The sequence below is a fragment of the Salmonella sp. SJTUF14076 genome (assembly GCF_015534835.1).
Lineage (GTDB): Bacteria > Pseudomonadota > Gammaproteobacteria > Enterobacterales > Enterobacteriaceae > Salmonella > Salmonella enterica.
The window spans coordinates 4,029,056-4,144,398 of record NZ_CP064674.1; the positions used below are offsets into that span (position 1 = coordinate 4,029,056).

Here is a 115,343-nt window from a genome sequence, read left to right on the forward strand (position 1 = left end):
TCGCTTCGGCAATGGCCAGATGAAACTGCATATCGCCGCTTTCTGAGCCGCCCGGCGCGCTGGAGGCGAGCTCTCGCTCTTCCAGTTGTAACGCCTGGCGCATTTTAATGATGTCTTCGCGGGTGGCCTGCAGAGCGGCAAATTCAGCGATATTGCTTTCCAGCAACTGACGCGCCTGTAACAGTTCAAACGGCCCGGCGTCATTACAGTGATTGACGTCAGCGCCTTCCATCTCGTTATTATCCGCGCTGTCGAGCACGTAGATCCCGGCGCCGCGGCGGACTTCAACCAGACCTTTAATTTCCAGCATGATCAGCGCTTCACGCACGACGGTACGCGTCACATTGAGCCTCTCAGCGATCTCTCTTTCCGGCGGCAAGCGCTCCCCGGGGCGGTACGGCGTCTGAACAATCAGATCCCGTATCATTGCGCCCACTTCCTGGTAAGGTCTTTGCTGAGAGGAGTTTGATTTCATATTGGTCGTGCCCGTCCGATGCGATTTCCCGGTATCAGACTATAGCATTTGTAAAGGGGGATAGCACGCGTAGCACACCAAAAACGCGAAACTGGTCAACCAACAAAACAATAATGCGCCCCGTTTCGCTAGTGAAGCCAGATAAAAGGAAAGGCAGTAGACAATACACAACTGATGTTCCACCTTTAGCCCTGATGCCTGAATATGAACAGAATATTGGTTTACCAATATAAAATTTATCAACCAAAAATCAGACCATAAAATGTGTCTGTACATTGACAGGAACAATGCCTCTGACATAGCGTGATCGGCGAAAATCCAGCCGCTCTCTTTGTATCAAGAACGCGTTATGATAAAAGACACCGTGTTTTTCGCCCCAGGCGTATCCGGGGGAAGCAACGCCTCCAGTTTGTCGAGCCGCCATCGCCGGGCAGCGATTATTCTGCATGAAATTTATGGTATTAACGCTCATATCCAACGCGCAGGCCATGAATGGATGACGCGCGGATTCGACATCTATATTCCCGCGCTGTTTCCTCACCATACCCCCTTTCGCTATGAACAGCAGCAGGAGGCTTACCGTCACTTTTCAGCAAATGTCGGCTTTGATCCCGCCGTCGTTACCACATTACTCCACGAGCTCAGAACGCAGTACGAGACGCTAATCGTCGTAGGATATAGCGTCGGCGCAACGCTCGCATGGCTAAGTGCAGCCAGTGGGTTATGCGATGGCGTCATTTGCTATTACGGTTCCCGTATACGCCAGTACCTTCATCTTGCGCCTCTCTGTCCGGCACTGGTTATTATCGCGCGTTATGAGCCGGCGTTTGATCCCCTCGCCATGCGACAGGCACTGGAAAAGCGCCCCCGGGTGCAGTGTAAAATGTACGATGCGCGGCACGGGTTCTGTGATGCTGATAGCGCCACGTTCGATGCCGCCTTGTCGCATCAGGTAATGGACGATGTGAGCGCATTTATTCGCGACATCACCCGTGCAAACACATCGCCCGATTTTCAGCTTTAGTGGAGACTTTTTTCAACGAGCTGTTCCAGTTTTTTCAAAGCCTGTATATCTGCGGCATCAAGACCATAACGTTGCAGCGTTTCAGCGGGATGATAACTGACTAACGTTCGCCCATCGGCTTGCTGGCTAATGAGCACCCGAAACGGTAAATCCAGCGCCAGTTCGGGATGCGCCAGCATGAGAGGCGTTCCGCCTTTAGGATTGCCAAAGACCAGAACCGTTGTCGGCGGCATTTTCAGGTTAACATTCTGTGCCGCTCTGGCATGGTCAAATTCCCCAAATAACACCAGACCGTGATCGGCGACAGCGTGCATCAACCGCGCTCGGGTCTGCAAATAGTCATAAGCGCTGTAGGTTTTAACCATGGTTATCGCTCCATCCTCCGTTGCAAAGCCAGGCCTTATTAAGATTAACATCAGGGTTACCGCCAATAAAAAAGGCTTTAAAATAGCGCTCATTCTTCTCTCTCCCTGACCCAATACCCATGAGTAAATGCGACACAGATGATATGCAGTTTAAAAATCAGTCATCGTACTGTACCCCTTATTATTGCACTGAACAGCTCATCACTAAAAAAACAGACGGCAGAACAAAAAATTCCGACGTCTGAACAAATTTAAATAACGATGATCCAGTCTGACTGAGCGACAGCGCGATCATTATTATGATTATGGCGCGACACCATCCTCTTCAGCCCGCTGGGTAAGAAAAAATATACTCCGCTCAGTAAGATAATAGATACTACAGGCCAACTCTTCAGAGATACGGAGCATCATTGCGTGGTGATGATGCGATTTTTCTGGCGCCATCGGCAGAAATATTTCTGACTCCAGCACGTCACTTAAAAAATGAAATTTATGTACATATTCAGCAGATATAACGCCTCTCGCCATCAGATTAGCCATTAGTGTATTTAAACTATCTTGTTCATGATATACGATACCTTTTCTCTCATGAATTCTGAGAATAACGCTTCTGAAGGCTGCATGACATTCCTTTACGACACAGGCAAAATCATTAAGTATCAGGCGATTATACGCTTCCATAAGATCATATTCGACAAAGCCATACTCTCCAGGAGAGTACAAATAATAACATATGTTTTTAAGCCGTTTTATTCTGCGCAACCTTACAATTCTACCATTTTCATAGCGATATTTTAAACTATGCTCATGAAATATATTATTTAATTCATTAATCGCCTTATCCGGTTCTAACCCAAGCGTAACTTCATAGGTTCGAAGGTAGGTATCTATATAGTTAAAAGCAAGCTCAATGGTATCAATATGTTTTCTTTTATCATCTGTTTTTAATAACAGATTACTCATTTCATCCAGATATGACGTTGAATGCGCATATAAGGTGAATAAGCCATACTCTTTGCGCAACGTTTTACATATTCTTCGATAAACTTCGTCAGAATGACTATTATGATAGCAGTATAACGTCATATCATAAAAAGAGGAGCAATTCCCTAACGTATTAATAATCAATAAGATTATTTGCTCGCGTATTTCTAACGGAATATCTTCATATAACAGATCGCTATGCCTTAGTGAGTATGGTCTAAAGGTGTGCATTCCTCCCCCTGTAACCGCAGCAGAAAAAATTACGCTATGAATAGCGCCACATTACTCTAATTCAGTGGTTCAGGCATTAATATCAGCTCAACAGTGAGCCATTTTTTCTTATTTTTTAATTGTGTTGAGTGCATATTTATTTACTCTACAGATAATTGTAACCCATCGCCCTTTGTCATTCTGCTGATCGTCACTGGTGCGAAAATCTGGATTATCCGTGGCGATTCAGTCTTCACTGAATGCCACAGACAAGCGTTATTCAACTAAAGCTCACCTGTCCCTTAGTCCTTCTTTCATTCCGTTGCGTCGTTGCCATACCAGCACACTTAAACGTAAGGTGAGCTTATTGTTTTTATCGACGGGTCAGAACAATCCTTCGCCGGTCATACAGTGTTTCAACAGAGAGCTGCAAATCATATTTCGCATTCTTCAGTTTTCGCGATTTAAGCATTTTCACCGTGACGCCACTTATTTGCCCTGTTTCAATCCGTCTCTTGATTTCGGCTGCGCTTAGCAGGAGTTGCTTCTTCAAAATCGACAGCAGGCTGACCTGAAAAGAACGGGAAATCCTGACGCTAACACTGACCTGCTTGTGGGAGGCGATACTGACCAGCCACCGTTCCTGAATGTGAAAATCAGGCTGCCCCGATAATTCAGCATTGTTTCGCTTCAGGATCGCGTTGTCATAAGCAAAATATTGCACCGTGGCAGCATCATTCGCCATCAGCCGGCAATAAAGACCGCGGTTAATTTTGCTGACTGGCAGGCGCGAGAACAGGGAGATATTCCAGGTGTAATCGCAGTGTGTGCATTTATAGATACTCCAGACATCGAGTACCTTCTTTTGCGAATTAACCCGAAATGCCCCAGAAGGCGTGAAGTCCCGTTTTACGCTGCATGAAGGGCAACGTTTCGCTATGCGCTGATACCCCACAGGAGTGACAGTCCATATGACTTTCATAACGTACCTTTTTTTAACCCATACAAAACCGGATCCGAACTCAGCGGACCATAAATGTTTATGTATGAAAAATATTTAAGTGATATTTTTCAGTGGGTTAAAAAAAGATTTCCAACGCAACAACCCTGTCAATGGCTAAAAAGATACGCCGAGATTATCAAAGCGGCCATTATCGGGTATATGAGTTTAATCAATATTCATTATGGTAGCGGCGGGATCTATTCAACTGACTTACTAAACGCATGATCCTCCCTTTGAGATCACACTTTTCACTCCCGGTTATTCACTTACAGAAATCAGGTGTTATCATTCACGACGTAAATACCTTTCAACTCAACCCGAGGCTTTGATGCTGGAGAATGTCATCATCTGATAATCAGTTACCCGACCTTTTCAGGCCGGACTGATTATCAATGCGCCGAAATCGAATGCGGACACCGCAGTGTGTTTGCACGTTTTGCCTATGATGATTAAACAGGTTCTTCAGTATGAATTTATCCCGTCAGGAACAACGTACCTTACACGTTCTCGCCAAAGGCGGACGCATTACGCACATCCGCGATGCGTCAGGCCGCGTCACCGCCGTTGAGTGCTATAGCCGCGAAGGGCTGTTGCTCGCCGATTGCACGCTCGCTGTATTCAAAAAACTCAAAACCAAAAAGCTGATCAAATCCGTTAACGGTCAGCCCTACCGCATTAATACAACCGGGCTGAACAACGTTCGCGCCCAGCCTGACAATCGCTAAGGAGATGATGATGGATATCAGCGCCGTTATTTTTGCAACGCATCGCATTCGGCTATTACCCGATGAAGGCAAAATCCCCTGGGACGAGCCAGCCTTCAGCCAACGCATGCTGGAAAATCATCTGTCGCAGGACCACGACTGGGCCAGCCGCCGGCTAACCGTGATTGAGCAACAGGTAACATGGATTACCCGTCAGTTACCCGCAGGCGCCCGCATTCTGGATCTAGGCTGTGGCCCCGGTTTTTATACCCACCTGTTAGCAGAGCGGGGGTTTCACTGCACAGGCGTAGATTTCTCTCCGGCATCCATCACATGGGCTCGCCAGCAGGCGCAAGCCGCAAACCTGAATATTGACTACATTCAGCAGGATATTCGTACATACCACCCCACGGAACCTTTTGATTTCATTATGATGACGTTTGGGGAACTGAATGTCTTTAGCGCTGCGGATGCGCAAAGCCTCATCAGTCATTGCGCGCAGTGGTTGAAACCGGACGGCAAACTGCTTGTTGAAGTGCATACCTTCGATGAAGTTAAACGCCAGGGCATGGCGCAGCCAGGCTGGCAGCGTTGTCCGCACGGCCTGTTTCTTGCCGAGCCTCATCTGCTGTTAACGGAAAATGCCTGGGATGAAGAGGCCCAAACCAGCTCAACGCAGTTCTGGGCGATAGCGGAAAACGGCTGTACCACCCGTTTCGGCAGTCAAATGAAGGCCTGGCGCGATGATGAATATATCAGCCTGCTTGGTGATGCTGGCTTCACTGTGTTGCAGCGCCCGGACAGTCACACCTGGCCGGTCGGCGAGACTTTTGCAGGCAAGCTGTTTGCGCTGCTGGCTGAAAAAGCATCCACTTCTGAGGGTATTGCCCTCAGTAAAAGGAATAACCCAATGGATATCCCACGTATTTTTACCATTAGCGAAAGCGAACACCGTATCCATAATCCGTTTACAGCGGAAAAGTACGCCACGCTGGGCCATGCGTTACGCATGAAACCAGGCACGCGGATTCTCGATCTCGGTAGCGGTTCGGGTGAGATGCTCTGCACCTGGGCTCGCGATTACGGTGTTACAGGTACTGGCATTGATATAAGCCCGCTCTTCACCACACAGGCAAAACAACGTGCAGAAGAGCTCGGCGTCAGTGAATACGTACATTTTATTCATAACGACGCGGCCGGTTATATCGACGAGGAAAAATATGACGTGGCGGCCTGCGTAGGCGCTACCTGGATTGCGGGCGGTGTCGCGGGGACAATAGATCTGCTGGCCAAAAGCCTCAAACCTGGCGGGCTCATTCTCATCGGTGAACCGTACTGGCGTCAGATCCCCGCAACGGAAGAGATCGCCCACGCCTGTGGCGTCTCATCCGTCGCCGATTTTCGTCCCCTGCCCGAGTTGGTCGCCTTTTTCGACCAACTCGGCTATGACGTAGTGGAAATGGTGCTGGCGGACCCGCAAGGCTGGGACAGATATGAAGCCGCGAAGTGGATGACCATGCGCCGCTGGCTGGAGGAAAACCCTGACGATGAGTTTGCGCAAGAGGTTCGAACAGAACTGACGGCAGCCCCCAAACGTCACGTCACCTGGACGCGAGAATACTTTGGCTGGGGCGTATTTGCGTTAATCGCGCGATAACGTGAAGCAGGAGGTATAGCCTACAAGAGGTATACCTCCATTTAAAAGTGTGCAACAAATTAACACGGCTCAAGGCGGGAATATATCGTCTTAGAGACTATCCCACCAGGCGTTATTGGCGCAGCCAGTTTGGACACGGACAGCGCGCAAAAACCGGAGCGTACACGTAGTACGTGAGGATTTTGAGCACTGCCCAGGTCCAAAATGGCAAGTAAAATAGCCCTAATGGGATAGGCTCTTAATTTCGCCATTAAGTTTCTGCCACAATATGTCGCAAGACGTGCAAGCGTTCCACCTCACCTGATGAGCGAAGCCACCATCAATAAGACGTTATTGCTGCAATTCAATTATTAAAAATAAAAAAAGAACCAGAAGAAAATTAAAAAATGACTTACCCACCATATTAGCCATTGTTAAAGTCAAAGTAACCCCCCGTAAAAGCTGGATGTTTTTATTTCTCATAGACGAGAATTTATATATTATGATATAATGCGGCAGAAAAACATGCAGGTTATTAACCTGCCATTAATGTAAATAATTTTTTGAGGAGATGTTTCCAGTGGGACGTAAATGGGCAAATATTGTTGCTAAAAAAACGGCTAAAGACGGTGCAACGTCCAAAGTATATGCAAAATTTGGTGTAGAAATCTATGCTGCGGCTAAACAAGGTGAACCAGACCCGGAATCAAACTCAGCTTTAAAATTCGTTATTGAACGTGCGAAACAAGCACAGGTTCCAAAACATGTTATTGATAAAGCCATTGATAAAGCCAAAGGTGGCGGAGATGAAACGTTCGTGCAAGGGCGTTATGAAGGCTTTGGACCCAATGGTTCAATGGTTATCGCTGAAACGTTGACGTCTAATGTTAACCGTACGATTGCTAATATCCGCACAATTTTCAATAAAAAAGGCGGGAATATCGGAGCGGCAGGTGCTGTCAGCTATATGTTTGACAATACTGGAGTGATTGTATTTAAAGGAACAGACCCTGACCATATTTTTGAAATTTTGCTTGATGCTGAAGTTGATGTTCGTGATGTAACCGAAGAAGAAGGGAACATCGTTATTTATACTGAAGCTACAGACCTGCATAAAGGAATCGCAGCGCTAAAAGCAGCTGGAATTACTGAATTTTCAACAACAGAATTAGAAATGATTGCTCAATCAGAAGTTGAACTTTCACCAGAAGATTTAGAAATCTTTGAAGGACTTGTTGATGCCCTTGAAGATGATGATGATGTGCAAAAAGTATATCATAACGTTGCAAACCTCTAATTATAAATTAAACAAATCTGTCTCTATGGCAGATTTGTTTAATTTATAAAGCTGTTATAAAAAAGTCTATCTGGCCAGATATATAGATCTTTAAATTTATGTGTCTTATCACGACCTGATCTGACACATAGCCTTGAAAGGTTGAGAGTTACCGGTTTTGATATAGTGTCGAATCCTTATATAAAACATGAGGTAATTTTCATGTTTCATACGACGAATCCCGTCAGCAAGATAAGCAAAAGCCAGCAATATCGGGTTGCTTACAATCTCCCTGTGCTCTTTAAGGCACCGCCCTTATAAATTCCGCTTGCGCTCATGATGGCTCATCTGGCGCTCTACGCGTCGCTTGACTACAGGTGTGACTCCACCAGCGCGCTACAGACCATAGTGCGAGAACCGTGGCCGATTACTTTGATGCCTTTGATGTGGAGCTATTTTTAACAGATAACGTATACCACACTCAAAATACTCCCCCAGATCAATACCCTCCTCTGAACACCTCCCTCTTGTGCCATTCCACAAACCGTTCACCCGGATAATTTTCTTTAACCGGGGGCAACGCGATCTCTTTCCCCGCAAAATCCCAGAACAGCCGCTGTACCACTCCGCCACCATTCACCGCGTCGGAAACTATCACACGCATATTTTCATCCAGGCCAATCGAACCACGATCGAACGCTTTATGATGAATTGCGCACAACGCCAGGCCATTAGGCACTTCACAAGGACCATGATGCTGCTTCCATCTGATATGGGCTGCTTCAAGGGCTATAGGGGCGTTGTCGTGACGCATATTGAAGCCGCAGACCGCACATTGATAATTGTAAGCTCGTAGCACCGCCTGGCGAAACTTCGGATCGCGTTGACGGAGAGAGGTGCGAATATCAAAACCCATCTCGTCAGCGATGTCTTCCTGAATACTGGTCGGAAAATGCGCCTCAAGGATCTGCTGCGCCAGCGTGTCGATTAGATTACGTTTTTTTGTTACCAGCGCGAAATTGTCGACATCAAACCCACCAGCAACATTATATTCAATGAGTTCGCGCTTGGGCGGCTGGCGGCTACCGCTGGTTGAGCAGAATTCCGCGTTTTGCAATTCCCAGAAACCATCGCCCTTCAGACGCCAGAACGGCATATCCGGGCGCTGTTCACGGCGCTGTGGCCCATAGCGTTCCAGCAAATCCAGCAATTGCTCATGAATTTCAGAACCATAATCAAATAGACGATCGTGCCCCTGCCGATAGTGCGAGAGGACATATAACAGCAATAACGGCTTATGCGGCGCTCGCTGTTCGCCTTTGCGCCAAATAGTAATATTTGATATCGCTTGCTTTAGGGTTTTGTCAGAGGTCATTACGTTGAAGAATCCATGAGCACATAGTTGCGATGATGCTCGCAACTATATGTACATTCAAGACATTATTGCAGACATACTTTTTGTCTGTCGGCTCTGTACTGACAGTTAGCATTCTGATAACAACGGAAAAAACACAGCGCTCAACCGAGAAAGGTAGGTAACTTCTGGATTTTAGACATAAAAAAGATCTCAGTTGAGGTTCATTTATATGATCCTGGAGCGAAGTCCGGACTCGCCTTTTGGTTTAATTTGTTGAAAATAAATGAGTTGTGAGGTTTTACTTTGGGGATTTGCCCCCAGAATGGGACATAAAATTGAATACTGGGTGAAAGATCACAAAGTTGGATCTTTATTCTCAATAAATGGAGCCCATATGATTAGCAAATATATATCATCGGTCACGATAAATAATAAATCAGCAGTAAAGGTTACTCTCCGACAGGAGTGCCCACCTGTATTATAAGTAGGCTATCCCCTAAAAAACACATTAGGATTCGAACTATATGACTAAACCTAAAGAAGCCACGCCTTCTTGAGGTAGACGCTGATGGATCGCCAGAAGAGTCTTCATTTCTCGTAAAACAAACTGTGGCATCCAGCCACACTGTAATTCGAAATCAAACCGTTCGTTGTTGGCGTTCCCTTCTGCTGTCATCAGACTATTTGATATCAGTTCATTATAAAGCCATTCATCTAAATGCAAGCTGATACCGTAATCGTTAAGCAACTTACAATGCAACTGATGGGCGATTTTTAAGCCCGCAACATCCAGATCGCCAAAATAAAGTAGCTGTTCTACCTTTTCGACCTCAAGAAGTTGTGACACGCACTCCGCCTGGCCGGATACTTTGTTACCTGCGCCGTAAATGACCAGTGACCAGCGAGTCTGAACTCGATTAAGTTGGCATAGTCGATAATACACATCGGAGTTTTCAACAATGATAGCCGGAAGATCATGGCAATATGATGACTCATACGGTAAAGGCGGTGCACGTCGAAACGCGCCCATATCAGCCAAAGTCAGAATGACATGCTTCCAGCCATCAGGCGGCAAGGAGTCCAGCGCTTTTTCGTCACCAAATATAAGCAGAGACCGCTCACGATGCCCAAGCAAGCCTGGGAATAGTGACTTGTCGCCCTCGGTTTGGCGAAAAAGATATGTATTCAGCTGTTGTAAGCGTGCCTTGATTGGCTGGGTCAGTTGTCCTGTAATACGTTGCGCTAACCAGGGATGCCAGGCTACTTCTGATATTGTCTTCGTAGGAACGATGGCACCTTCGTAAACAAAAGTACTTGGCAGGCTCATACCCCGCCAATAGCGCTGCCAACTCACTTTGCGCTTAGGCTGAGCCCGCCAGTCCTTCAGAAGCAGTTGCGTAACAGCCTGACTGAGCAAATCAGGTGCATCCTGAGCCAAGGCCTCCTGGTTGTGGACGCGTATCACCTCATCCAGCACCACATTAGCTTTCACTGTACGGGCGGCCTTACCAGCGGCAAGACGATGTTTATTGGCTGTCGACTCCAGTCGGGATAGCCAGATCATTACGCTACTCATCTCATATCAACCTTAAATGACGGGAGCGAACTGTGGCTTAGCAGCCAGAGAAGCCGCCCACAGGGCATGGCGTTCTTTATCAACGGTTACCAAATCGCGCCGCCTCAGTTTTTGAAATTTATTCAGGAAGAGATGGTTATCAAACATTGATTGGGCGTTTTCATCCGAAATACCAGTCAGGTAGATGAGCTGGATTTTATAGGCTTTGGCCATTTGGGTTTGAATTCGCATTAGATCATCGGCATTCGATTTACCCAGCGGGTTATCGGCTAACAAGAATCCTGCACTTGAAATACCCGTATCGTACTCTCGTACTTTACCAACCGTCACAAACAGTAAAAAGGCAGATGTAAGGCGCTGTCCACCCGAACCTTCAAGTCGGGTGACAGGAGTCCATTGTGGACGGCTGGCATTCGTCTTCAGCAAACGCACCTCCAGCTCCCCTTCGCCAAATACCGACTGAACCAAATCAGCTGTCAAGGCGTCCCGATTGGGCGCTCGGGGTATCTGTCCCTTGGCTATCCACTGCTGCAGGCGGCTGCTGGCAAAACCCCTGAGATCAGCGGCAACATCATTCAGCCGATCGGTCATTTTGATAATGGGCCGACCAGGCAGTACGGGGCAATCCTCAGGAATTTTGACCGACATCGCGCGCTTGAGAAGTTTAATCGCCCCCTCCAGATGAGCAGTCAGATGGGTGACAGTCAGATCAATCGAACGCTGGAATTGTTCCAGGCTGTCCTGCACAGCTTCGAATACCTGCGTGATCCCTGTACCGACCCTGTCCAAATCGCCCAGCACTTCATGATAAGTTGCGATTGAGTCCAACTGCCGTAAGTATTCCTGACTGGCTCGGGCATCTGGATCCTTGGCCAACTCTTCTTCGATCCGTTTGCGGAATTTTCCCCAGACCGTAGAGACGCGTATATTTTGCTGTTTTAGCGTTTCATTTAGACCGGCATACTTTTGGCATTGTGTAACCAGATCGTCAGTATATTCAGTGATGCTCTGGATCCTGCCAGGTAGACCCGCCGCAGAGGTCGGCGTAATGGGCTGAATCATCGCTTGAGCTGTTTTGGCGTTCTGCAGCCGCTCTTTCACATTTTCCATCTTTTGCAACTGCAGCTTCTTTTGCTCCAGTTGAAGTTTTAGCTGGTATTCAATTTCATGGAGGCTGTTGACGATTTCAGCCAGAGACGTTTGGATTGTCTCTATCTCAATGGGCTTCTCTTCCCAGACAAAATCCTCGTCAATTGCTTTACTAGCCTCCTCACAGCTTTGGGAAAAATTTTGCAGAGTTACCTGAGAATTAATTAGATTTTGCGTGAATTGCTTCTGCTGTTTGTTGAGGCGTACGATGCGATTATTAATTACCGTTAGTTCATTGATGGCCGCCGCTTTTACCTCGTCCGGATATGTATTGTAGGTGGGTTGAGCGGTCAAACGCTCAGAGGCGTAACGTTGTGCCTGTTTAGCATCTTTCAGTTGTTGCTTGAGAGCGGTCACTTGATCACCGTTGGCTGCTTCGAGCAATTTTTTGTGCGCCTGAGCTGCCATCTCATGGGCATCTTCGGGGCTTCGTCCTTCCATACCTTCAGTCGCCATAATCTCTGAATAGAACGGCTCGTTACACAGATTACTCCAGTTGCCCATCTGGATATTTAAAAGGGTTTTCTCGGAGAGCTTGTTCTTCTCGATCTCGCTCAGTCGTTCCAGTTTCTCTCTCTGGGTGCAAAGAGTGCCCTTGCTTCGTTGAATCTGTGCAGCTAACTGCTCCAGTTTCATTATCGCCGTTTCACGCTTCGCCCATTCTGTTTCTACAAAAAGACTCAGTTTATCATGCGCTTTTTCTGCCTGAATTTTCTGCTGTCGGGCGTTGTTTAACCGCACCTGGACATCTCTCTTCTCGTCACGCAGTGTTTGCTCATCATGCTCAGCTTGCTTAAGTGCTGCATCAGCATTTTCCAGTATTAAGAGAGCCAGCTCCCGTTGGTCAAGCAGTCCCGCCCAATGCTTACCATACTGTTCGTAATGCAGACGCCAGTCATTCCTGAAAGATTTCAGTACATTAAGGGCGCTCTCCGCAGCCTTCACACTGACTTCCTGCAACGCTACGATATTCTCCAGGTCTTGCAGCCGGGCTTCGTAAGCGGCCTGACTATATCCGTGCTTATCGGGGTTTGAGAGGACGACCTGTACTAATTCAGACGTTTCTCGGCGGAGATCTTGTGCTTCATCCAGCAAGTAAATAGCAATAGGTGCCTTCTTCCAGGGCAGGATCTCACTAATTTTATGGACCTGTTCAAACGTTACATTGTCGAGTGCGACTAGGCTCAGGTAGCGGCCAGGGTTTTGATCGATCACCGCTGCAATCTTTTGTGCATCATCGTTGTAAACAGAGGCCAAATAATGTGGAAATATCCAGAGCTTATCCCGTGCAATGCCCGCCGCATAAAACGCTTCAAGTGCCTGATTGACCAGCTTAGCGACCAGTTCATGTCCCGTCATCCTTAACTCGTCCAGTTCGTGCCGGGCTTGCAGTAAACGCTCTTTCATTCCATTCAGCGTTTGAGCGTTCGCATTCAATACTTTGTCGAGCTGCAATCCACACAGCTCGCTGTGCCAACTCGTGTCTTCAATATCTAGATCATGTTGCGTTGACGTTGGCAGTTTTTGATAGGTTTTTGCTAAAAGTAAGGCACTATCCACAGCTGACTGGTGTTTTTGTTCAGCCAGAATGAGTTTTTGCTGGGCCTCACTTTTCTCAATTGATGCCTCCCGCACAACATTCAGCTGTGCTTCCAGCGCCTGCTCTTTCTGATGAAGAATTGTATTAGCCAATTCTTCACTCTGCTGTGCATCGCGTAAGGTTAATTCCAGTCGGTATTGGGCTGCTACCGGTGTTTCACCCTTTTGGATCAACCCTGCTTCACATAATTCATTCCGTTGCGATTCACCCTGCCGTTTGTCTCTTTTATACCTCTCACGATCCGCCTCCAGGCCACCCAACATCTTTTGTAGATCGTCGTATGATTGTTTAAGGGTATTGCTTTCCCTATCCATCTGCCCTAATTCTTTCTCAAGCGTAGCCTCCTGCTGTCGATGTCTGTCGATTGCCCACTCTAATGTGCCCAAGGCTTCGCCAGCAGTACGCTCGAAAATCACCTGTAGCGGCCTTTCCGTTTCACTTTGGAATACCTTCAGATCTTCATCTGCCTGGCGGTACTCATTCAGGGCCTTAGCATAGGCTTTGTAGTCTATAGCAGCGTGAGTAATCTCAATCTGGCGCTGATTGGTATCGGCTTCGTCTTGAAGCGCATCGACTATCGCTTTTTGTTTGTCGAACTGATGCTGCACGAGATCATATTCAAGCAGTGCTCTGCGCTTACCTAACTGCTCACGCAGAGACATCGCCTGGCCAATATGCGTTTGCAAACTATCCATGTTATCTTCAAGCTGCGTCTGTTCAACCTGAGCATCCCCGACAAAGGCTGCGAGATCGCGCATTGCTTCTCGGAAGCCATCATCCAGCAGTTGCTGCTGCGCCTGGATGCTTTCCAGCTGTTTAGCCGGATCAAGAAATGCCAGCCAGTTAGCCAGCACATCCTTCAGGAAGGACTCGTTACGACGGATCCCCTCTAACTCTCCCTGACGTTCAACTTCATGCGCTACCAGTTCCCGCAGCCGCTCAGCCGCATCTTTAGACATGGTGCAGGCGAAGAACGCGCCAAGGAAATCATGTTCAGTTTTGTATTCAATAAAACGGGTCAGGCCACCTTCTTCGGAGTTGAAGGTCACCATTGTTTTGATAAGATCAACGTTAATTTGTTGTTCCAGTAAAAATGCGCGCCACTCGTTCTGTCTGGTGGTTTTACGCCAATGCATACCGCCTTCACTACCGGCCTTGAGATTAAGCCAGCTATCAAAACTGCGCAGGCTATTGGCATAGGGGCGCAGCTCAGAATTGCGTTCCGCGCGGGAATAAGAAGGGACTTCATCAAACGGCGCGCCCATCAGGGAGTCGGGCGCATCACAAATAAACAGTGTGCGGTCAACATCATCTCCATTACGCTGATGAGCATGTCCCAGTAATAACGTTTGTCCTGATTCATTGACCATCTCAACCAAAACAACAGAGAGTTCTTTATAGAAGTAATTGCGGTAGTGGTATTCACTCTGGCGATGATTTGCCAGATATTGGGTGAAGTCACTAACGGACGGCTCAAAAATCGATAACAGCAGCGCGATGTAGGTTGACTTACCGCCCCCATTTACAAGCTGCTGATAAGTACTGGTCACCACCTTCGCATTTCTGACGGGCGAGCGCAGGCCTTCAACAACAGGGCTACCGACCGCTTGAGACAGGCCAATATAGTCCAGTGTGAGGTCCTTGTAGAAAGCTTCTTCATGGCCTGCGCCATCCATATAAACCCGTTTAATCAGCCACATGCTTAAATCTCCTTCAAGCGTTGCGTTTCTGTGGTTCCAGTTGTAACTGGACGTTCATTGAGCGAAGGAAACTCCAGGGTATCTGCTAATGCTGCAAGATCGCTTTCAGCTAAATCGGACGACCGTTCTTCTACGGCTGGACTGATGCTCATGACAAAGCGCACCGTCTCTTCGATGCCAGTATGGCGCAGATAATGTTTGAGTTTTTGGGTCGGATACCAGTCGGACTCTCCCGACAGACTGCTGTCTTCGGCCAGAAAGCCTTCCTCCTGCAGCAGTTGTATCCAGCGCGTTGCCATTTCTGTTTGCGAGCGAATACTCGAGACACGCCCTACCTTTTCGTCGTGAATACGGGGAATACGTTCTTCCTGCACAAACCTGGCCGCCATAAGTAGGCCATCTACGGTATCGTCACCCTCGGCCTTGCGCTGGGCAATCACCTGGTCGGCAACATTATTGAGCCTGGCTACCACCGAGGCGGCATTAATGGCGTTACTCTGACCGAATTCGACACGAACGGTGTCTGGAGTTGGAAACAAATCAGCCAGCAACGCAATCAGAGTTAAGCCTGCAAACAGGCGCTGTTCTTTCCGTTCCTTACCCTGTTGCTCAGCCATTGTTTCAGGTAGCAAGCGTTTGTTCAGCCAACCCAAAGATGGGGAAAATGGACCTCGGCCATCTGCAGCCAGTAATACCCCGTAGGTCTCATGAATCCCGAGATACCGCAATTTCATACCTGTCGCGACGCCACGGATAATCTCTGCGAACAGGGCATCACCTTGCAGATCAAGCGCACGTTGAATCAGCTCATCCCCCATTTTATATCCCAGTGAATTCATAATTGCCTGTGTGGCAATCTCGGCGTAGCGTTTCGCTTGTTGATGCGCGTTGTCGTACATAACTACTCCTCAAAGGGGTATAAGGGAGCGACCGTTAACAGTTTGACATTGTTAGCCCGCCAGAGCGTTGTTTCGATAGCGTCGTCTATCTCCACTTCTATTGCGGGATCGCTGTTAGCTGCCAGGCTGCCAATATGAAGTAAACAAATCTGTTGTTCTTGTTCGGATAATTCTTCGCACTCATAGGCGTCAAAAACATCTCTAAAGCTCACATGCCCCCAATTCTTCAATCGGTCACTAACCCAATCGCTGCATTTTTTAATGACAGATTCAGGAATACCTCGCAGGTTGGTTTCAATAGCTACAGGCTGATCAGTGGGGTCCTGTATCTCATGTGGAAGCGCCTGTTCAAATCTATCGAGATAAAGGTTCAGCAGCGCCTCAAGGTCAAACAGAATGTGCCGATCATCATCCTGTCTTCGGGGAGCCAACAGGCGTGCGGTGAGACCATCGATTTCCTTTTCGACAGTGTCGGGGGAATGAGACAGCAAGGGCTTGAGTGCACCTTTTTCCAGTGTTTCCCGGAAGAGGGTATTATCTCTGGGAATAATGAGTTTCAGACGAGCTCGCTCAAAATCTTTGTTAACATCAAGTAAGCAGTCTTGATAGCGCTGCGTAAAAGCGCAGACCTCAGCAAAAATCTCCTGTGCCCTACGTAGCTTATTTAATTTGTCGGGATTTAATTTCGAACTTCCTTCAACCAACATTTCGGTAATGGCCGACATTGAGTTCTGGATATGTTCCAAAACCTCTCGGGTTTTATCAAAGGAATCATTGAGTACGGGACGGATATCGTGTGCATAAGATGCACTCAAATCACCAGACTGGGCAGCACGCACTTTCATCCGCATCCCAATCAGATATTGCTCCAGTTGCCGCTGCGTTGATTGGATCTGGTGTACTGCCTTGTCGATCTCACCGCGACGGATGGTTTTAAGCGTGCGCCAGGCCAGAATCGCAGCGCGTTCTATCGGTGTTTCATCCAAACGGAGGGTATAGAACAGCATTCCTTCATCGGTCAGCGACCAGAGAATATCATCTGAGCCGGATAGCTGGTCATAGCGTACCAGACGGACTATCTGCTCTTCGGAATGCGTTCGTTGCGAGAAGTCGTAATAACTGAGACGGAAAGGGTCTTTGATCGCCGCAAAAATCTTGCTGGCAACTTGCGCGTAGTCGGACGCTTCTTGTCCCGGATAGGCTTCATTGAGGTGCCCAACCAGACATAGTTCCGCTTCTTTACGCGTCATACCTGGCTGGCGCTCGCGGTCAGCATAATAAAGCATGGCGTCAAAGAGATACATAATTGCCGCCAGTGCATCAAGCTCGAAGCCATCAAACGGATTGCGCTGTAGGGCGCTGTATATTGAATCCAGCGTCCGAACTACCAGCAACGCGTGAGATTGAATCGTCAGCTCGCGGCGTGCCATAGATTCATTACGAGCCTGCTCCAAAAACCCTAGTGACATAACATTCTCCCTCTGAGACGGAAGTCACTATAGTACTCCCCGCCCAATTAGGCAAAGAAACTTTGCTTAATTTTCTTTGATAACAATGTTATTTGTTTTGATGTCATTCGCCTTCTATACTTAGTTCGTATATCAAACCGCAATTGATTAACCTGCAAATAAGAATAAAACTGATATGTACTACTCAATGTTTCTTGAGAAACACAAATCCCCCCTCAGCCACGCACAATGGTTGCGCTTGCGCTATATTGAGCGCCAGCTACTGTGGGAACGAAAAGTCACTTCGCGCATGATTGCTGAAGAGTTTGGCGTCTCGGCGCAACAAGCTCGTACTGATGTAAGAACCTATATGGAGGTCGCTCCAGGCAATGCTATTGAGAAGGGGGCCGGCCGAAAAGGGTATTTCCCCAGTACGACGTTTTCGCCTGTTTTGCTGGGAGACAACGATCTGGTCTGGCGTGCGACGGTAGAATTTCAACCGCCGCAAGCGGCCCACGCGCAGGAAATCCCGCTCATCCATCGCGCAGTACATAGCCGCACGCTGTCAATTTTTTTGTCAGCAATCCAACAGGAGGGACAAGTACAAGTGACTTATGCGTCAATGGAAAACCCGGAAGGCACATCCCGTACACTAAGCCCTACGGTAATTATCACCGTTAACGGGCGCCAGCATGTACGAGCCTATGACTGGGGTAGTTCGACGTTTAAGGACTTTGTTTTGGCGCGATTTCTGGACTCGCCGGAACTGATTGTTCCTGCCCCCCCTCCTCCGCGCAAAGATACCGCGTGGGAGGTCGTGATCCCCGTACGTTTTATCGCCAATCCAACACTAAACAAAGCGCAACAAGAGGTAATTAAGCGGGACTACATACTTGAACCATCTGAATTCAGCATTCGTGCACCAATGATTTTTTATTTATGCCCTGAAAACAATCTGCCTAAAACAGATGATGAATATGCACAAGCTACTGACGCCAGCAGCCACGGCCCCTTTGTCTATCCTGTTCTAGCTGTGCACGCCCAAACAGGTGAGCCTATTCATAAGTACCGCCATGCAGGTGAGAGATAGACATTCTGTTTACTAATAATTTATAGCCATTTACTGTGACTGTTCCTGTATCAGAGATATGATGCAGGAATATAAAAAACCTGCCACCTATAAATTATGATTTTTAATTTCTGATTCAGTTGAATCCCCCATCCGCTCCATACGTGAAAATTATTTTTGATTTTCAAGCCCTAACCCCATTTCAGTATAGAGTTTTAAATTTACTGAAGTTCAATAAATAAGGTTACGTTTGAATTGCCCCACAGAACAGATAACTCATATACCACTTAAAACAACACCGCAAACTGATGAACCAAGATATTATTACTCACAGAGAAACGAAATAAGCCATAAGTATAAATTCATTTCTAATAGTGCATTACAGGGGCTATTAAAACCGCATTATCAAATCAAGCTAATAATTTTTTAATAAGGTAGAAAAAATGCTCATTAAGTTGCCCTGGAATACTTCCGCCAGAAATAAGCACCCTAGCTTCAATATTTTTTCCATAGCATACCCAGTAAGGTTTGCACTAGTGATAAAGCACTCCCGAGCAACAGCAACTTTTGCATGAACACATCTGCCATAATATTCATTATCTTTATTATTCTATATATAAAGTTTGGCTGAAGGAACCTGTATTCTCATCTTCTCAATGGTATCAAAATTTAAACCACCACATTTCTCTTGCGATAATTCAAGTAAAATTGAGATCATAACTCCGCGTTCATTTGCAGCATTTAATGCTTTCACTATCGTTGAAACATCATAAGCGACGAAGCTGGTTATAAACAGAGTGCGCTCAGCGGTACTAATAACTTGAAGCAAAGCCTGTTCAGTACAGTAAATAGACCCGTTTTAGTTCCATGCATTTTTTGAGATCCCGGCCAAATTTCTAAATTTCATTCTAGATTCCAATTTATAGCTATGCCCATGTTCATGGGTGGCTAACTCCCTGTTTATGTTCTCATAATGTTTGGCTAGAATGCGTAACGAAGCGAAACCGAGCTAAATATTAACAGTCCCGCTTGAACGATTTGTTATACTTATTTTTAATACACATAGTCGAAGTCAGGTTCAGTGAACAATTTGTCTTTTAATTCTGGCATCATTTGAAGTTGCTCACGCCAGTCATCCCAATTGAAAGTTTTATAAAACTTTGTGCCTTCCGACTGGGCGCTTACAGTTAGCTTCCTTCCAAAATTGTTGGCTGAGTAAAGTGCTGACTCTTTGATCTCTTTTAAGTAATTAAACTGACCATTTGAACCAATTGGGAACAATAGACTTTTAATGATTTCAAACTCACCGCCCGCTGTTTCATCGGAGCTGTTATCAACCACCAATTTCCTTGCTAAATCCAGGAGCATTCGCCCTTTAAGGGTTGGCAGCAAAATAACTGAGTTGTCTAGTCGTTTGACTAACCCCAATGCTGACAACATTGTCGTAACTTCTCTTATTGTACCTGTAGTTGAGTAACCTAGTCTTTCTTTAAATGTTGGGTTGTGGATTAATCCATTTTCTGTAATCTCATCAAGTACAGCGTATTTAAGACCAAATGGCCCTCCATGATTTGCAAAAACTCTAATATCAAAACTAGATAACCTCCCAAAGACAGTACCAAACAGCAAATCTTTGCATACTAGATGAGACATAAGATCTAACATTAACTTTTGTTCTGATAATTTGTCAGCGTCAAATTCACCAGGAAGGTAAATTATTCGTAACCCTTTTAACAGTGCACGGGTTTGTGAGTTTTTTTTATACTCTGAGATAACTTCATCGATTCGCATTCGGTGTTTGGTTGTATCTTTTGCAAAATAAACTTTCAGATACGATTCTTCTTCATGCAGCAAGGTCATCAGGTCTTTATGAATCCCCTCAGTATGCGACCATAAAACCTGTGACGATAAGACTCGATGAAAGTCTCTTTCTAACACACAGCTGTAGTCGAATTTCTTCCTTCCAGCTTCAAGAACTCCAAGCAACTTGGTACTTGCGTATCTTGATAAAACACTGTCCATTGCTTCTGCAATAAATTGATGCTCAGGTGATGCTGCCATGTTTCCTCAATATGTATAACGCCTCAATAACCGGCTCAGCTTTGATGCATCCGGTGCCGCAGGCGCGAAGTTGATTGAATTGTTAGGTGTAAACAATGAACTAGTTTCTCTTGATTTCGCTATTGAGATAGCTACTCATTTTGTCCGAGGTTAATGGCGCACTTAAAATAATACTGTCGGAAATGGAAATATGTTTCGGAATTAGATCTCGACATATGGATGGACTGACATTACCATCTAATCTCGGAACACCCGCCCCCAATGTTTCGCCCAATTCTTCAAGAAATGCTCTATCTCCCGAGTCAAAGCTTTCTACAACGGACTTAAATTCTAAGACATCAATAAATGCAACTGCCCGATCTTCGAAAGCTATATTTGGCACACACGCTCCCTACACCTAATAATTTAATAGAAGGGCTTATGCCCACAAGTCGAACACTTTTACGCCTTTTTCCTGAATTCAACTCATACCAAACTAACTCTCATACACCTCTATTTCAATAAATTTTTCTGATATTGGTAAATTTACGTGCAACGAAATTTGTACAGGCAGTACCCATGTTGTTCTTGAATTTACTCAAGCCGGATACATGGAAATTTATCCAGTGGTTTGATGCAATAAAATAAGTGAAGATCGTTCATTTACCACAAAGCCAAATGTCAGCTTTTGGCACGGAGCAGACATGACTCCTCAGTTACGAAGATTTACCATATCGTTGCTACGACCATTATGTAATACTCTTCCTGCATCCTCACTAATACTCCAGCAGCACCAATTGATATCTGGTAAATGAGCGATACATCATGCTTACCAAGCCAAGCATTACAGAGTTATCTACACCCGCCTTTAACGGATACTTTTCTGTAAATAATCCCATTTTAGAAAGTTCATAGACTCAGTTCAATATAACTAGCCCTGGGTCAAGAACAGTTCGCGCAGTAATGCGGTAGGATCTGTCTACCTCAGCACCGGACTGAATAATATACGCAGTCAGATCCAACCGTGTAAGTTCATGACGCGTGCGTAACCCCATCATCTCACGCCAAGTAATCCCCCCAGACGTATTCAGTTCGTTTTCTATCAACATCCGTTTAGCCGCAGGAATGACGTGTTCTTCCAGTTGCCGTAACGTATGTCGGTCGCTGACAACCAGCCATCCCCACCCCCTTGTGTGTGCCCATGCCCGACCCGCATTGGCTTTTGCACGGTTGACACTTAAGGCCATGCTGTCTGTAGGCTTAACTTCAACAAGGAGGCACCGGCCATCAACAGTCGCAACGAGCAGGTCCGGATAGTACTTTCGGAGTTTGTCTTTAAAACTGTACGGTATAGCAACGGGTTGTTCCTGATAAAAGGAAACCTGATCGCTACGCTCCAACTGCGTCATGATAGTAAGTTCAAGTCCGGACTCGTACTGGACGGTGCGTGCGAGCTTCTGTGAGTAAAAATGACCGGCGATATCCGAATCATTGACTATTCGCTGCGAAGAGAGATGTACTGCTGACGGTGGCGGAGCGATGACTTTGGGCCAGTCTGTATAGCTTAACCAGCCACTGATCTCAGATTCAACTCTCTCTTTCGCAGCTCGACTCCGGTTCAGCTCGCGTAACTTCGCCAACTTTGCCTTTTGTAGCAGTGAAATATCGGAGAAGAATCCCACAATTTCCTCTCTCTTAACCTTCTGAATACCCGCAGTGCAGAGAATAAACTTCGCGGCTAGTCCGGACGACGTCATAAAATCACGGTGAGCGATACGATGCACCCATATTGCTATTTCATACGAGGAATTGCTGACTGCGTTAATGAGCTTTTTAAGGGCAGCACCGGGGGTCCCCTCATAGCGAGATTTACCCGCTAGCCGCCTGAAGGCTCGTTCCTGAATTTGTCTCACTCTTTCACGGGAAACGCCGCATTTGGCAGCGATCTCAGCGAGTGTATAAGGATGCTCATCCGTGCCGAGACGCATGAGAAGAATATCCCGATCGCGTTCCTTAGATAAACTCTCCACAGCGGCACTTATCAGCATGATGACATCGGACTCACTGGCTACATAATCCAGAAATTCTGTACTGGGGACGAAACCTGTTATTTGCTTTTCATCTGGTGTTTTACCGCTCGCTCCCGACACCGCGGCACATGACGAAGCAGCTTGCTTACTCGCCCCTGTTTCCTGATTTTTCTCCGTTTTCTTTTCAGTGGCAGCAGACGGGCACAGGGCATTGATAAGACATGCCCACTCTTGATTTTGTGTGTCTTTGAAATAGCGCGCCAGATCACTAACCGAACTAATGTTGTTGTTCTGGCAAAATTCAGAGGGGAGCAAACGCTTAATCGCGCCGAGTATGCCTCCAGACGTACGCTGATGACGTCCGGCAAGCTCACTTAACTTGAGGCCCTGCTCGATTGCCAAGATCAGTTGCTGAAACTCTTCTTTACTCCACGGAGCTCCGTGGCGCGCTGGAAAGTTTTTGGTGGAGATTTCAGACATGGCTTTAGCTTAGTACTCCCTGTTTTCGTCCCAAATTGCCTCATTGTGAACGCATGACGTCCATTTACAGTGATAATGATAACAACTTCAGTCAGTAGTAGAAAACAGCCGCACCTGAGCTGCTCCCCATTTAACACATGCGATTCTTTTTAACGTCCGCATATGGCACTAAACCGCCCCCAGATCAACACTCTCCTCTGAACACCTCTTTCCTATGCCATTCCACAAACCGTTCACCCGGATAATTTTCTTTCATCTGCGGCAACGCGATCTCTTTCCCCGCAAAATCCCAGAACAGCCGCTGTACCACACCGCCACCATTCACCGCGTCGGAAGTCACCACGCACATATTTTCATCCAGACCAATCGAACCACGATCGAACGCTTTATGATGAATTGCGCACAACGCCAGGCCATTAGGTACTTCACAAGGACCATGATGCTGCTTCCATCTGATATGGGCTGCTTCAAGGGCTATAGGGGCGTTGTCGTGGCGCATATTGAAGCCGCAGACCGCACATTGATAAGTGTACGCTCGTAGCACCGCCTGGCGGAACTTCGGATCGCGTTGACGGAAAGAGGTGCGAATATCAAAATCCATCTCGTCAGCGATGTCTTCCTGAATACTGGTCGGAAAATGCGCCTCAAGGATCTGCTGCGCCAGCGTGTCGATTAGCTTACGTTTTTTTGTTACCAACGCGAAATTGACGGCATCAAACCCACCAACAACATTATATTCAATGAGTTCACGTTTAGGTGGCTGGCGGCTACCGCTGGTTGAGCAGAATTCCGCGTTTTGCAATTCCCAGAAACCATCGCCCTCAGACGCCAGAACGGCATATCCGGGCGCTGTTCACGGCGCTGTGGCCCATAGCGCTCCAGCAAATCCAGCAATTGCTCATGAATTTCAGAACCATAATCAAACAGGCGATCGTGACCCTGCCGATAGTGCGAGAGGACACCGATATTTATTACTGTCGGCTTTACAAGGTATCAATCGATGAAAGAAACCACGGCCTGTCATGATGTACTGCTCAACCACTATCAGGCCTGTCTGGATGATTATACTCGCCCGGCTATCCTTCATGGTCAGTGCCAGCCCGAGATTATCCGCTGGCATACGCTGACGATGGTGATCTGCACACTGCCCTGTAGTGAGCTTGCCGAGCTGCTGCTCCCTGAAGGCCTCCAGCGCGTTCTCAATATCCCGACAACAGCACCAATAACAGTGGCGCAGGACATCAACAAAAACCTGATGCCGTTACTACTGCCGGGTGTGCTGCTCAGTGAATGCAAGCGACTGGGGATGCGTCGCCTCAGCAACAAGCTACAGTCATTGTTTCAACAATTCAGGGGGCCAGGGCTCAGAGAGCGGTTAACGCTGTTGTGCTGGTCTGAATTGGCAACAGGCATCGATCACAACGAATGGAAGGAGTTGCACCGGTTATCCACGGAATCGCTGATATCGTGGACAGATCAAAAGCTACAGGAGTTCTGGGTGTTACAGCCACAAATTGAAGATTACATTGCTTTAATCTGATAGCGAGTATTGGCTGGGTGTCGTACCAAATGAGCTACGCCCATTCACACCGATAGCGCATCGGATAAATTGACTCCGTTCCACGCGGCATACAGACTTCTGATATGAATAAACCCGCCAGGACGGCGGGTTGGTTTTCAATAAAAATAGATCTGCGGCCGGTTCCCTGTGCGCCATAACAGGCCATCAGGGTCAGCTCCACGCAACACGCGAACCACGTTAATACGGTTTGCAGCACGACGTGGGCGTGTAGTCATTAGCCGCCTCCACCAGCCTGGCGATTTTGTTGCATCCCAGCGAGGTAGACTCGAAGTGTTGCGGTCACGGTAATGGATATAAGTAATCCCTTCACTGCTGAGATAGTTGATTCGATAATGTGGTAGCGGATTTCCATTCCGATCGCGATCTTTTCTGGTATTAAAATTGGACATAGGTAACTCCCGTTAAAGGTTGTTACCAATGCTCCTGTATATAACGCATATACCCTCTCAATCGGTGTAACGCAGGCGGGCTCTAACCTCCTGCCGGTTCATCCCATGATTTTTACGCTGATGCCCACACATCCAACAACTACACGAACAGGGAGTGTGGTAAACCATGCCAACATGCGTCGACGAACAACTTCCAGCATTATTATAATGCCTGCGGATTGCTTTCAAACGCCGCTCATGGTGGCGGCGCAGGGCGCGTGTACGTACCATTCTCGAAACTCCATCAATAACAGGGGCACAATGCCCTTGCTTATGAGTTCCGACCAATCGGTATAGCGATAACTACTGATAGGCATATGTAGGTTAAACTTTCTCCATATGACGTAACCTTTACCAATAAGCTCAGCCCATAAAAAATAAAACTAATTTAATATCAAAGAGATGGTGAACGATAAAGAATCGTTTTCAGATAATCATCCGTTGCAGTAAACTCCGGTGATTGTCCACTCAAAGCCTGCGTCAGAGGGATAATTTTTGTCCTGACCCCCATTCCCCTGGAATCAACGTAACCATAGTCGCGCAAGACTTCTATGATAATCGTATTACGCGGTGAGCGCTGGCCTGCCACCATCTTCTCAACGACATAGAGTTATTCAGCGCACCGGGGCTAATAACCTCGAATCGGTTATTATATAAACCGATTTCAATCTCAACAAAGCGTGTCCAGTCACGATGAGCCAGGGCATTTACAACGGTTTCACGAACAGCTTCTAACGGAGAATACTAGGTGGTTTCCCGACGCAAGTTCATATCGGGTTGAGAGGCCTCAGAAGTAATAAATGGCATGATGGTTGACATCAAACGCTCAATCAATCCTCCATCGATCAACGCTCTCCCAGCCTCTTCAGTATCAAAACGTCCCACCATTGGGCCATCCAGCATATCATCCAACAACGGCTGATATTCTTTGTATTCACTGGCGAAGGCAAAGACTCGGATACCCGATTGACGTAAATACTGACGTGGATGTTTACCAAAAAGCACTAACCCAGCAATCGTACAACAAATGTTTTCACCCGTTTGCGTCAGAAAACTCAATCCCAACAGCCGTTGTTGCCATTGTTCCGGTGTCTCCGGAATATCGGGATCATGCAAAATATTGCGCAGATAATTCAATAAACGGGCTTCATCCAGACAGGTAATATCGGTTCTCGGAACGGGCATTACCTCAGTATGTAACATACTGCTAATTTCAAACAAATGCATTTGCTGCTCGCGAGTTGCCAATCTGGACGTTGACCCCACACGAATGAAGATTTCTTCCCTCCCCTGATGGCGCACAACATAAGGTTTAGAAATCCCTTGTGGAAAGCTCACAATAACCACCGTAAGAGAATCATCCATTCGGACTTCTTCATAGAACGGCAAAAGCATTGGGTGAATTTTATCCTGCATTACGTTCATCACCCACTATTCCAGGTTCTGATGCTGAATTCCGGTAATGGTGCCATCATCCTCAACACCCAGCAGAACACATCCTCCCCAAAAGTTAGCCATCGCAACAACGTCTTTCGCCAGTTGTTCCGGGCGGACATCATCTCGCTTGAACTCCACTCCGGAGCTTTTCCCGTTAGCAATGATCTCCAGTAACTCGCTTTTAAGCATGGCAGGCTCCCGCGTCTCTGCTATTTAAACCCATATTTTCCCAGAAATGTGCGTTGACCACCGTCGAGATTATTCACCGTCAGGCGTTGGCTGGCTCTCCAACGAATAGATAAGTTCCTGTTGCTGAGGAACGCGCCCTTGGATTACAGCCGCAGATTGAAGATTATGTAGTGTTGAGCAGCTAGTGAGATTGGCAGGGCACGTCCTCTATGGGTAACGTCCACTCGCATTGACGAATCAGCAAATTTATTGGCTCAAGATACATCGCCTAAAGACGTTCAGCCATACCTTTATTGACGAGAAATATTTCAACCTACATCATATTGTTGAAATATCATTTAATCGCTTCCCAAATTAGCTACTCAGTCCACAGATCAGTAGAATATGATAACGTCCCGCCCCACAGTCTCTTTCATGAAGGTATAAAAAATGTATTCAGATCATCAACGTAGCTATCTGGCGCACTGGTTAACGTTAAGCGGCAAAGCCGAGGACTCACTGACGCAAACCATCGCCAGCGCGCGAGTTGATATGAATCCTCATCAGGTGGAAGCTGCGATGTTTGCGCTAGCATCTCCCTTATCGAATGGCGTTATCCTGGCCGATGAAGTTGGGTTAGGGAAAACCATAGAGGCCAGTCTGATTCTGGCGCAAAAATGGGCTGAACGACGCCGGAAGTTGTTGCTGATCGCCCCGGCAACGCTGCGTAAGCAGTGGAGCCAGGAACTGGAAGAGAAATTCTCACTGCCTTCACAAATTATTGAAGCGAAGATCTTCAATCAGATGGTGAAAGAGGGATGTGATAACCCTTTTGATATTGAAAATACGACCGGGGAAGCGGCGATCTGTATTTGTTCCTACGAGTTCGCCGCCCGTAAAGAACATGAACTGGCGCGTATCCCGTGGGATCTGGTTGTCATGGATGAAGCACATAAACTGCGTAATATCTACAAGAGTGATGGTGCTAAAACGGCTAAAAAACTCAGTAGCGCATTATCCGGCAGGAAGAAAATTCTGCTTTCCGCTACGCCGCTACAAAACAGCATTCTTGAACTTTACGGCCTGGTTTCCGTTATTGATCCTCATTTCTTCGGTGATCTGGCCTCGTTTAAGGCCCGTTATTCCCGGCAGAATATTGATGATGCAGAACTGGCGTTATTAAGGGTTCGTCTGAATAAGATCTGCAACCGCACACTTCGCCGACAGGTTCAGCAGGAAGGCGGGATCAGTTTTACCCGCCGCCACTCAATAACTGAAGACTTTCGCCCGACGGAAGATGAAGAAGCGCTCTATAAACAGGTTTCTTCTTATTTGCAGCGGGACGACTTGCTGGCGATCAAAAGTGGTGCGCGTCATCTGGTAACATTAGTCATCCGTAAAATTCTGGCTTCATCATCCACGGCAATCCAGGGAACGCTGGAAACGATGATCCACCGCCTTGAAAATAAAATGCCGGTGCTGGATGCGCTGACGGATTATGAAAATTACGACGATTACAGCGATGAAGAAGGCATTGATGACGAAGATACCATCGATCCTCAGGCGCTACAGGCCGAAATTGACCAGTTAAAGAGTTATAAGATTTTAGCGGCATCTATAACCAAAAACGCCAAGGCCGAAGCACTACTACGCGTCCTTGATCGGGCCTTTACCTTTACAGTTGAATTGGGCGGATTACGTAAGGCGGTCATTTTTACCGAGTCCGTACGTACTCAGACCTGGCTGGCGCAACTGCTGTCAGATAGTGGCTACGAGGGAGAAGTGGTCCTGCTCAACGGCAGCAATAGCGATGCCGCATCGAAGAAGATTTATAGCGACTGGCTGGAGAAACACCAGAACACTGGCCGAGTTTCCGGTTCTCGCACAGCGGATATGAAAGCAGCGCTGGTTGAAAAATTCAGAGATGAAGGCACTCTGATGATTTGTACCGAGGCTGGGGCAGAAGGTATCAACCTCCAGTTCTGTTCATTGTTAATCAATTATGATTTACCGTGGAATCCGCAGCGTGTGGAGCAACGCATCGGGCGCGTTCACCGTTACGGACAAAAACACGATGTCGTGGTGGTCAACTTCATTAATAAAGGCAATCGGGCCGATCAGCGTGTGTTTGAATTACTGAGCCAGAAGTTCCAGCTTTTTGAAGGCGTATTTGGCGCTTCCGATGACATTCTGGGGTCAATTGAATCAGGCGTCGACATTGAGCGGCGTATTCATGAAATATACCAACACTGCCGTTCCGATGAACAAATAGAACAGGAATTTAATCAGCTTCAGGATGAACTCAAAGATCAACTGGAAAATCGGGAGAATGAAACCCGGCGTTCGTTATTCGAGCATTTTGACGTTGATGTGGTTCGCAATCTGAAAACCCGACGTACAACGACCCTCGCGCAATTGAACGATTACCAAGAAAATCTGTTGCTGTTGGCGGAAATGTTTCTGGATGGATACGACGATTTTCAGCGCTCTGAAACAGGTTTCCGTTCTGGCGGAAAGTGTTTTGATGTTAGCTGGCCTATTGCGGATGAAAAGGATGCAGAATTCTTCCGGCCCACTCAAGGGTACGGAAAACAATTGATTGATGTTGCCCTGTATGAGGGCAGAGGCCTTCCTACGTCGCTAATTTGCCAGAAACTCCATTTCATCTATCAACCAAAAACAGGGCAACTGGCCGATGTGAAACTGTTCTGTGGGAAATCGGGACAGTTGTTGCTGGCAAAAGTTTGTATTGGGAACCAGGAGCAGCAACGAGAGAAACTACTGGCCGCCGCCGTCACGGATAACGGTGAGGTACTAGCAGAAGAAACGGTGTCCCGCCTGCTTCTCTTACCCTTGTCAGAGATAACCTCTATCGAAGAACAACCTTTATTGCCCGCTTTAACGGCACAACGTGAAGCTTTGCAGAATTCTTTTATCCAACAGGTCGAACGCGATAACGAACTTTATTACAATGAAGAAGTAGAAAAACTCGAACGCTGGTCAGAAGATCGGCGTATCGCACTGGACTTACGCATCAAGCAGTTAGATGCGGAAATCAAAGACGCGCGTAAAGCTGCCCGTCAGCTTCCTTCCCTGAAAGAGAAAATGGAAGCCAAACGCGCGCTAAAAGTACTGGAACGCGAGCGGGACAGTATCATGTTGCAGTACCATGATGAAAAGAAAAAAATCGAGCAGGAAGAAGATCGTCTGCTGGAAGAGGTCGAACAAAAGCTGGCGACAGAGATAACGTCCAGTCAATTATTCGCGGTGAGCTGGACGTTGAGTTCGCCTTCCGCATGAAGTGTTGTTGTTTCAGGAGTCAATAATGGCTAACGGTAAAGTATTAAGACAGCTGATAAAAGCGGGCGCAACCGGCGATACCGCCACTTTCCGTCGTGTTTCGGAAGCCATTATTGATGAAGAACGTCAGAAACAGCACCACCTTCTGGCTAACGATCTGGAACATATCCTTTACGGCGAGCATATTGTTCAGGCTTCGCGTTCGCCTGTGCTTCCTCCGGCACCGATAGATAAAGAGAGGGGGCTGCCGCTGCTGGATCTCCGACAGCCGCAGCGCAGCCTTGATGAAATGATCCTCCCAGCAACCAGTGCTACAGTGATTGATGAACTTCTTGAAGAACATCGACGCAGCGATGTACTGCATAGCTACGGGATGAAAGCGGCCAGTAAGATCATGTTTTTCGGGCCTCCGGGCTGCGGTAAAACGCTGGCAGCGGAGGTGATTGCTTTTGAACTGGATATGCCGCTAGCGATTGTTCGTATTGACGTTCTCGTGTCCTCTTTTCTGGGGGAAACCGCAGCCAATCTGCGTAAAATTTTCGATTTTATCGGCCAACACCAGTTGGTCGTGTTGTTCGATGAATTTGATGCAATCGGAAAAGAGCGAGGCGAGAGCGGTGAACACGGTGAATTACGCCGGGTCGTCAATGCTGTTCTGCAAATGATGGATGCCTATCAGGGCAAAAGCTTGATTCTGGCGGCCACTAACCACGAACATATTCTGGACAGTGCCATCTGGCGTCGTTTTGATGAGGTGATTGAATTTCCTCTGCCAGACCAGGCTCAATTACGCGAGTTGCTGGCGTTAAAGCTACGCGGTATTCGCCGCCAGTTTGAGCTAGACGATAACGAATTACTATCATTGCTTCACGGAAAAAGTGGTGCCGACATTGAACGTATTGTCCGTCGGGCAATCAAGCATATGATCTTGCGTCATCAGGAATTCCTGACGCTGAAAGACTTAAAAAACGCGACACAGCGAGAAAACGCCAGAACCCACCGATAAGGGACAGCCATGACGGCGAATTATCAGCATTTAACGATTACCAAAGCCCCCCTTCAGAATGATCGACGAACCCGTAGAATCAATATGCCTCGTATTCCCAGAGGTGATTTGCGCCAACACGGGCAAAGGCTACTGACTCAACTCCAGACCCTACGCCCAACACTGTCACAAGTGCCCGGCAGCGCTAATGACGGGCGCTATATCCTCAAGCTGAACTACAGCGGTACGATGAATTTTTCGGCCTTGATACATCACGGAGTGGAATTTATTAGCCAAGAAAACAAACAGGTGTGTGTGGTCTTTAGCGATGAGCAAGGCTTATCCACATTTGCAGAGCACCTGTCGTCTCTCGGTCTTGATACAGATCTCACTTACAAACAGATTCTGGAAGCACTTGACAGTATTGACGGCTGGTCGGCGGAAGATCGTAAAAGCTGGGCGCTCCGGCGCTATGGTTTCCCTGTAACGGAGCGCTTTCAACTGGATGTGGAACTTTGGCCTATCGAGGTTGCGCATCATTCCAAACGTATCGATCTGCATACCCGTTTTGAGCACTGGTTGCAGGAGCAGGGGATTTCCCGACGGGATAAAGTCAATCTGGATAGTTTATTGATATACCGGATAGAGGTCTCTCACTCACAGGCAGAGTTATTATTAGCTCATAGAGATGTCAGATTAGTTGATTTGCCGCCGTCCAGCGGTATTAGCTATCAACAGATTAACCGGGATATCAATACACTTCCGGCTCGTCTGATTTCACCCGCGGAAAATGCGGCCAAAATCTGCATTCTGGACAGCGGCATCAATACCAACCATCCGCTATTAAGTTCCGCCATTGCTGAAAGCGCCAGCTTTATTCCCGGTCAGGATGAGTTTGATCAAGAGGGGCATGGTACCGCCGTAGCGAGTATTGCGCTGTATGGCGATGTTGAAGCCTGCAACCAGAGCAATTTCTGGCAGCCGCAGTTATGGCTGTATAACGGAAAAGTGCTGAATGAGCAGGCTGAATTCAATGCCAAAACGATTGAAAGCACACTAACAGCCGCCGTCGCGTATTTTACCGATCTCGGTTGCCGTATTTTTAACCTATCACTGGGGAATGCTAATGCCCCCTATGACGGTAAACATGTGCGCGGTATGGCATATTTGCTAGATACGCTAGCGCGGCAATACAATGTGTTGTTTGTTGTCTCTACGGGGAACTTCTCTGGCAGTGATGAACCCCCAGTGCCACAGAATAGCTGGCGAGATGAATACCCCGATTATTTGTTGCATGAAGCCAGCATTATTATCGATCCGGCCCCTGCACTGAATATACTGACGGTGGGTAGTGTCGCCAGGCATAATGCGACCTCTGATGCACAACGTAGGCCCAATGATATTCAGCATCTCAGTCCGGCAACGGAAAACCAACCGTCGCCTTTTACCCGGCATGGCCCGTCAGTAAAAGGGGCGTTTAAACCAGACATTGTGGCACACGGTGGGAATTTTGCTTCAGACGTGCGGCAAGAAGGACAATGGCAACCACATATGCGTGGTCTGGGAGTACTTAGTTGCCATCATCAGTTTCAGGGCAATACCCTATTTAAAGAGCTCAGCGGCACTAGCTTTGCAGCACCATATATTACGCATCTGGCCGGGCGTTTGTTAAACGAGTATCCTGAAATGTCCGCCAATATGCTGAGGGCAATGCTTGTGAATCATGCATCAGTCACTCAGGAAATGACCCAAGCTTTCCCGCAGGAGATGAGAGAAAGCTTTAGAAACACACCCGCGACAAGAAACCGGGAAATTGAGCGTGACGTGGTGGGCTACGGTATTATTGACGAAGATACGCTATACCGTTCTTCAGAATATGTCGTGGTTATGCGGTGTGAAGAGCAGATAGAAAATAATGCTCATCAGTTTTTTGAGCTCCCCTTTCCGGCTTCTTTTTTACGTTCGCGGCGAGCAACGCGTGAAGTCCGCATCACGCTGGCTTATTCACCTGCGGTACGTACCACTCGGATGGATTACACCGCCACGCGGATCAATTTCAGGTTGGTTAAAGGTCGTTCATTAGATGAAGTGCAGGCCAGTTTTAATCACCAGACTCAGAATGAAACGGAAACCCGTTCCGATGATGCAACAGCTAACCGCAATATATCATCCCAACAGCGAGATCATGGTACGGTACAGTCGTCGGTATGGACTTTTCGCCAGCGTCACCCAGATGAAAAATGGTTTATCGTTGTTACCCGTCAGGACAGAGATTGGGGCGAAGCATTCAGTAGCGAGCAGGAGCCTTACGCACTGGTAGTGACCGCGACCGATCGCGATAATGAACAGGCGCAGCTTTATACACAAATTCAGGCGCAGATCCGTGAACAGGAACGCGCGCGAGCACGTATTGGATAAAAATAGATTATGTCAACGAAGCAAAAATTAGAACTTAACTGGATTGGTAAGCATAAGCGTCCTCGTTTGGAACCGCGTATTTTGCTTGAGGATAAGACGTTGTCTTATGGTGATGCGGATAATGAAAATCTGCTAATTCATGGTGATAACCTACTGGCGTTGAAGGCCCTTGAGCAGAAGTATGCAGGAAAGGTAAAGTGTATATTTATCGACCCTCCTTATAATACAGGAAGCGCATTTAAGTATTATGAAGATGGATTAGAACATTCGGTATGGCTCTGTTTGATTAGAGATAGGCTGGAAATCTTGCGCACATTACTATCTGAAGATGGTTCAATTTGGATCACAATAGATGACAATGAAGCGCATTATCTAAAAATTGTATGCGACGAAGTATTTGGAAGAAATAACTTTCAATGTGATATTGCTTGGGAAAAACGTTACGCTCCACCACCAGATACAAAAGGATTTGGTTATGTTCATGATCATTTATTGTGCTACAGAAAGAGTGAACAATTTCAACGTAATTACCTACCTATGACTGAAGATCAAACTGGGAGATATAAAAATCCCGATAATGATCCTAGAGGGCCATGGAAATCTGAAAATTATACTTGTAGATATACTGCAGATGAGCGGCCAAACTTATACTACCCAATAATCAATCCTCATACAGGAGAAGAGATATGGCCTAGCAAGACAAGAGTATGGGCTATGTCTAGAGGTGTAACAGAATCTAATTTGCGGGAAAATCGAATTTGGTGGGGAAAAAATGGGACAAATTCGAAACCGGCCCTAAAAAACTTCCTTTCAGAAGTGAACAAAGGAATGATGCCCATGTCACTTTGGAAACACACTCTCGCAGGCCACACACAAGAAGCGATGAAAGAAATGTTAGCTCTTTATGGTGATGAGCCGTTCACAACGCCTAAACCAGAAAGACTACTACATACCATACTTACAATCGCTACTAATAAAGGGGATCTTGTCCTCGACTCTTTCGCAGGGTCCGGGACTACTGGTGCAGTCGCTCACAAAATGGATCGCCGCTGGATCATGGTTGAGCTAGGCGAACATTGTAATACCCATATTGTACCTCGCCTTAAAAAAGTAATTAATGGAGAAGATCTAGGCGGTATTTCTAAATCTGTTAACTGGCAAGGTGGTGGTGGATTCCGCTACTTCCATTTAGCACCTTCATTACTGAAAAAAGATAACTGGGGTAACTGGGTAATTAATAAGGAATATAACGCCGAAATGCTGGCAGAAGCCATGTGTAAGCATATGAATTTTACCTATGCACCCAGCCAGACTCAGTACTGGAACCACGGTTACAGCACCGAAACTGACTACATCTACGTCACCACCGGCTCTTTGGCTTATGAACAACTTAAAGTTCTGAGTGAAGAGGTGGGAACTGAACGCACATTACTGATCTGCTGCAAAGCCTTTATGACCGAAGGTGCAGACTTCCCTAACCTGACGCTGGTAAAAATTCCGCGCGCTATTCTAAGCAAATGTGAATGGGATCATGATGACTATAGCTTTACGCTAAACGTTCTCTCTGATTCGGAACAGCCTGACGATATTGACTACGACGAAAACATTGAAGACGAAGAATCATTATGAGCCAGAATAACGCCATAAAAATTGCCAATCGGATTAGCGCCCGGCTGTCACTGCGTGATCCGCAGGATGAATCATTGCGCATCTTATGCGACGTGCTGGAACAACTCGATCTCAGTAAAGATCCCGATCTTAATCGCTGGCTGGCGGTGCTGCATCAGCAATACCCAACGGTAAAAGGGTTTGAACGCGCCTTTCCTTCACTCTGCTTTGCACTGGCTACTGGCGTAGGTAAAACGCGCTTAATGGGGGCGATGATTGCCTGGTTATACCTAACCGGACGCAGCCGCCATTTTTTCGTATTGGCTCCTAACCTGACCATCTATGAAAAACTCAAGATGGATTTTTTACCCGGATCGCCAAAATACGTTTTTCAGGGGATTCCTGAACTGGCGCAAACACCACCAGTATTAATCACTGGTGATAACTATCAGGAAGGACGAGGCGTCCGTCTGGACTATGCAGTTGCCGAAAGCAAAACGGGCGATCTTTTTGGTAATGAAACTGCTCCACACATTAATATTTTCAATATTTCTAAAATTAACGCACTGGATAATGCTAAAGGAGCCGCTAAATCTAAAGTCGCTAAAATCCGGCGTATTCAGGAGTACGTGGGCGAGTCTTATTTCAGCTATCTGGCGAACCTGCCGGATTTAGTCGTTTTGATGGATGAAGCTCACCGTTACTATGCCAGTGCTGGTGCGCAGGCGCTTAACGATCTGAATCCAGTGCTGGGTATTGAATTAACCGCCACGCCGAAAACGGTAGGGGCAACCCCGCGTGATTTTAAAAATATTATTTACCACTATCCTCTTTCGCGAGCCTTGAAAGACGGATATGTCAAAATCCCAGCGGTTGCTACGCGCAAAGACTTCCGGGCAGCGAATTACTCCGAAGAACAGCTAGAAAAAATCAAGCTGGAGGACGGTATCCACCACCATGAATATGTGAAAACGGAACTAACTAGCTACGCCAATAATACAGGCAACAAGCTGGTTAAACCTTTTATGTTAGTCGTTGCACAGGATACCGATCACGCCGACAGGTTAAAAGCCCGTATTGAAAGCGACGATTTCTTTAACGGCGCATACAAAGGCAAAGCGATCACCGTTCATTCTAACCAGACGGGTGAAGAATCGGAAGAAACCATGCAGCGACTTTTGGCCGTTGAGCATGACAAGGACACTGAAATAGTCATTCATGTTAATAAGTTAAAAGAGGGCTGGGACGTTACTAACCTATATACTATTGTTCCATTACGTGCTTCTGCCTCTGAAATTCTTACGGAGCAGACCATAGGCCGAGGATTGCGCCTCCCCTACGGCAAAAGAAGCGGCGTTGAGGCCGTCGATCGCCTGACGATCATCGCTCACGATCGTTTTCAGGAGATTATCGATCGCGCCAATAATGATGATTCGATTATCAAGAAAGTGCTTTATATTGGGCTGGATGATGATGAAAACGGTATTCCAGAAGTAAAACCACAACAAATTGTCGTGCCATCAATGGCTGAATTTCTATTGGGAAATCAAGTTATTGATAACAGTGGCTTGCAGGCTTGTGAGCCACAAGCAATATATCAAACGAACTCCGTATCGAAACCAGTGCTTACTACGGAAACAGAACGTAAAGTCGCCGAACTCACGTTTAAAGTGGTGTCAGAAGAAGCTAAACGGTTAACCAGCAGTCAGCAACTGAGTATGCCAGAGGTGAAGGCTAACGTAACTAGACGGGTACAACAAGCCTTACGTGAATGGGAAGTAGCTCAACATCAAATTTCATCATCTCCGGATCAACTCGATCTGGCAGAAATGATTGAAGAGCAAGTTGAACAGCCGAACTTCCCTTCCATGGAAGACGCAAAAGTTCAGGAGTTGGTTGGGACTATTACCGAAAAGCTGGTGGAATACACCATCGATATTCCCCGGATCGTGGTGTTGCCGGAACGAGACGTCAATTACGGATTTAATGATTTCAATCTCTCCGGACTGGATCGCATTGCTCTCAAACCCGGCAGTAAAGAGCTTTTGCTGACGCATCTGGAGAATAACGAACAGCGCACAATTAGCTGGCAGGAAGGTGGGGAAACGGAAGAACGGCTAGAAAACTATCTCATTCGTTATCTGCTCGACCACGATGAAATTGACTACGATGAACACGCTGACACGCTTTATAAACTGGCCGGACAGATGGTGAGCCATTTGTGCAGTTACCAGCCGCAGGAAGATGCAGAATCCGTCCTGAAAAATGCGGGCCGTCAACTGGCAGAATTTATGTGGGCGCAAATTAAACAAAATATGTGGACAACGCCAACGGGCTATACCGGGCGTGTGACTCAGGGTTTTGACGTGATACACCCAGCTACATTCAATTTTGCCGGAAATGAAAAGCCAAGAGACTTCCGTGTCGCGATTCCCGGAGGGGAAAAAAATAAAGTTCGCCAAATGATTTTCACTGGCTTCACAAAATGCTGTTATCCCTATCAGAAATTTGATTCCGTAGACGGAGAGCTTCGTCTGGCGCAAATACTGGAGAATGATCCTTCAGTAATTCGTTGGATGAAACCTCGCCCCGGTCAGTTCCGTATCGAATATGCTAATGGTAAAAACTATGAACCTGATTTTGTTGTCGAAATGGATACTGGTTATTGCCTAATCGAGCCCAAAAAAGCGACAGAAATCGACACTCCAGAAGTACAGGCCAAAACACGAGCGGCTATCCGTTGGTGTGAGTTCGCCAATCAAAATGCAGATCAGCTTACAGGGAAAACGTGGCGATACGCGCTTATCCCTCATGATGAAATTGAGTTAAGCCGTTCAATTTCTGGGCTAATGGCTGATTTTATGCTGTCAATTAATTGACAGCATAAAGTGGGTTCAGAAAAGCGATCCCTTCTGGACCCAGCTAACAAAAACATATTAGAACAAATAGTTAGTATATTTTCCTGCAACAAAAAATGATCTTATTGCAGCCATATTTTTTGTCCATCGGCTTTGTATCCACCGGATAAAATTCTGATAACAACGGTAAAAAAATACAACGACCAACCAGCCCGATAAGGGCTGGTTGGTCATTTTAATTTAAACATCAACCACGAAACAACGGCACTCGTCTCACTCACCATGCCCCTGGTTGATCTTCGCATAGTCAAATGGCGTGATCCCTTTCTCCCGATTCGCATCCAGGAAATCAGCCCACCATTGCAGCATCAGTTTACGTTCGTCGATAAACTCCGCCTTATGGATATACGCTGCCCGCACTGAGTTACGTTCCATATGGCTCATCTGTCGTTCTACCGCATCCTTTGACCATAACCCTGACTCAATCAATGAGCTACAAGCCATCGTGCGGAAGCCGTGACCACAAACCTCAACCTTGGTGTCATACCCCATCACCCGTAGTGCACTGTTCACCGTGTTTTCACTCATCGGCTTACGCGGATCGTGATCGCCAATAAAAATCAGTTCATGCTTGCCACAGAACTGCTTTATCTGTTTCAGGATCGCCAGTGCTTGCTTAGAAAGCGGCACCAAATGCGGTGTATGCATCTTTGATCCTCGGTGAGAATGCTTAACGTCAGGGATAGGTTCTCTCTCTGGTGGAATCGTCCACATTGACGTGTCAAAATCAATCTCTGACCAACGAGCAAAACGCAGTTCACTGGAACGAATAAAGATAAGCAGGGTAAGTTCGGTTGCCCAACGGGTTAATGGTCTTCCGGTATAGCCATCTATTTTCTGAAGCAGTTCTGGAATACGCTTTAGCTCCAGAGCCGGACGATGTTGTCGATTGCCAGAAGCAACCGCTCCTGCCATCTCCTGAGCCGGGTTATAATCAATTAACCCACTTTGCACCGCATAACGCATGATGGCCGTAGTGCGCTGTTGAAGACGGGCAGCAATCTCAAGACGTCCAGACATCTCTACGGCTTTAATGGGCGCTAATAAATCGCGAGTTTTTAACTCAGCGATATTACGCTCACCAAGCGCTGCAAAGAGATTATCTTCCAGACTTTTTAGCACTCGATGGGCGTGATCTTCAGACCACTTTTGATTGGTGCCATGCCACTCGATCGCCACCTCTTTGAAGGTCCGTGCTTTACTCTGTTCAACCTTATCATTTTTCTTTTTGTCTCCCGGATCGACGCCATTCGCTAGCAGCTTACGCGCTTCGTCACGACGCGCTCTGGCATCCGCCAGTATGATTTCAGGGTAAACCCCAAGTGCCAACATCTTTTGCTTGCCGTCATAACGGTACTGCAAATGCCAGTACTTAGAACCATTTGGATGGACAAGAAGGTGCATACCGCTGCCATCGGTCAGTTTGTATTGCTTATCCGTTGGCTTGGCTGTTCTGACCTTGATATCTGTTAACGCCATGCTTATCCCCTCCATGTTGGTACAAGCATTATCGAACCGGAAATACCATCATCTGTACCAACATCTGTTGGTAGGTGTACGTTGAAGTCGGTTGACCTTGAGAGAGTTACTACAGCGGGAAAGGTAGGTAAATACTGGATTTTAGAAATAAAAAAAGACCTCAGTTGAGGTCCATTTACATGCTTTTGGTGCCGAAGGCCGGACTCGAACCGGCACGTATTTCTACGGTTGATTTTGAATCAACTGCGTCTACCGATTTCGCCACTTCGGCACTGAAGAGGTATGCGGAAAACGTTGTGGATTATACCTGTCATACGCCGCCATGCAAGCACGAGCATACACCTGTACCGCTAAGTGCTGAAAATTTCAGCAGCGTTGAGTATTAAATAGAATAATCAGGCTACTTCCCGCCTTCTCCAGCAGATTAACGTCGGGCGTCCCTTGCCTCCATGCTCTACACTTTTCAGTTCAACACCACATTAAGGGAAGCACAATGACGATAATAAAAAGCTATGCCGCCAAAGAGGCGGGCGGCGAACTCGAACTCTATGAATATGACGCGGGAGAACTCCAACCGGAAGATGTCGAGGTACGGGTCGACTACTGCGGGATCTGCCATTCCGATCTGTCAATGATCGACAATGAATGGGGGTTCTCTCAATACCCTCTGGTTGCCGGACATGAGGTCATCGGTCGGGTGGCCGCGCTCGGCAGCGCGGCACAGGATAAGGGGCTAAAAGTCGGCCAGCGCGTTGGAATCGGCTGGACGGCGCGCAGCTGCGGACACTGCGATGCCTGTATCAGCGGCAATCAAATTAACTGCCTGGAAGGCGCAGTGCCCACTATCCTCAATCGTGGCGGTTTTGCCGAGAAGCTTCGCGCAGGCTGGCAGTGGGTAATTCCTCTTCCGGAGAATATGGATATGGCGTCCGCAGGCCCGCTGTTATGTGGCGGCATTACGGTCTTTAAACCGCTATTGATGCATCACATTACTGCTACCAGCCGCGTTGGCGTCATCGGTATCGGCGGTCTGGGGCATATCGCCATAAAGCTGTTACACGCAATGGGCTGCGAAGTCACCGCGTTCAGCTCAAATCCATCGAAAGAGCAGGAAGTGCTGGCGATGGGGGCCAATAACGTGGTGAACAGCCGCGATCCGGAAGCGTTAAAAGCACTGGCGGGCCAGTTCGATCTCATTATTAACACGGTCAACGTCGATCTCGACTGGCAGCCCTACTTCGAAGCGCTGACCTATGGCGGCAACTTCCATACCGTTGGGGCCGTATTGAAGCCGCTGCCCGTACCGGCGTTTACATTAATTGCCGGCGATCGCAGTATCTCAGGCTCGGCAACCGGAACGCCATATGAACTTCGCAAACTGATGAAATTCGCCGGTCGCAGCAAAGTCGCGCCCACCACGGAACTGTTCGCAATGTCACAAATCAACGAGGCTATTCAGCACGTTCGCGACGGCAAAGCCCGCTATCGTGTAGTGCTAAAAGCTGACTTCTGACCGCCTGACTCAGCGCTTTGACAATGATCAGGAAGCGCTGAGTGCCTGACGAAAAGCCTGTACAGCCAGTCGGCACTGCTCCGTCACGTGCTCGATGTCATAATTAACATCGATACGCGCAATATCATGTTCATCGGCACACGGTCGCTCCAGCGCGTCAAACTGACTTTGCAGCAGGTCTGGCGGCATAAAATGCCCGGCACGACGCTGCATTCGCTGCAGAATGGTAGCGTAATCGCCATCCAGCCACAGGAAATGTACGTTAGGGCTGCTCTTACGTAAAATATCGCGGTACTGTTTTTTTAATGACGAGCAGACAATAAATCCCGTCTCATTTTTTTTATAAAGACTGTATGAAGCGTCATTTAATCGTTCCAGCCAGGGTAAGCGGTCTTCATCAGTTAACGGTATTCCCTGAGACATTTTATCAATGTTCTTCGCCGGATGGAGATCATCGCCGTCAATAAACTTCGCAGAAAATAATGTTGCAATTTTGCTGCCTATTAAAGACTTACCACTACCTGAAACACCCATTAAAATATAGCTTTCCCCGGCCATTTAAATACCTCTGAGTCATATTCCACTCCACAATATTACGCCTCTACGTTCGACAATTTCACGTTTTTTAATTTCCATAGAGAAGAACTCTAAGGCACATCACGTTATGCGTAACATTGTAGTGTAACAATTTTCCAGCGTGACGTAAGTCACAAATAATGACAAATAAAACCGCTTAAATGCGTTCAGGGTAACTACCTGACCAGTGAGGAATTTATGGAAGTAAAAACTCAATCCTGCGTTGTTGCGGGTAAGCGTGCTGTTGCCGTTACGGAACAAAATATTGAATGGAATAATAAAGGAACACTCGTACAAATTACCCGTGGCGGCATTTGCGGGTCTGACTTACATTATTATCAGGAAGGCAAAGTCGGCAATTTTACAGTAAAAGCGCCAATGATTTTAGGTCATGAAGTGATTGGCAAAATCGTTCATAGCGACTCAGATTTATTACGTGAAGGACAACCGGTAGCAATTAATCCATCGAAGCCTTGCGGTCATTGCAAATACTGTCTGCAGCATGAAGAAAACCACTGTACTGAAATGCGTTTCTTTGGCAGCGCCATGTATTTTCCGCATGTCGATGGCGGTTTTACCCGATTTAAAGCTGTCGATACCGCTCAGTGCATTCCCTGGCCGGAACAGGCGGACGAAAAAGCCATGGCCTTTGCCGAGCCGCTGGCGGTTGCCATTCATGCGGCTCATGAGGCGGGCGATCTGCAGGGCAAACGCGTCTTTATCTCCGGCGTTGGCCCTATCGGCTGCCTGATTGTTAGCGCGGTAAAAACGCTGGGCGCGGCGGAAGTGGTATGTGCCGATATCAGTACCCGTTCTCTCTCGCTGGCCCGGCAGATGGGCGCGGATACGCTGGTGAACCCACAGCATGATTCTCTTGATGGCTGGAAAGCAGAAAAAGGGTATTTCGATATCAGTTTTGAAGTCTCTGGGCATCCTTCCTCAATCTCAACGTGTCTGGAAGTCACACGGGCAAAAGGCGTGATGGTGCAGGTTGGCATGGGCGGCGCAGTTCCCAACTTCCCGATGATGATGGTAATAAGCAAAGAGATCTCCCTGAAAGGCTCTTTCCGTTTTACTACCGAATTTAATACTGCGGTTTCCTGGCTTGCCAACCGCGTTATCAATCCGCTGCCGTTACTGAGCGCGGAATATCCATTTACCGACCTGGAAGCGGCGCTGATCTTTGCCGGAGACAAAACACAGGCGGCAAAAGTTCAGCTCGTTTTCTGAGAAAGTAAAATAAGGGACACTATCATGAACGATCTTTTTTCACTGGCAGGTAAAAATATCCTTATCACCGGAGCCGCTCAGGGAATTGGTTATTTGCTGGCGACCGGTCTTGGTCGCTATGGCGCGCGCATTATTGTTAACGATATCACCCCGGAGCGCGCCGAAACAGCCGTGACGAAACTTCAGCAGGAAGGGATAAAGGCTATTGCCGCTCCCTTTAATGTCACCCATAAACAGGATATTGAAGCTGCGGTTGAACATATCGAAAAAGATATCGGCGTCATTGACGTCCTGATAAATAACGCCGGTATCCAGCGCCGTCATCCGTTTACTGAGTTTCCCGAGCAGGAGTGGAATGACGTCATCGCCGTAAATCAGACCGCGGTTTTTCTCGTCTCTCAGGCCGTTACGCGCCGTATGGTGGCGCGGCAGGCAGGAAAAGTGATCAACATCTGTTCGATGCAAAGCGAGCTGGGCCGCGACACGATTACGCCATACGCCGCGTCGAAGGGTGCCGTGAAGATGCTGACTCGCGGCATGTGCGTGGAACTGGCGCGTCATAATATCCAGGTCAACGGTATTGCGCCGGGGTACTTCAAAACGGAGATGACCAAAGCGCTGGTTGAAGATGAAGCCTTCACCTCCTGGCTATGCAAACGTACGCCTGCCGCACGCTGGGGCGATCCCCAGGAGCTTATTGGCGCAGCGGTGTTTCTCTCGTCAAAAGCCTCCGACTTTGTTAACGGACATCTGCTGTTTGTCGATGGCGGTATGCTGGTTGCCGTCTGACCAGGGAAATACGACGCAGCGCGTAAGCGCTGCTATTTTGGCGCTAATAAGAGAGACGAATATGCCATTAATAATTATTGCGGCAGGCGTTGCGCTGCTGTTGGTCTTAATGATTGGCTTTAAAGTTAACGGCTTTATCGCCCTTGTTCTGGTTGCCGCCGTGGTGGGATTTGCCGAAGGGATGGGCGCGCAAGACGTCCTGCACTCCATACAAAACGGAATTGGCGGTACTCTGGGCGGACTCGCCATGATCCTCGGTTTTGGCGCGATGCTGGGAAGATTAATTTCCGATACCGGCGCCGCGCAGCGCATTGCGACGACGCTCATTAATACGTTCGGCAAAAAACGCGTGCAATGGGCGCTGGTGATCACCGGGCTTATCGTCGGCCTGGCAATGTTTTTTGAAGTCGGATTCGTACTGCTGTTGCCGCTCGTTTTTACGATTGTGGCCTCATCGGGACTGCCATTGCTGTATGTCGGGGTTCCAATGGTCGCCGCCTTATCCGTTACGCACTGCTTCCTGCCGCCGCATCCCGGCCCTACCGCTATTGCGACAATTTTTGAGGCAAATCTCGGTACGACCCTGCTGTATGGGTTAATCATTACCATACCGACCGTGATTGTTGCCGGCCCTCTGTTTTCAAAATTGCTGGCGCGCTTTGAAAAAGCGCCACCTGAAGGACTATTTAATCCTCACCTATTCAGTGAAGAAGAGATGCCGTCATTCTGGAACAGTATTTTTGCCGCCGTGATCCCGGTCATTCTGATGGCCATCGCAGCGGTATGTGAAATCACGCTGCCAAAAACGAATGCCGTGCGGGTTTTCTTCGAATTTATCGGTAATCCAGCAGTGGCGTTGTTTATTGCCATTATCATCGCCATTTTTACGCTGGGCCGACGCAACGGACGTACGGTTGAGCAGGTGATGGATATCGTCGGCGAGTCCATTGGCGCTATTGCGATGATTGTTTTTATCATCGCGGGCGGCGGCGCGTTTAAGCAAGTGCTGGTGGATAGCGGCGTGGGTCAATATATCTCGCAATTAATGACCGGCACCTCGCTATCTCCGTTATTAATGTGCTGGACGGTAGCCGCCGTGCTGCGTATTGCGTTAGGTTCCGCGACCGTGGCTGCGATAACCACAGCGGGCGTCGTATTGCCGATTATTAACGTAACCCACGCCGATCCGGCGTTAATGGTACTGGCGACAGGCGCGGGAAGCGTTATTGCATCACATGTTAACGATCCCGGTTTTTGGCTGTTTAAAGGGTATTTTAATCTTAGCGTCGGGGAAACCCTACGCACCTGGACCGTTATGGAAACATTGATTTCTGTCATGGGGTTGCTGGGCGTACTGGCGCTGAATGCGGTTCTGCATTAATTCATCATCCGCAGCCCAATTAACCATGGGGGCGACGTTCCCGCCCCCGGTACTGGAGAAAACATGAGGAATCACAGAATTTCTTTGCAGGATATCGCTACGCTTGCTGGCGTGACAAAAATGACGGTGAGCCGTTACATCCGCTCGCCGAAAAAAGTCGCCAGGGAAACCGGCGAGCGTATTGCGCAGATCATGGAGGAAATTAACTACATACCAAATCGCGCGCCAGCTATGCTGTTAAACGCGCAAAGTTACACTCTGGGCGTGCTGATCCCCTCTTTCCAGAACCAGTTGTTTGCCGACATTCTCGCCGGGATTGAATCCGTAACGTCGGGTCATAACTACCAAACTCTCATTGCGAATTACAATTACAATCGCGATTCGGAAGAAGAGTCCGTTATCAATTTACTGTCTTACAATATCGACGGCATTATTCTTTCAGAAAAATATCATACCCTCAGAACCGTCAAATTCCTGCGCTCAGCTACCCTTCCGATTGTAGAACTCATGGACATCCAGGGTGATCGCTTAGATATGGAGGTGGGGTTTGATAACCGTCAGGCCGCCTTTGATATGGTCAGCACCATGCTGGATAAACGCCAGCGGCGTAAAATCCTCTATCTGGGTTCAAAAGACGATATCCGTGATGAGCAGCGTTATCATGGCTACTGCGATGCGATGACGCGCCGGGGGCTGGCGCCGTTGCGCATCAATCCCCGCGCTATCTCTTCTATCCATCTGGGGATACAGCTAATGCGTGATGCGCTTACTGCGCACCCGGACGTGGATGGCGTCTTTTGTACTAATGACGATATCGCAATGGGCGCTCTACTGTGGTGCCGCGAGCGTCAACTGGCCGTACCGGAGCAGATCTCCATCGCCGGCTTCCACGGTCTGGAGATGGGCAGGCAAATGATACCGAGCCTCGCCAGCGTAATTACCCCTCGTTTTGAGATCGGGCGCAGAGCCGCGCAGATGTTGCTCAACAAAATTAAAAATAACGATCTCAACCATAATACGATTGATTTGGGTTATCAGATTTATCACGGCAACACATTATAACTTTTTGAACTACTGCGCTTATGCTCTTTCCCGCAGCTTGCCTGTGCTTAACGCGTAGCCAAAAGCGCCACGTGTCAGGTTACGCGCTACATCATTCGAGGAATACCAGGCTGTCTGCCGGATGGCGGCGGAAAGGACTTATCCGGCCTACGGGTCCGGAGTAGGCCTGAAAAGCACAGCGCCATCAGGCCTACGATTACTGTGATTACGACTTACGCAGCATTAGCCACAGGCTAATCAGGAAGAAAGACGCGCTCGGCAGCAGCGCGCCGACAATCGGCGGAATGCCGTATACCAGCGTCAGCGGGCCAAAAATCTGGTCGAGGACGTAGAAGACGAAGCCGAAGCTAATCCCCGTCACCACGCGCACGCCCATCGGCACACTACGCAGCGGGCCAAAGATAAACGACAGCGCCATCAGCATCATCACCGCCACGGAGAGCGGCTGGAAGATTTTACTCCACATATTGAGCTGATAACGTCCGGCGTCCTGTCCGCTCGACTTCAGATATTTAACGTAGTTATGCAGACCGCTGATGGAAAGCGCATCCGGGTCCAGCGCCACCACGCCTAACTTATCCGGCGTCAGATTCGTTTTCCAGGTGCCGCTCACCGTCTGCGAACCGGTGATCTGTTTCGGGTTTTGTAGATCGGACTCATCCACCTGCGACAAACGCCAGACCTTATGCTCCGGATCGAATTTTGCCGAAGCGGCGTAACGCACCGACTGCAAACGACGCTGATCGTTGAAAGCGTAAATACTAATACCGGCCAGCTCCTCGTCGCCCTTCACCCGTTCAATATAGACAAAGTTATTCCCGTCTTTCGCCCACAGACCTTGCTGGGTGGAAAGCAGCGAGCCGCCATACATCGCCTGCGCACGATAGTTACGCGCCATCTGCTCGCCCTGCGGGGCGACCCATTCACCGATCGCCATGGTTAACAGCACCAGGGGGATAGCCGTTTTCATCACCGACAGCGCCACCTGCATACGGGTGAAACCCGATGCCTGCATCACCACCAGTTCGCTACGCTGCGCCAGCATCCCCAGTCCCAGCAGCGCGCCAAGCAGCGCCGCCATAGGAAAGAAGATCTGGATATCCTTAGGTACGCTGAGCAGGGTGTACATACCCGCGCCCAGCGCGTCGTAGTTACCCTGCCCCGCTTTTTTCAGCTGATCGACAAACTTGATGATCCCGGAGAGCGACACCAGCATGAACAACGTCATCATGATGGTGGTAAAAATGGTTTTACCGATATAGCGGTCAAGTACACCAAATGGCTGCATTATACCGCTCCTTTACGCAGAAAACGGGCACGCAGGCGGCGGACCGGCACCGTATCCCACAGGTTTAAACCAATCGCCAACGCCAGATAGATCAGGTTGACCGCCCACATCCAGATAACCGGGTCCAGTTTGCCTTTACCGCCATTCGATTTAATGGAGGTCTGGATCAGGAAGAACAGCAGATAAAGCAGCATGGCGGGCAACATAGACAAGACACGCCCCTGACGTGGATTCACCACGCTGAGCGGCACGACCATCAGCGCCATCATAAATACGGTAAAGACTAACGTGATACGCCAGTGCAGCTCGGCGCGAGCGCGATCGTTGTCGGTATTCCACAGCGTGCGCATGTCCATCTGGTCAGTATCGTTCGGGTCCAGCGCCACGGCCTGATGGCCAATAATTGCCTGATAGTTCTGGAAGTCGGTGATGCGAAAATCGCGTAGCAACGCCGTCCCTTCAAAACGCGTCCCTTTGTTTAAGGTGACAACCTGGGAACCATCGCGCAACTGAGTAAGGTGTCCGGAATCGGCCACGACTACAGAAGGACGAGCATTGCCCTTAGGGCGAATCTGCGCCAGGAAAACATCGTGGAAGTCGCTGCCATCAACGCTTTCGATAAACAGCACCGAGCTGCCGTTGGTCGCCTGCTGGAATTGCCCCTGCGCCAACGCCGCCATACCGGGGTTCGCTTTCGCCTCCGCCAGCACTTCATCCTGGTGTTTTGACGACCAGGGGCCGGCCCACATCACGTTAACCGCCGCAAGGATACCGGTAAATAACGCCAGTACCATGGCGGCCTTTACCAGCACGGCTTTGCTCAACCCACAGGCGTGCATGACCGTAATTTCACTTTCGGTATACAGTTTGCCCAGCGTCATCAGCAGCCCCAGGAACAGGCTTAAAGGCAGGATGAGCTGCGCCATTTCCGGTACGCCCAGCCCCAGAAGCGAGAGCACCAGATTTGCGGGAATATCGCCGTCAACCGCCGCGCCGAGAATCCTCACTAACTTTTGACAAAAGAAGATCAAAAGTAAGATGAAGAGTATCGCCAGCTGGCTTTTGAGCGTCTCCCGCACCAGATATCTTATGATTATCACTTTAAATACGCCCGTAAAAACCCATTTTTTTGCTGGAATTTAGCTTGTTTCATGGCTTAAACGTCATTTATTCTCTTGAGTCGTCGAAATCATCGCTAAGATCATTATACTCAGCGGATTCACCTCTCAGAACTTGTTCTGACGTGCCAATGCCGTAATAACGTTAAGATTAACACGAAGTCACCGCAACAGCGGATATGAGTTACGAAAGCTTTCAATTTCTATACTCTAATGGATTTCGAGTTGCAGGCAGGCGGCAAGACTGTGAAGCCCCGGAGCTTACATCAGGTAAGCGACAGGGGTGAGCAGGCGCAGCCAACGCATCTGCAACTTGAAAGACGACGAGTATAGCTGTAGCCACCACTGTTGTCTTTAAGATTCAGGAGCATAGTGCATGGAGTTCAGTGTAAAAAGCGGTAGCCCGGAGAAACAGCGGAGTGCCTGCATTGTCGTGGGCGTCTTTGAACCGCGTCGCCTTTCTCCGATTGCAGAACAGCTCGACAAAATTAGCGACGGATACATCAGCGCATTGCTGCGTCGCGGCGAACTGGAAGGAAAACCGGGGCAGACTCTGTTGCTGCACCATGTTCCTAACGTTCTTTCCGAGCGAATCCTCCTCATTGGTTGCGGCAAAGAGCGCGAGCTTGATGAACGTCAGTATAAGCAGGTTATTCAGAAAACGATAAATACTCTGAATGATACTGGTTCGATGGAAGCCGTCTGTTTCCTGACCGAACTGCACGTTAAAGGCCGCAACAACTACTGGAAAGTGCGTCAGGCCGTCGAAACGGCCAAAGAGACGCTTTATAGCTTTGATCAACTCAAGACCAACAAGAGCGAGCCGCGCCGCCCGCTACGTAAGATGGTCTTTAATGTGCCGACCCGCCGTGAGCTCACCAGCGGCGAACGCGCCATTCAGCACGGTCTGGCCATCGCCGCCGGGATTAAGGCTGCGAAAGATCTCGGCAACATGCCGCCCAATATCTGTAACGCCGCCTACCTGGCGTCACAGGCGCGCCAGTTGGCTGACAGCTACAGCAAAAATGTCATCACCCGCGTCATCGGCGAACAGCAAATGCGCGAACTGGGTATGAACGCTTATCTGGCGGTCGGCCACGGTTCGCAGAATGAATCGCTGATGTCGGTGATTGAGTACAAGGGCAATCCGTCCGAAGACGCGCGCCCGATCGTGCTGGTGGGTAAAGGCCTGACCTTCGACTCCGGCGGCATCTCCATCAAGCCATCTGAAGGGATGGACGAGATGAAGTACGACATGTGCGGCGCGGCGGCGGTTTACGGCGTGATGCGTATGGTTGCCGAGCTTCAGCTACCGATTAACGTTATCGGCGTACTGGCGGGCTGTGAAAACATGCCGGGCGGACGCGCGTATCGTCCGGGCGACGTGCTGACCACCATGTCTGGTCAAACCGTTGAAGTGCTGAATACCGACGCCGAAGGCCGTCTGGTTTTGTGCGACGTGCTGACCTACGTTGAGCGCTTCGAACCGGAAGCGGTTATCGACGTCGCGACGCTAACCGGCGCCTGCGTGATTGCGCTGGGCCATCACATTACCGGTCTGATGTCGAACCATAACCCGCTGGCGCATGAACTGATCGGCGCGTCCGAGCAAGCGGGCGACCGCGCGTGGCGTCTGCCGCTGGGCGATGAGTTCCAGGAACAACTGGAGTCCAACTTTGCGGATATGGCGAATATTGGTGGTCGTCCTGGCGGCGCTATCACCGCGGGCTGCTTCCTGTCGCGCTTTACCCGTAAGTACAACTGGGCGCACCTGGATATCGCCGGCACCGCCTGGCGATCCGGCAAAGCGAAAGGCGCGACGGGTCGTCCGGTAGCGCTGCTGTCGCAGTTCCTGCTCAATCGTGCGGGCTTTAACGGCGAAGAGTAAGTTTGAGATTACCCCGTAGGCCTGATAAGGCGTATTAGCGCCGCCATCAGGCGTTTTGCCGGATGGCGCTGCGCTTATCCGGCCTACGGGAGGCATCATGGCAACGCATTTAAATCCACCACAAGAAGCCCCATATATGAAGAATGCGACGTTCTATCTTCTGGATAATGACACTACCGTCAACGGTTTAAGCGCCGTTGAACAACTGGTGTGTGAAATTGCCGCAGAACGTTGGCGCGCCGGCAAGCGCGTGCTGATCGCCTGCGAAGATGAGAAGCAGGCCATTCGGCTGGATGAAGCGCTGTGGGCAAGACCGGCGGAAAGTTTTGTCCCGCACAATCTGGCAGGCGAAGGCCCACGCGGCGGCGCGCCGGTTGAAATCGCCTGGCCGCAAAAACGCAACAGCAGCCCGCGCGATATTTTAATCAGCCTGCGTACAAGCTTTGCAGATTTTGCCACCGCTTTCACAGAAGTGGTAGACTTCGTCCCTTACGAAGAAACTTTGAAACAACTGGCGCGCGAACGCTACAAAGCCTACCGCGTGGCTGGTTTTAACCTGAATACGGCAACCTGGAAATAATGGAAAAGACATATAACCCCCAAGATATCGAACAGCCGCTTTACGAGCACTGGGAAAAGCAGGGCTATTTCAAGCCTAACGGCGACGAAAGCAAAGAGTCCTTCTGCATCATGATCCCGCCGCCGAACGTCACCGGCAGTTTGCATATGGGACATGCTTTCCAGCAAACCATCATGGATACCATGATCCGTTACCAGCGTATGCAGGGTAAAAACACCCTGTGGCAGGTCGGCACCGACCACGCCGGGATCGCCACCCAGATGGTGGTTGAGCGTAAGATTGCCGCTGAAGAAGGTAAAACCCGTCACGACTACGGCCGCGATGCGTTTATCGACAAAATCTGGCAGTGGAAAGCGGAATCCGGCGGCACCATTACCCGTCAGATGCGCCGTCTCGGCAACTCCGTTGACTGGGAGCGCGAGCGCTTCACCATGGACGAAGGCCTTTCCAATGCCGTGAAAGAAGTCTTTGTTCGCCTGTACAAAGAAGACCTGATTTACCGTGGCAAACGCCTGGTTAACTGGGACCCGAAGCTGCGCACCGCCATCTCTGACCTGGAAGTGGAAAACCGCGAGTCCAAAGGCTCGATGTGGCACATCCGCTATCCGCTTGCCGACGGCGCGAAAACCGCAGACGGTAAAGATTACCTGGTCGTCGCCACCACCCGCCCGGAAACTATTCTCGGCGATACCGGCGTGGCCGTGAACCCGGAAGATCCGCGCTACCAGAGTCTTATCGGTAAATTCGTTATTCTGCCGCTGGTTAACCGCCGCATTCCGATTGTTGGCGACGAACATGCCGATATGGAAAAAGGCACCGGCTGCGTGAAGATCACCCCGGCGCACGACTTTAACGACTATGAAGTCGGGAAACGTCACGCCCTGCCGATGATCAACATCCTGACCTTTGACGGCGACATTCGCGAAAGCGCGGAAGTGTTCGATACCAAAGGTGAAGAATCTGACGTTTATTCCAGCGAGATTCCGGCTGAGTTCCAGAAGCTGGAACGCTTTGCTGCCCGTAAGGCCATCGTTGCTGCCGTTGACGCGCTGGGCCTGTTGGAAGAAATTAAACCGCACGATCTGACCGTCCCTTACGGCGACCGTGGCGGCGTGGTTATCGAACCGATGCTGACCGACCAGTGGTACGTCCGTGCCGACGTGCTGGCGAAACCGGCGGTGGAAGCGGTTGAGAACGGCGACATTCAGTTCGTGCCGAAGCAGTACGAAAACATGTACTTCTCCTGGATGCGTGATATCCAGGACTGGTGTATCTCTCGTCAGTTGTGGTGGGGTCACCGTATCCCGGCATGGTATGACAACGACGGCAACGTCTACGTTGGCCGTACCGAAGACGAAGTGCGTCAGGAAAATAACCTCGGCGCCGACGTTGCGCTTCGTCAGGACGAAGACGTTCTTGATACCTGGTTCTCCTCCGCGCTGTGGACTTTCTCTACCCTCGGCTGGCCGGAAAACACCGACGCCCTGCGTCAGTTCCACCCGACCAGCGTGATGGTGTCCGGCTTCGACATCATCTTCTTCTGGATTGCCCGCATGATCATGATGACCATGCACTTCATCAAAGATGAAAACGGCAAGCCGCAGGTGCCGTTCCATACTGTCTACATGACCGGTCTGATTCGCGACGACGAAGGCCAGAAGATGTCCAAATCCAAGGGTAACGTTATCGACCCGCTGGATATGGTGGACGGCATCTCCCTGCCGGAACTGCTGGAAAAACGCACCGGCAACATGATGCAGCCGCAGATGGCGGAGAAAATTCGCAAGCGTACCGAGAAGCAGTTCCCGAACGGCATCGAGCCGCACGGCACCGACGCCCTGCGCTTTACCCTGGCGGCGCTGGCTTCTACCGGTCGCGACATCAACTGGGATATGAAGCGTCTGGAAGGTTACCGTAACTTCTGTAACAAGCTGTGGAACGCCAGCCGCTTTGTGCTGATGAACACCGAAGAGCAGGATTGCGGCTTCAACGGCGGCGAAATGACGCTGTCGCTGGCTGACCGTTGGATCCTGGCGGAATTCAACCAGACCGTTAAAGCGTACCGCGACGCGCTGGACAGCTTCCGCTTCGATATCGCCGCGGGCATTCTGTATGAATTCACCTGGAACCAGTTCTGCGACTGGTATCTGGAGCTGACCAAGCCGGTAATGACCGGGGGTTCCGAGTCTGAACTGCGCGGCACCCGCCATACGCTGGTCACCGTACTGGAAGGTCTGCTGCGCCTGGCGCACCCGATCATCCCGTTCATCACCGAAACCATCTGGCAGCGCGTGAAGGTCATTTGCGGTATTACCGCCGACACCATCATGCTGCAGCCGTTCCCGGAATATAACGCCGCACAGGTGGATGAAGCCGCGTTGGCCGATACCGAGTGGCTGAAGCAGGCGATCGTCGCAGTACGTAACATTCGTGCGGAAATGAACATCGCCCCGGGCAAACCGCTGGAACTGCTGCTGCGCGGCTGTAGTGAAGAAGCCGTTCGTCGTGTTAACGACAACCGTAGCTTCCTGCAAACCCTGGCGCGTCTGGAAAGCATCACCGTGCTGCCAGCCGATGACAAAGGCCCGGTTTCCGTGACCAAAATCATCGACGGCGCCGAACTGCTGATCCCGATGGCAGGCCTCATCAACAAAGACGATGAGCTGGCGCGTCTGGCGAAAGAAGTGGCGAAAATCGAAGGCGAGATTGCCCGTATCGAAGGCAAACTGTCCAACGAAGGTTTCGTCGCCCGTGCGCCGGAAGCGGTGATTGCCAAAGAGCGTGAGAAGCTGGAAGGTTATGCAGAAGCCAAAGCGAAGCTGATTGAGCAGCAGGCGGTTATTAGCGCGCTGTAATCTGAAAGCCTGATGGCGCTTCGCTTACCAGGCCTACACGTTCGCTTATTGACATGGCGCGATCGGTAGGCCGGATAAGGCATTCACGCCGCCATCCGACAACATGAATTATGGGCCGACGTAAACGTCGGCCTTTTTACATCAGATAAACGGGAAGTAAGGCATGATGCCACGAGAAATCCACATTAGCAGGCTGTTTTCCAGCGGCTTCTCATCATTGGTTAACTCAAGCGAATCCAGATCGCCCTGGACCTGTGTATTCTGCGCCAGCCAGCTCACCAGCCAAATTTTCAACCACGGATAAGCCAGCCCTAAGGTCACGCCGGAAATCACAAACACCACCAGTAACCGCCACAGCATACCGTGTGCAGTGACAGAGGAATGAAAACGAATCGAATCGTTCGCCAGTGACAAATTGTTTAAAAACAGGTTGCGTAACGCCACATATAAGTAACTGGTTACCACAATAATCGCGAGAAAATAGAGGAAATAACATGCCATTATCTGGCCATAATATTGCAGAATAAGCGCCCCTCCTGCCTGCGCATTCCCCATCATACTCAAAAGAATCATGTCGGTGAACACCGGCGCGATTAGATAACCAATCACGACAGCAAAAGGGAAAAGGGTCAACATTGCCAACACGCACCCTCTGATGCACGTTTTAACATTAACCTGAATCGAGAAACAATGAATGCCAAAGTTTGCGCCATTGCCAAACAAGGTCATCCATTTGCTGTAGGTAATACCGTTAATGACCCCTATCCCAATAATAGCCAGCAAACCGAGAAAAACGATATTGAACACTAAACCGCCGACGGCGATGGTTACCAGTGAGATAATATAAAGAACAATATAAAGCGCCACCATCAGGAGTACCGGGAGAGCGAACATGTACCACCAGGCGCGCCGCATGGAACACTGGAATCCAAAATGTACGCCATTAAGCGAAGTCATCATCGCCTGATACTGTAATCCTTTCACCGCCATAAAAGGAATAATCGCAATTAATAAGCCGAATAGCGTAAAACCGAGACCGGGATGACCGTGTTCAATAAGAGAGAGGCTAACAATATAAATAATAAAAACTAACAACACACTAATAAATAATGCGCCGCCCGTGGCTTTGTAAGCAAAAGGCTGATTGTTTAGCGTCATATTAGTATAAATATAACGTCGACATTTCACCATCGCCCACGGCGCATAGATTCCCAACGTGATACACGTCAACAAGAAATTCACAAGGCAAATAACAAAATACTTTCCGCCCTTGCCTGTAAACACCAACGTGTGATTATGGTTATCTTTACTACTGATAACGTTATTCATGAATCATATCCCTGAATTACAATCTATTAGAATTAATAATAAAAACCAGTAAATTGTTACTGATTTGACTACGATACTATTTTTGTTTAATTTTTCCGCCTTTTATTTTGTCTGATTCAGGATCTCCTTGCGCGTAACTCAAGACGGTGGTATTAAAGTAATCTATAAATAAATTTTAAAAATTGAGCCATATTATGAATAATGTCGCCTCGCCAACGCTCACGGTGCGCCGAATCACTACCGCCGACAATGCCGCTATTGCCCGTGTCATCCGTCAGGTTTCAGCGGAATACGGACTTACCGCCGATAAAGGTTATACCGTTGCCGACCCCAATCTGGATGAACTGTATCAGGTTTATAGCCAACCGGGCGCGGCCTACTGGGTGGTAGAGCAAAACGGTTGTGTGGTGGGCGGCGGCGGCGTGGCGCCGTTATCCTGTAGCGAACCAGACATTTGTGAACTGCAAAAAATGTATTTTTTACCGGTGATTCGTGGCCAGGGGCTGGCGAAAAAGCTGGCGCTGATGGCGCTGGATCATGCCCGTGAACAGGGTTTTAAACGCTGCTATCTGGAAACAACGGCTTTTTTACGCGAGGCGATTGCGCTATACGAACGTTTAGGATTTGAACATATTAGCGAACCGCTCGGCTGCACCGGACATGTCGATTGCGAAGTGAGGATGTTAAAGGATCTCTGAAAGCCAGGCGTTTATTTATCCTCGCCAGGTATTATTTTTGCTGATATAAGTAATCCCGGAAACATCCTGTTATCCGGGAATCACTTATTATTCAAGGAAGTTATAAATGAAACGCCTATTATCAGCAATTGTTTTCCCCGCTATGTTTATTAGTATATCTAATGTATATGCATTAGATATACAGCCCGGCGAATGGAAAATGGAAAATATAGAAATGCGCACCATCAATCCAGATACAAAAGAAGTATTAATGGATGAAAAAAATTCGGGCATAGCGACGCTTATGTGTTATACCCCTAAAATGTCTGAAGATTCTAAAAAAATGGTGAAGGGTTTTTCTACCAGTGCAGGCGGTTGCACGACAACATTTGTAGAAAGTACGGATACCAAACTGATCAATGAGACTGTCTGTAATAATCCTGATGTCAAATCGCACTCTATTGTAGAAACGACGAAAATAAGCGATACAGAATTTTCGATGACCATGAAATCGGATGTCGATGCAGGAGGTAATAAAACAACCTCCATCAACAAAATTAAACAAACCTTTGTTGGCAAGACCTGCTCTGAAGCGTCAAAAGGCGTGAAACAGTAACTATTTCAACACAAGAACCCGTAGTGATGATGCAAAAATGGCATTGTTCACGGTCACCTTTCGGAAATATAACACTGAGTGAGTTCTTTTTGCCTGCCGCTGGCAGGCTTTACTCAGAACAGAATATCATGAAAATGACCTTTCCTGCTCGCCAGCAGCTTGATGCCGGGCGGATGACCACGCAGGTGGCGACAGCGTAAAAGATAAAAACGCTAATCTTTAATTTTACCCTTTATCCGGCGGCTGGCACGCCGCTATGAAAACGAAACTCGCGGTCTGGCGACAAGATAAGGTCAGCTTCCACCTCGCCAAAATAGCGCACGCGCGCAGAAATGTCCTCGGCGGAAATCTGCTGCGCCAGCGCTAGGTAATCCTGATAATGCCGCGCTTCGGAGCGCAGAAGCGAGAGATAAAACGTCTGTAAATCCTCATCCAGCCAGGGGGCCAGAGCGGCAAAACGTTCGCAGGAGCGGGCTTCGATATACGCCCCGCAAATCAGCTTATCAATTAAGGTGAGCGGTTCGTGCGTGCGTACCGCTTTCAACATTCCTTTCGCGTAGCGGCTGGCGGTGATTTTCACATAAGGAATGTTTCTGGCCTGCATGACCTCGCGTACCTGCCAAAAATGGTGCAACTCCTCTTTAATCAATAACACCATACGGTCGATAAGCTGACGACCCCAGGGGTCATCAGTTTGCGGCATGGCGCTTTTGCTAATCTGTTTATGCAGGGCAACAAAATCCGGCTCCGGCCCCTGACGAAACGCGAACGCCTCGTAAGGTTGCAGCCAGGCGAGCAGCGCGTCAGCGCCCGATTTATCGGCGACATATTTACGCACCAACAGCAACGCGGTTTGCGCAGCCTTCAGTTCGCAGATCAAGTGATCGGTAAGCAGAAGAGGAAGATTTTGCGGATCGCGGGCCTGGACAATCCACGCCTGCGGCGTCGGGCAATGCAGGAAATTAAGCACCGGAGAGAGTATTTGCGGGTAATTCATACGTAACCTGTAAAAAAATACGACAGCAGACGCTGCCGTACCGTCATACTATGCAGCTTTAGTGACGCACGCCGTCGTCATCTTCATCGACATAATCGTCGTCGTCACCCTCTTCGCCATTAGGGTCTTCGAAATAGGTTCCCCAGCCGTCGTATTCGACATCATATTTTTCCGCCAGGTTCATCAGTTGCTCAACCTGAGCGTCGATGAGTTCGGCGTTCAACGCGCACTCGCTGAGGATGTCGCAACAAATAACCGTATCGCCCTCTTCCACTTCCAGCTCTTCCGGCTCCGTCACTTCATAGCCGAGTTTAAAGGCTTCTACCGCGGCTTTTTCCAACGTTTCGAAATCGTCAGCGGAAAGGTGATGCTCGATAGTGTACAGCGCATCCGGATCGCTGCCATCCTCAAGTAACTCTTCAATAATTAACCGCGTTTCTTCACGCTGCTCTTCCAGTAATTCCGGGTTTGCCATAGCTCGTTCCTCATAGATGTCCTGCCGATACTCTTATTGTCACATACCGCCGACGTTGCCTCCACCTTATCGAGAAAAGTTTTATCAAACAGGGTTGCAAATGAATAATCATCCATATAAAGTGAATTTTAATTCAATGAGAGGCCTAAGCCATGTGAGGGAAGTATGTCTACGTTTTACCAAAAACCTTTTTTAAAGTTACTTGATTTCACCGCCAGCGAGCTCACTGCTCTGTTGCAGCTTGCCGCCAAACTGAAAGCCGATAAGAAAAACGGTAAAGAAGAACAAAAGCTGGTGGGTAAGAATATTGCGCTCATCTTCGAAAAAGACTCGACCCGGACACGATGCTCTTTCGAAGTTGCCGCATACGATCAGGGGGCGCGCGTGACGTACCTGGGTTCCAGCGGGAGCCAGATCGGCCATAAAGAGTCCATCAAAGATACTGCCCGCGTCCTGGGCCGGATGTTTGACGGTATTCAGTATCGAGGATATGGCCAGGAGATCGTCGAAACGCTGGCTGAATATTCCGGTGTGCCGGTATGGAACGGTTTAACCGATGAGTATCACCCAACGCAATTACTGGCGGATCTGCTCACCATGCAGGAACATCTGCCGGGTAAAGCCTTTAACGAGATGACGTTGGTCTATGCCGGAGACGCGCGTAATAACATGGGTAACTCCATGCTGGAAGCCGCCGCGTTAACAGGATTGGATCTCCGTCTGGTCGCGCCAAAAGCCTGCTGGCCGCAAGCCGCGTTAGTGGCGGAGTGCAGCGCCATGGCGAAAAAGAACGGCGGCGCCATCACCCTGACCGAAGATATCGCCTCGGGCGTAAAAGGCGCGGATTTTATCTATACCGATGTTTGGGTCTCTATGGGCGAACCCAAAGAGAAATGGGCGGAGCGTATTGCCCTGCTGCGTGATTATCAGGTCAACAGCCAGATGATGGCGTTAACCGGCAATCCGCAGGTTAAGTTCCTGCATTGTCTGCCTGCGTTCCATGATGACGAAACCACGCTCGGCAAAAAAATGGCCGAAGAGTACGGTTTACATGGCGGGATGGAAGTGACCGACGAGGTTTTTGAGTCTGCGGCCAGCATTGTCTTTGATGAAGCGGAAAACCGCATGCATACCATCAAAGCAGTAATGGTAGCGACGCTGTCTAAATAATGTCGTGATGATGCCGGATGGCGGTTGGCCTACAAGATCGCAACGTGCAGGCGCCGCCATCCGGCACAAAATATTACGCCATCAGCATTTTCACAACCGCTTTACGTACCCGCGCCGGTTCTCCCACCGCGCACAGGGGCTTATGCACTTCGCCGGGATAAAACACCACAAAGTCGCCTTCGTTCAGGACGACGGTTTTCTCGTCGACGCTCGTCGGTAAAAATGCAATGTCTTTATCCGCCAGCCAGTCCGTGTGCGGCGTCCCCGCAGGCTGGGTGCTGAATGCCATCCCTTCCTGACCTTGTAGCACAATCTGAATATCAAGATAACGGGCGTGATACTCTGCGCTGCGCGATTCGCCCGGCTCCGTCATATTTTCAGAAATCATATAAAACAGCCTGTCGCCGTCAATGTCATACTTACCTGGCGCGGTCGTTGCCGTGACATGCGCATTGACGTGCTCAATCGCCTGCCGTAACGCCGTCGGCAGCCAGGCCTCCAGATGTTCAATATTGCCAATAATCATCGCATCCCCTTAGTTAAAACAGCGTTTTATTTTTCTCTTTATACGAGAAAAATGGCTGCCATACTACCCTTACTCTCATCGATTTTGCGCCAGCGCATGTTTATCGCCAGCGGTGTTTCTATATTGTTAATAGTTCGCCCAACTTTATGCAGTACCTATGCATAAACCCCAGCGGCGCCAAATTGCCATCACTAACAACGCTTTGATATTAAAGGCGTTAACATAAAAACGTTTTAGCGATCACAATTCGCTCTCCCTGCATAAATGACTTCTCTATCCATAGTTATTTTTAAATTATTTAAATATCCCCGATAATAAAATCCCCCTCACGCATAGTTATGCAACCCTTAAAAACAATCACTTTATTTTCAACTAGTTAAGATTTAAATATCATTCAATACAACAAACAAATAGTTAACAATAAAAAAATAACAAACCATATAGCTGCGTAGTAATTCATTTAATGCCTTATTGTTTTTTGAATTTCTCTGACCCGGCTCATATATTAAGTAAGAAAAATAGCACTCCGTGATTGATGTGAATCTCATCACATTAACAACCCAAATAAAATTTAATCATTGCTCCCGAATTTAACTGAAACGCCGCGACTGCAAGCACGCTAAATATTTGCAGCCACTCCTTCTTTATTCTTGAAATTATGTAAAAGGTATAATGATGGAAAAGCATTTTGTCGGTTCTGAAATCGGTCAATTACGCAGCGTAATGTTGCATCGGCCCAATCTCAGCCTAAAAAGACTTACCCCTTCAAATTGTCAGGAATTACTTTTTGACGATGTATTATCCGTAGAGCGCGCTGGCGAAGAGCATGACATTTTTGCCAACACGCTGCGCCAGCAAGGGATAGAAGTGTTGCTGTTAACCGACCTGCTCACCCAAACGCTGGATGTGGCTGACGCTAAAGCCTGGCTACTGGACACGCAAATTTCCGATTATCGCCTTGGGCCCACCTTTGCCGCAGATATTCGCGCCTGGCTGGCGGATATGCCGCACCGTGAACTGGCTCGCCATTTAAGCGGCGGTTTAACTTACGGCGAAATCCCCGCCTCCATAAAAAATATGGTGGTCGATACTCACGATATTAATGACTTTATTATGAAGCCATTACCGAATCACCTATTTACCCGTGACACGTCCTGCTGGATATATAACGGCGTCTCAATTAACCCCATGGCGAAACCTGCACGCCAACGTGAAACGAATAATTTACGTGCTATTTATCGCTGGCATCCTCAATTCGCAGGCGGTGATTTCATTAAATATTTCGGCGACGAGGACATTAATTACGACCACGCCACTTTAGAGGGCGGCGATGTGCTGGTGATTGGCCGCGGCGCGGTGTTGATCGGTATGTCTGAACGTACTACGCCGCAGGGCGTCGAGTTCCTGGCGCAGGCATTGTTTAAACATCGTCAGGCGGAACGCGTCATTGCCGTTGAACTGCCAAAACATCGCTCCTGTATGCACCTTGACACCGTCATGACCCACATTGATATCGACACCTTCTCCGTCTATCCGGAAGTCGTTCGCCCGGACGTTCAGTGCTGGACGCTGACGCCAGACGGACGCGGCGGTCTGAAACGAACCCAGGAGAGCACGCTGGTTCATGCTCTTGAAACAGCGCTTGGCATCGATCAGGTGCGCTTAATCACCACTGGCGGCGACGCATTTGAAGCTGAGCGCGAACAGTGGAATGACGCCAATAACGTGCTCACCCTGCGTCCAGGCGTGGTGGTGGGCTATGAGCGCAACATCTGGACCAACGAAAAATACGACAAAGCCGGCATTACCGTCCTTCCCATTCCCGGCGATGAACTGGGTCGCGGGCGCGGAGGCGCACGCTGCATGAGCTGTCCACTGGAACGCGATGGTATTTAAAGGAGACGTTATGGAAAACAAACGCACACTGGTCGTCGCGCTGGGCGGCAATGCGCTGCTCAAACGCGGCGAACCGCTGGAGGCTGATATTCAGCGTAAAAATATCGAACTGGCGGCCAGAACCATCGCCCAGCTTACGCGGCAATGGCGCGTGGTGTTAGTGCACGGCAACGGCCCACAGGTAGGACTGCTGGCGCTACAAAATAGCGCCTACGCTAACGTTACGCCCTACCCGCTCGATATTCTCGGTGCGGAAAGCCAGGGCATGATTGGCTACATGCTGCAACAGGCGCTGAAGAATCATCTGCCGGAGCGTGAAATCAGCGTCCTGCTCACCCAGGTCGAAGTCGATGCCAACGACCCGGCATTCCTCAATCCAACCAAATATATCGGCCCCATTTACGACGAAGCGCAGGCCCGTGCGTTACAGGCAGAAAAGGGCTGGGTATTCAAAGCCGACGGTAACGCCTTCCGCCGCGTTGTGCCTTCCCCGCAGCCGAAACGCATTGTGGAAAACGATGCCATCCGCGCGCTGATTAGCCGCGATCACCTGGTTATCTGTAACGGCGGCGGCGGCGTGCCGGTCGTGGAAAAAGCCGATGGCTACCACGGTATCGAGGCGGTGATCGACAAAGATCTGTCCGCCGCCCTGCTTGCCAGCCAAATTCACGCCGACGCGCTGCTCATTCTGACCGATGCCGACGCGGTGTATCTCGACTGGGGCAAACCCACCCAACGCCCGCTGGCGCAGGTTACGCCGGAGCTGCTTCGTGAAATGCAGTTCGACGCCGGTTCGATGGGCCCGAAAGTGACCGCCTGCGCTGAGTTTGTCGGCCATTGCCGCGGCATTGCCGGAATCGGCTCGCTGGCGGATGGGCAAGCCATTCTCGCGGGCGAGAAAGGTACTTTGATTCGGTGTGAAACCGCCGACGTTGACGCATAAGGCTTTTTACCGGATGGCGGCTTCCGCCTTATTCGGCCTACAGAGCGCGCATAACCGTGGGCCGGATAAGCGCAGCGCCATCAGGCAATTCATTTTAACAAGGATATTGTAATGGTTATTTCACTGAAAAATCGTAACTTTTTGAAGCTGCTTGACTACACCCCGGCGGAAATCCAACACCTCATCGATCTGGCTATTGAGCTGAAAGCCGCAAAAAAAGCCGGATGCGAAAAGCAAACGCTGATCGGCAAAAACATCGCGCTGATTTTTGAAAAAACCTCTACCCGCACCCGATGCGCGTTTGAAGTCGCCGCGTTCGACCAGGGCGCGCAGGTGACTTATCTCGGCCCAAGCGGCTCGCAGATCGGCCATAAAGAGTCCATGAAAGATACTGCTCGCGTCCTGGGACGGATGTATGACGGCATCGAATATCGCGGTTTTGGTCAACACATTGTGGAAGAGCTGGGGGAATACGCGGGCGTTCCCGTCTGGAACGGCCTGACTGATGAATTTCACCCCACACAGATCCTGGCCGATCTAATGACCATGCTGGAACACGCGCCGGGTAAAACGCTGCCGGAACTGAGCTTCGCCTACCTGGGCGACGCGCGCAACAACATGGGCAACTCGCTGATGGTGGGCGCGGCGAAGATGGGCATGGATATCCGTCTGATAGCGCCAAAGTCCTTCTGGCCTGATGCCGCGCTGGTCGCGCAGTGCCGGGAAATCGCCAGCGTTACCGGCGCTCGTATCACCTTAACGGAGAGCGTTGAAGACGGCGTTCACGGCGTGGATTTCCTCTATACCGACGTCTGGGTCTCGATGGGAGAACCCAAAGAAGCCTGGGCGGAGCGCGTCAGTCTGATGACGCCATATCAGGTCAACCAGCAGGTGGTAAACGCTACCGGTAATCCTGATGTGAAGTTTATGCACTGCCTGCCCGCCTTCCATAACGAGCACACCAAAGTGGGACGCGAAATCGAAATGGCTTACGGCCTGAAAGGACTGGAGGTCACGGAAGAGGTGTTCGAGTCCGCAGGCTCGATAGTCTTCGATGAAGCGGAAAACCGGATGCACACCATCAAAGCGGTCATGGTGGCGACGCTCGGCGACTAATCCCACAGGATATGCGCCCTCGCGGCGCATATCCGTGATATCAGGAGAGAACATCATGGGTAAATTTAAATTTCCCACCGCTTATACCATCCTGTTTATTCTTATTGCCCTGGTCGCAGTGATGACCTGGATTGTGCCGGCGGGAAAATACCAAATGGCGATGAACGCCACGCTGGGAAAAGAGGTGCCGGTGGCGGGAACGTATGCCCCCGTGGACGCGCATCCGCAAGGGATTACCGCTGTTTTACTGGCGCCGATTGACGGCCTCTATAACCACGAAACCTACACCGCCGGCGCCATTGACGTCGCGCTGTTTGTCTTGATTATCGGCGGCTTTCTGGGGGTGGTGAATAAAACGGGGGCGATTGATGCCGGTATTGAACGGGTAACAGTCAAACTCAACGGCAAAGATGAGTGGATGATCCCCATTCTGATGGCGCTGTTCGCCGCAGGCGGCACTATCTATGGCATGGCGGAGGAGTCGTTGCCCTTCTACACGCTGCTGGTGCCGGTCATGATGGCGGCCCGCTTCGATCCGTTAGTGGCGGCGGCAACCGTACTGCTCGGCGCGGGGATAGGCACGCTCGGTTCGACCATTAATCCTTTCGCCACGGTCATTGCCGCCAACGCCGCCGGCATCCCTTTTACGCAGGGCATGCTGATGCGCGTACTGCTGTTAATTGTCGGCTACGTACTGTGCGTGTTTTGGGTAATGCGCTATGCGCGCAAAGTCCGCGCCCATCCTGAGCTTTCTATCGTGGCGGATAAAATGGAGGAAAATCGCGCCCATTTCCTCGGCAATCGCGCCAATACTCTGCTGGAGTTTACGGCTACCCGGAAATGGGTGCTGCTGATCTTCGCCGCCTCTTTCGCGGTGATGATTTACGGCGTGGCGGTTCTCGGCTGGTGGATGGCGGAAATCTCCGGCGTTTTTCTGGCGGCGGCGATTATCGTTGGCGTGATAACGCGGATGGGCGAGGAAGCGTTCACCAGTACCTTTATCGACGGCGCGCGGGATTTACTCGGCGTGGCGCTAATTATTGGTATCGCGCGCGGCATTGTGGTGGTCATGGATAACGGTATGATTACCCACACCATTTTGCACAGCGCGGAAAGTCTGGTTTCCGGCCTCTCTACCACTATTTTCATAAACGTAACCTACTGGCTGGAAGTATTGCTCTCCTTCCTGGTGCCCTCCTCTTCCGGTCTTGCCGTATTGACAATGCCCATTATGGCGCCGTTAGCGGATTTTGCCCACGTACAGCGGGATTTGGTCGTAACCGCCTACCAGTCGGCCTCCGGGATTGTGAACCTGGTTACGCCCACCTCCGCCGTGGTCATGGGCGGTCTGGCAATCGCGCGGGTTCCCTATGTCCGCTATCTGAAATGGGTCGCGCCGCTGTTGCTGATCCTGACATTGCTGAACATGGCGGTACTGAGCATCGGAGCGATGATGTAACGAGCCAGATGGCGACGCGTCTTATCCGACAGGACTGATAAGCACAGCGCCATCAGGCACGCCGTCACCTTTTTTGATCGGCTTCTCATTTTCCTGCAAAACCGCCCGATTGATCCGCAATCAATGTGACAAATGTGATGAATTTCGCCAGTCCGTTGATATCAATAATAAAGATAAGGTGCATTTATGAAGGAATACGATGATTACTCCGCCAAAGAACAACAGCAACTGGCGGTTTGTCAGCGCCTGATTAGTGAAAAAAGTTACCTGTCCCAGGAGGAGATTCGCCGCGATTTACAAAATGAGGGATTTGAAGGTATCAGTCAGTCTACGGTTTCGCGCCTGCTCAAGCTGCTGGGCGCAATAAAAATCAGAAATACGAAAGGACAAAAGATTTATTCCGTAAATCCCCAGCGGCGTCCTTCGCCGGATGCCGGACGTTCAATAGCCGAAATGGTCGTCAGCGTTGAACATAATAGCGAATTTATCCTTATCCATACGGCAGCAGGTTATGGTCGCGCCGTCGCAAGAATTCTGGATTACCACGCATTGCCGGAAATTCTCGGCGTCGTTGCCGGTAGCAGTATTGTCTGGGTCGCACCACGGGTCGTTCAGCGCACGACGCTGGTACACAAACAAATTAATTATTTGCTTAAAATGAATTTAAATTCATAAGAACCGTTTGCGACAAGTAAATCATGCATTAATTCGCTTGATCCCAAAACAGAGCTGAGTATAATCGCGGACAATTTGCCGGGAGGAAGCATGGTTCAGTGTGTACGACATTCTGTCTTACCGCGTCTGAAAAAAGACGCAGGCCTGCCGTTTTTCTTTCCGTTGAAAGCCAATACCAAGCCCCTCAATTGAGGGGCTTTTTTTTGCCCAGGCGTCAGGAGATAAACATGGCTAACCCGCTATATCAAAAACATATCATTTCCATAAACGACCTCAGCCGCGACGATCTTAATCTGGTACTGGCGACGGCGGCGAAATTAAAAGCCAACCCGCAGCCGGAGCTTTTGAAACATAAAGTGATCGCCAGCTGCTTTTTCGAAGCCTCCACGCGTACCCGCCTGTCGTTTGAAACTTCAATGCATCGCCTGGGTGCCAGCGTAGTGGGCTTCTCCGACAGCGCCAACACGTCGCTGGGGAAAAAAGGAGAAACGTTAGCCGACACGATCTCAGTGATTAGCACTTACGTGGACGCGATTGTGATGCGCCATCCGCAAGAAGGCGCGGCACGTCTGGCGACGGAGTTTTCCGGTCAGGTGCCGGTGCTCAATGCGGGCGACGGTTCGAATCAGCATCCGACGCAAACCCTGTTGGATCTGTTCACCATCCAGGAAACGCAGGGCCGTCTGGATAACTTGCATATCGCGATGGTCGGCGATCTGAAATATGGCCGCACCGTGCATTCGCTAACCCAGGCGCTGGCGAAATTTAGCGGCAACCGTTTTTATTTTATCGCGCCGGACGCGCTGGCGATGCCGCAGTACATTCTGGATATGCTGGATGAAAAAGGGATGGCCTGGAGCCTGCATGGTTCTATTGAAGAGGTCATGGCCGACGTCGACATCCTCTATATGACTCGCGTACAGAAAGAGCGTCTCGACCCGTCGGAGTACGCCAATGTGAAGGCGCAGTTTGTTCTGCGCGCCAGCGACCTGAACGGCGCGCGTGAAAATATGAAAGTACTGCACCCGCTGCCGAGGATTGATGAAATCACCACGGATGTGGATAAAACGCCACACGCCTGGTACTTCCAACAGGCGGGCAACGGTATTTTCGCTCGCCAGGCGTTACTGGCGTTAGTACTGAATAGCGAACTGAGTCTGTAAGGGAGAAAAACGATGACACACGATAACAAACTGCAGGTTGAAGCCATTAAATGCGGCACCGTGATTGACCATATCCCTGCGCAGGTAGGCTTTAAACTGCTGAGTCTGTTTAAATTGACCGAGACCGATCAGCGAATCACTATCGGTCTGAATCTCCCGTCTGGCGAGATGGGGCGTAAAGACTTAATCAAAATAGAAAACACCTTCCTCACCGATGAGCAGGTTAACCAACTTGCTCTGTACGCGCCGCAGGCCACCGTTAACCGCATCGACAACTACGACGTAGTCGGGAAATCGCGCCCCAGCCTGCCAGAGCGTATTAATAATGTGCTGGTTTGCCCGAACAGCAACTGCATCAGCCACGCGGAACCGGTATCCTCCAGCTTTGCAGTGAAAAAACGCGCCAACGATATCGCCCTCAAATGCAAATACTGTGAAAAAGAGTTTTCGCATAATGTGGTGCTGGCCAACTAATGGGGGTTGGTTATGAGATCCCGGCTCCCTATAATGAGCGGGGACATTCTATTACCGCTGTAATTCAGGAGAAATCATGAGCAAAACTATTGCGACGGAAAATGCACCAGCAGCAATCGGCCCATACGTACAGGGCGTTGACCTGGGTAGCATGGTAATCACTTCCGGTCAGATCCCGGTCGATCCGAAAACCGGCGCCGTAGCGGAAGACGTATCCGCTCAGGCACGTCAGTCGCTGGAAAACGTTAAAGCTATCGTGGAAGCCGCTGGCCTGAAAGTAGGCGACATTGTGAAAACGACCGTCTTCGTGAAAGACCTGAACGATTTCGCGACCGTCAACGCCACTTACGAAGCCTTCTTCACCGAGCACAACGCCACCTTCCCGGCGCGTTCCTGCGTGGAAGTGGCCCGTCTGCCGAAAGACGTGAAAATTGAGATTGAAGCGATCGCTGTTCGTCGCTAACGCTCGTTTATAGATAGTGGCCGGATGGCGCTATCGCTTATTCGGCCTGGTATGCCATCCAGGCCGATAATTCACAATACTTCGACGCTTACTGCCAGCCATAACGTCGGCTGTAAAACCCTTTCACTAACTGGGTTAACGTCATATAGCCCGCCAGAATAGCAATCAGCCACGGGAAATAGCTTAACGGCAGCGCCTGCAACTGCAGGTAAGACGCCAGCGGCGAAAACGGCAACGAGACTCCCACCACCATCACCAACAATGTCATCGCCATCAGCGGCCAGGCGGCGCGACTTTGAATAAACGGCAGACGACGGGTACGGATCATATGCACAATCAGCGTTTGCGACAGTAATCCCACCACAAACCAGCCGGACTGGAACAAGGTTTGCGTTTCTGGCGTATTCGCATGAAATACCCACCACATCAGACAAAAGGTCAAAATGTCGAAAATCGAGCTGATCGGACCGAAAAAGACCATAAAGCGCCCCAAATCAGCCGGATTCCAGCGCTGCGGCTTTTGAATTTGTTCTTCATCGACATTATCAAACGGAATCGCCACCTGGGATACATCGTACAGCAGGTTTTGAATCAGCAAGTGCAGCGGCAGCATTGGCAGGAACGGCAAAAAGGCGCTCGCCACCAGTACGCTAAACACGTTACCGAAATTTGAGCTGGCCGTCATCTTGATATATTTCAACATATTAGAAAAAGTACGACGACCTTCAATGACGCCTGCTTCCAGCACCATCAGGCTCTTTTCCAGCAGGATAATATCGGCGGCTTCACGGGCGATGTCCACCGCGCCATCTACCGAGATACCAATATCCGCTGCCCGCAATGCCGGGGCATCGTTAATCCCGTCGCCCATAAAACCGACCACATGCCCCTCGCGTTTGAGCAAAGTGACGATGCGCTCTTTATGCATCGGCGTCAGACGCGCAAACAACGTCGTACGGGCGGCCAGCGCCGCCAGCGCGTCGTCGCTTAACCCTTCAATATCACTGCCAATAATGACATCGCCCGCATCCAGCCCAACTTCATGGCAAACTTTCGCCGCTACCAGCTCGCTGTCGCCGGTGAGAATTTTCACCGTAATTCCGCTCGCCTTCAGCGCTTTCAGCGCCGGCGCGGTGGTCTCTTTCGGCGGATCGAGAAAAGCAATATACCCTTCCAGGATCAGGTCAGATTCATCGATACGCTGGTAATCGCCCTCACGCGCAGGCAGGTATTTGGTCGCGACGGCGACCACGCGTAGCCCCTGACGGTTCAGCGTGTCGGTAACGCGTTTCACCCGGCGCAGCATATTGTCGTCCAGCGGCACAATATCGCCGTTGTGGCGCACCTGAGTACACACGTTCAGGATCTCCTGTAACGCGCCTTTGCAAACCAGTTGATGCACGCTCGAATCTTCGGCCACCACCACCGACATCCGGCGACGCTCAAAATCAAACGGGATCTCATCGATTTTCTGCCAGCGTCCGGAGAGCTGACGCGCGGCGGTTTCGTCTACTCCCTCCAGGACTGCCGTATCCAGTAAATTTTTTAGACCGGTCTGATAATGGCTGTTCAGCCAGGCGCAATGCAGTACATGCTCGCTGGGCTTACCAGAAATATCCGTATGATTTTCCAGCACAATTTTATCCTGCGTCAGAGTGCCGGTTTTATCGGTGCACAGAATATCCATCGCGCCGAAGTTCTGAATCGCGTCAAGGTGCTTCACGATAACTTTCTGTTTCGAAAGCTTCACCGCCCCGCGCGCGAGGGTAGAGGTGACGATCATCGGCAACATTTCCGGGGTGAGTCCTACCGCGACCGAGAGCGCAAATAGCGCCGCTTCCCACCAGTCACCTTTCGTGTAACCATTAATAATCAGTACTACCGGCGCCATGACCAGCATAAAGCGGATCAGCAACATACTGACGCGGCTAATTCCTTTCTGGAAAGCGTTCTGCTCGTTATCTTGTTCCGACACGCGCCCCGCCAATTGACCAAACCAGGTGTCGGCGCCGGTCGCCATCACCACGGCCTGCGCCGTTCCGCTCACGACATTTGTCCCCATAAAGCACAGCGTGTCGCACTCAAGCGGGTTATTTTGCCGGGGCTCACGCGTCGTGGCGACTTTCTCGACCGGCAGAGATTCGCCGGTCAGCGACGCCTGGGCGACAAACAGATCGCGCGCCTGGATAATCCGTAAATCCGCCGGGATCATATCCCCCGCCGCCAGCTTAATAATATCGCCGGGCACCAGTTGATCGATGGGTAATTCCAGCCAGGCGTTTTCGCCATTTTCATTAATAACCCGCAGTACGGTAGCGGTATTGCTCACCATCGCTTTTAGCGCGTCCGCCGCTTTCGTCGAGCGCGCTTCCTGCACAAAATTCAGCAGTGTTGAGATACCGACCATCAGGGCGATAACGCCTGCGGCAAACAGATCCTCCGTGGCATAAGAAATGCCGCCAAGAATCGTGAGTAAGATGTTGAAAGGATTGCGATAACATACCCACAGATGCACCCACCACGGCGAGGGTTTCTGTGCCGGAAGGCGGTTTTCGCCATGCTTTTCACGCGCGCGCGTCACCTCGGCGGCGTTTAATCCCTCCGGGTGCGTATCAAAAACGCGCCAGAGCGTCTCCTGCTCCATTGCCGCGACTTTCAGACAGCGCTCGCTCAGCGAAGGCGGGATAGTCGCATTTACCGCGGTCTGCGCGCCGGGCAGCGGATCGCGGTGAACCAGACGATAAGGCAAATGACGATTAAGCCGGGCAAAAAGCTGGCGGGTAATGGTTTTTAGCATAGGTAATCCCTCCGCGCCGAAGTCAGGCGCAGAAAATTCTTCAGGCGCGGCAAAGCCTTGCCCGATGAGCAATGTTTAAATAAAAACAGGGACGTTATTGTGTCACTGTCTTACACACCGGTAAGACAGCAGAGGCAGGCTTACCGGAAAAGGAAAATTCTCCATCGCGGGAGAGGGGTGGGTTCAGGGTCCATGTCGCCTCCGGTAAGTAAATAATTTGCGCCGCGGATTATACGCATAAATCCATAAGTTTTGTGGCAATTATGGCGGTATCATACCGTTACGTAATTAAACCAACGATAAACCAGACTTTGCCCATTGCCCTTCGCTTGAGTAAAGTTACTCTTTTTATCACCATCAGCGTCACGCCACGGGAAAACAGGATGCAAAACCGGCTCACTATCAAAGACATCGCCCGCCTGAGCGGCGTAGGGAAATCAACCGTTTCCCGCGTGCTTAACAATGAAAGCGGCGTAAGCGAACGTACCCGCGAGCGTGTCGAAGCGGTGATGAATCAACACGGTTTCTCCCCGTCCCGCTCCGCCCGCGCGATGCGGGGACAAAGCGATAAAGTGGTCGCTATTATCGTCACTCGCCTTGATTCGTTGTCTGAAAACCTCGCGGTTCAGACCATGCTGCCTGCGTTTTACGAACAGGGCTACGACCCTATTATGATGGAAAGTCAGTTCTCGCCGACGCTGGTAATGGAACATCTGGGCATGCTCAGACGACGTAACATTGATGGCGTGGTGCTGTTTGGCTTTACCGGCATCACAGAAGAGTTGATCGCCCCCTGGAAAGCCTCGCTGGTGCTGCTGGCAAGAGATGCGCAAGGTTTTGCCTCCGTCTGTTACGACGACGAGGGCGCGATTCATATCCTTATGCAGCGGCTGTATGAGCAAGGACACCGCAACATTAGCTTTCTGGGCGTTCCCCATAGCGATATTACCACCGGCAAACGTCGGCATGACGCATACCTGGCGTTTTGCAAAAAACATAAACTTCATCCCGTCGCCGCCCTGCCCGGTCTTGCCATGAAGCAGGGTTATGAGCATACGGCAAGCGTCATCATGCCGGATACCACCGCGTTAGTCTGCGCTACCGATACGCTGGCGTTGGGCGCCAGCAAGTATTTACAGGAGCAACGTATTGAAACGCTGCAACTGGCAAGCGTCGGGAACACGCCGCTGATAAAATTCCTGCACCCGGAGATCGTCACTGTCGATCCTGGCTATGCTGAAGCCGGACGGCAGGCGGCTTCGCAGCTGATCGAACAGATCAATGGCCGCTGCGATCCGCGCCGGATCGTCATTCCTTCTACCCTCGCCTGAGTGACTGATTAAACGGAATACCACGAGTAATTTGTGATCTTCGCCGTGTTTCGGGAACGTTCCCATTTTTAAACCAACGTTGAAGAGCTACTCTTGCGCCAACCCATAACTTACCTCCTCTGCCATGAGGCTTTACAATGAGCAAAGTAAAACAAGCCGATATCGACCGGCTGATTGACCTGGTTGGCGGGCGCGACAACATCGCCACGGTGAGCCACTGCATTACTCGCCTGCGCTTTGTGCTCCACCAGCCCGCGAACGCCCGACCAAAAGAGATCGAACAATTGCCGATGGTTAAAGGCTGTTTCACCAACGCCGGGCAGTTTCAGGTGGTGATCGGCACCGACGTTGGCGATTACTATAACGCGCTGCTGGAGACCACCGGCAAAGCGTATGCTGATAAAGAGCAGGCAAAAAAAGCCGCTCGCCAGAACATGAAATGGCATGAGCAGCTAATTTCCCACTTCGCGGAGATCTTCTTTCCGCTACTACCGGCATTGATCAGCGGCGGTTTGATCTTAGGCTTTCGTAACGTGATCGGCGATGTGCCGATGAGCCACGGTCAAACGCTGGCGCAGATGCATCCGGCGCTAAAAACGCTTTATGATTTTTTATGGTTGATCGGCGAAGCGATCTTTTTCTATCTGCCGGTGGGAATCTGCTGGTCGGCGGTGAAAAAAATGGGCGGCACGCCGATTCTTGGTATCGTGCTCGGCGTGACGCTGGTGTCGCCGCAGTTGATGAATGCGTATCTGCTGGGCCAGCAAACGCCGGACGTCTGGAACTTCGGCGTATTTAGTATTGAGAAAATAGGCTACCAGGCGCAGGTTATCCCGGCGCTACTGGCAGGACTGGCGCTTGGATTTATTGAAACGCGGTTGAAACGCATCGTGCCGGATTATCTCTACCTGGTCGTCGTCCCGGTGTGTTCGTTGATACTGGCCGTCTTTCTCGCCCACGCCTTTATCGGCCCCTTTGGTCGCATGATCGGCGACGGCGTAGCCTTTGCGGTACGTTATCTGATGACCGGCAGTTTCGCCCCGATAGGCGCGGCGCTGTTCGGCTTCCTGTATGCCCCGTTGGTCATTACCGGCGTCCACCAGACCACGCTCGCTATCGATATGCAGATGGTTCAGAGCATGGGCGGTACGCCAGTCTGGCCGCTGATTGCGCTGTCGAATATCGCGCAAGCCTCCGCCGTGGTGGGCATTATCATCTCCAGCCGTAAACACAATGAACGTGAAATTTCCGTTCCGGCGGCGATCTCCGCCTATCTGGGGGTGACCGAACCGGCAATGTACGGCATCAACATCAAATATCGCTTCCCGATGCTGTGCGCGATGATCGGCTCTGGCCTTGCCGGTCTGCTCTGTGGTCTGAATGGCGTAATGGCAAACGGCATCGGCGTTGGCGGCCTGCCGGGCATTCTCTCTATCCAGCCGACTTACTGGCAGGTGTTTGCGATGGCGATGGTTATCGCGATCGTTATCCCAGTGATTCTGACCACCTTTATCTATCAGCGTAAGCATCGTCAGGGCACATTACAAATTGTCTAATTCTTCTTCGGGGCGCAGTTGCGTCCCAACGTACTTGCAGGAAACTACAATGACTATTCCCCTCTGGTGGCAAAACGGCGTTATTTATCAGATCTACCCGAAAAGTTTTCAGGACACGACCGGCAGCGGCACCGGCGATTTACGCGGCGTCACGCAGCGCCTTGACTATCTACAGCGACTCGGCGTGGACGCCATCTGGCTCACGCCGTTTTATATCTCGCCGCAGGTGGATAACGGTTATGACGTCGCAAATTATACGGCTATCGACCCGACCTACGGCACGCTGGATGATTTTGACGAGCTGGTCGCGCAGGCGAAAGCACGCGGTATTCGTATCATCCTGGATATGGTGTTTAACCATACTTCTACCCAGCACGCCTGGTTTCGCGAAGCGCTGAACAAAGAGAGCCCATACCGTCAGTTTTACATCTGGCGCGACGGCACGCCGGATGTCTGCCCGAATAACTGGCAATCCAAATTTGGCGGCAGCGCCTGGCGCTGGCATAGCCAGAGCGAACAATATTATTTACACCTTTTCGCGCCTGAACAGGCCGACCTGAACTGGGAAAACCCCGCCGTGCGCGCCGAGCTGAAAAAGGTCTGCGAATTCTGGGCCGATCGCGGCGTGGATGGCCTGCGTCTGGACGTGGTGAACCTGATCGCCAAAGATCAGGATTTTCCTGACGATCCGACGGGCGACGGACGCCGCTTTTATACCGACGGGCCGCGCGCGCATACGTTCTTACGCGAAATGAACCGTGACGTTTTTACGCCGCGTAATCTGATGACGGTAGGCGAAATGTCCTCTACCACGCTGGAAAACTGCCAGCAATATGCCGCGCTTAGCGGCGACGAACTCTCAATGACCTTCAATTTTCATCATCTGAAGGTGGATTACCCCAATGGCGAAAAGTGGACGCTGGCAAAACCTGATTATGTGGCGCTGAAAGCGTTGTTCCGCCACTGGCAACAGGGGATGCATAACGTCGCCTGGAACGCGTTATTCTGGTGTAATCACGATCAGCCGCGCATCGTTTCCCGCTTTGGCGACGAGGGGGAATACCGTGTTCCAGCCGCGAAAATGTTGGCGATGGCGCTGCACGGTATGCAAGGGACGCCTTATATCTATCAGGGCGAAGAAATCGGCATGACCAACCCACACTTTACCCGCATCACCGATTATCGCGACGTGGAAAGTCATAATATGTTTGCCGCGCTACGCGCCGCCGGGCGCGACCCCGACGAACTGCTGGCTATTCTGGCCAGTAAATCCCGCGACAACAGCCGCACGCCGATGCAGTGGGACAACGGTAAAAACGCCGGTTTCACCCAGGGCGAGCCGTGGATAAGCCTGTGCGATAACTATACGGAGGTTAACGTCGAGGCGGCATTACGCGATGAAAACTCGGTGTTTTACACCTATCAAAAGCTGATTGCGCTACGTAAAACCCAGCCTGTACTGATCTGGGGCGATTATCAGGATCTCCTCCCGGATAGCCCATCAGTATGGTGTTATCGCCGCCAGTGGCAGGGGCAAACCCTGCTGGTTGTCGCCAATCTGAGCGACCAGTGCCAGGAGTGGCATCCGCCGCATATCAAAGGACAGTGGCAGGCGCTACTGCATAATTATGGCGAGGTCGCCAGTCAGCCAGCCGCGATGACGCTGCGCCCATTTGAAGCCATCTGGTGGTTACAACGCTAACGCGACGTCCTTATACGGATAAACGCCACAAACCTATTGACACGGGCTGTGGCGTTGCTCCAGGTTACTGACTGTTTTTGTTGAATAATTAATCAGATTTTTCTTGCTATCTTTTACAAACGCTACAGCGCCCGCCATCTGTACGCTCTGATTTTTACCTTGTTCTACATCAATAAAATTGCAAACATCCTTGATGCAAATCACTACATATAGACTTTAAAATGCACGCCGACCCAATATGTTGTATTAATTGACTACAATTGCTACAACATCCGTTCACTCGACACAAGGTGAATTGTGGATAACCTGGGTCAGGATTGCGGGAAGTCGTTGGAAAAGAGATGAATAAACCTGTTATGGCTTCCCCGGCCTCTGTGGATAACCTGTTCTTACAAATATGGAGTGATCATGACACCGCATGTGATGAAACGAGATGGCTGTAAAGTGCCATTCAAATCAGAGCGCATTAAGGAAGCCATTCTACGTGCAGCTAAAGCAGCGGGAGTCGATGACGCAGATTACTGTGCCACCGTCGCAGAAGTCGTTAGCAGCCAAATGAACGCACGCAGTCAGGTGGATATTAACGAGATCCAAACTGCGGTTGAAAACCAACTGATGTCCGGCCCGTACAAACAGCTTGCCCGCGCCTACATCGAATACCGTCACGATCGCGACATTCAGCGTGAAAAGCGTGGTCGTCTGAACCAGGAAATTCGCGGCCTGGTGGAGCAAACTAACTCCGCGTTGCTCAATGAAAACGCCAACAAAGACAGTAAAGTCATTCCCACCCAGCGCGATTTGCTGGCCGGGATTGTCGCCAAACACTATGCCCGCCAGCACCTGTTGCCGCGTGACGTAGTACAAGCGCATGAGCGCGGCGATATCCACTATCACGATCTCGACTATTCGCCGTTCTTCCCGATGTTCAACTGTATGTTGATCGACCTGAAAGGCATGTTGACCCAGGGCTTTAAGATGGGTAACGCCGAGATCGAACCGCCAAAATCTATCTCTACCGCCACTGCCGTTACCGCGCAGATTATCGCGCAGGTCGCCAGCCATATTTATGGCGGCACCACCATTAACCGTATCGACGAAGTGCTGGCGCCGTTTGTCACCGAAAGCTATAACAAGCACCGCAAAACCGCCGATGAGTGGCAGATCCCGGATGCCGAAGGGTATGCGCGTTCTCGCACCGAAAAAGAGTGCTACGACGCCTTCCAGTCGCTGGAATACGAAGTTAACACGCTGCACACTGCTAACGGCCAGACGCCTTTCGTGACCTTTGGTTTTGGCCTCGGCACCAGTTGGGAGTCGCGTCTGATCCAGGCGTCTATTTTGCGTAACCGTATCGCCGGTCTGGGTAAAAATCGCAAAACCGCCGTGTTCCCGAAACTGGTCTTCGCTATCCGCGACGGTTTGAACCACAAGTTTGGCGATCCGAACTACGACATTAAACAACTGGCGCTGGAGTGCGCGAGCAAGCGCATGTATCCGGACATTCTCAACTACGATCAGGTGGTCAAAGTCACCGGTTCGTTCAAAACGCCAATGGGCTGCCGCAGCTTCCTCGGCGTGTGGGAGAACGAAAACGGCGAGCAGATCCATGACGGGCGTAACAACCTGGGCGTGATTAGCCTTAACCTGCCGCGCATCGCGCTGGAAGCAAAAGGCAACGAAACCGCATTCTGGAAACTGCTGGATGAACGTCTGGCGCTGGCGCGGAAGGCGCTGATGACCCGTATCGCCCGCCTTGAAGGCGTGAAAGCCCGCGTCGCGCCTATCCTGTATATGGAAGGCGCCTGCGGCGTGCGGCTGAAAGCGGACGACGACGTGTCTGAAATCTTTAAAAATGGTCGTGCGTCCATCTCTCTGGGCTACATTGGTATCCATGAAACCATTAACGCGCTGTTCGGCGGCGAGCACCTGTACGACAGCGAGCAGCTTCGCGCTAAAGGCATCGCGATTGTGGAGCGTCTGCGCCAGGCCGTGGATCAGTGGAAAGACGAGACCGGCTACGGCTTTAGCCTGTACAGCACGCCAAGTGAAAACCTCTGTGACCGCTTCTGCCGTCTGGATACCGCCGAGTTCGGCGTGGTGCCGGGCGTAACCGATAAAGGTTACTACACCAACAGCTTCCACCTCGACGTGGAGAAGAAGGTTAACCCGTACGACAAAATCGATTTCGAAGCGCCGTATCCGCCGCTGGCGAACGGGGGTTTCATTTGCTACGGCGAATACCCGAACATTCAGCACAACCTGAAAGCGCTGGAAGATGTCTGGGATTACAGCTATCAGCATGTACCGTATTACGGCACCAACACGCCGATCGATGAATGCTACGAGTGCGGCTTTACCGGCGAGTTCGAATGTACCAGTAAAGGTTTCACCTGCCCGAAATGCGGCAACCACGACGCCGCGCGCGTCTCGGTCACCCGCCGCGTGTGCGGTTATTTAGGCAGCCCGGACGCGCGTCCGTTTAACGCCGGTAAGCAGGAAGAAGTGAAGCGCCGCGTGAAGCATTTAGGCAATGGGCAGATAGGTTAATCCTCCGTTTGCAATGCGTAAATGCCGGATGGCGGTGTAAACACCTTATCCGGCTTACAACCGCTGGCTATAGTTCCAATTTCATGAGTTTCCTCTAAGCAGTTGGTGTTGTAGCAAGGCGGCAAACGAACGAATCCCAGGGAGCTTACATAAGTAAGTGACCTGGGTAAGTGAGAGCGGCCAACGCCGCTACAGCGCCAAATGCAACGAGGAAACATGAACTTTCACCAATACTACCCCGTAGACATCGTTAACGGCCCCGGCACCCGCTGCACCCTGTTTGTGTCAGGGTGCGTGCATGAATGCCCTGGCTGCTACAACAAAAGCACCTGGCGGCTCAATTCCGGCCAGCCGTTTACCAAAGAGATGGAAGATAAGATCATTGCCGATCTGAACGACACGCGCATTCACCGTCAGGGGATCTCGCTGTCGGGCGGCGATCCGCTGCATCCGCAAAACGTACCGGATATCCTGGCACTGGTACAACGCATCCACGCGGAGTGCCCGGGGAAAGATATCTGGGTGTGGACCGGCTACAAGCTCGATGAACTCAACGCCGCACAGATGCAGGTAGTCGATCTCATCAACGTGCTGGTCGATGGCAAATTTGTGCAGGATCTGAAAGACCCGGCGCTTATCTGGCGCGGTAGCAGCAACCAGGTAGTGCATCATTTGCGTTGATCGCTAAAGCCGTTTGTTTGCATCGTGATAGACGGCTGAATGTTCTCGCTTACCGACCGCGACAACAAACACAATCACAACGTCATCCCGAACCTGGTACACCAAGCGATAACCGGACGATTTAAGCTTAATTTTATAGCAGTCAGGAAGATCGTTTAAACGGGCAGAGTCGATTCTGGGGTTCAATAGCACATCAGCCAACTTTTTCTTAAGCTGAGCCTTCACCGTATCGCCCAGCTTATGCCACTCTTTTAAGGCCCTCGGGTCGAATTCCAGTTCATAAGTCATCCAGACTAACCTTGATTCCCTTTTGCGGACTAGACAGCCTCTCCCGAACTGTCTGAATCAATGCATCTTCACTGTCGCTAAGAGTGACGGTTTTCACTGGCATGCGCCCCGTTTCCGCGACGTACTGGAACAGTAATCGTACGGCTTCCGTTGGAGTAATGTTCAGTTTTTCCAGCACGGCATAAGCCTCATTTTTGAGTTTGTCATCCAGACGGACGTTCAGCGTGGCCATTATGCCTCCAGGAGAATCGAATGTGTAATGCAGTTTAGCATTACATTCGCATTACATCGAATTCTGGATAACGCCTCTCAAAAACGACTCACACACTCCATCGCGACCGTTTTAAATTGCGTAAAATTCTGACATGCGCAGAGGCGCGTCATGGCGCGTTCGCGCAGGAAAGTGACGAAAATATCGTAGATGGCCATCGCCTCTTCATATTCACTTTTGCTGATGGCGAGTAAAAAAATAACGTGCGCCGTTTCGTCACCCCAGGCAATCCCCTGCGGCGCGAGCACCGTATAAACCACCGTTTTCTTCGCCAGCAGCCCCAGCGCGTGTGGCAAGGCAATCCCGTCGCCTAATAACGTACTGACGATAGCTTCACGTTCAATAACCGAATCGAGAAACGCCGTATCAACAAAGCCTTCCTCGTGCAACTGATCGCACAGCGTTTTAAACAGCGTCTGTTGATCTATTTCCCCCTCCACGATGCGAAAATGCGAGGCATCGAAATATTTATCCAGCATCCACGGACGGGTTCTGTCCACCAGCACCAGCTTACCGATCTGCTCCAATTGATAGTCGGTAGGAAAGGGCGCGATCATGATGACCGGCTTATCTTTTTCGCCGATCCGCGCTGTGGAAATCACAAAATCCTCCACAATACTGTCCCGCGCCTCATAGTCGCGTAGCGTCAGAGTGCGGGCAATCTCAATCTGCGGGTATTTCCGCGCCAGTACCGCTTCAATCATCCGCACCATCGCATTACCAGCATCGCACACCAGCAGTACCTGCGGCTGCCGCTGGTAGCCAATGTTGTAACTACGTTCCAGCCCAACGCCAATATGCAGCACCAGAAAACCGATTTCGTTTTCGCTAATGGTATACGGCGTGTATTTTCCCCAACTCGATATCGCCGCCAACGTCATATCCCACGCCATCGGATAGTGCTGCTTAATATTTTCCAGTAGTGGGTTGGGGATCATGATCTGGTAGCGCACGCGGGTGATCATCGTTTTGATGTGGGTCAGCAAGTCCGCGTGAAGCTGTTTATCATTCAACAGGTTATAGTTGTACTGGGTATTAATAAAATTGAGGATATAGTGCACCAGCGCCTCTTCATCATCGGCATTAATGGCGCTGGGGGCAATCTCCTGTACCTGGCGGGCGGCAATATGCACCTTCAGCCAGCTTACTTCCGGCTCCGACAGCGGCTTGTCGGCCAGCTGTTGTAGTAGCTCCGCAATCTCATGCGCCGCATGGCGCACCTTTTCATCGACCTCCTCCGCCACACATTCCGATAACGGATACCCCTCGCGAATACGCCGTACCGCCACCGCGCAGTATAAACGTAGAAACAGCTCGCCCTCATCGGTCAGGCGGATTTGACAATGAGAGAAAATATCCGGCAAAAGAGACCGCAGCCGTTGAGACACCTCGGTGTTCAGCGTGGTACTAACAATTAACGGATGAGAGGGCTCCTGCTGCGCCAGCGTCCATAAAAGGTCGGTCAGACAGGCGCGAATCGCCATCTCTCCGCCAAACAATTTCATGCCATGACGCGGACGCGTTTCCAGCGTCAGATGATAACGCAGCAAATGCTCGCGCACGTCCGCCATATCGTTCTGCAACGTCGCACGGCTGACAAACCATTCATCTGCCAAATCCTCCAGCTTCAGCGAGAAGGCGGAGGTTAAAAAACGCGCCAGCAAGTAGTGTATCCGCTCCTGGCTGGTGCGCGGACCGCGCGCCAGCGTGGGAGATTGCTGCGTTTGCAGGGATTGATAACGTGCCGGATCATCAATTTTGAGCTGATACCCGTTGCCGCGGCTGAGAGTAAATTGCGCGCCATGCGGCGTCAGCAACATGTTCAGCGCGGCGATATCCGCCCGAACGGTACGCGTGGAGACCGACAACCGCTGCGCCAGTTCGTCCTGCGGCAGCGTCTCGTTTTGCAGCATCGCAAATAGCTGCGCTAAACGTTGGTTGGGGAATCGCACGTCTCTCTCCTCATGATTAGCCGACACGCGACCGGACGATAGCGAGTAACTGACGCACATCGTCCGCACGGGTGTTGCCGCTCACCTTATCAATAATCGAACTATAAATGTGAGGAATGATTTTGCTTACACCTGCATCAAGGGCGATGTGCAGAATCTCGGCGAAGTTTTCCAGATCGATGCCGCCCGTCGGTTCCAGCCAGAAATCATGGCGGGCGCAGGCGTCAGCCACCGCTTTATACTCGTCGCGACAGGTGAGTCCTCCCATCGGAAAGTATTTAACGGAGCTGCCGCCCATATCTTTGAGCAGCGCAATCGCCGTTTCTATGGGTACGATGCCGTCCGGCGCGCGGCTGCTTAGCGGGCCGGTGGAAATTTTCACCAGCCCCGGCGTGCCGGTCGGCGAGACAAGACCGTTCACCACCGTCTCGTTTTGCCCCAGCAGCGCCCGGCTGGCCCCTACGCCGGTAAACACCTGGTTGACATGCTGCGGCTGTACCTGACGCGAGATTTCGCTCACCATCGCCGACTGGTTAGGATCGCCTGCCCCCAGTCCGACGGAGAGCGCATTGTCGATAAGCGCCGCATATTCACGCATATCCGCGACTGCGCTTGCCACATCCGGATAGTTTTTGGAGAGCACGCCAACCAGCACATGACCTTCCGCCGCCGCGTAGATTTCCCGGGCGTTATCTTTCGAACCGGCCAGTACGTTCAGGCAAACGCGATCGCGGTAAAAGTTAGGGGTCAGTTTCATGCTTGTTTCTCCTGATTAATCACCTCGCCAATACGACGCGCCACAATCGCTAACTGCGCGCGATCGACGCTGCGGACATCCGCTTCAATAATCCCTTCGTTGGCTTTGTATCCGCGAAAGTAAATCGCGTATTCCCCTTGCTTCAGCGCGTCGACCAGTTCGCCTGTGGCGATGCCGGTAACGGCTTCATCAAACTTAATTTCCGTGCGCGCGATGTCGCGTCCGGCGCTGTCCCACACCACACGGGCGCTGACGCCGTTAAACGTGTTCAACGTGTCGATAAAGGGCGCCATTTTTTCTACCATCTCCGCACCGCTCTCTTTTTGCGCCCGCAGGTACAATTCAATGGCACAGGTCAGGCCAATAATTCCTTCTTTGCCGACCTTCATCGCCCGGCCAATGCCCGCTGACTGACGTTTTACCCACTCAACATACTGCGTTTTACCAATCACCAGCCCGCTGGTCGGCCCTTCAATCGCTTTCGCGCCGCTATAGATAACGAGATCTGCGCCCACGCGGTAGTAGCACTGCAAATCTTCTTCCGCCGCCGCGTCCACAATCAGCGGGAGATTATGCGTGCGCGCCACCACCGCAGCCTGCTCCACGCTGAGCATACTTTTCTGTACGCAGTGGTGAGATTTGATATAGAGAATAGCCGCCGTGCGCGGCGTAATGGCCGCCGCCAACTGGGCGGCGGAACATTCGTTGGCGTAACCGGCTTCCACCAGTTTGCCGCCGCCCAGCGCCACCATCGTTCCCACCGGCGCGCCAAAGTTGACGTTGTGGCCCTTTGGCAGGACGATTTCGTTATTTTCAATCGGTGTAACGTGCAGGTTTTCCAGCAGCCAGTCGCTGTCCTGAACCAGTACCGCGGCAACCGACTGGGCAAGGCCCGCACTGGCGCAGGAGACTACCGTCGCCCCTTCCACTTCCAGCAATTTCGCAATGTACTCACCGGTTTTATTCACCAGATCTTTCATCTCGAAATACTGATTCATTCCGGCCATCGCCGCGTCTATCACTTCCGGGCGCGGCGTAGAGACACCGAGCGCCGTCATACGTCCGGAGGCGTTAATCACCTGTTTTAATTGATACTTCTCAAAAATCGAAGGCATGTTCCGCGCTCCCTTGTTCGGTCATATAGCCCTTGCCTGCGCGTATCGCGGCAAGCGGCGTCAGCAATTCTTCAGCCTGTAAGCTGTCGTGTTCCGCGTCTACCAACACGGTGGGCTGGCGTTTAAGCGTAAAGAGGGTCAGGTCGGCATCCAGACCTGGCTGAAGACGCCCTTTGGTTTTCAGATTCAGGCTATCGGCGGCATTGGCCGTCACGCACGCAATGACCTGCGGCAGCGACATGCCGATGGCGAGGAATTTCGACATCACATTAGCCAGCGAATGTACCGGGCCGTTGATGCGGTTACGGCAGTAGATATCGGAACTGATGGTATGCGGTAAAATCCCCAGGCTAATAGCGCGTTTAGCCACCGCAAAGCTCAGGCTGGCGGTACCATGCCCGACATCCAGACGCACGCCGCGCGCCAGCGCTCGTGTCACCGAGGCGCGCAGCTCGCCGTCAGGCCGAAGAATACGGTTCGGCTTACCGTTGTAACAGTGGGTAATGATATCGCCCGCCGTCAGACGCTCCGCGATTTCGTCCAGATCCGGCGGGTTATTGCCAATATGCACCATCAGCGGCAGGTTGCCGTTTTCTTGCTGCATGGCTTTAGCGCGTTCCAGCGGCGTGATGCCGTTAACGCCTACCACGCTGCTGCTCATCCGCGCCTTGAGGCCGACGATAAAATCCGGGTGGCGTTTTACCGCCTGCCGGACCGCATCGGCGTCAATATTGGCCATGTTAGCCAGCTCGTTTTGGGCAATAAGCCCGACGCGTGAAACATTCAGCAGCGCATAAACGTCGGTGGTCGCCTGACGCGTCAGAGCATAGAAATCATCAATGTCGTCTGCGCCAGTGCTGCCTGCATCCACCACTGTGGTAACGCCAGTGGCAATACCCACGCTGTCCGGTTCGTCGTGATAAATCGGCGATTTTGGGTAGCAGTGAACATGAGAATCAATCCAACCCGCACTAACGTAACACTCGCCGCGCAGGTCAATGGTTTTCACCGCCGGACCATCAACGTCACCCAACGCCGCGATTTTGCCATCTTGCAGGGCAATATTAGTCAGCGTGTCATCGACCAGACTCGCATGGCGCAGGAGTAAATCAAACATCGTTCTCTCCTTTGCCGGATGGCGGCGCAACCGCCTTATCCGGCCTACAAATCAACAGTTAGCTAATCGCAATCGGGAAGATGGAACCGAGGATCATCGCGCCTAAAATCGCGCCGCCGGTAATCGGCTTCTGCCAGATATAAAACAGCAGCGCACCCACCAGAGAGCCCAGACCAATGGGAATCGATGCCGTCATGGCGCTGAGGATAATCAACGGCCCCAGAAAACGGCCTGAAGTGTTACCGGCCCCCATCATGACGTCCGCCCCGTACGTGGAGTCGCTCTGATTAATGGTGAACTTACGCGCCAGAATAATGATGTAGCCAATCGCCAGGCCAATCACCAGACCGGTTATCAGCGAAGCGATAAAGTTCGCCACCGGGAAGACAAAGCCAGCCCCCAGCAGTAACGCCGGAACCCCTAAGCCCACGCCAGTCTGAATTGCCCCGCCGATATCCAGAATTCCGACCAGCGAACCTTCGATAATGCGGGCAAATAAAAAGCTGGCGCCGAAAGCGGCGACCGCGCCGTAGACGCCGGTATCCATCCCCGCTTTCAACATCGCCACAAAAGCGACTTCGTTAAATGCGCCGATACCGTACAGATAGTACATATGCGTCCCGGCGAAAACGCCGGAGGAGAGCAGGCCAACAAAGATCGGGAACGACCAGTCGGCATACCAAAAACCTTTATTCTCTTCCATTGTGGCCTCCGTTATTTGCCGCTGAGCGAGTTGTGGATCAGTTCAAGCCAGTTCGGTACCGTCATGTTGAAAGACTCGATCATTTTCATGTCGAAGCCGCGGAAGAAGCCGCTCAACACAAACAGCAAAACGATGGCGACCATCATCACTTTGGTGACATGGTTCCAGCCGCTCTCTTCTACGCCTTTGCCGATCAAAATACCCAGCACCAGCCCCGGTACGGCGTTCCCCATGATGAGCTGCGCCGCGCCGCCGAAAACGGTGGCCCAGAAGCCCGATTTTTTACCGGCGTCGATCGCCGCTAACCAGAAGATCACAGGCATGACGATGTTGACCAGCAGGTTTGCCGCCGGTACCAGCACCTTAACCGCCGTCACCTGTAGCGCTTCTGGCACGGATGAGGCGGTCAGGTTAAGGAACGTCACGACGATCATGCCGATGACGGCGCAGGCGATCGCCATTTTTTTCGGGTCGTGCAGCGTCTCGCCGACGTTACGGTTTTTGATCATTAGCGCCGCCGCGCCCCAGTTAGGGATGATGCGGTGATCGACATCCTGGGTGAACGATCCGGCCGCCACAGACGAGGCCCAGGCGTTAAAGAAGAAACCCAGCCCAAAGGAGAAGTGCGATGCCGGGTCGCCTTCACAAGAGTTGAGTTCGCCCAACGTACGGAACGCGCCCATCCCCTGCGTGGTTGGCGCGTGAAACATGCGTGCAGCCCCAGCGCCCACCCCTACGCCGACCAGCGCGCCGATAATGAGCGATTTAATTAGTATTATCAGGAACATAACTATGCCTTTTTAATAAAAATCAGCGTTTCGCGACGAAATCCACCCTGTCGAGATTGATGGCGGTCACGTTGACGGTCACATCCAGCTCCACGCTGTAAGTGCGTCGTTCCCGGCGCAAAAAGAAAAACAGAAAGGCCTCTTTACGCACCGACTCATGCGCCTGAACAATCCGCACATCCTGTGGCTCAATACGCAGTAAGATATACGGCGACTCTCTCATCACCGCCGACTGAACATGGTTCAGCGCATCGGCAAAGGCGCGTGCTTTGGCGTCGCCCTTGCCTTTTACTCTCACCGTGGTGGTGAATTGCTCTTTCATCATCAGACGCCGTATTTCTTTTGCCACGCCTGCACCAGGCGCTCGCCGAGCTCTTCTTTATCCATAAAGCCGAAACCCAACACGTTGCAGCCTTCATTGATAGCGGTGACGCCTTCATCCACTGACCGCATTCCATATTTGGCTTTGTAGCCATGCTTGTTTTGCGCGGTGATAGCGCCCGCGCCGCCGCTGCCACAAAATGAAATGCCGAAGGTGGCGTTTTCCGCTTTCATCACATCGCCCAGCTTCATGTCTGCCGCGACGCCCGGTACGACGACCGCGCGACCGCCCGCTTTTTCCACGCCTGCCGCTACTTTCTGGCCTTTACCCAGGCGATCGCCAATCACGACGGTAATCTGTTCCATTTTTTGCTCCTTAGAGGTTGTCTTTCGCGACTTCAAAATGTACCGATAATAGCCAGGCTTCTTCGTCAGGAAGGTTGCCAAACGCCGCCACGATTTCGCGGGCGAGCGCCATTGATTCGGCTGAGATTTCATCAAACAAGCTGGCATCGACTTCCGGTAAAGGCTCGCCGGTAATTGACCGGTGCGCCATCGCGCGAACGTGCGAGGTCAGCATTTGCGTCTGTACCGCATTGGGGACAATGTGATGCCGCCCCAGCAGGCTATCCACCTGCGTTAACACCTGTTCAGCCAGTTCGTTAATTCGCTCACCGGCATCGTGTTTTACTGCTCCGTTATCCACGCGTCTCACCCCGTTAATGGCAATGAGATAAAACTAGCGGTAAGGGTTAAAAGTTTGTAGCGAGTTATTTTCCACCTCGAAGTGGAAACGCGAGTGGGATAGGTGATCTGCGCCACAGAAAAGGCGGCATTAATGAATTATCGCCGGGAAAGTGTGAGATCTATCGCGGCATAAAGAGGAAATAGCGTGGCAGAAACAAACAATGACGTTGTCGTATAAAGTGAGAAAGTGTGATGGGTATTACATTTTGCCGGATGGCGACCTGCGGATAAAGCGAAGCCGCCATCCCACAAAAATTAACGATACTTCTTATGATACGTATTGCGGGTGGTTTTTAGCGCTTCCGCCGCCGCTTTCGCTTCTTTAACGTTACCTTCGTTCGCCAGCTTCAGCGCGCCATCAATTTGGCCGACCAGAATGTCAAAACCGTGACGAAAATCCTTCATTTCCGGGCTATCCGGCGCTTTATCTTCCAGCTTTGGCGGCGTAGCTTTTTGAGCATCCAGCGCGGCCGCGCGCATTTTGGTTAATGCCGCTTTCAGTTCAGGGGCACTATCCGTTTTCTCAACAACTTTCAGGTTATCATTGAGAATATCCATATTATCTTCAAGATCGGCAGCAAAAACAGCCGAACCGAATACCAGCGATGACACAGCAAGAATAGCTAACAGGCTTTTACGCATTGCTCACTTCCTTTTTTATTATTAACGATAAGTGTAATACCCTGAATAATTCGGGTTGCAGGCAGCCAACGCGCCTGCAGCCTGAAGTATGACGGGTATTATTGTCCGGCGATTTTCATCTCCGGTAACAATACCGAACCACACTGTATATTACTGCGCGTTTCAATATCATCACCCACGGTGACAATATTACGCCACATCTCTTTTAAATTACCGGCAATGGTAATTTCACTTACCGGGTACTGGATTTCACCATTTTCAACCCAGAATCCCGCAGCGCCGCGGGAGTAGTCGCCGGTAATACCGCTGACGCCCTGGCCCATCAGTTCCGTCACCACCAGGCCGGTGCCCATCTCTTTTAGCAATTGCTCAAAGTTCAGCCCCTGCCCGGCGATACGCCAGTTATGAATGCCGCCGGCATGACCGGTACTTTTCAGCCCCAGTTTGCGGGCGGAATAGTTGGTCAGCAACCATTGCGTCAGTACGCCATCCTTCACAATATCCCGGCGCTCCGTACGCACGCCTTCGCTGTCGAACGGTGAAGACGCCAGCCCTTTTAGCAGATGCGGATGTTCTTCGATGGTTAACCATTCCGGCAGAATTTGTTTGCCCAGCGAGTCGAGCAGAAAAGTGGATTTACGGTATACCGCGCCGCCGGCAATCGCCCCGACCAGATGACCAAATAGCCCTGTCGCCACTTCATTGGCGAAAATGACCGGCGCTTTCATGGTGGAGAGCTTGCGCGGCGACAGGCGGGATAAGGTACGGCGCGCGCACTCGGCCCCGACCCATTCCGGCGCTTGCAGATCCGCCATTGCCCGACCGATGGTGTAAGCGTAATCACGCTCCATATCGCCGTTCTCTTCGGCGATGACGCAGCTTGAGAGCGAATGGCGCGTGGAGCAATATCCCTGCAACATGCCGTGGCTGTTGCCGAACACTTTAATGCCGTAATGGCTGTTAAAACTACCGCCTTCGGTATTGGTGATGCGTTTATCCGCCTTTAGAGAAGCCTGCTCCGCACGCGCGGCCAGTTCAATGGCTTCGTCTGGCGTAACCTCTGCCGGGTGGAACAAGTTCAGATCCGGCGCGTCAAACGCCAGCAGTTCTTTGTCCGCCACGCCTGCGCACGGGTCCGGCGACGTGTAACGCGCGATATCCAGCGCGGCCTGCACGGTACGGGCAATCGCCTGCGGACTTAAATCCGTCGAAGAGGCGCTGCCTTTGCGGTTCTGGTGATACACCGTAATGCCCAGCGCGCCGTCGCTATTAAATTCGACATTCTCTACTTCACCATAACGGGTGCTGACGCTAATGCCGGTGGTCTTGCTGACGGCGACTTCCGCCCCATCCGATTTGCCTGAGGCTAACTCCAGCGCTGTCGAAACTGCTTCTTCCAGAATCTTACGCTGCGCTTCAACTTGTGAGATTACTTTCATTGCAAATGCCATAATGTAGAGAGAGTTTCTCTGAAGTCTAACAGAGAACCGTTTTTCAGTGCGCATCTTAACTGGTAACATTAGCCTCTTTTTTTAAGGAGCCTGACATGACAAAGCAGCCCGAAGACTGGCTCGACGACGTTCCCGGTGATGACATCGAAGACGAAGACGATGAAATTATCTGGGTCAGTAAAAGTGAAATTAAACGCGATGCCGAGGAATTAAAACGCCTGGGCGCGGAACTGGTGGATCTGGGGAAAAACGCGCTGGATAAGATCCCGCTGGACGCCGATCTGCGCGACGCCATTGAACTGGCCCAGCGTATCAAAATGGAAGGACGCCGCCGCCAGTTGCAGCTTATCGGAAAAATGCTGCGCCAACGCGACGTTGAACCTATTCGCCAGGCGCTGGACAAGCTGAAGAACCGCCATAATCAGCAGGTGGTGCTGTTTCACAAACTTGAGCATCTGCGCGATCGTCTGATCGTCGAAGGCGATGACGCGGTAGCCGAAGTACTGACCCTGTGGCCGCACGCCGATCGTCAACAGCTTCGTTCATTGATCCGCAATGCGAAGAAAGAGAAAGAAGGCAACAAACCGCCGAAATCAGCGCGTCAGATTTTCCAGTATCTGCGCGAGCTGGCGGAAAACGAAGGGTAATTGCCGTAAATGACCGCGCCAGCCTGTGGCGCGGTACAGGCAAATCCACCCTTTTTTAACGTCCGAGTAACTCCCGCTCGATCCGCTCGCGCGTTTCCACCGCCTGAACACTCATTTTTTCAGGATAACCAAACAGCGACGTGGTGATAATTGCCTCACCGCCCACCTTAAACGTGCGGTTTGCAAAATCCATTTCACGCAGCGCCTGGAATAGCGCGTCAAAATCAACCTCACCTTCTCCCAGCCCGATGTGCTGATGAATCGTCGCATTCACGCCAGGCGGGTTCATGATATAGCGGCAGGGAAGCGTGTGGTTGTGCGTATCGGCCAGCAGAACATGCGAAAGATCGGCCCCGGCATAGTTCAGCATCCTTGCGACGTCGCCCTGCCCTTTATCGTAAAAGAAGCCATGCGGTGCACTGTACAGATAGGTCACGTTATCACTACGCAAAGACTGCACCATGTCGACCGTCTCATCGTTCAGTTCGCAGAAATCCCAGGGGTGAGACTGAATTTCGATTCGAATTCCCTCTCGTTCCACGATCGGCAGCAGTTCCTCCATGGAGCGATACCACATCTCTTCACAAATCTCCGGCTCATCCGGCGTCCCGGAAAGCTCGGTATTAATCACCTGTACGCCCATATCAACGGCAATCTCAATCATCCGCTTCCAGTTGGTTACCGAGGCGCGCCGACGCTCTTCATCGGGGCCGGACCAACGATAAACCACAATAAATGACGAGATTTCCACGCCGTAGTTCTGCAAGGCGCGTTTATATTCCTGCATGGTGTCGCGACCAGCTTTAGGGTGTTTATAAAACGGATTAATACGCGGGTGCGGCGACTGCTCAATATATTTATACCCCCACTCGGAAACCTGCCGTACCATTTGGGTAATGGGTAAATGTTTAATAACATCGACATCAAAAGCAATTTTCATTGTAAATACCACGCTGCGGAAACTGAAAACGGTCACCTGGAAATTAGCTGTATCATTGCAGCAGCAATGACACGCTGCGATTAATTTGTTCCTCTATTTCCGCCTCACTCCAGGAAGCCAACTGGGAAGAAAAAGGTTCAAAAGCGTAAATACCGCGATATCCCATATTTTCCAGACGCTGCACCTGCTGGTAATTCTGCATTACATCCTTTTCACTCAGCATAATACGCTGCTCATCAGCCAATGCTTCCGTTGGTCGGGTGTCTTCCACACCGGACAAATGCACCAGCCCGATAGCAGAAATATCAATGCGCGACGCAAACTCCTTTTCGGCCTCTTCGTACAGATGATGATGGAAGGTATCCAGCAAAACCTTAAAGGGGGAACCTGCTTCCCGGATCAGTTGCTGAGCCCAGACGGCAGAACGCAGCGAACTTACGCGGAATCCCAAAGGTTCAACCAGCCCCTGAATATCATACCGGGCAAAGAGATCGCTCAGTCGTTTTATTGCCTCAACCGTAACCTCCGGCGGCACAATCGTTCCATCATTCAGCGGACAAAGAACTAATGCCCGCGCGCCGACTCCCTGTGCGTCTCGTAATAATCCTTCCGTTTTTTTTACTACCTCCTCGGTCAGTTGGTTAAAGGGATAGACCGCATTAATTGTGACAATTTCAAGTCCATACTTTTCTGCCAGGTTACGCACCTGATTATAATTCAAGTCATCAGTAACGCTGCCGCTTGGCATATCATTACGCAATTCCACTTTATTAAACTCAAGACGTTTAACCAGTCGAAAGAATGCTTCTATGCTTAGACCCGGTGCAATTTTCCGGTTAATACAAAACCGTGTTTTTTCGATATTCATTATTTTCTCCCTGAACGTATATGAGTGGGTAAATAACCGTAATCCGTTAGTACAATTTAACGTAGGGTGAAAAAACCGGCTTTATCAATCTTGATAAAAACCGGTTTAATTTAGTGATGAACATCACAGGCTATAAGGGATTTTTGAAGAATATTTGAAGCTATTTCTCGCCAGGCACTTTAAGAAACTGCACCAGGATGCCGCTGAATAAATAGAGCCCCGCCATAGTATACATCACCACGCCGGTGCCGAACCCTGCCAGAACAGAGACCAGCGCTGGCCCAACGAAATTCCCCAGGCCGGAGCCAAAGTTCACGGCCGAGTTCGCCGCCCCCTTCTTATCCGGCGCCATCATCGGCACCAGCGGCGTCATTGGCACAAAGCCAGCCAGCCCGGCTCCCCACAAACACATCGCCAGCATAAAGGCGACATAGTTATGCCCCCATATCATCGGCACCCAGTAAACAATCAGCGTAGCGACACCGGTCAGGATGCTGCCAAAAATCTGGATGGTTCGGCGAAAACCAATTTTATCGCCCATCCAGCCAAAGATAATGTTGAAGACCTGGTTAGAGATAAAGGTAATCCCCCAAATACTCGCCCATTCCTCAAGCGTAAAGTGCTTATCCAGCAGAAACAGAGGTAATACGACAACAAAACCATAGGTGCCAAGACCGTTAATAGTTTTGACAATCACCGCCAGACCGATCCGTGGCCGTTCATACATAATGGAGATACCCGCAGATAACTCTTTGAAGACCGGCGTCGTTCGCGGTTTCAGAATGAATTCATTGCGTTCCAGCACCAGCATGAAGAGAACCCCCAGCAGCGCAACGCCCATCCCGGCCCACATCACGTTGATATGCCCCAACGCAGGAATTAACGACGCCGCCACCACCGGCCCAATGATAGTAAAACCAAGGTTATAGACCACCCAAAACAGCGAGGTACCGATCCCTTGCTGGTGATTATCCAACTGGATGGTCAGGCGTACCAGGAAGGAGTAACAGACCAGCGGATACCCCACGCCACGCAGCATATAGGTCACGAGAATTGCGCCAAAATCATGGCTGGGTAGCGCAAAGTTCAGAAACGCGACGGAAGCCAGAAGATAGACGATAAAACCGGTAACCATCACCTTTTTAGGACCAAAAACGTCCACACAGACGCCGGATAGCCAGGAGGTAATCGCGACCACAATCCCATACCCGGCAAAAATCTGCCCGATATGCGCCTGATCAAACCCCTGCGTATTTAACCAGGCAGATAACCAGCTGTTCTCAATACAGCCGCCCAACATAAATAAAAATGTTCCCAGGTAGCTCCAGATAAACTTACCTGGTTTTATATAAAATGTCTGGGGCAGCGTTGCCTGCATTTCTTTCATTTTATTACCCTCGGTATAGAAAAGCTCTCACACTTTTCAGTGCGAGAGTTTCTTCATTATTAATAGATGCAGTTAAAGATAAATATCGCTTGTTATTTTCACCGGCAGCCCGCTTTTTAATGATTGCTGCGCGGCAATAGCGATACGCTGGGCCAATAATGCGTCTTCGCCGGTACAGACAACCGGCGTATGATGCAGGACTGAATCAATAAAGTGTAATATTTCCGTTCGGTAAGCTTCGCGATAACGGACCGTGAAATCAGGAAGGGGATTTTTCATTATGCAGTGCTGGCTGTTGAAAACTTTCACCGTCGACTCACTAACGTTATCCGCATACGCCATCCCTTCTGAGCCAAAAACCTCCACCCGTTGGTCATAGCCATATACCGCCCGACGGCTGTTATCAATGAGCGCGTAGCCGCCGTTTCTGAAAGTCAGCATCACCGCAAGCGTATCAACATCATCAATATTTTTCAGGCTGGGATCAATCAGCGTATTGCCCTTAACATAGACTTCGCTGACTTCATCCTGCATCATAAAACGAGCCATATCAAAGTCATGCATGGTGAAGTCAAAAATCAGACCGCCAATACGTTTGATCAGATCATGGGGTAGCAGGTCCGGATCGCGGGAGGTGATTTTTATCATCTGGGGCCGACCAATCTTGCCGCTGCGCACCAGCTCAAAGACCTCGTGAAACTGAGGATCAAAACGGCGATTAAAGGCAACCTGCAGCGTCACCCCCTTCTCTTTCACTTTTCTCAGCACCGCCATTGAGGCCTGCTCATCTTCATTCATGCTGAGCGGTTTTTCACAAAAAATGTGCTTCCCCGCCTGCGCTGCCGCCGTGACGATCTCTTCGTGCATATCCGTTGAGGTGAAAATAAAAACTGCCTCTATATCATCACGCTGTAAAAGTTCCTGATAATTTTTATACCCTGAAGTTATATTTACCGAATAAAGCCAATCGCTCATCTCCTCAATAAAATAATCGGCGGCGCAGATAATATCTAATTGAGGCAGTAAATACATATTCTCAACATGCATTTTACCTACCCGACCGAGGCCAATAACACCACATCGAAGCTTTTTCATTCGTACCTCTTAATCTCATGAATAGTAAATTTAAAACCGCAAAAGAAAAGCATCCGTAATTCTGCGAAAAACGGATCGTTTTATTTTGCCGTTCTGAAAAGCAAACAATGCGTTGACGCTGTATCGTTCAGGTTGCAGAACAATAACCACACTTCTGCAACCTGAACGACGGCAAATTAATCAGTACTGCCGGGCCTGTCCGATATGTTCTTCAAGCATACGCGCTACCGCCTGGATACGTTCGCTACGGGATACCTGCGCCCCGCCAACGCGCCACCAGCTCAGGTACTTATGCACCATCGTTTTGGGAAGCACTTTTATGTCTATCAGCGTGCTCACGGTCTGTTTACGAGCATCTTCCAACGCTTCATGCAGTTGTTCAATGGTGGTGACGCGATAGCTTTTACAGCCATATCCTTCAGCGATGCGAGCGAAATCGACCGGGATAAACCCGCCTTCCTGACGACCGCTCTCCTGCTGATGGAAACGAAACTCGGTGAAGTAACTGTCCATACCGTGTTCCATTTGCAGATTATTGATACAGCCGTTGGTCATGTTATCGAGCAAAATGACGGTAATCTTTTTCCCCATCTGGACGGAAGTGACCAACTCAGAGTGCAGCATCATGAACGAACCGTCGCCCACGAAGCTGTACACCTCGCGCTCCGGCTGCGCCAGTTTGGCCCCCAATGCGGCATTGACTTCGTAGCCCATACAGGAGTAGCCGTACTCGACGTGGTAATCATTCTCGCCGCGGCTTTGCCAGACACGCTGGAGGTCGCCCGGCAGGCTGCCCGCCGCCGCCACCACCAGCGCGTTTTCCGGCAACATCCGGTTAAGCACACCCAACACGCGCGTCTGGGTCAGCCACGACCGCGTAATCTCATTAAACTCTTCAAACACCTTTTGAGTATCCATATGATCCTCAATTTCAGGTTTGAAGCCCTCTCCGCTATATTCCACAGCATAGACGCGCTCAACTTCCGCCATATATTGCGAGCGGACGCGGTGAATAGTCTCACCCCATTGCGAAGCATAATGCTCCTGGGCCAGCCGTTCGCTAAGCTGCGTCAGGGCGACGCGAGCGTCACCCTGCATCTGTACGCCATCCAGCTTGAAGACATCAAAGCGGCTAACGTTGATATTTAAGTAGCGCACGTCGGGATTCTGGAAGATCCACTTTGAGGAGGTGGTGAAATCGGTATAGCGCGTCCCCACACCGATAATCAGATCGGCCTCCTGCGCCAGCAGATTCGCCGCCAGTGAACCGGTTTCGCCAATCCCGCCGACGTTCAACGGGTGTGCAGAACTGAGCGCTCCCTTGCCAGCCTGGGTTTCAGCAATCGGCAGATGACAGCGTTCGGCAAATCTCAGCAGCGCCTCTTCAGCCTGCGAATACTTCACGCCCCCACCGCAAACGATCAGCGGCCGCTGGTGGCGGCGAATCAGCGCAACCGCCTCGTTCAGCATCGGCTCCGTCGGCGCGTGACGCTCAAGACGATAGACCCGGCGAGCGAAAAAATAATCCGGATAATCCCAGGCTTCACCCTGCACATCCTGTGGCAGGCAAAGCGTCACGGCCCCCGTATCCGCCGGATCGGTTAACACCCGCATCGCGCTGATACAGGCGCTCATTAGCTGTTCCGGACGCGTAATGCGATCCCAGTAGCGGCTAACTGCACGGAAAGCGTCATTGGTGCTCAGCGTCAGATCGTGTTCTTGTTCAACCTGTTGCAAAACCGGGTCGGGTTGACGAGATGCGTACACATCGCCCGGCAGCAAAAGCAGTGGAATACGGTTAGCCGTCGCGGTCGCCGCTGCGGTGATCATATTGGCGGCCCCTGGCCCCACTGAGGAGGTGCAGGCATAAATCTGATGGCGACGCATCTGGCGGGCAAATCCCGTCGCGATATGCGCCATTCCCTGTTCGTTACGCCCTTGATGAACGCTAAGTTGGCCACAGTCCTCTTCCAGCGCTTGCCCCAATCCGACGACGTTCCCGTGGCCAAAAATGGCGAAAATCCCTTTTACAAATTTGATTTCGCTGCCGTCTACGTCGATGTACTGATTATCAAGAAAGCGCACCAAAGCCTGCGCCATGGTCAACCTGATTGTTTTCATGTACCCCACCTGCTTTTATCAACCGTTCGGCTGTCGTTGCCTGCTTATGCATCGCTTCAGCCCCAAAAACACAGAGACTTATCATAGGATCAAAATTTCCGTTCTCACAATTATATGGAATTTATATTTCATTTATGGGAAGGAGATCAAAAAACGGTTAAAAAATTTCGCCATTTAGGCGTATTTTCCATGAAAATGAAATTTATCTTCCATGTGCTTTTAAAATCAATAATGCATTAATAATCAATCAATTAAAACAAAAAACACAACAAAAAATGATTATATCCGTTGCCCGGAAATGCCATTTCTGTGATCTTGTTCAAACAATAAATGAAAACATTATTTCCATTTTTATTGAAAATGAAATCACCAAACCTTAGTATGGGCAAAAATAACACCGTCTTCTGTTAGGGGATATGTCAATGAATAAAGCAGTCAGTAGTGAGCAAAAGCCGCTGGACGTTATCTGTCTGGGACGAGTCGCCGTTGATTTGTATGGTCAACAAATCGGGTCGCGGCTGGAGGATATGACGACTTTCGCTAAATATTTAGGGGGATCGTCAGGCAATGTTGCCTACGGCACGGCCATTCAGGGATTACGTTCCGCTATGCTGGCCCGCGTCGGCGATGAGCATATGGGACGTTTCGTTCGTGAAGAATTAAACCGCGTTGGTGTGGATACGCAGTGCCTGCTGTCGGATCGCGATCGTCTGACCGCGCTGGTGATCCTCGGCATTAAAGATCAGGACACCTTTCCTCTGATCTTCTACCGCGATAACTGCGCGGACATGGCGCTAACACCCGAGGATATCCGCGAAGATTACATCGCTTCTTCACGCGCATTAGCCGTCACCGGTACCCATCTTTCTCACCCCAATACGCGCGCCGCCGTTCTTAAAGCGCTGGAGTATGCGCAAAAACACGGGCTGCGGCGGGCACTGGATATCGACTACCGCCCCGTACTGTGGGGCCTGACGTCGCTAGGAGACGGTGAAACACGTTTCATCGCCTCATCACAGGTTACCGAACAGCTCCAGCAGGTATTGCGCCATTTCGATCTGATCGTTGGGACCGAAGAAGAATTCCATATCGCCGGCGGCAGTACCGACACGCTGACCGCCCTGCGGCGCGTCCGTCAGTTGACCCAGGCCGTACTGGTGTGCAAACGCGGCGCGCTGGGCTGCTCAGTCTTTGAAGGCAACATCGCCGATGACTGGTCGCAGGTGAAGATACATAGCGGCGTTCGTGTAGACGTTCTGAACGTGCTGGGCGCGGGCGATGCCTTTATGTCAGGACTGCTGCGGGGATACCTGAACGATGAAAGCTGGGAGCAAGCCTGCCGTTATGCAAACGCCTGCGGCGCGTTAGTGGTATCGCGCCACGGTTGTGCCCCCGCCATGCCAACCAAAAAAGAGCTGGACGACTACCTCGCGCGTGAACAATCCATCACCCGGCCAGACAAAGACCTGCGGCTGAATCACCTTCATCGGGTCACAACCCGTAAACAGCACTGGCCGGAGCTGTGCGTATTCGCCTTTGACCATCGCAAGCAACTGGTGGATATCGCAAATGAAGTCGGTGCCAGTGAATCCGCGATCCCCCCTCTGAAGATGCTACTGCTGGAAGGGGCACGTCAGGCGGCGCTTGAGGCCGGTTTACAGAATAATAGCGGCATCCTTGCCGATACCACCTTTGGTCAGCAGGCGCTTAACGACGTGACCGGCCAGGGATGGTGGATTGGCCGACCGGTTGAGATGCCCGGTTCGTATCCGCTGAAGCTGGAACATGGCGATATTGGCTCTCAGCTTGTCAGCTGGCCGCAAGAGCACGTCGTGAAATGTCTGGTCTTCTATCATCCACTCGATGCAGAGTCGGTACGTCTTGAACAAGAGGCGCTCATTGACGAGGTTTACCGCGCCTGCTGCCAGTCTGGTCACGATCTGCTGCTGGAAGTCATCTTGCCGCGCGATGCGGCAGACCAAAATGAGCAATACTATCCTCAGATTGTGGAACGTTTTTATCAACTGGGGATCCTGCCGGACTGGTGGAAACTGCCGCCGTTAAGCCCAGACCGTTGGCGAGAAATCAGCCAGCATATTGAGCATTATGACCCTGAATGTCGCGGTATATTGATACTTGGCCTGGACGCACCGGAAAGCGAGTTGAAGTCAGGATTCGCCGCAGCAGCGGATATGCCCTGGGTGAAAGGTTTCGCCGTCGGCCGGACCATCTTTGGCGAACCGTCACGCCAGTGGTTAGGCGGCCAGCTTAACGATGAACAGCTCATTGCAACGGTGAAACAAAAATATCGCATGCTTATCGACTACTGGCGCGAATACCGCCCGGCACGTTAATGCCTGCCTCATCACGCCCCGTGTCTGCATCGGACAAGGGGCGTGTTCAAGGACGATTCCATGCCAGCTCTCACACAACATTCCACATCGATCACGCTGTTTCGCATCAGCGCCGCGATGTTTCTCAACTATCTGACTATTGGCATCCCGTTAGTCATGCTGCCGCTGTACGTTCAGCAGCAGTTGCATCTGAGCGATCTGTTGATCGGTATCGCGGTAGGCAGCCAGTTTATCGCCACCTTGCTTACCCGGGGCGCCGCGGGTCGAAAAGCCGACACGTCAGGCGGACGTCGGACGGTTATCACCGGTCAGTTCTACTGCGCCGCATCAGGTCTGCTGATGCTGGTCAGTCTAATCGCTCACCCGGTTCCGCTGCTCGCATGGGCCATACTGATTGTTGGTCGTGTGCTGCTGGGCATCGGTGAAAGTTTCATTTTGACCGGTAATTTAACCTGGGGGATGTGGCTGGCGGGCTCGACCCACGCGGGTCAGGTTATTTCCTGGAACGGCATGGCGACCTACGGTGCGCTGGCTATCGGCGCGCCGCTGGGGCTGTCGCTTTACGCCAGGGCCGGCCTGGCGCTTCCGGCGCTCCTCGTCGTGCTGTTGCCGATCATCGCCAGCGGAGTCATCTATGGCATTCCGGGGAATATCCCAACAGCCCGTCCCCGCGTGCCAGTGCTACGGGTAGTCGGCCTGGTGTGGCGGCCCGGAACAGGGCTTGTGCTCCAGGGTATTGGTTTTGCCACCCTTAGCGCATTTACCGCCCTCTGGTTCAACGAGCGTCACTGGGATAACACCGGTTTTGCGATGACGCTATTTGGCATTGCGTTTATCGCTGTCCGCTTTTTCTGCGCCAAATTTCCCGACCGTTACGGCGGCGCCACGGTCGCAACCTTTTCACTACTGGTAGAGGGAACCGGACTGGCGGTAATGTGGGCCGCTCCGTCAGCAGGCGCTGCGCTGATTGGCGCGGCGATTACCGGCTGCGGCTGTTCGCTGATGTTCCCATCGCTGGGCGTAGAGGTTGTGCGCAGAGTGCCACCGGAGATTCGTGGTACGGCCCTCGGCGTCTGGTCAGCGTTTCAGGATCTGGCCTACGGATTTACCGGACCAATAGCGGGCCTGCTGACGCCGTTTATCGGCTATCAGCAGGTCTTTCTTCTGGCCGCGGCCTGCGCGCTGCTGGGCGCGGCGGTTGTCCATCTCCTGCTGCGGCAACATTAAGCTGTTAAGAAGGGGCGAGTCTTTTCCGCCCCTATCGCAAAGACTTCGCTGGCAGCCATCTGCCAGTAGCCAGGGTTAAACAGTTCCAGCGAACAGATCCCCTCATAGCCCTTCTGCACTAGCTCATGCGTGATCTCATGCAGTGGGATCACGCCGTTGCCAGGAAACAGACGATGGCAATGCTCCAGCGTTGCCAGCGGCAGATTATCGGCGTCATCAATATGGTAAACGAAGATCTTTTCCACAGGGATCTGGCGAAGCGTGGTCAGATCCCGCCATTGATCGTGCAGGTAAAGGTTAAAGGCATCGACGACCAGCCCGACATTACTGCGATCGACCGCATCTACGATCTCCATCGCCATGGCAAGACTGCGCACACAGCATCCTGCGGAACCGATCGGCTCAAAGGCCAGCCGCATCTGGCTTTCTTCCGCCACTGCCGCCATCTCGCGCAGACGCTTCACTGAATCTTTCACCGTTTCCCCTGGCGGAAAATTTCCCCCCTGACGAATGGTGGGCACCACGACCAGACAATCCCCCCCCACCACTGAGCCAGCATGGCAGGCGAAAGCCAACTGCCGCCGTTTCTCCGCCCAGCTTTCGCTATCACAAAACGTAATGTCTTCCAGCGAATTGTAGCCCCAGGGCTTAAGGTGGCCGACGGCAAAAATGTCTGCCAGCTCGCTTAACGTATGTTTCTGCAACCACTCCTGCAACATATCCAGACGGATTTCGATGTAGTCATAGCCAAAACGTTCCGCCAACACAACATCCTGTGCCAGCATGGAGTTTCGCATACAGGTCGCTTCATTAAATCCCAGCTTCATCATTCAGATCGACTCCTGCCGCCATAGCAACGTACTGGCGCCTGACGGCGGCAGCGTTAACGCGATCTCTTTATCGCCATCCAGCACCCGGCAACGCCTTTCCTGTACATCGCGGTTATACACCACCAGCACACGCTCGCCGTCGGGATTCACAAATCCCACCTCTTCCAGAAGATTATCGTAACTTGAAGAAAGCATGACCCTCGCCCCCGGACGCACATAGCGGCAGAAGTGGCCAATACCATACCAGGAGTGGTTACGCCGCAGCACGTCGTTTTGCGCATCGTATTGAATGGGCGCTTCACACAGATTACCCTGATGATTCGGCCCCCCCTCACTGTTCAACAGCAGATTCCAGTCGATAAACCCGCTACAACCCGATTTGAAATTACCAATCATGTCATGGAGATAGGTATGCCAGTGGCGAATCTGGCTACCGGCATCGCTCTCCATTGGCACACAGCCTTCGGAAAACAGGAGTTTTTTATCCGGCAGGCACTGGGCCAGATACTGTATTTGCGAAAAATGATCGCCGGTATACCAGTGGAATGCCAGCCCGTTAATTCCCTTATAATTAGCTTCGTCAGCAAAGGCGAGTTCAGCCCAGTCTACCAGGCCATCTTTATCGTGATCCCAGATATAGATCTCCATCTCATCCATACCCTGCCGGGCGAGGCGCGGACGCAGATACTGCACGGCAAAGGCTGTCTCCTCTTCCACGCTATACAGACAGGAGTCCCAGGTTTTTACCGCCACCGGCTCATTCTGCACGGAGAGCGCCTGCACATTAATGCCGTGGCGGCGGTATTCCAGCAGGTAGTTGATAATGATATCGGCCCAGTCGGCGTAGCATTCGCGCCGCAGCTTGCCGCCACCGTTCATATCGTTATTAGTTTTCATAAACGCCGGCGGACTCCACGGCGAAGCCATCAGCTTCATGTGTGGATTTAACCGCAACGCCCCGGAAATCAGCGGTATTAAATGCGCTTCATCGCGGGAAAAGGAGAGCCGTCCCTGCTGCAGGTCAGCGCTGGAATCGACATACGCGTAATTGCCCAGGGAAAAATCACAGCTCTGAATTGGCATCCGCGCCAGAGTGTAATTATGTTCCTGAGCAGAAAAATAAAGGGAAAGAAATTGCGCCTTCGTCTTTTCGCTCATGCTGTTGAATACCACGCCCGCACCTTCGGTAAAGCTGCCGCCGAATCCGTCAATCTGCTGTAACGTGTGGCGCGGTAAGACGCTGATTAATTCACTGCAATCACGCTGACGATGCGAAAAAGAGACCGCACGCTCAACAAGGAATTGCTGACGATACGGATCGGAAGAGATGAGTCTGCCTTTCATAGGGAAGTTCCGGATAAAAGAAGATAATAAATTGTGATATGCCGGATAGGACGCTTAAGCATCGCTATCCGGCAGGAGTTTTAATACGCGGAAGGTTTATTTGTAGAAATCAGGTTTTGAGGGTAATTCAACAATCTCGGTATTCCCTGTTTCCTGAGACTTCACGCAGGCATCAGCGGTAACCGCAGCCAGATAACCATCCCATGACGTTGGGCCTGCCGGCGGCAATCCTGCGTTCAGACGATCGAAGAAATCCTGGAACTCAATGTCGTAGGCATCAATAAAGCGCTGTTTCCAGTCAACCAGGATGTCGGTGCTATACTTCGCCGCTTTCCGTACCGCGGCGCTGGCGACGGTTGGCAGCTCCGCCATTCCTTTCTCGCCGGTAACATCGCAGTGAATGTCGTAGCCATACTGGCAGTTCACAAACACTTCAACCACAATATTGATGCCGGAGGTGGTTTCCATTACAACCAGCTGCGGATCACGCAGAGTGGTCACCAGGCTGGACTGACGCGGGAAGTAAACCTTAACGGTTTTATAATCTTCGTTAAGCAGCCAGTGCATAACGTCAATTTCATGAATCAATGTTTCATAAATAGCCTGTGGCGTTTTGTATTCTGGCACCGTGCTGGCATTGTAATGACGTCCATGAACCATTAATGGCTGACCGATTTCGCCGCTGTCGATAATATTTTTCAGCTGAACGTAACCTTTGTCGTAGCGGCGCATAAAACCAATCTGCACCATGCGCTTACCATTTTTCTGCTCTGCTTCAATCACACGCTGACAATCCGCAGCCGTCACCGCTAACGGTTTTTCGCAGAAAACATATTTGTTAGCATTTAGCGCGGCAACGGCCACATCGGCATGCGCCTCATTTGATGCGGTAATGATGACCACTTCAACGTCTTTATCATTAATCAGATCGTGATAGTCATTATAATCTTTGGCTTCGATCGCATACTTATCCAGCGCCGCCTGCGCCCTACCCGCGACGATATCACATACGGCAACAACCTCTACACCCGACACGGTGTTGGCCAGACGTCTTAAGTGATCGGAGCCGATCATGCCGATACCTACAATACCTGCTTTTAAAGTCATTTTCTGTTTCCTTTTCAATTAAAGATAATTTTTCAGTAACTCATCAATATGCTTTTTACCTTTTTGCGCATATTCCAATGGGTTATATTTCTTAGGATCCTGCTCGGCCTCAACAACAATCCAGCCAGAATATTGATGCCCGACCAGATAAGCTAATACGGATTTAAAATCAATATTTCCATCGCCGGGGACGGTAAACACACCATCAAGGAAAGAATTGAGGAAGGATTTCTTCGCGAGGCGACATGCTTTAAGTTTTTCATTACGCACATCTTTAAAATGAACGTGTTTAATACGATCAAAATGTTTACTCAGTAGCGGCATGACATCGCCGTCAGAAACATATATATGCCCGGTATCAAACAGCAGATGTACAAATTGCGGATCGGTATTCTCCATGAGTCGATCCACTTCTGGCAGAGTCTGCACACCGGTGCCCATATGATGATGGAAAGCGAGCTTCAGCCCGTGCGCATTGGCAATCTTCCCAAGCGCATTAAGTCCTTCGCATAAAAGCTGCCATTCGCTGTCGCTGAAGTTAGGCTTCTCTGTATAAACGCACTTATCGATAATGCCTTGAATACTATAAGTTTGTTCAGAAACAACGGCGACATATGCATGTATTGCCTGCAAATAAGCACAATGCTGTTCAAAAGCATTCATCGCAGATGCAATACCATCGCGAATAATAAAGGAAGAAAACCACTGGCCTGGTATTTCCAGTCCGCGAAGCATTAACTCTTTATTTAACTCAGCAGGATCCTGCGGATAACAACCGCCAACTTCCGTCCCGGAAAAACCGGTGAGCGCGGCATCACTAAGTATTTGTTTATATGTATTTTCTTTACCAATCTCAGGAATATCATCATTGCGCCAACCGATAGGCGCAATCCCCAACTTAATGCTCTTTTTTACATTGTACATGTTGCTGGCTCCCACTTAATGAAACGCTTTTACTGCATACCGCGATGCAAATTAACCTTTGATGGACAACATATTACTTTTTGTAGCCTGAAAAACTTTATCTATCCTGGTTGAAGATGTGGGATAAATGCGTCAGGTATCACAAAAAAATCATCACTCTTTAATGATATTGCCAGACTTTTCGCGCTATAGATAAACGAATAAAATATACTGACAAATAAAAAATGGCCGCAGTATTGCGACCATTCTCATGACGATTAAATTTTAGCAAGAATTAATATTCAAATAATAAATAATTAGCTTTACGATAGTCCTTGCGATATTGACCGGGCGTTTTCCCCACTTTATTTTTGAAGTAATTTTGAAAATGACTAAGGTTGCTAAAGCCAACACGATAGGCAATAGAGGTGATCTTTTCGCGCCCGCCTTCATCCGTGGTTAGTAACGATTGCGCCTCCCCCAGCCTACGTTTTATCAGGTAATCCATCGGTGAATAACCATAGCGGCGTTTAAATTCATGGGAAACATAATAAGGACTGACATTAAATTTCGTCGCCAGTGTATCCAGCCGAATTGGCTCATAGAAATTGCGATCAATATAGGATTTTATTGAATCAAGTAAATTTTCATGACGCTGTATGGCATCGTTACCTGTGCGTAATAAGACATTTCCCTCAATGTATTTGAGTACTACCTGGGTCAATAGCTGCGCCATTGCTGGCCCTTCTACCGCATGCTGATTAATAACGGTAAACACGGAGCTCATCAGTTTTTCCACCGTCGCATAATGGTGATACAGTGGAATAACCGGCACAATATCATCCGGTATTAGCGCATTCTCACGTAGACCCGGACACGAAATATTGTTAATCCCACAACAAATAGTGCCAATTGGCCGCCCGCTTTCCAGATACTCATCATGCACCACCTGGCTGTTATAAATGACCAGGTCGCCTTTACGAACCGGGTAGATGCGATCGCCAATGAAATACTCCCCGTCTCCTTCGGTGATAAGAATCAGTTCAACGGTCTGTGGGTGCATATGCATGAACCGGACAAACGGACCATTGCTCTCACTGACCTGACTCACATACGCCAACTGGGGCTGAGCCTTATTCTCTCGTTCTGAAGGACAGAAGCACAAGCGCATGATTTACCCTCCAATATCCGAAACTGTGGTGCCGAAACACCCCTGAAATTTGAATTTTTATACCACACCAAATGAAACAAAAATGCTATATAGATCATAATTTTTTCCAAATCTTTCCTCGTCACAACAGACAATCATTGATACCACAACAAATAAAAACAATAAAAATCAATAAGTTAATTAGATTTTTGATTTCTTACTGCACATAATCTCGTATAAAAACCAGTCGTCAAATTTTCAAAATAAAATTTCATAAAAATAAATTTGAAATTTTTAATCCTAAAATTTACATTGAATACGGTATGCGTTTTAGGCTGAAGATAACCAGGCTTTCCTGTGACCGCTCAGTCAGAACGTCGTCAACATCGGTTTAAGAGGATAAAAAAGAGATGGAAACAGTCGGCAATTTTATTCATGGTAAAACGACACTGAGCAGCAGCGGCGAGACGCTACCGGTGACTAATCCGGCCACCGGTAAAGTAATTCGTCAGGTCACCCAGAGCACCCGAGAGGAGATGCTGGCGGCAATTCAAAGCGCACATGAGGCTTTTCCGGCATGGAGTAAAATGACTCCGCTACGCCGGGCACGTATCCTTTTTGAATTCAAAGTATTACTGGAAAAGCATCGGGACGAACTGGCGGCGCTGATCGTCAGCGAGCATGGCAAAGTCTGGTCAGATGCGCTTGGCGAACTGACGCGCGGCATAGAGGTTGTCGAATTTGCCTGCGGGATCCCGCATCTCAGCAAAGGAGAGTACTCCTTTAACGTCGGCTCAGGCGTTGACAGCTTTTCATTAATGCAGCCGCTTGGGGTTGTGGCAGGCATCACACCGTTTAACTTCCCGGCAATGGTGCCTATGTGGATGTTCCCGGTTGCACTGGCTTGCGGCAATACCTTCGTCCTGAAGCCGCCCGCACTGGTGCCGTCCGCATCGTTACGTATGGCGCAGCTTCTGCAGGAGGCTGGCCTGCCGGACGGCGTGTTTAACGTTGTTCACTGTGGCAATGAGGCGGCTAGCCTGTTGACCAGCGACCCTCGCGTACAGGCCGTCAGCTTTGTCGGTTCCTCCGCCGTCGCGGAACATATCTATACCACCGCCAGCGCCCATGGCAAACGCGTACAGGCCTTCGGGGCCGCCAAAAATCACGCAATCGTCATGCCGGATGCAGATCTGGACGCCACCGTCAACGCCATTATGGGCGGAGCATTTGGTTCCGCGGGCGAACGCTGTATGGCGCTGCCGGTAGTGGTCGCGGTGGGCGATGAAACGGCGGACCGTCTAATCGAACGCCTGAAACCGCTGATTGCGGCGCTACGTATCGGCCCGGGAGAGCTGCGCGGCAAAGATGAAAATGAAATGGGCCCGGTTGTTTCACGTGCTCATCAACAGAAAGTGTTGGGTTACATCGACAAAGGGGTTAGCGAGGGAGCAACTCTGGTCATGGATGGCCGCAACTATAGCGTGGCGGGATATCCTGAAGGCTTTTATGTCGGCGGCACTCTGTTTGATAACGTCACGCCTGAGATGACCATCTGGCGTGAAGAAATTTTTGGCCCGGTTCTCGGAATTGTGCGCGTCCCGGATTATGCCACCGCCATTAGCACGGTAAACTCCCATGAATTCGGCAACGGCAGCGTGATTTTCACCACCAACGGTCACTATGCGCGCGAATTCGCCCAGTCGGTTGAAGCCGGGATGGTCGGTATTAATATTCCAGTTCCGGTTCCGATGGCATTTCACTCTTTTGGCGGCTGGAAGCGCTCGGTGTTTGGCGCCCTGAACGTCCATGGGCCGGATGGCGTGCGCTTCTATACCCGGATGAAAACCGTTACCTCGCGTTGGCCGAACGGACAGCAGATCGTATCGGAGTTCAGTATGCCGACTCTCGGTTAATACGCTTTCAGGAAGGAGAAGATTATGGCCAACTTGCTGAGTACCTGTACCTCTGAGTCGGGAAATATCCAACACATTTCCCCTCAAAATGCAGGCTGGGAGTATGTCGGTTTTGATGTCTGGCAGTTGAAGGCTGGAGAGTCGATAACCCTGCCGTCCGATGAGCGTGAACGCTGTCTGGTGCTGGTTGCCGGGCTGGCCAGCGTTAAGGCCGCCGACAGTTTTTTCTATCGGATTGGTCAGCGCATGAGTCCGTTTGAACGCATTCCGGCTTATTCGGTTTACCTCCCCCATCATACGGAGGCGAAAGTGACAGCCGAAACCGACCTTGAGCTGGCCGTATGCAGCGCGCCGGGATTCGGAGAGCTTCCGGTACGTCTGATCTCGCCACAAGAGGTCGGGGTAGAGCATCGGGGAAAAGGGCGCAATCAGCGCCTGGTGCATAACATCCTTCCTGATAGCCAGCTCGCCGACAGCCTGCTAGTCGTTGAAGTGTACACTAATGAAGGCGATACCAGCTCCTGGCCCGCGCACAAGCACGATACGGCAGTTGAAGGCCAGGAGACCTATCTGGAAGAGACGTACTATCACCGTTTCAATCCACCTCAGGGATTCTGCTTACAGCGCGTCTACACCGACGATCGCAGCCTGGATGAATGTATGGCGGTCTATAACCGGGATGTAGTGAAAGTACCTAAGGGCTACCACCCGGTTGCCACCATCGCGGGTTACGATAACTACTATCTGAACGTGATGGCCGGCCCGCTACGAAAATGGCGTTTCACCTGGGAAGAGAACCACGCGTGGATTAACTCACCAGACTACCCGCGATAACACTTCGTTGAGTGGTACTTTGCCAGCCGTCCTCTGCGGCTGGCTTTTTTATTCAACTCTGCGCCACACACGCTCATAAGATCGCTATCCACCTTCTCTTAAATTATTTCCCTGTTTTGTATATAGCGTATTTACGGCACGGCCCCCACCAGGAATACGCAATAAAATAATGATGCAGAAGAAGACTTACCCTATTTGCCGATATTATTATGGATCAATTAGTTACGTAGAGGTGGTAAACACTGGGGAGGCTTCAACAGGGTATATCCTGTGCGCACTCGCTGGAGGGAGTAAAGGTTGTGTAACCAGCGGAGAATATCTCTGGATATTCTCCGCTAATATTGGAGAGGTATCAGGCTATTACATCGCGACGTTTCCCCTGAATTTCACGCAGCTTGTTCTCGGCCAGCCGTTCAATTTCTGTTAGCGGCACCCCTTTTGTTTCCGGCACATAACGAGAAATAAAGACATAGCAGACCAAATTAAAGACGACAAAAATCCACATCGAAAAAGCGCCGCCGAAGGTCTCCTGCAGCCAGGCGTTATCATTTATGACCGGGAACAACAGTGAGATGAGAAAGTTGGCTATCCACATCAGGCTCACCGCCAGCCCCATCCCAAAACCTTTTATCTTTTCAGGGAAAACCTCAGAAATCAGTACCCATGCGCCAACGCTCCAGCTGACGGCAAACAGCAGCATAAAAAACAGGATGCCAAAGATGGTAATGTAGCCTGTATCGTGGGTGTACAAACCGTATGACGCGATCAACAGGCCGACAATTGAGCCGATGGTACCAATTTTCATAATCGGTATACGGCCATAGCGGTCGAACAGGATCATGCCGATAAAACTGCCCACCACATTACATACCGCGATAAAAATGGTCTGGAACATAACCACTTCGGTACTGCTGTTCTGCAACACCAGCGGCGCATAATAGTTCATTACGTTAACGCCTGTGAACTGTTGCAAAACGGCGATACAGCATCCAACCAACAGAATATAGCGGAGCACCGGCGAGCTTTTCAGGTTGGTGCATTCTCCCCCGGCGACGTTGTCCTGTGGACGTACGGTTTCTTTCATGCTGTCAAAAATAGCGGCCACATCTGTGGCCGTTAATCCACTGTAGATCCGGGTAAGCACCTTTATCGAACGAGCTTCGCTGCGGTTGTTACGGGCGCACCATGCCGGTGATTCGGGTAGGAAAAGCGTAATCGCTAACATCGCAATGGAGGGTACCACTTGGGCAAAAAGCATAGTCTTCCAGCCCTGGGAAACCAGCACATCAGCAGGCATTCCTTTTGCTATCAGATAGTTGACTATAAACACGATAACCTGGCCAGATACCACGGAGATATTGTAAATGCCCAGCGCTTTGCCGCGAATTTCAGCAGGCGCCAGTTCAGACATATACATGGTGGATGCCGTTCCGGCCATCCCAACCGCAAAACCACACACAATGCGGGAAAGGGAGAAGATCATGAACGATTCACTCATCGCCGCCCCCAAGGAAGAAGCGATAAAAATGATCGCAATGATCAGAAGCGCAGGTTTACGCCCCAGTTTATCGGCAATTTTTCCACCGACCAGCGCGCCGATGATACAACCAATCACGATACTGGAAACGGCCCATCCGGTCTCGGTTGGCGTCAGTTGGTAATACTGCTGTAAAGGCAATACCACCCCGGTAATCACCGCCGTTGAATAACCAAACATCAATCCAGCCAGCGCCGCAATACAACACAGGACGTACACATAGGCCGAATTGTACTTACTTCTCTGAGACATAATCCCTCCCTTGCCTGTTGAGGAAACAACACACCAATGAAATTTTTCATTTTATTTTTGCATTCATTAGAAGAAAAATTCCATGCAAAAGATCACGAAATGGAGATGTTCCAGGAAAGAACAAAAAGTACGGCCCCTGACAAATTGAGTTCAGGCACTGTCACGGAAGCAATAAAATAAAGCAAACTCATCAAGATACAGGAGAGCACTGCGCAAAACGCAGCATCTTAACGATAAAAAACGCCAGGATTATGAAATTCGAAATGTGATACCCATAACAAAACATAAGTTTCATTATTGATCGTTTTGAAATTAAAACATAGGTTGTGAAACGAGAGTTCTCAATAGCTATAAGATCGTCGGCAGAGCTACGGCAATGACCGACATAAGATGAATTTGTCTATTTGTTCACTAAATTCAAACAGATAGATGAAGTTTATTCTGGAGATAATCTACCTATGTCCACATCAGATAGTTGTTATAATACGGGTTACATATTACGCATCTGCGCGATTGCCGCATTGGGCGGAATATTATTTGGCTACGATACTGCTGTTATTTCAGGTGCGATTGGTTCACTGACCAGCTACTTTCATCTATCTCCTGCTGAGACCGGCTGGGCGGTTTCCTGCGTTGTGGTGGGGTGCGTTATTGGTTCGTTTAGCGCCGGATATTTATCTAAACGTTTTGGACGCAAGAAATCATTGATGGTTTCAGCGCTGTTATTCACTATTTCCGCAGTGGGCACCTCCCTCTCCTACACGTTCACCCATTTTGTGATTTATCGCATTATCGGTGGACTGGCAGTCGGCCTGGCGGCAACAGTATCACCGATGTATATGTCTGAAGTCTCACCGAAAAACATGCGCGGCAGAGCATTAAGTATGCAGCAGTTCGCTATCGTTTTCGGTCAGATTCTGATCTTCTACGTTAACTACAAAATAGCATCGATTGCAGCGGATACCTGGCTCATTGAACTTGGCTGGCGCTATATGTTTGCTGCGGGTATTATTCCCTGCATTTTGTTCTGTATTTTAGTCTTTTTAATCCCGGAATCTCCCCGCTGGATGATGATGATTGGTCGCGAGGAGGAGACGCTAAAAATACTGACCAAAATATCCAACGAAGAACATGCCAGACATCTTCTTGCCGATATAAAAACCTCACTGCAAAACGACCAACTAAACGCCCATCAAAAACTCAATTACCGCGACGGGAACGTGCGTTTCATCCTGATTCTGGGCTGCATGATCGCTATGCTGCAACAGGTAACAGGGGTTAACGTCATGATGTATTACGCGCCAATCGTCCTGAAGGATGTGACCGGTAGCGCCCAGGAGGCTCTGTTCCAGACAATCTGGATCGGCGTGATTCAGCTTATCGGTTCCATTATTGGCGCAATGATTATGGATAAGATGGGGCGTTTGTCGCTGATGCGTAAAGGCACTATTGGCAGCATCATCGGCTTGTTGCTCACCTCATGGGCGCTGTACAGCCAGGCAACCGGTTATTTCGCGCTATTCGGTATGCTGTTCTTTATGATTTTCTACGCGCTTTCCTGGGGCGTGGGCGCATGGGTGCTTATTTCTGAAATATTCCCTAACCGGATGAGGTCGCAGGGAATGAGTATTTCGGTCGGATTTATGTGGATGGCAAACTTTTTAGTTTCGCAATTCTTCCCGATGATTAATGAAAACCCGTATTTACTTTCGCATTTCCACGGCGCATTTCCAATGTGGATATTCGCCATCTGCTGCATCTTCAGTTACTTCTTTATCTGCCGTTACCTGCCGGAAACAAAAGGCATTTCGCTGGAGAAAATGGAGAGCGTAGTGTTAGCAAAACGCAGAAAAAAACCGCAGCCAATTCAAACCGAACGTTATTCTGATTAAGTTTCACCACAATGCCGATGATCGCTAAATACGATCATCGGCTTGTTTTTTTACTCCGTCGCCAGCGCCAGTGAAACCGCTAACGTTTGCGCCAGACACATGGACGCGACCTGAGAACGGAAACCATCGACCTGCGCTTCACGTACCACAAAACAGACTTCACTGAACGCTGCCAGCGGGCTGACCTGGCTATCGGTTATCGCAATATGGTGCGCACCGCGTTTCGCGCCAAGCTCGACTAATTCCACCACTTCCTGCGCGTAAGGCGAATAGCTGATGGCAATAACAACATCGTCGGGGCTGACCATACTTAGCTGTTCAGAGAACATTCCGCCAATACCGTCAATTAAAAATGCCCGTCTCTCCAGATGACGCAATGCGTAGGTTAAATAACTGGCCACGCTAAACGAACGACGTAATCCAATCACATAAATATTGTCGGCTTTCGCTAACAGATTTACCGCCGCATCCAACTGCTCATTTTTAATCTGCACCGGTAATTGTTGTAATACCTGTGCATTCACCATTGAAAATAGCTTCAGAATTTCACCCGGCTTTTCCGGGGTAGGTTCCCCTTCATCCGCATTTTTCTGTCTGAACAGACGCGCCCGCTCGGTATAGCTTACTGTTTCCTCCATCAGGTGCTGGCGAAATACCTGTTTCATTTCATTAAATCCGCTAAAACCAAACGCATTAGCAAAACGAATCAGTGTCGAAGGGGGAACATCGGCATGTTGCGCGATGGAAGCTACCGTGTCAAAAGCAACGCTATTACTGTTATCCAGAATATACTGAGCAACTTGTTTAAGACGTTTGCTAAGGCTGTCATAGCGACTGCGGATATCATCCTGCAGTAAGGAAAGTTGAGTTTGATGTTTAGACATGCATGATACTCTAATAGAACGAAAATTTCGTAAATAACCATATTAGCACAAATGAACTGAACATACAGTTAACAACATTCAAATTGCGCTGTGGTTACCTTCAGTACAGAATTTGCTGGCGGGCTGGGTTCTGAGCAATCTGAATCTGACCGCATAAATGCGACAGGATCAGCATTGTTATGACTGGACGATGCCCGCAGCCAGGCGGCATCGCAAACGTTGAAAGGCAGAAGATGACGTTTATAAATCACGAAACCTTCATCTGTTATTGCGAACTGGCTCTTTTCGTCCCGCATACGGCAACCGGCGGAACACTCTTAGTGTATTACACTGATTACTTTAAGGATATGCGTCTACTCTTTTTCAATACTGAGCGGCAAATGATTTTTCAGTATTGCTTTAACGTCTCCCGGCGAGCGGAATGCGCTTTCGATGGCAAGATGCCCCATATAAAACAGCCAGCCACAAGGCTGGCTGACCGCATAGTCATTTAATACGCTGTTACGTTCTGAGCTTTTTTCGCCAGCCCATCCAGCAATTTCTGATGGATGCCGCCGAAACCGCCGTTGCTCATCACCAGGATGTGATCGCCAGGCTGTGCGGTTTTCACCACCATGTCCGCCAGCGTATCGACATCTCCACTCCAGTGAGCAGGCTGTACGCAGGCTTCGGCGACTTCCGCCACTTGCCACGGAATATGCGGCGGCTGCAGCAGGAACACTTCATCCGCACGCCCTAACGACGGCGCCAGGTCATCCTTGCATAACCCCATCTTCATCGTGTTAGAACGCGGCTCCAGTACCGCGATAATGCGCGCGGTGCCGCCCACTTTCCCGCGTAGCGCGGCAAGCGTCGCCAGAATCGCCGTCGGATGATGGGCGAAATCGTCATATACCGTCACGCCGTTCGCTTCGCCGCGTAGCTCCAGACGGCGGCGGGCGTTAATAAATGACCCCAGCGCGCTGGCCGCTTCAGCGGGCGCGACGCCCACGTGGCGCGCGGCGGCAATCGCCATCAGACCGTTGTGCATGTTATGTTCGCCGACCAGGCCCCATTTCACATCGCCGACTTTTTCGCCGTCCAGCCACACTTCCCACTCGGAAGCATCCGTAGTCAGCTTCTTCGCCTGCCAGTGTCCCTGCTCGCCCACCAGCTCCTGCTCGCTCCAGCAGCCCAGCGCCATGGTCTGTTTCAGGTTGATGTCGTTTTCCGGCCAGATGATGCGCCCCTGCCCCGGCACGATGCGCACCAGATGGTGGAACTGCTTCTGGATCGCTTTCAGATCGTCGAAGATGTCGGCATGATCAAACTCAAGGTTGTTGAGGATCAGCGTCCGCGGGCAGTAATGCACAAATTTAGAACGTTTATCAAAGAACGCGCAGTCGTACTCATCCGCTTCGATAACAAAGAACGGGCTCTCGCCCAGGCGCGCGGAAACCTCAAAGTTACCCGGTACGCCGCCGATCACGAAGCCCGGTTTGTACCCGCACGCTTCCAGTATCCAGGTCGCCATGCCTGCGGTCGTGGTTTTGCCGTGGGTACCGGCGACCGCCAGTACCCAGCGGTCGCGCAACACAAAGTCGTGCAGCCACTGTGGACCAGACATAAAGGGAATGTTTTTTTCCAGCACCGCTTCCACGCACGGATTCCCGCGCGTCATCGCATTGCCGATAATCACCAGATCCGGCTGCGGATCGAGCTGGCTGGCGTCATAACCCTGGATCAGATCAATGCCTTGCTTCTCAAGTAAGGTACTCATCGGCGGATACACATTGGCGTCCGAACCCGTTACTTCATGACCAAGCGAGCGAGCCAGCATCGCCAGCCCCCCCATGAAAGTGCCACAAATTCCCAAAATATGAATGCGCATACGTCACTATCCTTTTTTTATCTGCGAGCCATTTTACGCACATGTCTGGCAAGTGAGAAACGCATTTCAGGTAAATCTGTACTTTGCTGGCGCGATTCACCTGAGCGCATCATCTGAAATGTTTGTTAAGATTGTTACGGTCGCTTTACTCCAATCAATTGCAGGGAAAGTGTTATGAAAACGTTAGGTGAATTTATTGTCGAAAAGCAGCACGAGTTCTCTCAGGCTACCGGTGAGCTCACTGCTTTGCTGTCGGCAATAAAATTGGGCGCCAAGATCATCCACCGCGATATCAACAAGGCCGGTCTGGTCGATATCCTGGGTGCCAGCGGTGCTGAGAACGTACAGGGCGAGGTTCAGCAGAAACTCGATCTGTTCGCGAACGAGAAACTGAAAGCTGCACTAAAAGCGCGCGATATTGTAGCGGGCATCGCATCGGAAGAAGAGGACGAAATTGTCGTCTTTGAAGGCTGCGAACACGCGAAATATGTGGTGCTGATGGACCCTCTGGATGGCTCTTCTAACATCGACGTTAACGTCTCTGTCGGTACGATTTTCTCGATTTATCGCCGCGTGACGCCTGTCGGCACGCCGGTCACCGAAGAAGATTTCCTGCAACCCGGCAACAAACAGGTCGCTGCGGGATATGTCGTGTATGGCTCGTCCACCATGCTGGTTTACACCACCGGCTGCGGCGTACACGCTTTCACCTACGATCCGTCGTTGGGCGTGTTCTGTCTGTGCCAGGAACGTATGCGTTTCCCGGAAAAGGGTAAAACCTACTCCATTAACGAAGGCAACTACATTAAATTCCCGAATGGCGTGAAGAAGTACATCAAATTCTGCCAGGAAGAGGATAGTTCAACAAGTCGCCCTTATACCTCACGTTACATTGGCTCTCTGGTGGCCGATTTCCACCGCAACCTGCTGAAAGGCGGCATCTATCTCTACCCCAGCACCGCCAGCCATCCGCAGGGGAAACTGCGTCTGCTGTATGAATGCAACCCGATGGCGTTCCTCGCGGAACAGGCCGGCGGCAAAGCAAGCGATGGTAAAGAACGTATTCTGGATATCATTCCGGAAAGCCTGCACCAGCGCCGCTCGTTCTTCGTCGGCAACCGCCATATGGTTGACGATGTGGAACGCTTTATCCGCGAATACCCGGACGCGTAATCTTTACCACCATGCGGAATAACGCATGAAGCCGCCATTAGGCAATAACATGTCCGATGGCGGCGTTGCCTTATCAGGCCCGTGATTTTTCCGGTTCTTAACCTTTGGCGTTCATGCTCCGCAACGACGCGCCAGATGAGGCGGAAACGAAAACAAGCGAAGACTTTCGGCGTGAGTTGGCTATAATACTCGCCACTTGTTTGTCATAAATTCAAAGGAAACAGACATGAGCTTACTCAACGTCCCGGCGGGTAAAGAACTGCCGGAAGATATCTACGTCGTTATCGAGATCCCGGCTAACGCAGATCCGATCAAATACGAAGTTGACAAAGAGAGCGGCGCGCTGTTCGTTGACCGCTTCATGTCCACCGCGATGTTCTATCCGTGCAACTACGGTTACATCAACCATACCCTGTCTCTGGACGGCGACCCGGTAGACGTTCTGGTCCCGACGCCGTACCCGCTGCAGCCAGGCGCCGTCATCCGTTGCCGTCCGGTTGGCGTACTGAAAATGACCGACGAATCCGGTGAAGATGCGAAACTGGTTGCCGTACCGCACACCAAACTGAGCAAAGAGTACGATCACATTAAAGATGTGAACGATCTGCCGGAACTGCTGAAAGCGCAGATCACTCATTT

97 protein-coding genes, 1 tRNA gene and 4 pseudogenes (2 of these 102 running past the window's edge) are annotated in these 115,343 nt (G+C 50.5%); 47 read left to right on the top strand and 55 right to left on the bottom strand.

The genetic code is table 11. The features are described 5' to 3' along the window. A protein-coding gene (gene uxuR / locus HU143_RS19490) for a Uxu operon transcriptional regulator (protein ID WP_000841640.1) crosses the window boundary here: on the bottom strand, nucleotides 1-475 show its 5' portion. 299 nt of this gene lie to the left of the window's left edge; 475 of the gene's 774 nt are visible here — the first part of the coding sequence; it begins with the start codon at nucleotides 473-475; the stop codon falls past the left edge of the window. A gap of 349 nt (nucleotides 476-824) precedes the next feature. Here uxuR and HU143_RS19495 point away from each other — a divergent pair, with 349 nt between their 5' ends. Continuing rightward, nucleotides 825-1,499 (top strand): dienelactone hydrolase family protein, encoded by a 675-nt coding sequence (locus HU143_RS19495; protein WP_000588698.1) that lies wholly within the window; start codon nucleotides 825-827, stop codon nucleotides 1,497-1,499. On the opposite strand, the gene HU143_RS19500 is transcribed toward HU143_RS19495, so the two are convergent. From HU143_RS19500 to HU143_RS19510, 3 genes are all read right to left on the bottom strand, one after another. Further along, entirely contained in the window at nucleotides 1,496-1,957 is a 462-nt protein-coding gene (locus HU143_RS19500; protein WP_023227009.1) for a DUF302 domain-containing protein, read from the bottom strand. The genes HU143_RS19495 and HU143_RS19500 overlap by 4 nt on opposite strands. 210 nt (nucleotides 1,958-2,167) lie before the next feature. Next, nucleotides 2,168-3,079 (bottom strand): STM4504/CBY_0614 family protein, encoded by a 912-nt coding sequence (locus tag HU143_RS19505; RefSeq protein ID WP_023227008.1) that lies wholly within the window; start codon nucleotides 3,077-3,079, stop codon nucleotides 2,168-2,170. A 352-nt stretch (nucleotides 3,080-3,431) separates the two neighbouring features. Continuing rightward, nucleotides 3,432-4,040: a DUF1062 domain-containing protein gene (locus HU143_RS19510; protein ID WP_023227007.1), complete on the bottom strand. Its 609-nt coding sequence runs from the start codon at nucleotides 4,038-4,040 to the stop codon at nucleotides 3,432-3,434. Between the two features lie 488 nt (nucleotides 4,041-4,528). On the opposite strand from HU143_RS19510, the gene HU143_RS19515 reads away from it, so the two are divergent. The 3 genes from HU143_RS19515 (at nucleotide 4,529) to HU143_RS19525 (ending at nucleotide 7,698) form a co-directional block, all read left to right on the top strand. Further along, nucleotides 4,529-4,786: a YjhX family toxin gene (locus HU143_RS19515; RefSeq protein WP_001054380.1), complete on the top strand. Its 258-nt coding sequence runs from the start codon at nucleotides 4,529-4,531 to the stop codon at nucleotides 4,784-4,786. Nucleotides 4,787-4,790: 4 nt separating this feature from the next. After that, nucleotides 4,791-6,422, top strand: a complete 1,632-nt coding sequence (locus HU143_RS19520; protein WP_077909978.1) for a class I SAM-dependent methyltransferase — start codon at nucleotides 4,791-4,793, stop codon at nucleotides 6,420-6,422. Nucleotides 6,423-6,981: 559 nt separating this feature from the next. Continuing rightward, the gene (locus HU143_RS19525) at nucleotides 6,982-7,698 is read left to right on the top strand and encodes a YebC/PmpR family DNA-binding transcriptional regulator (RefSeq protein ID WP_000532939.1); all 717 of its coding nucleotides are present in this window, start codon (nucleotides 6,982-6,984) and stop codon (nucleotides 7,696-7,698) included. Between the two features lie 478 nt (nucleotides 7,699-8,176). Here HU143_RS19525 and HU143_RS19530 read toward each other — a convergent pair whose 3' ends face one another. From HU143_RS19530 to HU143_RS19550, 5 genes are all read right to left on the bottom strand, one after another. Then, nucleotides 8,177-9,052 (bottom strand): phosphorothioated DNA-binding restriction endonuclease, encoded by an 876-nt coding sequence (locus HU143_RS19530; RefSeq protein ID WP_023227005.1) that lies wholly within the window; start codon nucleotides 9,050-9,052, stop codon nucleotides 8,177-8,179. A 502-nt stretch (nucleotides 9,053-9,554) separates the two neighbouring features. Further along, the gene (locus HU143_RS19535) at nucleotides 9,555-10,598 is read right to left on the bottom strand and encodes a Wadjet anti-phage system protein JetD domain-containing protein (RefSeq protein ID WP_023227004.1); all 1,044 of its coding nucleotides are present in this window, start codon (nucleotides 10,596-10,598) and stop codon (nucleotides 9,555-9,557) included. Between the two features lie 24 nt (nucleotides 10,599-10,622). After that, on the bottom strand, nucleotides 10,623-15,059 hold the full coding sequence (locus HU143_RS19540) for a hypothetical protein (RefSeq protein ID WP_053505592.1): 4,437 nt from the start codon (nucleotides 15,057-15,059) through the stop codon (nucleotides 10,623-10,625). A gap of 2 nt (nucleotides 15,060-15,061) precedes the next feature. Beyond that, nucleotides 15,062-15,958, bottom strand: a complete 897-nt coding sequence (locus HU143_RS19545) for a hypothetical protein (RefSeq protein ID WP_023227002.1) — start codon at nucleotides 15,956-15,958, stop codon at nucleotides 15,062-15,064. A gap of 2 nt (nucleotides 15,959-15,960) precedes the next feature. Further along, nucleotides 15,961-17,427 (bottom strand): hypothetical protein, encoded by a 1,467-nt coding sequence (locus HU143_RS19550; RefSeq protein WP_023227001.1) that lies wholly within the window; start codon nucleotides 17,425-17,427, stop codon nucleotides 15,961-15,963. A gap of 175 nt (nucleotides 17,428-17,602) precedes the next feature. On the opposite strand from HU143_RS19550, the gene HU143_RS19555 reads away from it, so the two are divergent. Next, nucleotides 17,603-18,496, top strand: coding sequence for a WYL domain-containing protein (locus HU143_RS19555; RefSeq protein WP_023227000.1), 894 nt, complete (start codon nucleotides 17,603-17,605; stop codon nucleotides 18,494-18,496). 1,032 nt (nucleotides 18,497-19,528) lie between these two features. On the opposite strand, the gene HU143_RS19560 is transcribed toward HU143_RS19555, so the two are convergent. From HU143_RS19560 to HU143_RS19575, 4 genes and pseudogenes are all read right to left on the bottom strand, one after another. Continuing rightward, nucleotides 19,529-20,536, bottom strand: coding sequence for a hypothetical protein (locus HU143_RS19560; RefSeq protein ID WP_023226999.1), 1,008 nt, complete (start codon nucleotides 20,534-20,536; stop codon nucleotides 19,529-19,531). 100 nt (nucleotides 20,537-20,636) lie between these two features. Then, entirely contained in the window at nucleotides 20,637-20,918 is a 282-nt protein-coding gene (locus HU143_RS19565) for a hypothetical protein (protein WP_129407037.1), read from the bottom strand. A 514-nt stretch (nucleotides 20,919-21,432) separates the two neighbouring features. Continuing rightward, complete coding sequence (locus HU143_RS19570) at nucleotides 21,433-23,025, bottom strand: sigma factor-like helix-turn-helix DNA-binding protein (RefSeq protein ID WP_023226998.1); 1,593 nt, start codon at nucleotides 23,023-23,025, stop codon at nucleotides 21,433-21,435. Nucleotides 23,026-23,209: 184 nt separating this feature from the next. Next, a pseudogene (locus tag HU143_RS19575) lies at nucleotides 23,210-23,988 on the bottom strand (phosphorothioated DNA-binding restriction endonuclease); the annotation flags it as partial. A 37-nt stretch (nucleotides 23,989-24,025) separates the two neighbouring features. Between HU143_RS19575 and HU143_RS19580 the strand changes: the two are divergent. Continuing rightward, complete coding sequence (locus HU143_RS19580; RefSeq protein WP_023226996.1) at nucleotides 24,026-24,565, top strand: hypothetical protein; 540 nt, start codon at nucleotides 24,026-24,028, stop codon at nucleotides 24,563-24,565. 864 nt (nucleotides 24,566-25,429) lie between these two features. Here the strand turns inward: HU143_RS19580 and HU143_RS24635 are convergent. From HU143_RS24635 to HU143_RS24645, 3 genes are all read right to left on the bottom strand, one after another. Next, nucleotides 25,430-25,627 (bottom strand): ATP-binding protein, encoded by a 198-nt coding sequence (locus HU143_RS24635; protein WP_223228914.1) that lies wholly within the window; start codon nucleotides 25,625-25,627, stop codon nucleotides 25,430-25,432. Nucleotides 25,628-25,779: 152 nt separating this feature from the next. Further along, the gene (locus tag HU143_RS24640) at nucleotides 25,780-26,460 is read right to left on the bottom strand and encodes a helix-turn-helix domain-containing protein (RefSeq protein ID WP_223228913.1); all 681 of its coding nucleotides are present in this window, start codon (nucleotides 26,458-26,460) and stop codon (nucleotides 25,780-25,782) included. 6 nt (nucleotides 26,461-26,466) lie between these two features. Next, nucleotides 26,467-26,661, bottom strand: a complete 195-nt coding sequence (locus HU143_RS24645) for a helix-turn-helix domain-containing protein (protein ID WP_071787779.1) — start codon at nucleotides 26,659-26,661, stop codon at nucleotides 26,467-26,469. Between the two features lie 429 nt (nucleotides 26,662-27,090). Here HU143_RS24645 and HU143_RS19590 point away from each other — a divergent pair, with 429 nt between their 5' ends. Genes HU143_RS19590 through HU143_RS19610 form a run of 5 tightly spaced genes read left to right on the top strand, consistent with a single transcriptional unit; the run spans nucleotide 27,091 to nucleotide 37,830 of the window. Then, on the top strand, nucleotides 27,091-29,940 hold the full coding sequence (locus HU143_RS19590) for an SNF2-related protein (RefSeq protein ID WP_023226995.1): 2,850 nt from the start codon (nucleotides 27,091-27,093) through the stop codon (nucleotides 29,938-29,940). Between the two features lie 25 nt (nucleotides 29,941-29,965). Further along, entirely contained in the window at nucleotides 29,966-30,946 is a 981-nt protein-coding gene (locus HU143_RS19595; protein WP_023226994.1) for an AAA family ATPase, read from the top strand. 9 nt (nucleotides 30,947-30,955) lie between these two features. Continuing rightward, nucleotides 30,956-33,343, top strand: coding sequence for a S8 family peptidase (locus HU143_RS19600; RefSeq protein ID WP_024148175.1), 2,388 nt, complete (start codon nucleotides 30,956-30,958; stop codon nucleotides 33,341-33,343). Between the two features lie 9 nt (nucleotides 33,344-33,352). Beyond that, nucleotides 33,353-34,972 carry a site-specific DNA-methyltransferase gene (locus HU143_RS19605; protein ID WP_024148174.1) on the top strand — a complete coding sequence of 540 codons (1,620 nt, stop codon included), beginning with the start codon at nucleotides 33,353-33,355 and terminating at the stop codon, nucleotides 34,970-34,972. Then, complete coding sequence (locus tag HU143_RS19610; RefSeq protein ID WP_023226991.1) at nucleotides 34,969-37,830, top strand: DEAD/DEAH box helicase; 2,862 nt, start codon at nucleotides 34,969-34,971, stop codon at nucleotides 37,828-37,830. The genes HU143_RS19605 and HU143_RS19610 overlap by 4 nt, the downstream gene beginning before the upstream one ends. Before the next feature lie 252 nt (nucleotides 37,831-38,082). Here the strand turns inward: HU143_RS19610 and HU143_RS19615 are convergent, their stop codons facing one another. Together HU143_RS19615 and HU143_RS19620 are read right to left on the bottom strand one after the other, a co-directional pair. After that, nucleotides 38,083-39,348 carry a tyrosine-type recombinase/integrase gene (locus HU143_RS19615; RefSeq protein ID WP_023226990.1) on the bottom strand — a complete coding sequence of 422 codons (1,266 nt, stop codon included), beginning with the start codon at nucleotides 39,346-39,348 and terminating at the stop codon, nucleotides 38,083-38,085. Nucleotides 39,349-39,534: 186 nt separating this feature from the next. Then, nucleotides 39,535-39,619: transfer RNA gene (locus tag HU143_RS19620), tRNA-Leu, on the bottom strand. Between the two features lie 222 nt (nucleotides 39,620-39,841). Here HU143_RS19620 and ahr point away from each other — a divergent pair. Continuing rightward, entirely contained in the window at nucleotides 39,842-40,861 is a 1,020-nt protein-coding gene (gene ahr / locus HU143_RS19625; protein ID WP_000152558.1) for an NADPH-dependent aldehyde reductase Ahr, read from the top strand. Nucleotides 40,862-40,888: 27 nt separating this feature from the next. On the opposite strand, the gene idnK is transcribed toward ahr, so the two are convergent. After that, on the bottom strand, nucleotides 40,889-41,419 hold the full coding sequence (gene idnK, locus HU143_RS19630; protein ID WP_000896759.1) for a gluconokinase: 531 nt from the start codon (nucleotides 41,417-41,419) through the stop codon (nucleotides 40,889-40,891). Between the two features lie 216 nt (nucleotides 41,420-41,635). Between idnK and idnD the strand changes: the two genes are divergently transcribed. The 4 genes from idnD (at nucleotide 41,636) to idnR (ending at nucleotide 45,899) form a co-directional block, all read left to right on the top strand. After that, complete coding sequence (gene idnD / locus HU143_RS19635) at nucleotides 41,636-42,667, top strand: L-idonate 5-dehydrogenase (RefSeq protein WP_000453354.1); 1,032 nt, start codon at nucleotides 41,636-41,638, stop codon at nucleotides 42,665-42,667. Between the two features lie 24 nt (nucleotides 42,668-42,691). Continuing rightward, complete coding sequence (gene idnO, locus HU143_RS19640; RefSeq protein WP_000998688.1) at nucleotides 42,692-43,456, top strand: gluconate 5-dehydrogenase; 765 nt, start codon at nucleotides 42,692-42,694, stop codon at nucleotides 43,454-43,456. A gap of 61 nt (nucleotides 43,457-43,517) precedes the next feature. Continuing rightward, a complete protein-coding gene (idnT, locus tag HU143_RS19645; RefSeq protein ID WP_001128356.1) occupies nucleotides 43,518-44,837 on the top strand; it encodes a gnt-II system L-idonate transporter in 1,320 nt (439 codons plus the stop codon). Nucleotides 44,838-44,900: 63 nt separating this feature from the next. After that, complete coding sequence (gene idnR, locus HU143_RS19650; protein ID WP_001244064.1) at nucleotides 44,901-45,899, top strand: DNA-binding transcriptional regulator IdnR; 999 nt, start codon at nucleotides 44,901-44,903, stop codon at nucleotides 45,897-45,899. A 205-nt stretch (nucleotides 45,900-46,104) separates the two neighbouring features. On the opposite strand, the gene lptG is transcribed toward idnR, so the two are convergent. From lptG to HU143_RS24650, 3 genes are all read right to left on the bottom strand, one after another. Next, nucleotides 46,105-47,187 carry an LPS export ABC transporter permease LptG gene (gene lptG / locus HU143_RS19655; protein WP_001182242.1) on the bottom strand — a complete coding sequence of 361 codons (1,083 nt, stop codon included), beginning with the start codon at nucleotides 47,185-47,187 and terminating at the stop codon, nucleotides 46,105-46,107. Beyond that, complete coding sequence (lptF, locus tag HU143_RS19660) at nucleotides 47,187-48,287, bottom strand: LPS export ABC transporter permease LptF (RefSeq protein WP_000584132.1); 1,101 nt, start codon at nucleotides 48,285-48,287, stop codon at nucleotides 47,187-47,189. The genes lptG and lptF overlap by 1 nt, the downstream gene beginning before the upstream one ends. A gap of 63 nt (nucleotides 48,288-48,350) precedes the next feature. Next, entirely contained in the window at nucleotides 48,351-48,401 is a 51-nt protein-coding gene (locus HU143_RS24650) for a hypothetical protein (RefSeq protein WP_212724070.1), read from the bottom strand. Between the two features lie 280 nt (nucleotides 48,402-48,681). Between HU143_RS24650 and pepA the strand changes: the two genes are divergently transcribed. From pepA to HU143_RS19675, 3 genes are all read left to right on the top strand, one after another. Next, nucleotides 48,682-50,193, top strand: coding sequence for a leucyl aminopeptidase (pepA, locus tag HU143_RS19665; protein ID WP_000397158.1), 1,512 nt, complete (start codon nucleotides 48,682-48,684; stop codon nucleotides 50,191-50,193). Nucleotides 50,194-50,329: 136 nt separating this feature from the next. Continuing rightward, nucleotides 50,330-50,773, top strand: a complete 444-nt coding sequence (gene holC / locus HU143_RS19670; protein WP_001523689.1) for a DNA polymerase III subunit chi — start codon at nucleotides 50,330-50,332, stop codon at nucleotides 50,771-50,773. After that, nucleotides 50,773-53,628, top strand: a complete 2,856-nt coding sequence (locus HU143_RS19675) for a valine--tRNA ligase (RefSeq protein WP_023226989.1) — start codon at nucleotides 50,773-50,775, stop codon at nucleotides 53,626-53,628. Before holC ends, HU143_RS19675 begins: the two co-directional genes overlap by 1 nt. Nucleotides 53,629-53,769: 141 nt before the next feature. On the opposite strand, the gene HU143_RS19680 is transcribed toward HU143_RS19675, so the two are convergent. Further along, on the bottom strand, nucleotides 53,770-54,957 hold the full coding sequence (locus HU143_RS19680) for a YjgN family protein (RefSeq protein WP_023226988.1): 1,188 nt from the start codon (nucleotides 54,955-54,957) through the stop codon (nucleotides 53,770-53,772). A 194-nt stretch (nucleotides 54,958-55,151) separates the two neighbouring features. On the opposite strand from HU143_RS19680, the gene HU143_RS19685 reads away from it, so the two are divergent. The 3 genes from HU143_RS19685 to HU143_RS19695 all read left to right on the top strand — a co-directional run bounded on the left by HU143_RS19685 (nucleotide 55,152) and on the right by HU143_RS19695 (nucleotide 56,450). Further along, nucleotides 55,152-55,655: a GNAT family N-acetyltransferase gene (locus tag HU143_RS19685; RefSeq protein WP_001519079.1), complete on the top strand. Its 504-nt coding sequence runs from the start codon at nucleotides 55,152-55,154 to the stop codon at nucleotides 55,653-55,655. A 106-nt stretch (nucleotides 55,656-55,761) separates the two neighbouring features. After that, nucleotides 55,762-56,250, top strand: a complete 489-nt coding sequence (locus tag HU143_RS19690; RefSeq protein WP_023226987.1) for a DUF3617 domain-containing protein — start codon at nucleotides 55,762-55,764, stop codon at nucleotides 56,248-56,250. 23 nt (nucleotides 56,251-56,273) lie between these two features. After that, entirely contained in the window at nucleotides 56,274-56,450 is a 177-nt protein-coding gene (locus tag HU143_RS19695) for a hypothetical protein (RefSeq protein ID WP_165488515.1), read from the top strand. A 32-nt stretch (nucleotides 56,451-56,482) separates the two neighbouring features. On the opposite strand, the pseudogene miaE reads toward HU143_RS19695, so the two are convergent. Both miaE and rraB read right to left on the bottom strand, forming a co-directional pair. After that, nucleotides 56,483-57,294, bottom strand: a pseudogene (gene miaE / locus HU143_RS19700) (tRNA isopentenyl-2-thiomethyl-A-37 hydroxylase MiaE). An 11-nt stretch (nucleotides 57,295-57,305) separates the two neighbouring features. Further along, nucleotides 57,306-57,722, bottom strand: a complete 417-nt coding sequence (gene rraB, locus HU143_RS19705; protein ID WP_000002940.1) for a ribonuclease E inhibitor RraB — start codon at nucleotides 57,720-57,722, stop codon at nucleotides 57,306-57,308. 100 nt (nucleotides 57,723-57,822) lie between these two features. Here rraB and argL point away from each other — a divergent pair, with 100 nt between their 5' ends. Beyond that, nucleotides 57,823-57,918 (top strand): putative translational regulatory protein ArgL, encoded by a 96-nt coding sequence (gene argL, locus HU143_RS24860; RefSeq protein WP_223148976.1) that lies wholly within the window; start codon nucleotides 57,823-57,825, stop codon nucleotides 57,916-57,918. Next, nucleotides 57,888-58,892, top strand: a complete 1,005-nt coding sequence (gene argF / locus HU143_RS19710) for an ornithine carbamoyltransferase (protein ID WP_000103041.1) — start codon at nucleotides 57,888-57,890, stop codon at nucleotides 58,890-58,892. Before argL ends, argF (HU143_RS19710) begins: the two co-directional genes overlap by 31 nt. A 73-nt stretch (nucleotides 58,893-58,965) precedes the next feature. Here argF (HU143_RS19710) and HU143_RS19715 read toward each other — a convergent pair whose 3' ends face one another. Then, nucleotides 58,966-59,418 carry a YhcH/YjgK/YiaL family protein gene (locus tag HU143_RS19715; RefSeq protein ID WP_000583451.1) on the bottom strand — a complete coding sequence of 151 codons (453 nt, stop codon included), beginning with the start codon at nucleotides 59,416-59,418 and terminating at the stop codon, nucleotides 58,966-58,968. A 675-nt stretch (nucleotides 59,419-60,093) separates the two neighbouring features. Between HU143_RS19715 and arcA the strand changes: the two genes are divergently transcribed. The 5 genes from arcA (at nucleotide 60,094) to HU143_RS19740 (ending at nucleotide 65,507) form a co-directional block, all read left to right on the top strand. Continuing rightward, the gene (arcA, locus tag HU143_RS19720; RefSeq protein WP_000410846.1) at nucleotides 60,094-61,314 is read left to right on the top strand and encodes an arginine deiminase; all 1,221 of its coding nucleotides are present in this window, start codon (nucleotides 60,094-60,096) and stop codon (nucleotides 61,312-61,314) included. Between the two features lie 10 nt (nucleotides 61,315-61,324). Further along, nucleotides 61,325-62,257: a carbamate kinase gene (gene arcC, locus HU143_RS19725; RefSeq protein WP_000428750.1), complete on the top strand. Its 933-nt coding sequence runs from the start codon at nucleotides 61,325-61,327 to the stop codon at nucleotides 62,255-62,257. A 111-nt stretch (nucleotides 62,258-62,368) separates the two neighbouring features. Continuing rightward, nucleotides 62,369-63,373, top strand: a complete 1,005-nt coding sequence (gene argF, locus HU143_RS19730; RefSeq protein WP_000237031.1) for an ornithine carbamoyltransferase — start codon at nucleotides 62,369-62,371, stop codon at nucleotides 63,371-63,373. Nucleotides 63,374-63,428: 55 nt separating this feature from the next. Beyond that, entirely contained in the window at nucleotides 63,429-64,832 is a 1,404-nt protein-coding gene (locus HU143_RS19735; RefSeq protein WP_000514435.1) for a YfcC family protein, read from the top strand. 186 nt (nucleotides 64,833-65,018) lie between these two features. After that, nucleotides 65,019-65,507: an arginine repressor gene (locus HU143_RS19740; protein ID WP_023226985.1), complete on the top strand. Its 489-nt coding sequence runs from the start codon at nucleotides 65,019-65,021 to the stop codon at nucleotides 65,505-65,507. Here HU143_RS19740 and HU143_RS19745 read toward each other — a convergent pair. Further along, nucleotides 65,477-65,618 (bottom strand): annotated as a pseudogene (locus HU143_RS19745) (hypothetical protein). The gene HU143_RS19740 and the pseudogene HU143_RS19745 overlap by 31 nt on opposite strands. Between HU143_RS19745 and pyrL the strand changes: the two are divergent. The 4 genes from pyrL (at nucleotide 65,598) to ridA (ending at nucleotide 67,607) form a co-directional block, all read left to right on the top strand. Further along, the gene (gene pyrL / locus HU143_RS19750; protein WP_023226984.1) at nucleotides 65,598-65,699 is read left to right on the top strand and encodes a pyr operon leader peptide; all 102 of its coding nucleotides are present in this window, start codon (nucleotides 65,598-65,600) and stop codon (nucleotides 65,697-65,699) included. The pseudogene HU143_RS19745 and the gene pyrL overlap by 21 nt on opposite strands. Nucleotides 65,700-65,734: 35 nt before the next feature. Further along, nucleotides 65,735-66,670 (top strand): aspartate carbamoyltransferase, encoded by a 936-nt coding sequence (gene pyrB, locus HU143_RS19755; protein ID WP_000013055.1) that lies wholly within the window; start codon nucleotides 65,735-65,737, stop codon nucleotides 66,668-66,670. A 12-nt stretch (nucleotides 66,671-66,682) separates the two neighbouring features. Then, nucleotides 66,683-67,144, top strand: a complete 462-nt coding sequence (pyrI, locus tag HU143_RS19760; RefSeq protein WP_000148566.1) for an aspartate carbamoyltransferase regulatory subunit — start codon at nucleotides 66,683-66,685, stop codon at nucleotides 67,142-67,144. Nucleotides 67,145-67,220: 76 nt separating this feature from the next. Beyond that, a complete protein-coding gene (ridA, locus tag HU143_RS19765; protein WP_000047544.1) occupies nucleotides 67,221-67,607 on the top strand; it encodes a 2-iminobutanoate/2-iminopropanoate deaminase in 387 nt (128 codons plus the stop codon). Between the two features lie 88 nt (nucleotides 67,608-67,695). Here the strand turns inward: ridA and mgtA are convergent, their stop codons facing one another. Further along, nucleotides 67,696-70,404 (bottom strand): magnesium-translocating P-type ATPase, encoded by a 2,709-nt coding sequence (gene mgtA / locus HU143_RS19770; RefSeq protein WP_023226983.1) that lies wholly within the window; start codon nucleotides 70,402-70,404, stop codon nucleotides 67,696-67,698. A gap of 140 nt (nucleotides 70,405-70,544) precedes the next feature. Continuing rightward, nucleotides 70,545-70,643: a mgtA regulatory leader peptide MgtL gene (gene mgtL / locus HU143_RS24865; protein WP_105789234.1), complete on the bottom strand. Its 99-nt coding sequence runs from the start codon at nucleotides 70,641-70,643 to the stop codon at nucleotides 70,545-70,547. 144 nt (nucleotides 70,644-70,787) lie between these two features. Here mgtL and treR point away from each other — a divergent pair, with 144 nt between their 5' ends. The 5 genes from treR (at nucleotide 70,788) to nrdG (ending at nucleotide 78,221) form a co-directional block, all read left to right on the top strand. Continuing rightward, nucleotides 70,788-71,735 carry a trehalose operon repressor TreR gene (gene treR / locus HU143_RS19780; RefSeq protein WP_001181297.1) on the top strand — a complete coding sequence of 316 codons (948 nt, stop codon included), beginning with the start codon at nucleotides 70,788-70,790 and terminating at the stop codon, nucleotides 71,733-71,735. Nucleotides 71,736-71,872: 137 nt separating this feature from the next. Beyond that, a complete protein-coding gene (gene treB, locus HU143_RS19785) occupies nucleotides 71,873-73,291 on the top strand; it encodes a PTS trehalose transporter subunit IIBC (RefSeq protein ID WP_023226982.1) in 1,419 nt (472 codons plus the stop codon). Nucleotides 73,292-73,340: 49 nt separating this feature from the next. Continuing rightward, nucleotides 73,341-74,993 carry an alpha,alpha-phosphotrehalase gene (gene treC, locus HU143_RS19790; RefSeq protein ID WP_000155050.1) on the top strand — a complete coding sequence of 551 codons (1,653 nt, stop codon included), beginning with the start codon at nucleotides 73,341-73,343 and terminating at the stop codon, nucleotides 74,991-74,993. Between the two features lie 408 nt (nucleotides 74,994-75,401). Then, nucleotides 75,402-77,540: an anaerobic ribonucleoside-triphosphate reductase gene (gene nrdD, locus HU143_RS19795; RefSeq protein WP_023226981.1), complete on the top strand. Its 2,139-nt coding sequence runs from the start codon at nucleotides 75,402-75,404 to the stop codon at nucleotides 77,538-77,540. 216 nt (nucleotides 77,541-77,756) lie between these two features. Continuing rightward, nucleotides 77,757-78,221 (top strand): anaerobic ribonucleoside-triphosphate reductase-activating protein, encoded by a 465-nt coding sequence (nrdG, locus tag HU143_RS19800; RefSeq protein WP_001009173.1) that lies wholly within the window; start codon nucleotides 77,757-77,759, stop codon nucleotides 78,219-78,221. Nucleotides 78,222-78,224: 3 nt separating this feature from the next. Here the strand turns inward: nrdG and HU143_RS19805 are convergent, their stop codons facing one another. From HU143_RS19805 to pmbA, 13 genes are all read right to left on the bottom strand, one after another. Further along, complete coding sequence (locus tag HU143_RS19805) at nucleotides 78,225-78,509, bottom strand: type II toxin-antitoxin system RelE family toxin (protein WP_000220577.1); 285 nt, start codon at nucleotides 78,507-78,509, stop codon at nucleotides 78,225-78,227. Beyond that, the gene (locus tag HU143_RS19810; RefSeq protein WP_000212724.1) at nucleotides 78,499-78,741 is read right to left on the bottom strand and encodes a type II toxin-antitoxin system RelB/DinJ family antitoxin; all 243 of its coding nucleotides are present in this window, start codon (nucleotides 78,739-78,741) and stop codon (nucleotides 78,499-78,501) included. The genes HU143_RS19805 and HU143_RS19810 overlap by 11 nt, the downstream gene beginning before the upstream one ends. Nucleotides 78,742-78,818: 77 nt before the next feature. Continuing rightward, on the bottom strand, nucleotides 78,819-80,732 hold the full coding sequence (locus HU143_RS19815; protein ID WP_023226980.1) for a BglG family transcription antiterminator: 1,914 nt from the start codon (nucleotides 80,730-80,732) through the stop codon (nucleotides 78,819-78,821). A 16-nt stretch (nucleotides 80,733-80,748) separates the two neighbouring features. After that, entirely contained in the window at nucleotides 80,749-81,489 is a 741-nt protein-coding gene (gene dagF, locus HU143_RS19820; protein WP_000779254.1) for a 2-dehydro-3-deoxy-phosphogluconate aldolase, read from the bottom strand. Next, on the bottom strand, nucleotides 81,486-82,604 hold the full coding sequence (locus HU143_RS19825; protein ID WP_023137277.1) for a DgaE family pyridoxal phosphate-dependent ammonia lyase: 1,119 nt from the start codon (nucleotides 82,602-82,604) through the stop codon (nucleotides 81,486-81,488). The genes dagF and HU143_RS19825 overlap by 4 nt, the downstream gene beginning before the upstream one ends. After that, complete coding sequence (locus HU143_RS19830) at nucleotides 82,588-83,721, bottom strand: amidohydrolase/deacetylase family metallohydrolase (protein WP_023226979.1); 1,134 nt, start codon at nucleotides 83,719-83,721, stop codon at nucleotides 82,588-82,590. Before HU143_RS19830 ends, HU143_RS19825 begins: the two co-directional genes overlap by 17 nt. A 58-nt stretch (nucleotides 83,722-83,779) precedes the next feature. Further along, the gene (locus HU143_RS19835; RefSeq protein ID WP_000392127.1) at nucleotides 83,780-84,424 is read right to left on the bottom strand and encodes a DUF4310 family protein; all 645 of its coding nucleotides are present in this window, start codon (nucleotides 84,422-84,424) and stop codon (nucleotides 83,780-83,782) included. Between the two features lie 11 nt (nucleotides 84,425-84,435). Beyond that, the gene (locus HU143_RS19840) at nucleotides 84,436-85,212 is read right to left on the bottom strand and encodes a DUF4311 domain-containing protein (RefSeq protein WP_000478578.1); all 777 of its coding nucleotides are present in this window, start codon (nucleotides 85,210-85,212) and stop codon (nucleotides 84,436-84,438) included. Nucleotides 85,213-85,234: 22 nt separating this feature from the next. Further along, the gene (locus tag HU143_RS19845; protein WP_000975187.1) at nucleotides 85,235-85,537 is read right to left on the bottom strand and encodes a DUF4312 family protein; all 303 of its coding nucleotides are present in this window, start codon (nucleotides 85,535-85,537) and stop codon (nucleotides 85,235-85,237) included. Then, nucleotides 85,537-85,899, bottom strand: coding sequence for an SFCGS family glycine-rich protein (locus tag HU143_RS19850; RefSeq protein ID WP_000435390.1), 363 nt, complete (start codon nucleotides 85,897-85,899; stop codon nucleotides 85,537-85,539). The genes HU143_RS19845 and HU143_RS19850 overlap by 1 nt, the downstream gene beginning before the upstream one ends. A gap of 10 nt (nucleotides 85,900-85,909) precedes the next feature. Beyond that, nucleotides 85,910-86,248 carry a glycine dehydrogenase gene (locus HU143_RS19855; protein WP_001255104.1) on the bottom strand — a complete coding sequence of 113 codons (339 nt, stop codon included), beginning with the start codon at nucleotides 86,246-86,248 and terminating at the stop codon, nucleotides 85,910-85,912. A 287-nt stretch (nucleotides 86,249-86,535) separates the two neighbouring features. Further along, nucleotides 86,536-86,922 (bottom strand): cytochrome b562, encoded by a 387-nt coding sequence (gene cybC / locus HU143_RS19860; protein WP_001232231.1) that lies wholly within the window; start codon nucleotides 86,920-86,922, stop codon nucleotides 86,536-86,538. A gap of 98 nt (nucleotides 86,923-87,020) precedes the next feature. Next, entirely contained in the window at nucleotides 87,021-88,373 is a 1,353-nt protein-coding gene (pmbA, locus tag HU143_RS19865) for a metalloprotease PmbA (RefSeq protein ID WP_000852999.1), read from the bottom strand. Between the two features lie 95 nt (nucleotides 88,374-88,468). Here pmbA and yjgA point away from each other — a divergent pair, with 95 nt between their 5' ends. After that, on the top strand, nucleotides 88,469-89,020 hold the full coding sequence (yjgA, locus tag HU143_RS19870) for a ribosome biogenesis factor YjgA (protein ID WP_000166287.1): 552 nt from the start codon (nucleotides 88,469-88,471) through the stop codon (nucleotides 89,018-89,020). Nucleotides 89,021-89,075: 55 nt separating this feature from the next. Here the strand turns inward: yjgA and iolH are convergent, their stop codons facing one another. The 5 genes from iolH to iolD all read right to left on the bottom strand — a co-directional run bounded on the left by iolH (nucleotide 89,076) and on the right by iolD (nucleotide 95,431). Continuing rightward, on the bottom strand, nucleotides 89,076-89,960 hold the full coding sequence (iolH, locus tag HU143_RS19875) for a sugar phosphate isomerase/epimerase IolH (RefSeq protein ID WP_023226978.1): 885 nt from the start codon (nucleotides 89,958-89,960) through the stop codon (nucleotides 89,076-89,078). A gap of 52 nt (nucleotides 89,961-90,012) precedes the next feature. After that, entirely contained in the window at nucleotides 90,013-90,828 is an 816-nt protein-coding gene (gene iolI2 / locus HU143_RS19880; protein WP_001019386.1) for a 2-keto-myo-inositol isomerase IolI2, read from the bottom strand. Nucleotides 90,829-90,988: 160 nt separating this feature from the next. Then, entirely contained in the window at nucleotides 90,989-92,215 is a 1,227-nt protein-coding gene (locus HU143_RS19885; protein ID WP_000661780.1) for an MFS transporter, read from the bottom strand. Nucleotides 92,216-92,287: 72 nt separating this feature from the next. Further along, entirely contained in the window at nucleotides 92,288-93,310 is a 1,023-nt protein-coding gene (iolG2, locus tag HU143_RS19890; protein ID WP_000736098.1) for a D-chiro-inositol-2-dehydrogenase IolG2, read from the bottom strand. 180 nt (nucleotides 93,311-93,490) lie between these two features. Then, nucleotides 93,491-95,431 (bottom strand): 3D-(3,5/4)-trihydroxycyclohexane-1,2-dione acylhydrolase (decyclizing), encoded by a 1,941-nt coding sequence (gene iolD / locus HU143_RS19895; RefSeq protein WP_000849477.1) that lies wholly within the window; start codon nucleotides 95,429-95,431, stop codon nucleotides 93,491-93,493. Between the two features lie 416 nt (nucleotides 95,432-95,847). On the opposite strand from iolD, the gene HU143_RS19900 reads away from it, so the two are divergent. Then, on the top strand, nucleotides 95,848-97,785 hold the full coding sequence (locus tag HU143_RS19900; RefSeq protein WP_077908653.1) for a bifunctional 5-dehydro-2-deoxygluconokinase/5-dehydro-2-deoxyphosphogluconate aldolase: 1,938 nt from the start codon (nucleotides 95,848-95,850) through the stop codon (nucleotides 97,783-97,785). Nucleotides 97,786-97,845: 60 nt separating this feature from the next. After that, a complete protein-coding gene (locus HU143_RS19905; protein WP_001111174.1) occupies nucleotides 97,846-99,012 on the top strand; it encodes an MFS transporter in 1,167 nt (388 codons plus the stop codon). On the opposite strand, the gene iolI1 is transcribed toward HU143_RS19905, so the two are convergent. The 5 genes from iolI1 to reiD form a co-directional block, all read right to left on the bottom strand. Beyond that, nucleotides 99,009-99,842: a 2-keto-myo-inositol isomerase IolI1 gene (iolI1, locus tag HU143_RS19910; protein WP_023224154.1), complete on the bottom strand. Its 834-nt coding sequence runs from the start codon at nucleotides 99,840-99,842 to the stop codon at nucleotides 99,009-99,011. The two genes, HU143_RS19905 and iolI1, sit on opposite strands and share 4 nt — an antisense overlap. Continuing rightward, the gene (gene srfJ, locus HU143_RS19915; RefSeq protein WP_000678388.1) at nucleotides 99,843-101,186 is read right to left on the bottom strand and encodes a lysosomal glucosyl ceramidase-like type III secretion effector SrfJ; all 1,344 of its coding nucleotides are present in this window, start codon (nucleotides 101,184-101,186) and stop codon (nucleotides 99,843-99,845) included. Nucleotides 101,187-101,282: 96 nt separating this feature from the next. Next, complete coding sequence (gene iolG1, locus HU143_RS19920; protein WP_000172704.1) at nucleotides 101,283-102,293, bottom strand: inositol 2-dehydrogenase IolG1; 1,011 nt, start codon at nucleotides 102,291-102,293, stop codon at nucleotides 101,283-101,285. Between the two features lie 18 nt (nucleotides 102,294-102,311). Next, nucleotides 102,312-103,232, bottom strand: coding sequence for a myo-inosose-2 dehydratase (gene iolE, locus HU143_RS19925; protein WP_012601329.1), 921 nt, complete (start codon nucleotides 103,230-103,232; stop codon nucleotides 102,312-102,314). Between the two features lie 259 nt (nucleotides 103,233-103,491). Next, complete coding sequence (gene reiD / locus HU143_RS19930; RefSeq protein ID WP_000332219.1) at nucleotides 103,492-104,316, bottom strand: myo-inositol utilization transcriptional regulator ReiD; 825 nt, start codon at nucleotides 104,314-104,316, stop codon at nucleotides 103,492-103,494. A 122-nt stretch (nucleotides 104,317-104,438) separates the two neighbouring features. Here reiD and HU143_RS19935 point away from each other — a divergent pair. The 3 genes and pseudogenes from HU143_RS19935 (at nucleotide 104,439) to iolB (ending at nucleotide 107,096) form a co-directional block, all read left to right on the top strand. After that, nucleotides 104,439-104,741: pseudogene (locus HU143_RS19935) on the top strand (hypothetical protein). A 15-nt stretch (nucleotides 104,742-104,756) separates the two neighbouring features. Continuing rightward, nucleotides 104,757-106,262, top strand: a complete 1,506-nt coding sequence (gene iolA, locus HU143_RS19940; RefSeq protein WP_000450729.1) for a malonate-semialdehyde dehydrogenase IolA — start codon at nucleotides 104,757-104,759, stop codon at nucleotides 106,260-106,262. Nucleotides 106,263-106,286: 24 nt separating this feature from the next. Continuing rightward, nucleotides 106,287-107,096, top strand: a complete 810-nt coding sequence (gene iolB, locus HU143_RS19945; RefSeq protein WP_000002010.1) for a 5-deoxy-glucuronate isomerase — start codon at nucleotides 106,287-106,289, stop codon at nucleotides 107,094-107,096. A gap of 352 nt (nucleotides 107,097-107,448) precedes the next feature. Here iolB and iolT2 read toward each other — a convergent pair whose 3' ends face one another. Further along, nucleotides 107,449-108,885 (bottom strand): myo-inositol import MFS transporter IolT2, encoded by a 1,437-nt coding sequence (gene iolT2, locus HU143_RS19950; RefSeq protein ID WP_021001078.1) that lies wholly within the window; start codon nucleotides 108,883-108,885, stop codon nucleotides 107,449-107,451. Nucleotides 108,886-109,343: 458 nt separating this feature from the next. Between iolT2 and iolT1 the strand changes: the two genes are divergently transcribed. Then, on the top strand, nucleotides 109,344-110,777 hold the full coding sequence (iolT1, locus tag HU143_RS19955) for a myo-inositol import MFS transporter IolT1 (RefSeq protein ID WP_000107710.1): 1,434 nt from the start codon (nucleotides 109,344-109,346) through the stop codon (nucleotides 110,775-110,777). A 50-nt stretch (nucleotides 110,778-110,827) separates the two neighbouring features. Here the strand turns inward: iolT1 and iolR are convergent, their stop codons facing one another. Both iolR and mpl read right to left on the bottom strand, forming a co-directional pair. Next, nucleotides 110,828-111,661 carry a myo-inositol utilization transcriptional regulator IolR gene (gene iolR / locus HU143_RS19960; RefSeq protein WP_000033840.1) on the bottom strand — a complete coding sequence of 278 codons (834 nt, stop codon included), beginning with the start codon at nucleotides 111,659-111,661 and terminating at the stop codon, nucleotides 110,828-110,830. Between the two features lie 490 nt (nucleotides 111,662-112,151). After that, nucleotides 112,152-113,531: a UDP-N-acetylmuramate:L-alanyl-gamma-D-glutamyl-meso-diaminopimelate ligase gene (mpl, locus tag HU143_RS19965; RefSeq protein WP_021001075.1), complete on the bottom strand. Its 1,380-nt coding sequence runs from the start codon at nucleotides 113,529-113,531 to the stop codon at nucleotides 112,152-112,154. A gap of 174 nt (nucleotides 113,532-113,705) precedes the next feature. On the opposite strand from mpl, the gene fbp reads away from it, so the two are divergent. Beyond that, nucleotides 113,706-114,704, top strand: coding sequence for a class 1 fructose-bisphosphatase (gene fbp, locus HU143_RS19970; protein WP_000853764.1), 999 nt, complete (start codon nucleotides 113,706-113,708; stop codon nucleotides 114,702-114,704). Nucleotides 114,705-114,930: 226 nt separating this feature from the next. Next, nucleotides 114,931-115,343 carry the 5' portion of an inorganic diphosphatase gene (gene ppa / locus HU143_RS19975; protein ID WP_000055079.1) on the top strand. It continues 118 nt past the right edge of the window, so 413 of the gene's 531 nt are visible here — the first part of the coding sequence; the start codon lies at nucleotides 114,931-114,933; its stop codon lies beyond the right edge, outside the window.

Bases quoted from the DNA above. Each gene is read 5' to 3' on its own strand.
- HU143_RS19495 (WP_000588698.1), top strand. From the start codon at position 825: ATGATAAAAGACACCGTGTTTTTCGCCCCAGGCGTATCCGGGGGAAGC.
- HU143_RS19500 (WP_023227009.1), bottom strand. From the start codon at position 1,957: ATGAGCGCTATTTTAAAGCCTTTTTTATTGGCGGTAACCCTGATGTTA.
- HU143_RS19505 (WP_023227008.1), bottom strand. From the start codon at position 3,079: ATGCACACCTTTAGACCATACTCACTAAGGCATAGCGATCTGTTATAT.
- HU143_RS19510 (WP_023227007.1), bottom strand. From the start codon at position 4,040: ATGAAAGTCATATGGACTGTCACTCCTGTGGGGTATCAGCGCATAGCG.
- HU143_RS19515 (WP_001054380.1), top strand. From the start codon at position 4,529: ATGAATTTATCCCGTCAGGAACAACGTACCTTACACGTTCTCGCCAAA.
- HU143_RS19520 (WP_077909978.1), top strand. From the start codon at position 4,791: ATGATGATGGATATCAGCGCCGTTATTTTTGCAACGCATCGCATTCGG.
- HU143_RS19530 (WP_023227005.1), bottom strand. From the start codon at position 9,052: ATGACCTCTGACAAAACCCTAAAGCAAGCGATATCAAATATTACTATT.
- HU143_RS19535 (WP_023227004.1), bottom strand. From the start codon at position 10,598: ATGATCTGGCTATCCCGACTGGAGTCGACAGCCAATAAACATCGTCTT.
- HU143_RS19540 (WP_053505592.1), bottom strand. From the start codon at position 15,059: ATGTGGCTGATTAAACGGGTTTATATGGATGGCGCAGGCCATGAAGAA.
- HU143_RS19545 (WP_023227002.1), bottom strand. From the start codon at position 15,958: ATGTACGACAACGCGCATCAACAAGCGAAACGCTACGCCGAGATTGCC.
- HU143_RS19550 (WP_023227001.1), bottom strand. From the start codon at position 17,427: ATGTCACTAGGGTTTTTGGAGCAGGCTCGTAATGAATCTATGGCACGC.
- HU143_RS19555 (WP_023227000.1), top strand. From the start codon at position 17,603: ATGTACTACTCAATGTTTCTTGAGAAACACAAATCCCCCCTCAGCCAC.
- HU143_RS19560 (WP_023226999.1), bottom strand. From the start codon at position 20,536: ATGGCAGCATCACCTGAGCATCAATTTATTGCAGAAGCAATGGACAGT.
- HU143_RS19570 (WP_023226998.1), bottom strand. From the start codon at position 23,025: ATGTCTGAAATCTCCACCAAAAACTTTCCAGCGCGCCACGGAGCTCCG.
- HU143_RS19580 (WP_023226996.1), top strand. From the start codon at position 24,026: ATGAAAGAAACCACGGCCTGTCATGATGTACTGCTCAACCACTATCAG.
- HU143_RS24635 (WP_223228914.1), bottom strand. From the start codon at position 25,627: ATGGTGGCAGGCCAGCGCTCACCGCGTAATACGATTATCATAGAAGTC.
- HU143_RS24640 (WP_223228913.1), bottom strand. From the start codon at position 26,460: ATGAACGTAATGCAGGATAAAATTCACCCAATGCTTTTGCCGTTCTAT.
- HU143_RS24645 (WP_071787779.1), bottom strand. From the start codon at position 26,661: ATGCTTAAAAGCGAGTTACTGGAGATCATTGCTAACGGGAAAAGCTCC.
- HU143_RS19590 (WP_023226995.1), top strand. From the start codon at position 27,091: ATGTATTCAGATCATCAACGTAGCTATCTGGCGCACTGGTTAACGTTA.
- HU143_RS19595 (WP_023226994.1), top strand. From the start codon at position 29,966: ATGGCTAACGGTAAAGTATTAAGACAGCTGATAAAAGCGGGCGCAACC.
- HU143_RS19600 (WP_024148175.1), top strand. From the start codon at position 30,956: ATGACGGCGAATTATCAGCATTTAACGATTACCAAAGCCCCCCTTCAG.
- HU143_RS19605 (WP_024148174.1), top strand. From the start codon at position 33,353: ATGTCAACGAAGCAAAAATTAGAACTTAACTGGATTGGTAAGCATAAG.
- HU143_RS19610 (WP_023226991.1), top strand. From the start codon at position 34,969: ATGAGCCAGAATAACGCCATAAAAATTGCCAATCGGATTAGCGCCCGG.
- HU143_RS19615 (WP_023226990.1), bottom strand. From the start codon at position 39,348: ATGGCGTTAACAGATATCAAGGTCAGAACAGCCAAGCCAACGGATAAG.
- ahr (WP_000152558.1), top strand. From the start codon at position 39,842: ATGACGATAATAAAAAGCTATGCCGCCAAAGAGGCGGGCGGCGAACTC.
- idnK (WP_000896759.1), bottom strand. From the start codon at position 41,419: ATGGCCGGGGAAAGCTATATTTTAATGGGTGTTTCAGGTAGTGGTAAG.
- idnD (WP_000453354.1), top strand. From the start codon at position 41,636: ATGGAAGTAAAAACTCAATCCTGCGTTGTTGCGGGTAAGCGTGCTGTT.
- idnO (WP_000998688.1), top strand. From the start codon at position 42,692: ATGAACGATCTTTTTTCACTGGCAGGTAAAAATATCCTTATCACCGGA.
- idnT (WP_001128356.1), top strand. From the start codon at position 43,518: ATGCCATTAATAATTATTGCGGCAGGCGTTGCGCTGCTGTTGGTCTTA.
- idnR (WP_001244064.1), top strand. From the start codon at position 44,901: ATGAGGAATCACAGAATTTCTTTGCAGGATATCGCTACGCTTGCTGGC.
- lptG (WP_001182242.1), bottom strand. From the start codon at position 47,187: ATGCAGCCATTTGGTGTACTTGACCGCTATATCGGTAAAACCATTTTT.
- pepA (WP_000397158.1), top strand. From the start codon at position 48,682: ATGGAGTTCAGTGTAAAAAGCGGTAGCCCGGAGAAACAGCGGAGTGCC.
- holC (WP_001523689.1), top strand. From the start codon at position 50,330: ATGAAGAATGCGACGTTCTATCTTCTGGATAATGACACTACCGTCAAC.
- HU143_RS19675 (WP_023226989.1), top strand. From the start codon at position 50,773: ATGGAAAAGACATATAACCCCCAAGATATCGAACAGCCGCTTTACGAG.
- HU143_RS19680 (WP_023226988.1), bottom strand. From the start codon at position 54,957: ATGAATAACGTTATCAGTAGTAAAGATAACCATAATCACACGTTGGTG.
- HU143_RS19685 (WP_001519079.1), top strand. From the start codon at position 55,152: ATGAATAATGTCGCCTCGCCAACGCTCACGGTGCGCCGAATCACTACC.
- HU143_RS19690 (WP_023226987.1), top strand. From the start codon at position 55,762: ATGAAACGCCTATTATCAGCAATTGTTTTCCCCGCTATGTTTATTAGT.
- rraB (WP_000002940.1), bottom strand. From the start codon at position 57,722: ATGGCAAACCCGGAATTACTGGAAGAGCAGCGTGAAGAAACGCGGTTA.
- argL (WP_223148976.1), top strand. From the start codon at position 57,823: ATGAATAATCATCCATATAAAGTGAATTTTAATTCAATGAGAGGCCTA.
- argF (WP_000103041.1), top strand. From the start codon at position 57,888: ATGTCTACGTTTTACCAAAAACCTTTTTTAAAGTTACTTGATTTCACC.
- HU143_RS19715 (WP_000583451.1), bottom strand. From the start codon at position 59,418: ATGATTATTGGCAATATTGAACATCTGGAGGCCTGGCTGCCGACGGCG.
- arcA (WP_000410846.1), top strand. From the start codon at position 60,094: ATGGAAAAGCATTTTGTCGGTTCTGAAATCGGTCAATTACGCAGCGTA.
- arcC (WP_000428750.1), top strand. From the start codon at position 61,325: ATGGAAAACAAACGCACACTGGTCGTCGCGCTGGGCGGCAATGCGCTG.
- argF (WP_000237031.1), top strand. From the start codon at position 62,369: ATGGTTATTTCACTGAAAAATCGTAACTTTTTGAAGCTGCTTGACTAC.
- HU143_RS19735 (WP_000514435.1), top strand. From the start codon at position 63,429: ATGGGTAAATTTAAATTTCCCACCGCTTATACCATCCTGTTTATTCTT.
- HU143_RS19740 (WP_023226985.1), top strand. From the start codon at position 65,019: ATGAAGGAATACGATGATTACTCCGCCAAAGAACAACAGCAACTGGCG.
- pyrL (WP_023226984.1), top strand. From the start codon at position 65,598: ATGGTTCAGTGTGTACGACATTCTGTCTTACCGCGTCTGAAAAAAGAC.
- pyrB (WP_000013055.1), top strand. From the start codon at position 65,735: ATGGCTAACCCGCTATATCAAAAACATATCATTTCCATAAACGACCTC.
- pyrI (WP_000148566.1), top strand. From the start codon at position 66,683: ATGACACACGATAACAAACTGCAGGTTGAAGCCATTAAATGCGGCACC.
- ridA (WP_000047544.1), top strand. From the start codon at position 67,221: ATGAGCAAAACTATTGCGACGGAAAATGCACCAGCAGCAATCGGCCCA.
- mgtA (WP_023226983.1), bottom strand. From the start codon at position 70,404: ATGCTAAAAACCATTACCCGCCAGCTTTTTGCCCGGCTTAATCGTCAT.
- mgtL (WP_105789234.1), bottom strand. From the start codon at position 70,643: ATGCGTATAATCCGCGGCGCAAATTATTTACTTACCGGAGGCGACATG.
- treR (WP_001181297.1), top strand. From the start codon at position 70,788: ATGCAAAACCGGCTCACTATCAAAGACATCGCCCGCCTGAGCGGCGTA.
- treB (WP_023226982.1), top strand. From the start codon at position 71,873: ATGAGCAAAGTAAAACAAGCCGATATCGACCGGCTGATTGACCTGGTT.
- treC (WP_000155050.1), top strand. From the start codon at position 73,341: ATGACTATTCCCCTCTGGTGGCAAAACGGCGTTATTTATCAGATCTAC.
- nrdD (WP_023226981.1), top strand. From the start codon at position 75,402: ATGACACCGCATGTGATGAAACGAGATGGCTGTAAAGTGCCATTCAAA.
- nrdG (WP_001009173.1), top strand. From the start codon at position 77,757: ATGAACTTTCACCAATACTACCCCGTAGACATCGTTAACGGCCCCGGC.
- HU143_RS19805 (WP_000220577.1), bottom strand. From the start codon at position 78,509: ATGACTTATGAACTGGAATTCGACCCGAGGGCCTTAAAAGAGTGGCAT.
- HU143_RS19810 (WP_000212724.1), bottom strand. From the start codon at position 78,741: ATGGCCACGCTGAACGTCCGTCTGGATGACAAACTCAAAAATGAGGCT.
- dagF (WP_000779254.1), bottom strand. From the start codon at position 81,489: ATGAAACTGACCCCTAACTTTTACCGCGATCGCGTTTGCCTGAACGTA.
- HU143_RS19825 (WP_023137277.1), bottom strand. From the start codon at position 82,604: ATGCCTTCGATTTTTGAGAAGTATCAATTAAAACAGGTGATTAACGCC.
- HU143_RS19830 (WP_023226979.1), bottom strand. From the start codon at position 83,721: ATGTTTGATTTACTCCTGCGCCATGCGAGTCTGGTCGATGACACGCTG.
- HU143_RS19835 (WP_000392127.1), bottom strand. From the start codon at position 84,424: ATGGAAGAGAATAAAGGTTTTTGGTATGCCGACTGGTCGTTCCCGATC.
- HU143_RS19840 (WP_000478578.1), bottom strand. From the start codon at position 85,212: ATGTTCCTGATAATACTAATTAAATCGCTCATTATCGGCGCGCTGGTC.
- HU143_RS19845 (WP_000975187.1), bottom strand. From the start codon at position 85,537: ATGATGAAAGAGCAATTCACCACCACGGTGAGAGTAAAAGGCAAGGGC.
- HU143_RS19850 (WP_000435390.1), bottom strand. From the start codon at position 85,899: ATGGAACAGATTACCGTCGTGATTGGCGATCGCCTGGGTAAAGGCCAG.
- cybC (WP_001232231.1), bottom strand. From the start codon at position 86,922: ATGCGTAAAAGCCTGTTAGCTATTCTTGCTGTGTCATCGCTGGTATTC.
- pmbA (WP_000852999.1), bottom strand. From the start codon at position 88,373: ATGGCATTTGCAATGAAAGTAATCTCACAAGTTGAAGCGCAGCGTAAG.
- yjgA (WP_000166287.1), top strand. From the start codon at position 88,469: ATGACAAAGCAGCCCGAAGACTGGCTCGACGACGTTCCCGGTGATGAC.
- iolH (WP_023226978.1), bottom strand. From the start codon at position 89,960: ATGAAAATTGCTTTTGATGTCGATGTTATTAAACATTTACCCATTACC.
- iolI2 (WP_001019386.1), bottom strand. From the start codon at position 90,828: ATGAATATCGAAAAAACACGGTTTTGTATTAACCGGAAAATTGCACCG.
- HU143_RS19885 (WP_000661780.1), bottom strand. From the start codon at position 92,215: ATGAAAGAAATGCAGGCAACGCTGCCCCAGACATTTTATATAAAACCA.
- iolG2 (WP_000736098.1), bottom strand. From the start codon at position 93,310: ATGAAAAAGCTTCGATGTGGTGTTATTGGCCTCGGTCGGGTAGGTAAA.
- iolD (WP_000849477.1), bottom strand. From the start codon at position 95,431: ATGAAAACAATCAGGTTGACCATGGCGCAGGCTTTGGTGCGCTTTCTT.
- HU143_RS19900 (WP_077908653.1), top strand. From the start codon at position 95,848: ATGTCAATGAATAAAGCAGTCAGTAGTGAGCAAAAGCCGCTGGACGTT.
- HU143_RS19905 (WP_001111174.1), top strand. From the start codon at position 97,846: ATGCCAGCTCTCACACAACATTCCACATCGATCACGCTGTTTCGCATC.
- iolI1 (WP_023224154.1), bottom strand. From the start codon at position 99,842: ATGATGAAGCTGGGATTTAATGAAGCGACCTGTATGCGAAACTCCATG.
- srfJ (WP_000678388.1), bottom strand. From the start codon at position 101,186: ATGAAAGGCAGACTCATCTCTTCCGATCCGTATCGTCAGCAATTCCTT.
- iolG1 (WP_000172704.1), bottom strand. From the start codon at position 102,293: ATGACTTTAAAAGCAGGTATTGTAGGTATCGGCATGATCGGCTCCGAT.
- iolA (WP_000450729.1), top strand. From the start codon at position 104,757: ATGGAAACAGTCGGCAATTTTATTCATGGTAAAACGACACTGAGCAGC.
- iolB (WP_000002010.1), top strand. From the start codon at position 106,287: ATGGCCAACTTGCTGAGTACCTGTACCTCTGAGTCGGGAAATATCCAA.
- iolT2 (WP_021001078.1), bottom strand. From the start codon at position 108,885: ATGTCTCAGAGAAGTAAGTACAATTCGGCCTATGTGTACGTCCTGTGT.
- iolT1 (WP_000107710.1), top strand. From the start codon at position 109,344: ATGTCCACATCAGATAGTTGTTATAATACGGGTTACATATTACGCATC.
- iolR (WP_000033840.1), bottom strand. From the start codon at position 111,661: ATGTCTAAACATCAAACTCAACTTTCCTTACTGCAGGATGATATCCGC.
- mpl (WP_021001075.1), bottom strand. From the start codon at position 113,531: ATGCGCATTCATATTTTGGGAATTTGTGGCACTTTCATGGGGGGGCTG.
- fbp (WP_000853764.1), top strand. From the start codon at position 113,706: ATGAAAACGTTAGGTGAATTTATTGTCGAAAAGCAGCACGAGTTCTCT.